We start from the raw sequence: 115,343 nt of genomic DNA on the forward strand, positions 1-115,343 counted from the left end.
TTAATCGCCATTAATAAGCGGCCCGGTGATATTGTTCAAGGCGATAAGACTGGTGATATGCCCTTAAGCGAGGTCGTTAAGCTTTACATTAAAGAGAAATTCAATAAGCCCGGCAATGTCTACTTAGGTGTTGCCCACAGGCTAGACCGCCCTACTTCCGGTATTGTTGTATTTACAAAAACCTCTAAAGCCTTGCCTCGTCTAAATAAGCTGTTCGCAGAAAAAGAGGCGAAAAAGACCTATTGGGCCATTGTCAAGAACCTACCAAAAAAGAACGAGGATACACTTACCCACTGGTTAAAGCGAAACAATAAACAGAATAAGTCGTACGCTCATATTAAAGAAATTCCGGAAAGTAAGAAAGCCATTCTAGATTATAAGGTGATTAAAAAACTGGACCGGTACTATCTTCTTGAAATTAACTTGCATACCGGGCGCCATCATCAAATTAGAGCACAATTAGCTGCTATTGGTTGCCCCATAAAAGGCGACCTTAAATATGGTTTTGACCGTAGCAATCCTAATGCAAGTATACACTTACATGCACGCAGACTTTCCTTTATTCACCCTGTTCGAAAAGAACCTATAGAAATCGTGGCCAAACCACCGGAAGACCCAGTTTGGAACGCTTGTTGTTAAAAACAGTATATTTAACTGTATAAACACTAGACCATGATTAAGAGAACACTATTCATTTGCAGTCTTGTGCTGCTAGCATCTTGTAGCACCTATAATTCAATTGACACCTTTTACAACGCCCACAAAGAAGACAATCATGTAACAGCGGTACGCGTACCCCGTTTTATGCTTTCCCTAATTGGCAATATTTCTCCGGAGATGAAATCATTGGTAGGCAACACTAGAGATTTACGTTATATGTCCTTCCCTAGCACTACAGCAGAAAAATCTGAATTTTTAAACAAGCAAATGAACGGTATTACCGGCAACTCTTTTATTGAAGTGTACCGTAAGAATGACGAGCTAAAAAGGAATGTTGTGAGTATCCGAGAAAAGCGTGATGCCGTAAAAGAAATATTGATTTACAATAACAATAACCAGAACGGTTCTTTCCTTTATTTTAATGGTGATTTTGACCCTGTAAAAGTCCGCCAAATGGCACAAAATGAAGAATTTCAGAAATTAGGTGATGGTCTTATTAACCAATATCAAGGAGGAAGTTTTACTCCTGGGATTAATGAAGGGAATGAGAATGAAGAGAAATAATTAACCCTTATTTATCTTCCAATAGCTAATTGAAGCATGTCAACACTCAATAATCCAGCTGGGAATTATACATCTAAAATGTATTAGTATTACTTTTGAAATTCGCAACTAAAACTATTAATGACGAATCTTGAAATAGTATATGAGAACAACGATTATATAGTCGTTAATAAAAAGTCTGGTCTTATAAGTGAAAAAAGTCCTTACGAAGATTGTACTGTAGAAAGTCAAGTTCTCAATCACCTCTTAAAAAGCAAACGGAAGCCTTACATAGGAGTGATACACAGGTTAGATCGTGTAACAAGTGGCGTATTGGTCTTTGCAAAGAAGAAAAGCATTCTTGTAGAATTCAATGACCTATTTGCCAAACGTAAGGTTCAAAAAACGTATTTAGCAATTGTCAAAAATAAACCCAAAAAGAGCAAAGGGAATTTGGTGAATTTTCTTGTCAAAAACAATCAAGAAAAAAGAGCGGACATAGTCCAAACTAAATCAAAAGAATCGCTACAATGTATTCTTTCCTATAAACTTATAGACCATAACGATTTTGGTTATTTACTAGAGCTAAAGCCAAAAACCGGTAGATTCCATCAAATAAGAGCACAATTAGCCCATTTAGGCCTTCCTATTATTGGGGATGAAAAATATGGTTCCGATCAGTCTTACCTTCCCCTTTCCGTTTGCCTTCACGCGTGGAAACTTACCTACCAATTACCAGGTTCTGAAGAATTAAAAACTTTTGAGGCTCCTTTGCCTAAGAATAAATTTTGGGAATTCAAATCAATTTAGATTGGCCTCCTAAATTTCTGCATGCTAATTTATTCATAAGGTTTGTGTAAATTTATGATATAATTAAACTTTTCTTTAGAGCTAAGTTGATGCTTGAATTCATCTCCTACTTCAACATTATTCATAACATCTGAGTTATTTTAATTCCCGTAAAAAATGAAAAAAATTTTCTTTTCTCTTTTAATCACTATATCCTTAATCTCTTGTAAAACGAATAATCTAGAAGCAGACCTTCTGGTTACCAATGCTACAATATGGACAGGGAATCCAGAGTCACCAAAAGCAGAGGCAATGGCCATTAAAGGAGATTCCATTTTAGCTATTGGCTCATTCAAAGATTTAGAAAAATTTAAAGGAGAATCTACCGAAATACTAGATGTTAACGGAAACTTTATTACACCAGGGTTTATAGATGCCCATGTTCATTTATTAATGGGCGGAAATAGTCTTTTAAGTGTTCAGCTAAGAGATACTAAAACTCAACAAGAATTCATTGATAGAATAGCTTCATTTGCTAAAAAAATTAAACCTAACCAATGGATAGTAGAAGGGAATTGGGACCACACACTTTGGGGAGGCGAACTACCTAGTAAGGAATGGATTGACGAGTTTACCACAGACAACCCTGTAGCCATTTACAGAATGGACGGTCATATGATTTTAGCCAATTCAGCAGCTCTAAAAATAGCAGGAATAGACAGAAATACTCCCGATGTTGAAAACGGAGAAATCGTAAAAGACTCAGAAGGAAACCCAACAGGCATTCTAAAAAGCAAAGCCATGTATTTAGTGTTGAATAAAATTCCTGTTCTTTCCATTTCGGAGAAAGAGGATGCAATTAATACTGCCCAAAATTATTTGCTTTCTCAAGGCGTTACTACTATTCATGATGTGGATAGTTTAGGCGGCTTTGAAGTAGCCCAGAAAATGTACACCAATAACAAGTTAAAAGTAAGGATGTATACCGCAGAACCACTCTATAAATGGGAATCAGTATCCAAAACGGACAAAAGCGAAAAATGGCTGAAAAACGGGTTACTCAAAAGTTTTGTTGATGGCTCTTTAGGTTCTCATACCGCTGCCTTTAACGAACCCTATTCTGATAAATTAGATGACAACGGTCTGTTCATTGTAAATGAGGATAGTTTGTTTAGTCAAATTATAAATGCAGATAACAAAGACTTACAAGTTACCGTCCACGCTATTGGTGACAGAGCAAATAACAAATTGTTAAATATCTATGAGCGTGTTATTAAAAAGAACGGCAATAAGGATAGAAGATTAAGAATAGAGCACGCCCAGCATTTAACAACAGAAGACATCAAACGCTTTTCAAAACTGAATGTTATTGCCAGTGTACAACCATATCACGCTATTGATGATGGTAGATGGGCAGAGGAACTTATTGGTCCGGAACGTATAAAAACCACCTATGCTTTTAAGTCGTTATTAGATGCAAATACAACCTTAGTTTTTGGCAGTGATTGGCCTGTTGCACCTGCCTCTCCTCTTTATGGCATGTATGCGGCCGTTACCCGTCAAACCCTAGATAATAAAAACCTTGGAGGCTGGGTTCCAGAACAAAAAATTAATATTGAGCAAGCTTTAACTGCGTATACCCAAAATGGCGCTTACAGCTCATTTGATGAAAATATAAAGGGGACTTTGGAACCAGGAAAACTAGCGGATTTTGTCATTCTAAATGAGAATTTGTTAACCATAAAACCTGAAAAACTAAAGGATGTAAAAGTTTTACAAACCTACGTTGGAGGTAAACAAGCTTTTAATAAAAATATAGATTGAACAGAGGAATTGTAAATGAACTTTTTCTAAAACATTGCTCTTTTAAGGTTATGACTAAAGTCTAGACCACATATTTTATTGTGCTCTCAACGATATGACCGAACACTCTCTACTATCACAGAAATTAATATTAAACATCCACCAACTACTGTAGACCACGCAGGAATCTCAGAAAGTAACAAAGCACCAATCAGAATACCATAAACAGGTTGAATACTACTTAAAATACTAATGGTTGTAATAGAGAAGTATTTAAAACAGTTTACAAACATGGTATGTCCAAAAACGGTGGTAACAACTGCCAATCCTAATATTCCTTGCCATTGACTTGGAACCGTTTCTAAGTCATAATAAAAGAAAGCAGGTATAAGCATACAACATATTACCGCCATTTGGTATGCCATTAGAACAGACCCCTCATACCTACTCACCTGCTTTTTCAACATAAGATTACGCACGGCATAACAGAGCGCCGAGAATACTCCAAAGCCAATAGCAACGGTTGAGCTATTTTCAAAACTAAAATCTGGAACCAGAAAATATATACCGCAGAGAACCAAAAAACCCAGAAGCAAGTGCATTTTTTGAAATCTAGTTTTCAAAAATAATGGTTCTAGAAAAGCCGTAATTACAGGATATGTAAATAACGAAAGCATACCTATAGCCACATTAGATTTTTGTAACGCTACAAAATAGGCCAACCAATGCAATCCCATAAGAACACCACTTATGAGTATTGGTCCCCTATCCTTACTACTCAAACCAAAGGAGATACCTTTAAAACGACAGTAGAGAAATAATAAAACCAGCGCAATAAAAGAACGGATACCTATGGTAACGGCCACTGGTAGCTCTATGAATCTACCCAAAGGGCCAGAAGTACTCAAGAGTACCATTGCCAAATTGATTTCCAGAAAATTCTTTAGATTAAACGAAGTACCTGAATCCAAATGCTATCTCTTTACGGCCATAGCCTTTTCACGAATAATATCTGCCACAGGCCTGTTTTCTAGGTGACTCTCCAACCATGAAATAATATCCAAGTATAAGAAAGCCCTCTTTTCATACGGGTGATTTTCGTATTTCTTCAGTTCCGTGTGTAGTTTTTGAAATTCGTTTTTTAGCTCGCTAGGGAAAATGTTACCCAAGTTTCTAAGAAACTTAATCATCTCTTTCTGAACGGCATGAAGGTCGTTCATCTTCAACAAGAACTTATAAGTACTCTTAAGCTGAATTTCCAAGTGATAATCCATACCCGCTTCATAATGTGCAACCAAGCTTAAAACTCTGGCAAAACACATCAAATCCTCGCGCATTTTGAGGTTTTTGTTATTTATAATTTTTTTAAGGTACTGAATGCAGGTTTTATTATCACCTATACCAAAATACAAACAAGCAATTTTATAGTACAACACCATAATATGGTGCGCATCTATTCTATCCTTATGTTTATTAATTCCGTACTCTATAATTTTTACGAGATATACCCCTTTATTAAACGTACCCTCTAAAAAATGAAGGTTCAGTTTATTGGCATTTATGTATAAAAAAGCCAAAGAAGAAATATTATCATTTTTAGGAAAATCGGTACTACCTACCACCGTTTCAAGGCGATCTAATACTTCTCTAAAATGCGAACTGTATTTTACATAGAATATAGATTCTAGCAAGTAATGGTTTCCTTTTAAGAAGAAAACCGGATTCAGGTTTATCTGCTCTTCATGCTCGTAAAAAAGGTCTACCCATTTACTGGCATACTTATAAGAAGAAAGAAAATCTTGGGTCAAAAAACTATACCAAAGGTGCGCCTTGTATAACCATAATTTTTCTCTAAAGCCTAAATCCTTTAATTGGTATTTTGGTAAATGTTTCTCAAAATAATTTTTAACACGCGTATAATCCTCATCACTTCTAACATAACCAACTTTAAGCATAATGCCATACAGTTGCAACGATAGGTTAGACAGTTTACTAGTCATAACATTCTGAGCAGAAAGTTCTTTAGCCTGTATAGCTAGCTCATCTGCCCTATCCGGAATACTACGTGTAATGTATTGAGTTTCAATAATTTTTTCCAACTCCACTATTTCGTAGGCAATATTCTTCTCCTCATTCTCTATGGCAGTAGATTTTGCCTTATCAAGAATTTTTAAGCTTTGTTTATAAAGTCCCTTTTGATAAAGAATTGTCGCAAAATCTAGCTGCTCACGAATCTGCACCCGAAAATTCTGATTCACGGGATTTAGTCTTAAACTGACTAAAATTTGCTTATAAAGATGTGCTTTAAGATTAGATAATTGCGCTTTTTTGACAATACCGGTCTCTAAAATCACCTTCTCATCATACTTTCTAATTTTATCCATTAGGTTGAATAATGCTAGAAATTTAGCATCAGTATTCACCCCTAAACGCCCTACATATAATTTGAATTGGCGCTTTTCCGATTTTGAAAGGGATTTTACCAGCACGAACAAAGCATCTCTATGCGCATTTGTCATCGTAAAAAATATTATTTAATTTACTTAATATCAGTGTTTTATATACCCTGAAAACCAGCTTAACATTGTACTATTTTATGCATGTACTAGGTGGTTCGTTCTATTGGTTATATATTCGTATTGAACTTTATTGCTATTTTTTGTTTAAAACATAACATATAGGCCATTGTACGGTAATCAAATCCCTTTTTTAGTAAAAGACAGGGCTAAGGTTATTAAAAATGTTGATATAACAGTACAAAATATGATATTTGTAGACAAGATAAAAGTTGCAAGCAGTTCCTAAGTTAGCTAAACTACAAGATATAATGAGTAAAGATAAGGTACAAATTTTTGATACAACGCTTCGTGATGGTGAACAGGTACCCGGTTGTAAATTAGATGCAGAACAAAAATTGGTCATTGCCGAAAGGTTAGACTTTTTAGGTGTAGATATTATTGAGGCTGGTTTTCCCGTATCAAGTCCTGGTGATTTTAAATCTGTTACCGAAATATCAAAACTCGTTAAGAATGCAACAGTTTGTGGACTTACACGTGCGGTACGTAAAGATATTGAAGTAGCTGCCGAGGCTCTTAAATATGCTAAGAGAGCGCGTATCCATACAGGAATAGGTACCTCTGATTCTCATATAAAATATAAGTTCAACTCCAACAAAGATGCCATAATAGAGCGTGCTATTGATGCCGTTAGTTATGCTAAAACCTTTGTTGAAGATGTAGAATTTTATGCTGAAGATGCTGGCCGTACAGATAACGAATTCTTGGCACGAGTCTGCGAAGCTGTCGTAAAAGCTGGCGCCACTGTGTTGAACATTCCTGATACAACAGGCTATTGTTTGCCAGATGAGTACGGAGCAAAAATAAAATACCTTAAAGAAAACGTAACCGGAATTCATAAAGCTATACTTTCTTGCCACTGCCATAATGATTTAGGTTTGGCAACAGCAAACTCAATTGCCGGTGTAATTAATGGTGCCCGTCAAATAGAATGTACTATTAACGGTATTGGTGAAAGAGCAGGAAATACTTCTTTGGAAGAAGTGGTAATGATTTTAAGACAACATCCTAGCTTAAACTTAGATACGAACATCAACAGTAAATTACTTTTTGATACGAGCCAGATGGTTTCTCAAAAAATGGGAATGATGGTACAGCCTAACAAAGCTATTGTTGGTGCTAACGCTTTTGCCCATAGTTCTGGAATTCACCAAGACGGTGTCATTAAGAATAGGGAAACCTATGAAATTATTGATCCTGCAGATGTTGGTGTAAACGAATCTTCTATTGTACTTACCGCTAGAAGTGGTAGAGCAGCTTTGGCTTATAGAGCTAAATTAGTAGGATTTGAATTAACGAAACTTCAGCTTGATGAGGTGTATCAAGAGTTCTTGAAGTTTGCTGATGAAAACAAGGAAATTACAGACCAAGACATTCCAAAAATCATAGAAGCTAGCAATATTACTATCGAAAGTATTTAATAGCGAATACTCTAGAGAATTCATCATTTATATTTTAATGTTTTTTTGGCGATTATGTCATTAAAATTTTTAATCTTAGCCCCCTATGATTTAAACTCCTTTTTTGTAGTTTTTTAAATCTGGCACACTAAAAATTCTCTAGATGCAACTAAAAATTGCCCTCCTTGGCGGTGACGGTATTGGTCCCGAAGTATTGGCCCAATCTGTAAAATGCCTAAAAGCGATCGAAGAAACGTTCAACCACAGGTTTGAACTTGTTGAAGCTCCTTTTGGAGCTATTGCTATATCCGGTTCCGGAAAACCTTTGCCAAATAAAACTTTGGAATTATGTAAAGCATCTGATGCTATTCTTTTGGGTGCTATTGGTTCTTTAGAGTACGACAACAATCCTGAAGCTAAAGTAAGACCGGAACAAGGTCTATTGAGAATACGTAAAGAGCTAGGTCTTTTTGCCAGCATCAGACCCATAAAAATGTTTCCTGCCTTTTTGGGGAATTCACCATTAAAAAGAAACATTGTTGAAAATACCGATATGGTTATTTTCAGAGAACTTACAGGTGGAATATATTTTGGACAAAAAACTTTAAGCGAAGATGGCACCACTGCCTCTGACCTTTGTACCTACTCTGAAGGTGAAATCAGTCGCATCACACACCTTGCTTTTAAGTCAGCCAAAAAAAGAAGAAAAAAACTAACCTTAGTAGATAAGGCAAATGTGCTGGAAACTTCTAGACTTTGGCGTAAGACGGTAACAGAAATTTCTAAAAGTTACCCAGATGTAGAATTTGAATGTCTTTTTATAGATAATGCAGCCGTACAAATGATGTTGAACCCGCGCCAGTTTGATGTGGTTTTAACAGACAATATGTTCGGTGATATTCTATCTGACCAAGGCAGTGTTATTCTTGGCTCTGTTGGCTTGTTACCTTCTGCTTCGGCAGGAATTGATAATGCCATGTTTGAACCTTTTCACGGTTCATACCCACAAGCAAAAGGAAAAAATATAGCTAACCCTGTCGCTTCTATTTTAAGCACAGCTATGTTATTACAACATTTCAACCTTAATGAAGAAGCCAACGCTATCGTAGCCGCTGTTCACAAATCTTTCGTGAAAAAAGTAGTTACCGCAGATGTTCTAGGAAGCAGTAAATACGGAACCGATTATGTGGGTGATTTCATTTCCGAAAACATTGTTGAATCAGATGAAAATCAGAGTATAAATGACGAGAATATTGGCCTAGGAAAATCTACAATTATATAACCATTATTCGTTCAATAGCATTTTAACATAGGTGTCAAATTCCTTTTTAAAACGCGTATACTTTTCACCAGTAGCCGGACCATTAAATCCTGTATGAATCTTTCTTACATTCCCTTTTTTATCAATAAAAACGGTAGTTGGGTAAGAAAGAACCTTATTTAACATCGGTAATTTTTGTTGAGCCTTTTCTTTATCAGATGCTCCATACTGCGCTAATAAGATAGGATAATCCACACCTATCTGTTCTTTAAGTCGCTCAATGCTCTTATTCGCAAGTTCTGCAGTTTTAGCATACTCAAAAGCAAGGGCTACCATCTCCATACCCTCTACCCTATTATCTTTCATATAATTGACGTAGAATTTAGTCTCATCCAAGCAATTTGGACACCAAGACCCCATAATCTGTACGAGCACAACTTTATTTTGAAACTTTGTATCCGTCAATGACACAATGTTTCCTTCCGTATCTGGAAATGAGAAAGCTAGTTTATCATAGCCTTCTTTTAAAAAAGTGAGCGAGTCTGCCTCTGGCAATTCAAAACTGTCGTTTCGCTTGGCTACAAATGGTTCTTGAAAATGCTTATCAGAATAAAAAATACCATTAAGGGTGCTATCTGTAACTTTAGCTAAGAACAAAAATGCATGTGCCCCATCAAAAGCAGACAGTTTTAACGAATCTCCAGTAACCACACCTTCCAGATATCTATAATCTCCGGTAGTGGTTCTAAACGTTCCCGTTACCTTATCTCCATTCTCTGCAAAAATTCCTTTTGCCATATAACTGTCAGGAGTACCTTGGCTAAATTCGGTTTCCCAAATACCGGATACATTTATAGCAGGTGGTTGATCAACAGTAAAACGCTCTTTCTCTCCATAGAAAGCTTCAAAAGGAACTACCCTATCCAAGCTCTCCTTAATAAAATCACCTTTTATACGCTTCTGACTAAACTTCCCAACAATATATCCTTCAAAAACAGGTGTTTGAATGCGTATGGAATCTCCGTTAATCGTAATCTCATCCACCTTTATCACTTCGCTGGCATTATAAATTTCCATCACATATGAACCGCTCGCATCTTTTAAAAGATTAAAATTAAAAGGAAGTTTCTCACCATCCATCACTTCTAATTGCCCCAGCCAATCACCTTGAGCAAGCTCACTAGTTTTTTCTTCGTTACAGGAAACCAATACTACTCCAATTACCAATAAAAAAATCAATTTCTTCATTATCACCTCTTTTCTTTAACAATCGTAATAAAACCCGAAAACTTACAACAAAAAAATGAGTAATTCAGTAGCGCTGTATATTGAATGTCTTAATGCATTGTTTTATCTTTACCGCCACTAAAACTTACCGATGCAGATTTCATACAACTGGTTAAAAGATTACCTTAAACTTGATTGGGATTCCAAAAAAACAGGAGAACTTTTAACCGATTTAGGTCTTGAAGTAGAGGGAATCATCCCTTTTGAGTCTATAAAAGGCGGATTAAAGGGTATTGTAGTAGGACATGTTCTTACTTGCGAAAAGCACCCTAATGCCGATAAACTAAAAATTACTACCGTAGATGTAGGAACTGGTACACCCGTAAAAATAGTTTGTGGCGCCCCTAATGTTGCCAAGGATCAAAAAGTTCCTGTGGCTACTGTTGGCACCGTACTATATACTCCAGAAGGAAAAGCTTGGAAAATAGGAAAAGGAAAAATTAGAGGAGAAGAAAGCCACGGTATGATATGTGCCGAAGATGAACTAGGGCTAGGCTCTAGCCATGATGGTATACTTGTTCTAGATTCCAAATTGAAACCAGGTACACCTTGTTCCGAGGTTTTTGACGTAGAAATAGATGAGGTCTTTGAAATTGGCCTAACCCCTAACCGCGCAGATGCTATGAGCCATTTTGGTGTAGCAAGAGATTTAAAGGCCGGTTTAAAGCAAAAAGAAATTACCAAAGAACTGATTACACCTTCTATCAGTCATTTTAATATAGATAACCGTTCACTTAAACTTCAGGTTCAAGTAGATGACAGTAAGCTTGTGCCACGTTATGCAGGTATTACGCTAAGTAATTTAGTGGTTAAACCTTCACCTGATTGGTTACAGAACAGATTGCGCGCAATAGGCATCAATCCTATGAATAACCTTGTAGACGCAACTAACTACGTTCTACATGATTTAGGGCAACCTTTGCATGCTTTTGATGCAGATCGCATTCACGGTAAAAAGATAGTTGTAAAAACACTGCCTGCCGGAACTAAGTTCATGACATTAGATGGTGAAGAACGAGAGCTACATGAAGATGATTTAATGATTTGTGATTCTGAAAAACCAATGTGTATTGCCGGAGTTTTTGGTGGTATAAATACTGGTGTTACAGAAAAAACGACTTCTATCTTTCTTGAAAGTGCTTATTTTAATCCTGTAGCGATTAGAAAAACTGCCAAAAGACACGGATTGAATACTGATGCTTCTTTTAGGTTTGAAAGAGGTATTGATATTGAAAATGTAGAATACGCACTTAAACGTGCCGCTTTATTGATAAAAGAAATTGCCGGAGGTGATATTACTTCTGATATTGTTGATTTTTATCCTAAAAGGTTTGATGAGCACCAAGTTTTTCTAACCTTCAAGAAAACGCATTCCCTTGTTGGAGAAGAAATTCCGCAAGACACTATTAAATCAATTTTGGCATCGCTAGACATTAAAGTGAAAAGCGTTACCGAAGCTGGTCTTGGCCTATCAATACCTAGTTACAGGGTTGATGTACAGCGTGAAGTAGATGTTATTGAAGAGATTTTACGTGTTTACGGGTATAACAATATCAATTTTGGAACAAAATTAAACGCTTCTACAGCACCTGTTTCTAAGTTTGATGACTATAAGCTTCAAAGCATAATTGGAGACTTTTTGGCTTCCCAAGGTTTTTATGAAATCATGACCAACAGTTTAACGGCTCCGGGGAATGCTGAATTATTAGACGATAATTCAACTGAGGAGAGCGTAAAAATGTTGAATCCGTTGAGTAACGACCTTTCTGTTTTACGACGTTCTATGTTGTTCACAGGCCTTGAAACTATCTTATACAATAATAACCGAAAGAAACTTAATCTGAAGTTATTTGAATTTGGTAAAACATACGAGAAGAAAAAATCAAAATATATTGAAGACAAACACCTTTGCCTCTATTTGACAGGAAACCGTCATGAAGGTGGTTGGGCCGGTACCGAGAAGACAAACGACTTCTTTTACTCAAAATCTATAGTGACCAATATTTTAAATCGCTTAGGTATATCTGATGTTACTCCCGCGCCAACTTCTAACACTTTATTCTCAGAAGGCTTGAGCTTAAATGTAGGTTCTAAAGAATTGGTCTCTTTTGGAATAGTTAAAAAGTCCATCCTTAAACATATGAGCATAAAACAAGAGGTTCTTTATGCTGATTTTAATTGGAGTAACGTAATAGCTCTTGCTGAGAAAAATAGCATTACTTATCGCGAAATACCTAAATATCCTGAGGTAAAAAGAGATTTCGCTCTTTTACTAGATGAATCCGTTAGTTTCCAAAAGGTTTATGAACTAGGAAGAAAGACAGAAAAGAAACTATTAAAGAACATCAACCTATTTGATGTTTATACAGGAGATAAACTTCCTAAAGGAAAAAAATCTTACGCGGTTAGTTTCACTTTACAGGATAGCCAACGCACATTAACGGACAAACAAATAGACCGTATAATGGGTAAACTAGAGAAAACCTACCAAAACGAGTTAGGAGCGGAATTAAGATAATTAAGAAAAAGGGGAGAATTAAGAAAGCTCTTAAATTTTCCCTGGAAGAATAACACTATCAATTTCGTGAATAACGCCATTACGCTGCTTGGAATCTGCAACTACAATAGTTGCGGTATTCCCAAAGGCATCGTTTAGAATTATATCTATTCCTTCCATAGTGGCCGTAATAATGCCACCTTGAATTGTAGTAAAGGTTGCCTTACCTTCTCCTCTACACATGGCCTTTAATATTTTTGAAGCAGTAATTTGTCCCGCTACAATATGGTAAGTCAACAAATCCCTTAATTCTTTTCTATTTTTTGGATCCAATAACTCCTCTACCGATCTTCCTGCTAGATTAGCAAATGCAAGGTCTGAAGGAGCAAATACAGTAAATGGACCAGCATGGTCTAATAAATCTTCTAAATCTGCAGCCTTCATTACCGCCAAAAGAGTTTGGTGATTTTTAGAAGTCGCGGTAGAATTAACTATGGATTTATTACTATGAGCCTTATTGTAACTTGAAGTTGATGTGCTTACCGTTTCTTGAGCATTAGTTGATAAAAAAACAAAGAATAGAGCGCAAGAGAAGACTTTAGTAAGATTTTTCATATAAATTAAGCAGGGAGTTGTTAAAACGGTCGATTAACGGTTCAAATACCCCGACAAGTTACGATATATCCTATCTATACTGACATATAGTCGCATTCAAATGTTAATTATTAACAAATTATTAACAAATGCTTATGAATTCTATTCTCCTTCTAGTTATAAAATTCTCTAAATTTGAGATATACCCCGTATTTTATGCTCCTAAACAAAGTAAATCTAGAAGAGAAACTTAGCGAAATGGTACGTGAGAAAGACCAAACAATGTTCTTGAACGAATTATACCAAATCTTAGAGCAAGACGCTAAAAGTCGAGAAGAAATTGCTGATAATCTTAAAGAGAAAGACACTTCTCTAACCAATTCTTTTAACCTTGACCTCTTACAAACAAATCGGATTTATCACGTTGACCAAATAAAGAAAATTTGCGTTGATTATAGACTCCGTTTTCTTCCTTCAAATTACTTTAAAGGGGAAATACCTGCAGAAGCTATAGCAGAAATAAAAAGAATTGAAACAACACATGATACAGAGCTAAAAGGTTTTAGAATTCTTGCTCCTTCCAAACTTTTTAAATTAGAAGATAAGGATGACCCCATTATGTTTGCTCCTATTGGCAACAATTATTTCTATCTTATTCACAAATGGGGAAACGACCTTCACCCACTAAGAAAATGGCTAATGTGGCCTTTTAAAAATATTATAAACTTAACTTGCCTTGTAGTTGCGCTAAGTTATTTAATAGCCTTATCTATTCCCGATGGTTTATTCTCCAAGAATAGCACCAGCGCTCAGTTTTTTATAATTTTCTTTTTTATGTTCAAATGTTCAGCTGCGGTTGTTATCTTTTATGGCTTTGCCTTAGGCAAAAATTTTAGCAATGCTATTTGGAACAGCAAATACTTTAATTCTTGACCTTAGACTATATTTCAAGCAAAAAAAGGCATTCTACTGAAGTGTAGAATGCCTTTTTATATTTTATAATGTGGGCTAAATTAATTTATAAAAATAGCTGTCGGTATACCCGTAACATCCATACTGTTTAACAGTTCTGGTTCAGGAGCCGGCTTAATTAGCAATATGCCACCTTTGTTAGCTCCACTTGTCTTTTTATATCCAATTAACATTAAGTTGTTTTCTTCGTCATAACTTACCATTGTTGTTTTTTCAACATTGAATTCAAAATTAAGCTGAGTTTCTGTCATGAAATTTTCGTAAGCATATAGAACGGTTAAATTCTTGCTGAAATCATAGATAGCCGGTATAACAGGAAAAGTACTATATGCTGTTGGTGTCATTTGATAGTACATCTTACCTTCACTATCAAAATGTAATGAGGATGACGTTGTAAAATTTGGCTCCTTGCCTTCTCCATAGCTAGTATAAGAAATAGACATAGTTCCACTGTTCAACGTGCTATGCAAATTATCATAACTAATAATAATATTGTCTTCTGGATTTGTAAAAATACGTCTTACATCAAACCCAACTAATTGGCTATGTATAATACTATTTACATTAGCATCAATTACCGTAATGGAATTTTCTCCTGTAACTTCTTCATCAACCCCTAGCACAAACAATCTCTTATTTGCATAAGCCAACTCAATAGGTCTTTGATCTAGTTCTACATCAACAAAAATAGGTTCGGAAGTTGATACATCCAAAACACGGACATAAAACTCATCTACCGTAGAACTTACCTGAAGTTCATATGCTATATAAAGCTTATCTTCTTCACGCGCTATAGATTTTGCCGTTAGATTACAAGCTCCTAAATCAGAAAAGACATCATAGCTCTTATTACTATCATCATTAAAATCATGAATAGTTAGCATACCACTACAATTGGTCTTTTTACTATAGGTAGTTAATACACTATTCTCTTCAAAAGATAGCTCAGGAAGTGCCATTGCGGCAAATTTGCTTTCCTCTGGTTTTATAGTGAATGCTTCGTCTTCTACATTAAACAGCGTGCCACTAAGGCTACCTTGATTATTGACGATTAAAGTGTAGTTGGCCTGAAGATTATTTTTTTCTTCGCTCTCGCCAAGATCGTCACTATCATTTTTACTGCAGCCCATAAGGACTAATAATGCCATACAGGCGTAGAATAGATTGTAGGTTTTCATCTGTTGCAATTTAATGTTCCTTAAATGGCCCAAGTTGGCAAGATGCCAATTGAACAGAATGGACCTTTTTTAAATTGAAGGTTTGGGTCCTTCAATTTAAAAAACGCCCACTACATCATTTAAGAATACAGGTTTAACAAAAGTTATACCGTTGCAACGTACATTTTATTACGTTGCTCCCGTAATGTCTTGTCAGACATATATTCATCAAACGCCAGATATCTATCTATGTTGCCTTTAGGGGTCAACTCAATGATTCTATCGGCAACCGTCTGTGCAAAGTGGTGGTCATGAGTAGTAAACATAACCGTTCCCTTAAAATTATTAAGGCTATTATTAAATGCGGTAATACTCTCTAAATCTAAGTGATTCGTTGGCTCATCTAACATTACTACGTTAGCTCTGAGCATCATCATTCTACTCAACATACAACGCACCTTCTCACCTCCGGAAAGTACGGTACAAGTTTTTAGGGCCTCTTCACCACTAAAAAGCATTTTACCTAAAAAACCACGGATATAAACTTCTTCTCTTTCTTCTTCTGTCTTAGCCCATTGTCTAAGCCAGTCTACCAAACTTATGTCTTCCTTAAAGAAGTCTGAATTATCTGCAGGCAAATAGGATTGGGTAGTAGTAATACCCCACTGGAATTCACCCTTCTCAGCTTTCTTATGACCATTAATTATTTCATAGAAAGCAGTTGTTGCTCTTGAATCACGAGAAATAATAGCAACTTTATCTCCTTTTGCTAAGTTTAGATTTACATTTTCAAAAAGTAAATCGCCATCTTCTGACTTAGCAGAAAGCCCTTCTACGTTCAATATCTGATCTCCTGCTTCACGTTCTCTTTCAAAGATAATGGCAGGATACCTTCTACTAGAAGGCTTAATATCTTCTATCTTTAGCTTAGATAACATTTTTTTTCTTGATGTAGCTTGCTTACTTTTTGCTACGTTGGCACTAAAACGAGCAATGAATTCCTGTAATTCTTTCGCTTTCTCCTCTGCCTTTTTATTTTGTTGTGCTCTCTGGCGTGAGGCCAACTGGCTACTTTCGTACCAGAATGTATAGTTACCTGAATACACATTCATCTTACCATAATCAATATCTGCAATGCTAGTACAAATGGAATCTAAAAAGTGTCTATCGTGAGAAACAACAATTACTGTATTTTCATAATCGGCAAGGAAATTCTCTAACCAAGTAATAGTTTCATAATCCAAGTCGTTGGTAGGTTCATCCATGATCAACACATCTGGATTACCAAAAAGAGCTTGTGCCAATAACACACGAACTTTAAGTTTTGAATCTATATCTGCCATTAAGGTGTAATGAAACTCTTCGGTTATACCCAAATTTGATAATAACGCCGCGGCATTACTATCTGCGTTCCAACCGTTCATTTCTTCAAACTGAACTTGAAGCTCACCAATCTTATCTGCGTTTTCATCTGTATAATCAGCATAAAGGGCGTCAATTTGCTGCTTTATTGAAAAAAGCGGCTTATTCCCCATTACAACAGTCTCTAGAACTGTAGACTCGTCATATGCGTTGTGGTTCTGCTCCAAGATAGACATACGCTTACCTGGCTCAAGATGTACATGACCTGAAGTAGGGTCTACCTGTCCAGATAGAATTTTTAAAAACGTAGATTTTCCGGCTCCATTTGCTCCAATTACCCCATAACAGTTACCCTGAGTAAAGGTTACGTTCACTTCATCGAAAAGGATCCTTTTTCCGAATTGTACGGATAGATTTGATACCGACAGCATAGATTTCTTTTTAAAATTCGTGCAAAAATACTGAATTTTAATGGCCTAAACCAATAAACTTAAAAAGCATTCACTTCATCTTAAACCTTAACGCAACCCTCTTATTTTTAACTCGCTATTAACAGCAAACCGCCAAAGCGTTGTTTAATTTTGAGCAATACATAGTAAGCTATTACTTATATGAATAGAAAACTACTCTATCTATTTTTTGCTTTTCTTGGAAGTTGTGCTGCAGAAAAAAGTTCACCCAGTGTGTTTTTTTCGGGGGAAATTGTTAATCCTACCAGTGACTACATCGTACTACTTAAAGGAGATGTGGTTATAGATTCTGCGGAATTAGATGATGACAACCGTTTTTCCTTCTCTCTTGATTCTATTACAGAAGGCCTATATCATTTTAACCACGACCCGGAATTACAGTATGTTTATCTAGAAAAAGGAGATAGTCTTGTAGTTCGTCTAAATACTTCGGATTTTGATGAATCCCTAGTTTTTTCTGGAGACGGAGAAGAACTCAATAATTTTCTTTTAGAAGTTTTTTTGGCGCATGAAGATGAAGCCAGTTCTGTCCGATCTATGTACAGGTTGAACCCTGTTGATTTTGAAAGAAATATCGATTCTTTAAAACAACTAAAATTAGAGATACTAAACGATATAGTTACCGAAGGTAAACTCTCCAAAAAAGAGCTGAAGATTGCTAGTGCCAGTGTTGATTATAATTACAACACCTATAAAGAGGAATATCCTTTTAAGCACAAAAGACTTACTGGAGAAAAAATATTAGATGATTTACCTGCTAATTTTTACGATTACAGAAAAGATCTGATTTTTGATGATAAGGATTTAACGTATTTAAGACCTTATTACAATTTCATGATCAATCACATTGGCAACATGTCTTATATGACCTGTTCTCACGCCTGTGCCATCAAAAATAACGTGGTTCGTAATCAGCTTCATTTTAATAAGCACAAACTGCATATTATAGATAGTCTGGTACAGGAAAAAGAGTTGAAAGACAACCTTTTTAGATATGTAGCTTTTGATTATCTATTGAAGGTTCATGATTCCGAAAAAAACAACGAAGAGTTTATTGCTGGTTTTAGAGAACTTAGTAACAATAACAAACACATGGGCGAGATTGATGCTTTGTACGAAGGCATTAAAAACATTCAGCCTAAAAAAGAAATACCTAATGTTGCCGTAACCAGTATAACTGGTGACACAATGACATTAAAGCAAATAGCAGCTAAAAATAATAAAACAGTATTCTATTTTTGGTCTGCCACAGATAGAATGCATTTTGAAAATATTAAAAGAAGGATTGAACAGCTTTCCTCAAAGAAACCGGAGTATTCTTATGTAGGTATCAACATAAAAACTTCAGAAACTAACTGGAAAGCCATGTTAGAGATTTCAGGGTTGGATCAAACAAACCAATACCGTTCTTCTGACTTTGAAGAGCTTACGAAATCACTAGTTATCTACCCTCTTAACAAATGTATTATTACAGATGATAAAGTAATTGTAGATGCATTTGCGAATGTTTACACCTCCTTCTAAGAAAATTAAATAATATAGAATAAAAAAAGGGATGCCATATGGCATCCCTTTTTTTATTTCCCTATTGCAATTAAATTACATTAGGTAAGTACAATGTACTAGTTTCCTTTATTGTAATCTGCTAAGAACTTAGCTAAACCACTATCAGTTAACGGGTGGTTAAGTAGACCTGTAATAGAAGATAATCCACTAGTCATAACATCCGCACCAAGTTTCGCACAATCAATAACGTGCATGGTGTGACGGATAGAGGCAGCCAAAATCTGAGTTTCGAATCCGTAGTTGTCATAAATAAGTCTTATTTCAGAAATTAGGTTAAGACCATCTGTAGAAATATCATCTAATCTTCCAATAAACGGAGAAACGTAGGTAGCTCCTGCTTTAGCAGCCAATAATGCTTGTCCTGCAGAAAAAACTAAAGTACAGTTTGTCTTGATTCCTTTGTCAGAAAAATATTTTAATGCCTTAACACCATCTTTTATCATTGGTATTTTCACAACGATTTGGTCATGTAGCTCAGCCAACTCATCACCTTCCTTAATCATCTCCTTGTAAGTAGTGGAAATAACTTCAGCAGATACATCTCCATCAACAATGTTGCAAATGTCTACATAGTGCTTTAATATATTGTTTCTTCCTGTAATACCTTCTTTAGCCATTAAAGACGGGTTGGTAGTTACGCCATCAAGAACACCAAGTTCTTGTGCTTCCCGTATCTGATCTAAATTAGCTGTGTCTATAAAAAATTTCATTTTTTAGAGTTTATTAGGTTTAAAATTAGATAATTGCTACGCTTTCGAAATCATTTATTTCGAAAAACGAAATTACAACTTATAATGGTTTAGTAATAGTTTCTCGTATACTTTATCTGGCAAAATACTCTTAAGGACTACAGAAAATTTCTGTAAGGGCGAACCTACCTTATAATGCACCTTTGGGTTGGAACTTTCAATAATACCAAGAACTTGCTTCGCTACTGAAATTGGATCATCGCCATTGGACACATCTTCGTTCATCATTTTTAATGTATTGCCATAAGGCTCTTTATATGGCGAGCTCTCCAAAACAGGTGAATGATAACGTCCTGCAGCAATATTTGTAGCAAAATCTCCTGGAGCCAAAGTGGCAATTTTAATCCCAAAAGTTTTGGTTTCCATTCGTAGCGCCTCCGTAAGAATTGATAAAGCGCTTTTTGTTGCTGAATATATTCCCCGGTAGGGTAAACCCATATAGCCTGCTATTGAAGTAATATTGATTATCACTCCCCCATTTTGTTTACGCATTTGGGGCAATACAGCCTGCGCTACTCTAAGTGGTCCATACACATTAGTATCAAAAGCTTTATGAACTTCCTCGGGAGGTGTTTCTTCTATAGGACCGGTAATACCAACTCCTGCATTATTTACTAATACATCTAGCCTTCCTTCCTTTGCTATAATTTTATTTACGGCAGAAACTATACTCTCCTTATCAGAAACATTTAGCTGAAGCAAATCAAAAATTTCAAAATGTTCGTGTTTTGCTAAATTTCTAGTGGTTCCATACACTTTAAACCCTTTGGATTTCAGGTACAAACCTATAGACTTTCCTATACCAGAAGAACCTCCCGTGATCAATACTACTTTTTGCTCCATAAGGTTGCAAAATAACAATAATATAGTGTAGTAGAAAAGAAATTAAACGCTGAAGAGCTATTGAAAGAGAATAGTAAGAAAGATGCCTATTTTTTTGAAGAATTTAAGGCTAAAAAAAATCGGCAAGCTACCTACATCGCACCGCTACGACCGTATACCCTTGCTGCGTTCCCACCCTGGGGGATTCTACAGGAGCTGGTCGTGTAGGACTTGCCGACTGCAAATATACAATCTTTTGTTTCTTTCGCAATCGTTTTACATTCTATTTTTTATATCAACAATTTGTTTTGAGTTCGTTATTTTTGTGCAACTAAAAACACCTGTAAATCAGGCATAACCAAATTTAATTCTGTGATGACAACTCTAAAGTTTTTTCCGCTCTGTCTTTTTTTAATGCTTTTTATGGCTTGTGGAGGCGATAATTCCCCTTCAGCCCTATTCGAAATTCAATTAGAAGGAAACAGTAAAAGCTTTCAGCAAAACCAAAACGTAGCAGTTTCCCTTAAAAATAAGAAAGACAAAACCATAGAAAGCGTAACCTATACTGTAGACGGAAAAGAATTACCGGTCAGTGATGGTAAAATTACATTGAACATGCCTCACTTGGGGGACAAAATACTTAAGGCCAACGTTTCCTATGACGATACGTCTGTAGAGGTTACCAAGCACCTTAAGTTATTGGCGCCAAATGCTCCTGAGATTTATACCTACGAGATAATTGCAGAATACCCTCATGATAATAAGGCATATACTCAAGGTCTTGAATTTCATAACGACACCCTCTACGAAAGTACTGGTAAGAAGGGAAGGTCTTCACTACGGAAAGTAGATTTTAAATCAGGTGAGGTTTTACAACAAGTAGATTTAGATCAAACCTATTTTGGAGAAGGCATTACCATTCTTAACAATAAGATATATATGCTTACTTGGCGTAGTGGTGTTGGCTTTATTTACGATTTAAAGACATTGGATAAAATTGATAATTTTCAATTCGGGGAAAGCAAAGAAGGTTGGGGATTAACGAACGACGGAAAAAAATTATATAAAAGTGATGGAACTGAAAAAATATGGTTTCTAAACCCAGAAACCTTAGTTGAAGAAGGTCATATAGAAACCGTCACCAACAAGTCTATTAATGATAGTGCAAACGAACTGGAATATGTAGATGGAAAAATCTATGCCAATGTATATCAAAAACCTAGCGTAATGATTATTGATGCCAATAGCGGCGCTATTGAAGGTGTTATTAATTTTGGAGGCCTAAGTAGCAAAGTTACCCATCACACCACTTGGAGTGATACAGATAATGTTCTTAATGGAATAGCATACCACCCTGAAAGACAAACGTTTTTTGTTACCGGAAAGGAATGGGACAAAATGTTTGAGGTGAAAATCCAAAAGAAATAAATGCAGAGCTATAAAAAAACAATTACCGTAATAAAAGATGATCTAGATGATCTAGATCACGTAAACAACGTGCGGTATGTACAGTGGATGCAAGACATTTCTAAAGAACACTGGATGAACGCCGCATCTGAGGAAATGCGTAGTGGAATTATTTGGGTGGTTATGACCCATCATATTACCTATAAAAGTGCAGCGGTATTAAATGACGTTATTGAAATGCGCACCTATATTGAAAAAAGTAAAGGCGCAGTTTGTACACGTATTGTAGAGATGCACAATAAGAAGACCAACGAGCTGTTATTAAAGTCTAGCACGGAATGGTGTCTTTTAAATGCTGAGACCTATAGACCCACCCGCATATCAGATGAAATTAAAGAATTTTTCACTACTGCATAACAGTTAAGACTATACTTTTAGACATCAACACTAAATTTAAATGGTTTTTACACCATTAAGAGCTAGATATTTGGAGCATATAAATGAGGTACTACTTAAAAGTCATAACACTTCTTGCCATAATCATCTCTCTGGGTTCATGCCGCAAGGATTTTGAATATACCCCTAGCACCGGAGGTCTTGAATTTTCAAGAGATACCGTTTTCCTAGACACTGTATTTGCAAATATTGGTAGTAGTACGTATAGTTTAAAAGTATACAACCGCAGCAAAGAAGATATTTCAATTCCTTTTATAGGACTGGAACAAGGCGAAACAAGTTCTTACAGGCTTAACGTAGATGGCGTTGCAGGCAAGACATTTGCAGATATCCCACTAATGGCCAAAGACAGTCTTTATATCTTTATAGAGACCACTGTAGATATTCAAGATGAAACTGTAAATCAACTTTTATATACAGATGTACTACAATTTGGTCAGGGTAATAATAGCCAACAAATACCATTGGTAACGCTTGTTCAAGATGCCATTTTTCTTTTCCCTAAAAATAACTCGAATGGACAAAAGCAATCGGTCGCGATTGGTTTTGACAGCAATGGTAATGAGATTCTATCTCCAGGTTTTGAACTTAAAACAGACCAATTACAGTTTACAAATGAGAAACCTTATATAATTTATGGATTTGCCGTAATTCCCAAAGAACAGAAGTTGGTTATAGATGCCGGAGCAAGAATATATTTTCATGAAAATTCTGGCATAGCTGTGCAATCCGAAAGTTCTATAGCTATTAACGGAACATTAAGCACAGACGAACAACTTCTTGAAAATGAAGTGATATTTGAAGGAGATCGCTTAGAACCAGAATATGGAGATGTATCTGGCCAATGGGAGGGCATTCGCATAGCTACCGGTAGTATTGATAATACCATTAACTATCTTACTTTAAAAAATGCTACCATAGGTATTTTCGCCCAAGGAGAATCTTCCTTCTCCTCTCCTACTTTGAACATTAAAAACTCTCAAATTTACAATAGCTCTAAAATTAATTTATGGGGAAAAACTGTTGTCTTAACTGCCCAGAATTTAGTTTTAGGTAGTGCAGGAAATAGCTCTCTCTACTGTAATTTAGGAGGAAGTTATTCTTTTACGCATACTACAATTGCCAATTATTGGACAGAAAGTTACCGACCAAGCGCAGCACTTACCATAAATAATTTTGAACCAAACGGACAAAACGGTTCTACAGGAATCGATTTAGTTAAAGCCGATTTCAAAAATTGTATTATAGATGGAAATGGCAATTTTGAGTTATCTCACAGTTCTAATGGTTCAAATGCCTATAATTTTTTTTTTAGCTCTTGTTTAATCACAGCCAATACCGCTAATATCCCATCAGGCTTTGAAGACTTGTATAATTTTGAAAACAATGAGAATTACGTAAATAGCTTTCTAAACGAACCTTTAGAATTTGTAAACGCCACGCAGAATAATTTTAGATTATTACCCACCTCCTCGGCACTGGATAAAGGAGATAAATTATTTGCTCTTGATGTCCCTTTAGATATTTTAGGTGTAAATCGTAAAGAGCTACCAGATGTTGGAGCATATGAGTTTACTCCCTCGGAATAGCAAGTAATCCAAGTCTTCTTAAACCCTCCAGTTATTAAGTATGTTTTAAGGGTTACCCAGCTCAGTTTTATCTTACAGAAAAAACCAAAATATTTGGGTTTCACATTTCAAGAGAGAGATTTTTAGCTTAAAACGTTAAGGATATCTTAAAAATGTAATCTTTTTCTTTCTAAATCGCTAAAAACCTAGATTTGACGGATAAAAACCCCAGTTATTGTGGGGAATATCTTTATACCTATGTAACTTACTGTCACTAATTTGCATCAAAACAATGTCTCGTGGAATATACTTACACCATAATAGATTCAGATGCGACTTCAAATTTGCAATTACAGCACTATTTGGAGGAATATGGTGATTTTACCTGCGCTGGTCTAGCTCAAAATAGCGCGGAAGGAACTAACATAATCTTAAAATATTTTCCAGACGTAGTTTTCGTTAACCTTAATGAGAATGCTTATGAGTATTTTCATATGGTTATGGAACTTCATCAATATATAAATGATCTTCCTATCATCATTGGCATATCTAAAAATAAAAAATATGCCTACGAAGCTATTAAAAATGGTTTTTTTGATTATTGGTTAAAGCCTTATAATGAATTTGAGATAAGGAAATCCATACTACGCCTTAAAAAAGAAATACCTGCAAAAACAGAGCCTCAAACCATTTGTTTAAAGTCGTATCGGGATTTTCAATATATCAATACAGACGATATTCTTTACCTACAAGCAGACAACAATTCTACTGAATTTGTCATGAAAGACGGAACAATAAACAATGCTTATAAAACGTTAAAGACTTTCGAAAATCAATTACCTAAAAACTTCGTTAGAATTCACCAAAGCTATATTGTCAACACAAATTTTATTTCTCGCATTAGCTACGGAAAATCACATTGCACGTTAAAGCAAAATAAAATGCAATTACCCTTCTCTAAATCTTACAGAGGAAATATTGATGGTTTGAAGACTTTATTGTCGAAAAATACAATTTCCGCGCTTAATTAGATGAATACTCTTAGAATTACATCAAATACTCACAAATTACGTACGTTTACTACTACAAATTTGTAATTAGTCAATCTACTTTCAGTTGGTCCTAGTTTAGCAGTGTAATAAATAACCCCTAAACTAGACTTAGCATGAAAAAAGTAGCAAGCATTTTCGCAGTAATGGCAATGAGCCTTGGATTAATGACTTCTTGTGAGTCGGAAAATAAGGAAGATGCATTATATGAATTAAATAGTGATGCCTCAACAGACGGCGATGATGTTCAAATAGATAGACGTGGTTCTTCTACAGACGGTGATGACGTTCAAATAGATAGACGTGGTTCTTCTACAGATGGTGACGACGTTCAAATTGACAGACGTGGTTCTTCTACAGATGGTGACGATGTTCAAATAGATAGACGTGGTTCTTCTACAGACGGTGATGACGTTCAAATAGACAGACGTGGTTCTTCTACAGACGGTGACGACGTTCAAATAGATAGACGTGGTTCTTCTACAGACGGTGACGACGTTCAAATTGATAGACGTGGTTCTTCTACAGACGGTGACGACGTTCAAATTGATAGACGTGGTTCTTCTACAGACGGTGACGACGTTCAAATAGATAGACGTGGTTCTTCTACCGATGGTGACGATGTCCAAATTGACAGACGTGACTCTTAGTATAAAATCAGAATAGATTATATTAGCCTTAAATTAAGTTTTAAGGCTTTTTTTATAACCTGAATTTTCATCTCATGCTTCCTGTCACTTGCAGACCTTTACGAAGTATTAAATATCTGGGCTTTTCCTTCATTGCTCTTTTACTGGCATTTTCATGTACACAAAAAAATGACCAGTTAAACAATGCTCAGGTTTCTATCCAAGCAGACTCTGCATTCTCCTTAATAGATAGCGCCTCCAACACAGAACTTTCTGTTCCGGAACGTATAGCATTTTTAAACACAGCTCAAAAAAGAGCATCTGTAATAGAAAATGACTCCCTAAAAATTAAGTTGTTTTCAAAAATATCCTTTAAATATCTCATTCTTAAAGATTCCAGCAACTTTAGAAAAACAAACCAACAAACTCTTGAACTTGCCCAAGTGTTAAATGATAGTATAACTATTGCTGAAGCCAACTGGGATTTAGCTGATTTTTACAGATCAAAATCCAATTCAGATAATGCTTACTTTCATTTTTCCGAAGCTCAAAAAGTATATGAGAAATTAAACAAAGATTATGAATCTGCCAGAATGCTTTACAACATGGCAGTTACACAAGCAGATATTAAAGATTATACCGGTAGCGAAATCAATACTATTAAAGCTATTGAAATTCTTAAACCCTTAGAGGAATATAAAAGACTTTATAATTGTTACAATAACCTTGGTTCAATCACCAAAGAATTGAAGGACTTTGATCGAGCCTTAGATTATTATAATACCGCTAGAGAGTATCAAGAAAAAATAAGCGAGGATAACACCTTAGACTTAAGTATTGTAAATAATATTGGTGTTGTATATCTAGAACAAGGCAATTACAAAAAGGCAATTCCATACTTTCAAGAAGTATTGGATAATAAATCTCTTATTACAAAACGCCCAGACCTTTACGCAATGGCTTTGAATAATTTAGCCTACGGTAAATCTAAAATTGACCAAAAATCTGATTTATCATCTTATTTTGAGGAGGTCATAAAAATTCAAGATAGCCTTGGGGAAATCCAAGATATTTCTAGAAGCCATTATTGTTTTGCCGATTATTATTTAAGCAGAAAAGATACTACGCAGGCTATCTCACAAGCAAAAAAAGCCCTTGGCTATTCTAAAATTGCAACTAATAATGACCGGATTTTAAAAAGTCTGCAGCTATTGGTAAAAATAGAACCATCAAAATCAAGTTACTATAATCAGAAGTACATTGCTTTAAATGATAGTTTACAACAGGTAGAGCGCCAAGCGAGAAATAAATTTGCACGTATACGTTTTGAGACCGACGAATTTATTGCTGAAAACCAGTTATTAGAACGTGAGAAACAACTATGGACAGGTGTTGCTATATCTATCCTACTATTAGGTTTAATGTCCTATATAATTTTAGACCAGAGATCTAAAAATCAAAAACTTCGTTTTCAACAGCAACAACAAGCAGCAAACCAAGAGATTTTCAACTTAATGCTTTCTCAAAAAGAAAAATTAGAAGAAGGTAAAAAAATAGAACAAAAAAGAATATCAGAAGAACTTCATGATGGTGTGTTAGGCAAAATGTTAGGCGCTCGTATGGTCCTAACAGGTCTTAATAAGAGAACAGGTGATGAAATAATCATAGAAAGAAAAAAAGCCATAGATGTTCTGCAAGATGTTGAAAAAGAGGTACGCTCCATTTCTCATGAACTTAGCCATGCGGCCTACCAAAATATCCCTAATTTTATTCACTCTATTAGAGACTTGTTAGATACCGTAAAGGCTACCGGTCATTTTGAATATGAGTTTGTTTACAATGAAACCTTTGATTGGGATTCGCTTGATGCGAATGTCAAAATTAACGTGTACCGTATGATTCAAGAAAGTTTACAAAATTGTGTTAAACATGCCGCATGTAAAAACGTAATTGTAGAACTTAGTAAAACCAACATTGGTTTTATGGCCAAAATAACGGATGACGGAAAAGGTTTTAAAACCAATTCTAGAAAAAAAGGCATTGGGTTGCGTAATATTTCATCTAGAATTAAAAAAATAAAAGGAACATATACAATTAACAGTGCTCCTGGTAAAGGCACAACCGTTGAACTAGAAGTTCCATTAGAAGCTGAAACGGAACACTCAACTAGTTAAAAAACTGCTGCTGAAACAAAAATCAAAACTGAGCAAATAAACTATGGATAACTTAATTAGAATATTAGCTGTTGATGATCATGAAATGATTGTTTTGGGCTATAAATATACTATAGAAGGATGCGATTTTGATAATTACAATGTAACCGTCAATATAGCTCCCAGTTATCATGAAGGTAAGGCAGAAATAGAAAGCTCAGCAACTCGTATGCCCTATGATATTATATTATTGGACATTCAGATGTTTCCAGATAATTCTAAAGAAGAAAGAGGTGGCGTTGACTTAGGTGTTTTGGTGAAAAAAATATCTCCATCCTCTAAAGTTGTTTTTCTTTCATCATTTAGTGATAGTTACCACATAAATAATGTTTTAAAAACCGTGAACCCAGATGGGTATATGGTAAAGTCTGAAGTTGATGAAAAAACACTTCAGGATATGGTAAAAACGGTAATAGAAAATCCTCCGTATTATACCGCAGCTGCTTTACAAGCTATTCGTAGAAAAATGGCAAATGAAGATCAAATAGACGAGCGCGATAAAAAAATATTATATCAATTATCTATTGGAACCAAGACTAAGGATATCTCTTCTTTAGTTGCCGCATCTAGCACAACCGTTGAAAACCGAAAAAGACAGTTGAAAGTAATTTTCAATGTTGAAAGCGGTAACGATTTCGCACTCATAGATGAGGCAAGAAAACGTGGTTTTATTTGATAAATACTACATAATAAACTGATAATCAGTAATTTAATTTTAAACTCTTTTTATACCCCAGAAAACCCCCAGTTTTTATGGGGTTTTTCTTTGTAGCCCTGACAAAACTGAAAACTATCTTTGGATCTAAGTGTATAACCACAGACGCATGCCTCTATATTCAGATAGTTTTAGTAACAACGAGTCAAATGGCTATACTCCCAATTCACAAATTGAGGGAATGGATTCTTTTACCAATAGTTTAGAAAAACTATTCTTTGCAGAAGCTACTATTCTTGACTGTACAAATAAAGAAGCGAATACAAGTTTAGCCATTGAATTAAATTGCAATATTACCCTTGTAGAAATGTTATTTCACTTTAACAAAGGAACCTGGGGGAACTTCAAACCAGGCAGGACGTCATTTGTAAGACTACTAAAGGAACTTGTGCAAAGAAGTGGATGTAAAGTAGATATTGAAGAGTTTACCTTCTTCCTGAAGGATACAGCTATAGTAATAAATAAAATTTACGATTACAGTATTGTAGATCAGCTAGATAATATTATAGCTGAAATCTGCAAACATTATGTTCATTTCAGCAAAGGCTTAACAGAAATTCCTTATGAAATCTATGTTCCTGTTTTTGAAGAAAAAGGTAATGATGAAGACGAAATTCTTATAAGAAATATTGAAGCGGACAACAATACAAAGAAAGATTACTTTAAGTATTGGGGTCTTTATTTTGAATCTGAAGATGACGCCGTTATCTATGATTTAAAGAGCTCTACTATAGAACACGGTGACCTATTTATGCTTAACCATTAAATCAGAGCAACTTTTTGAGGTTTTGACAGTATTCTAACTGCCCATTACCAAAAACAATCAATCCCCCATATTCTCAATAGTTGAGTATATGGGGGATTGGATTATATAAATTATTTACTATGCTTTTCCTAGTTTGAACTAAGCGTTAAAAAGTTCTCTACCACTCATTAAAGCATTTACCTTTTTCTTTACTTCGGCTATTTTAGCTTCGTCTTCAGCATTTGTTAATACTTCATCCACCAAGTCTACAATAACACTCATATCAGCTTCTTTCAAACCTCTAGTTGTAATAGCGGCCGTACCAAATCTAATACCAGAGGTAACGAATGGCGACTTGTCATCAAACGGAACCATATTTTTGTTTGCAGTAATATCTGCATCCACCAACACTTTTTCAGCATCTTTACCGGTAATATCTTTATTTCTAAGATCAATAAGCATCATGTGGTTATCCGTACCTCCTGAAATAATATTGTATCCTTTGGCAACAAAAGCTGCAGCCATTGCAGCAGCATTTTTCTTTACCTGAATCATATAATTCAAAAATTCATCTGTAAGCGCCTCACCAAAAGCTATAGCTTTACCAGCTATAATATGCTCTAAAGGACCACCTTGGTTTCCTGGGAATACAGCTAAATCCAACAAAGCAGACATCTTACGAAGCTTACCGTTCTTTAATTTAATTCCGAAAGGATTGTCAAAATCTTCACCCATTAATATAAGTCCACCACGTGGGCCTCTTAATGTTTTATGTGTTGTAGTAGTTACAACATGACAGTGAGGAATTGGATCATTCAAAATACCTTTTGCAATAAGACCAGCAGGATGAGAAATATCCGCCAATAATAGTGCGCCAACACTATCGGCAATTGCTCTAAATCTTTTAAAATCTATATCACGAGAATAAGCAGATGCACCTGCAATAATCATCTTTGGTTTTTCCTTTGTTGCTATTTCCTGAATAACATCATAGTCAAGTACACCAGTTTCTTTATTAACACCGTAGAAAACCGGGTTATATAATCTACCAGAAAAATTTACAGGAGAACCATGAGTTAAATGCCCACCGTGAGAAAGATCAAATCCTAAAATAGTATCTCCAGGTTTTAAACATGCATGATAAACTGAAGCATTTGCTTGAGAACCTGAGTGAGGTTGTACGTTTGCATATGCAGCACCAAACAATTCTTTAGCTCTATCTATAGCAAGTTGTTCTATTTTATCAACTACCTCGCAGCCACCATAATAACGTTTGCCAGGATATCCCTCGGCATATTTATTGGTTAGTACTGATCCTGAAGCCTCCATAACTTGGGGGCTTGTAAAATTCTCAGAGGCAATAAGCTCTATTCCGCTTAATTGGCGTTCTCTTTCCTCTGCTATTAGTTCAAAAATCCGATTGTCTCGTTGCATAAGCAAATATTCTGTTAAATTGAGCTGCAAAAATACGAATTGCTCATTGTTAAAACTCATAAAACGATATATTTGATCAAGAATTTATCAAATACAAATTAACAATCTTACTATGCCTATATACGCTAATGACCCATCAAGAAGAACATGGCTTTCTGTTTCCGAAGAATCGGATTTTCCTATCCAAAATATTCCTTTTGGTGTCTTCCTTACTCGTGATGATATTATAACCATAGGAACCCGTATAGGAGACTATGCTATTGACCTTGGTGCTTTACACCAACTTGGTTATTTTAAGGATATACCTTTAACAGATGATATTTTTCTTCAGGATACTTTAAACGATTTCATTTCTGACGGACAAAAGACATGGCGATTAGTCCGTAATCGTATCAGTGAAATATTTGAAAAATCTAACGAAACCCTTAAAAATAACGAAGATCATAAGACTGTGGTCTTATTTTCTATGGATGAAATAGAAATGCAATTGCCGGTTCTAATAGGTGATTACACAGATTTCTATTCTAGCAAGGAGCACGCTACAAACGTAGGTACCATGTTCCGTGACCCGGACAATGCCCTATTACCAAACTGGCTTCACATTCCTGTTGGGTATCACGGTAGAAGTTCTACAATTATTCCAAGTGGCACTCCTATTCACAGACCAATGGGGCAAACATTACCAAAAGGAGCAGACACTCCGGTATTTGGACCATCACGTCTTGTTGATTTTGAACTTGAGATGGCTTTTATTACAACAGACACCAATGTTTTAGGCGAGCCTATTTCTGTAGACGAGGCCGAAGAATATATTTTTGGAATGGTGCTTTTTAATGACTGGAGCGCACGCGATATTCAAAAATGGGAATATGTTCCTCTTGGACCATTTTTGGCCAAGAATTTTGCTTCATCTGTCTCTCCATGGATAGTAACGCTAGATGCACTTCAGCCTTTTCAAGTAAAAAGTACTGAACAAGAACCTAAGCCGTTACCTTACTTACAACAAAAAGAAAGACATAGCTATGATATTAACTTGCAAGTAGCTATTGGAACTGAAAATGGTAATGAAACTACTATTTCCAAATCTAACTTTAAGTATATGTACTGGACAATGGCTCAGCAATTAGCTCACCATACAGTAAATGGCTGTAAAGTAAACAGCGGTGATATGATGGGCAGCGGAACCATATCCGGACCTACACCAGATTCTTATGGCTCTATGTTAGAACTATCTTGGCAAGGTACCAAGCCTGTAAAACTGAACGACGGAACAGAGCGTAAATTTATTCAAGATAACGACACCGTTATTATGAAAGGCTATTGCGCAAACAACGATGTACGTATTGGTTTTGGTGAAGTTAGAACTACCCTTCTACCTCCTTTTGAAGCAAAGAAAAAAGGTTAAGAACCTAATAAGTTGAATTCTAAAATACCTTTAAACTATTTCATTGTTCGAAATAGTTTAAAGGTATTTTTCTAGGTTAACATCTGTAATAGCTCCATGCGAGTCATGAGCTACCACTCCCCCATTTTTTACCACCAATAACTGTGGTGATTGATGCATCACCTGAAATTTATAGCCAGTTTCATCAGAAACCTGACGATAACTGTGTAAATCTAAAAAGTAGAAATCCATCTGACCATCTTCAAAAGCATAGTTCTTAGTAAACATATTTAAGACCATCCGGCTAATGCCGCAGGTAGTAGAATGCTTAAATATTACCTGTGGTTTTGTCAAAGATTTTTTTTCAATTTCACTCAATTGTTCCACAGAAGTAAGTGCAACCCAAGGAATTTTAACTTCCTTCTCGTTTTCACCTTCATTTTTACTTCCAAATATATTATTAAAGAGACCCATTTCGTATTTTTATAGTATCAGTCTGATGTTCTTAAAAAACTTACACCTGACTTAATGTCTTGCGTTTTGCGATATTAAGCGCCATTTTGTCTTGCAATGTATCTTGGTAAGATTATTGACTTATTTAAATCAAAAATAAACAATAACACTAGAAAACTATATACATATGAACTTTAATAATTACACCACAAAATCTCAGGAGGCTATTCAACAAGCCCAGCAGGTTGCACAAGGTTTGGGCCACCAGCAGATAGAGAACGAACATTTGTTCAAAGCAATTTGGGAAGTAGATGAAAACGTTCTTCCATTCATTCTCAAGAAATTGAACATCAATGTTCCTTTAATAGCGCAAATTTTAGACAAAGAATTAGAAAGCTTTCCAAAAGTTTCCGGAGGAGATATAATCTTATCTAGAGAAGCTGGGAAGACATTAAACGAAGCCAGCATCATTGCTAAAAAGATGGATGACGAATTTGTTTCCATAGAACATCTTTTATTAGCTATTTTAAAATCTAAAAGTAAGATTGCCCAAATATTAAAAGATCAAGGCGCCACTGAAAAAGATTTAAAAGCAGCTATTGATGAGTTACGTAAAGGAGGAAAAGTAACTTCACAAAGTGCTGAGGATACGTATAACTCACTGGAAAAATATGCCAAAAACCTTAATCAGTTAGCGGATAGCGGAAAGTTGGACCCAGTTATTGGTCGTGATGAGGAGATACGCCGTATTCTTCAGATTTTATCGCGTAGAACCAAGAACAATCCCATATTGGTAGGTGAACCAGGTACAGGTAAAACGGCAATAGCCGAAGGTCTTGCCCATAGAATTGTACAAGGTGATGTTCCCGAAAATTTAAAAGATAAAATTATTTATTCTTTAGATATGGGTGCTCTTATTGCAGGAGCTAAATACAAAGGTGAGTTCGAGGAGCGATTGAAATCGGTTATCAAAGAAGTTACTTCCTCAGATGGCGATATTGTATTGTTCATTGATGAAATCCACACCCTTGTTGGTGCAGGTGGAGGCCAAGGCGCCATGGATGCCGCAAACATCTTAAAACCAGCATTAGCGCGTGGAGAGCTTAGAGCAATAGGCGCCACAACTTTAGATGAATACCAAAAGTATTTTGAAAAAGACAAAGCCTTAGAAAGACGTTTTCAAAAAGTAATTGTAAACGAACCTGACACGGAGAGCGCAATTTCAATTCTACGTGGTATTAAGGAAAAATATGAAGCGCACCATAAAGTCCGTATTAAAGATGAGGCAGTAATTGCAGCGGTAGAATTATCTCAACGTTACATTACCAATCGTTTTTTACCGGATAAGGCCATTGATTTAATGGATGAGGCCGCAGCGAAATTACGAATGGAAATTAATTCTAAACCTGAAGAATTAGATGTTCTTGACCGTAAGATTATGCAGCTGGAGATTGAAATAGAAGCTATTAAGCGTGAAGACGACAAGGCTAAGCTAAAAGTATTGAATGTTGATTTAGCGAATTTCAAAGAAGATCGAAATGAACTCTTTGCCAAGTGGGAGAGCGAAAAATCGGTTGTAGATGAGATTCAAAAAACTAAACAGGATATAGAAGGTTTTAAAGTTGAAGCAGAACGCGCTGAGCGTAATGGAGATTACGGTAAAGTAGCTGAGCTCAGATACGGTAAGATAAAAGAGTCTCAAGAAAAATTAGCAGACCTCCAAGTTGTATTAGATGAACAGCAATTGGGAGATACGCTAATAAAAGAAGAAGTTACCAATGAAGACATTGCCGAAGTTGTAGCAAAATGGACCGGAATACCGGTGAAAAAAATGCTGCAAAGTGAGCGCGAAAAACTTTTACAATTAGAAACTGTATTACATAAAAGAGTCGTTGGTCAAAACGAGGCTATTGAAGCGGTATCGGATGCTATTAGAAGAAGTCGCGCCGGATTACAAGATTCCAACAGGCCTATTGGTTCATTCCTGTTCCTAGGTACAACTGGGGTTGGTAAGACCGAGTTAGCAAAAACTTTGGCATCCTATCTTTTTGACGATGAAAGTGCAATGACCCGTATTGACATGAGCGAATATCAAGAACGCCACTCAGTAAGTAGATTGGTAGGAGCGCCTCCAGGATACGTAGGTTATGATGAAGGTGGTCAATTAACAGAGGCTGTCCGTAGAAGGCCATACTCCGTAATACTGCTTGATGAAATTGAAAAAGCACACCCTGATACTTTCAATGTTTTATTGCAAGTATTAGATGAAGGAAGGTTAACGGATAATAAAGGACGGGTTGCAGATTTCAAGAATAGCATTATAATTATGACCAGTAATATGGGTAGTAATATTATTCAAGAAAAATTCGAAAACAGTAAAGACCCTTACAGCGCAACTGAAGCTGCACGAGTAGAAGTTCTTGGATTGTTACGTAAAACAATACGACCGGAATTTCTTAACAGGATTGACGATATCATCATGTTTACACCACTTAGTCGCGAGGATATTACCAAAATTGTTAGACTACAGTTAGATGGCTTAAAGAAAAACATTGCTAAGCAACATATAACTATTGATGCTACAGAAGAAGCAATTAATTACTTGGCCAATAAGGGTTATGATCCACAATACGGAGCTCGCCCCATAAAAAGGGTAATACAGAAAGACGTTTTAAACAGTCTTTCTAAAGAACTCTTAAGCGGAAATATAAAAGCTGAAAGTATTGTTCTGATTGATTCCTTTAATGATGAACTGGTATTTAGAAATCAAGATGAATTGGTAGAATAAATTCATTAACTTTAAATAACAATAGAATTTTAAAAGCACCCTAAAAAAGGGTGCTTTTTTTTGCTTAGTATATACCATACAGTATATAAATTATTTATCTTCGTATAAAACTGCACCCTATGTCTACAAAAGCCGAAAGAACTACAGCCTTTATTATCGAAACTGTTGCCTCCGTTTTTAACAAACACGGTTACATAGGCACCAGTATGAGCGACCTTACTGAAGCCACTGGGCTTACAAAAGGAGCTATCTACGGTAATTTTGAAAATAAAGAAGCCTTAGCACTATCTGCTTATCAATATAACAGCAACTTACTTTTATCCAAAATAGACGAGGTCCTTTCAGAAAAGAGCAATGCTCTTGACAAACTTGGCAACCTAACTGATTTCTACAGAAATTACGACACATTCACGCTAAGCATGGGTGGGTGCCCTATTTTAAATACGGGCGTAGATGCGCAACATAACAACAGATTACTAGTTGCAGCAAATAAAGAGGTAATAAAGGAAATGGAAGGCAAAATTGCCTTAGTGCTGGAAGACGGCGTTAAGAAGAACGAATTACACCTCCCAGTTACCCCTACGCAATTTGCAAAGCAACTTTTTACAATGATTCAAGGTGCTATTGCCATGGCTACAATGACCAGCGACAAAAAATACCTTACCAACACCATCGCTTATTTAGAAGTTCTAATCAAAAAGGAGCTTAAAAAGTAATTAGGCTGATTTTTTATTTCCGTATTTGACAGAGCACTGATTTTAATGTTCAACAATTCACCAAGTTAACGTATCAGTTATGCTGAGCGAAAAACTGATGCAATTTGTCACAAATTCACCTTATTTTCCTACCACTCTAAAAATCCAAGTTTTTCCGCTGAACTTACCGTCAAAATTACTATCTCTAGCATTTCTGGCTTGCCCCATTGTATCAAAACGGTTTAAATACACATAATGGAATTTGTTCTTGCTACGTATAAATGAATCTGGCTGAAGTCCTTTTCTCTCTAAATCGGCTACAAAAGCATCAAAGTACTTTTTGGTACCAAACACATTGGCTATTAAGTAATAGCCGGGCTCTAATCCTGCCTCTGCTTGTACTTCTTCATACTTCTCGCCTTTAAGAGGTGTAATCACTTCTTCTTGTTGTACCAATTTAGTTTCTTGAGCCACTTTCTCTTGAGCTGATTTTACTGCTGCAGCAGCTGCGGCGGCTTCAGCTTTCTCTTTTGCTTCCTTAATTTTTTGTGCAGCAGCCAAAGCTTCTTCTTGTTTGGCTTTATTGATTACGTCTAATTTTGTTGCTTGTTCTGCCTCTTCAATTTTAGCGAGTTCAGCCGCTTTAGCTTTTTGAGCCATTTCATCCTTCTGCTGCATAGCTTCTTTTTCAGTAGCTTTCGCAAGCGCTTCTTCTACTTTCATTTGCTCTTCAAGTTCTTTCTGAAGACGTTTCTCTTCTTTATTTAAAGCTAGCGCGGTTTCTTTTTCTGCTTTTGCTATAGAATCTTGAGCAGCTTTCTCCAGCTTACGGCGTTCCTTTTCTTGTTTTTTGGCTAGTTTCTCTTCTGATTTAGATTCTTCCGCTAGTTCTTCTGTTTTTTCAAGTTCCTCCGTAAGTGCTTCTTTATTCTTTTCCTCTTCTGCTTCGGCTTTAGCCACTGCGGCAGATTCTATTTGCTCTAACTCATTTTCTTCTGACACCACAGAACCTACCATTTTATGTCGCTCTTCGGGTTTACCAAAGAAATAGGCAGCCATCAGCTCAAAAGAAGATTCTGTACTTACTGATGAATCTGCTCCAAACTCTACTAACGCACCTAAAGACACATGATTAAAAAATGTGCCACCTACCCCAACACCGTATCCGTAGAAATTATTAAAACCTAGCTGACCCCAATATTTATTGGTATTTAAAAGGGCATTAAAACCAATTTGATTGGCCTGTCCCGGAATTGTTCGCAAGTACATAGAAGGACGCACAAAGGCATTCATGGCCGCCCCGAGCGATACTGGAAAATCATACGAAACAGCACCCATATAAACCTTGTCCTCTTTTTCCGTATTGACCTCTTTTTCGGTAAAATTATAATCGAATAAATTTTCTGAAGCAAAACCCAACGTAAGTCTTTCTACACTAAGATTCACACCTGGCGCCATTTGCAAAATAAAATCATCAACAGATGATGACTGAGGCAATGGAAAATCTGGGTCAACAATAAAACGGTCATCCGCCAAAGATTGCTTGAATCCAAAAACATTAGCTCCTACTGATAGTTTTACAGTTTCATTAAGGTCAAAGCTATATGCGTAATTGATAACACCGCCCGTATCAAAATAGATACCTGTATTTTGCTGAAAAAATGCAGCACCAACGGCAGAGTTAGTATTTAATTTTCTCGTGTAATTTATAAACTGGGTCGTAGGGTTACCATCTATAGTTTGCCATTGCCAGCGCACCCAATAGGCCAAAGAGTTGGCATTGTTCCTGTCTACTGAATAAGCCGGATTAAACAAACTAGAATTATAAGTTGTTAGGTTATGCTGCCTTAAATCTGCTGGTAAACGCGACTCTTGACTTTGAAGAACCAAAACAAACATTAAAAAAAGAAAAGAGATTATAGTTTTGCCCATGATTAGAAAAACAAAAACAAGTATTCTTACATACTTTTTTTGTATAAATTTAGTTAACATTTATGCAAGAGTTTTCAACCAAAAACTATTACTTATTATGCAACGGATCAAATCCCTTTATATTATCCTTTTTGTCACGTTAATTTTAGCAAGTTGCAAAGACGGTCAAAAAGCAGACCAAGATACAAACGCCAAAGGTGTTGTTTCTACCTTCTATTTTATACGCCATGCTGAGAAGGATCGATCAGATGCAGAAAATACAGATCCAGAATTAAATCAACGTGGTTTAGGAAGAGCTATGCATTGGGCCGAAATTCTAAAAGATGTTGAGCTAGACGTTATTTACACCACAGACTACGAAAGAACTTCTATGACTGCAGCGCCAACCGCTGTTAAAAAGGAGCTTGATGTAAAATACTACGAACCTCAGAATGTAAATATAGAACAGTTCAAAACTGATAATCTAGGTAAAAAAGTCCTTGTTGTTGGCCATAGCAACACCACGCCTGAATTTGTAAATAAGATGATTGGCGAAGATTTGTATTACGAAATGGACGATAGCGACAATGGCAGTCTTTTTATTGTTCAACTCGCTAACGGCCAAGCCACTTCTCAAAGAATCCACATTAATTGCAACTGTCCAAAAGAACGGTAACTGAATTTCTGAACGAATAAAGTAAAGTGGTATCAATTTATAATATACCCTTATCAGTTTTCTATGCCCATGATTTAGCCTATAATTTAGGGAACTTCACTATTTTTGTGCTATGGTTCAAAAGAACGTCAACATAAAGAATAAAAAAGCCAAGTTTGAATATGAGTTCATAGACACCTATGTAGCTGGTATTGTTTTGGCTGGAACTGAAATAAAATCTATCCGAGAAGGCAAAGCCTCAATAACTCAGAGTTTTTGCGAGTTTAACGACCGTGGAGAGCTTTTTGTCATCAACATGCAAATTGATGAGTATTCTCACGCTTCCCACTTTAATCACAAGCCAAAGGCTGAACGTAAGTTACTCATGAACAAGCGCGAGCTTACTAAATTGCGTAAAGAAGTCACAACCTCTGGTTTTACCATTGTGCCCATAAACCTATTCACAAACGATAGAGGTCTAGCCAAGTTAAAAATTGCGCTAGGTAAGGGTAAAAAACTATATGACAAACGAGAAACCCTCAAAGACCGTGATAACCAACGCGATCTTTCAAGAATAAAGAAAAGTTTCAATAATTAAGTTTATTGCCTAATTCTTATTTTCAAGAAGCGGTACAAAACGGAAAGAACCGAATTCTTTCTTTTCGAACTCTTTTTCAGATTTTCGAATAAACAATGTCATGATTTGGTCATCTGTTCCCACGGGTATTACCAATCTTCCGCCAATTTTTAATTGACTCATAAGTGCCTTTGGCACTTCAGGTGCTCCTGCAGTAACAATAATTCCGTCATAAGGAGCTTCCCCTGGTAAGCCTTTATAACCATCGCCAAAAATGAGTTTCTTTGGGCGATATCCCATTTTTCTAAAGAAAATTTTAGTTTTCTTAAAAAGTTCGGATTGGCGTTCAATTGTATAAACCTTTGACCTTAAAAGTAATAGTACCGCAGTCTGGTAACCACTACCCGTTCCTATTTCTAGAATTTTATGATCAGGTTTTACTTCCAACAATTCTGATTGGAAAGCAACGGTGTATGGTTGTGAGATAGTCTGGTCCGCCCCTATCGGAAAAGCTTTGTCTTGATAGGCATGGCCTTCAAAACTGCTATCCATAAACAAATGCCTCGGTATGGTACGTATGGCTTCCAGTACATTTTTATCGGTAATGCCTTTAGCTACCAATATTTCGGCCAGCTTATTACGCATTCCCCTATGTTTTAAAGTATCTCTCAACGGTTTGGTTTTGGAACGTAAAGTTAACTTGTAAATCTTCAATTCACAAGTATACCGCCTAAATGTCAGCCTTCATTTTTTAAAAGATTTTCAAACCTGAATCTTATCCAATCAAACCCGAAAACTCCTAAAGTATCCTTATTTTTGATATAAATTGAAATTATGCTTAGAGTTGGCGTATTAGGCGCAGGTCATTTAGGAAAAATACATTTACGTCTGCTTAACGAATCGGACAAATATGAATTGGTTGGTTTCTATGATGCAGATGCTATAAACGGAAAAAAAGTAGCGGACGAATTTGGATACCAATACTATGACAACATTAATAAACTTATAGAGGCGGTAGATGTGGTTGATATTGTAACCCCTACCCTTTCTCATTTTGATTGTGCCAAAAAGGCCATAGAAAAGGGAAAACATATCTTCATAGAAAAGCCCATAACTAATACCTACGAAGAAGCAACAGCGCTTTTAGAACTAGAAAAAAAGTATAACGTAAAAGGGCAAGTAGGACATGTGGAGCGTTTTAATCCGGCTTTTTCTGCCGTAAAACATCAGATTAACACGCCTATGTTTATTGAAAGCCATCGTTTGGCAGAATTTAACCCTCGGGGAACGGATGTGCCAGTGGTTCTTGACCTAATGATTCATGACATAGATGCTATTCTTAGCGTAGTAAACTCTGAGGTGAAACAAATTAATGCCAGTGGCGTTTCTGTCATTAGTAAATCTCCGGATATTGCCAATGCGCGAATAGAGTTTGAAAATGGCTGTGTAGCAAATTTAACGGCCAGTAGAATTTCCTTGAAGAATATGCGTAAATCACGGTTCTTTCAAAAGGATGCCTACATATCCGTAGATTTCTTAGAGAAGAAAGTTGAAGTAGTAAAAATGAAAGACGCTCCGGAAAAAGTGGGCGATTTTGATATGGTACTTCAAAATGCAGAAGGCGAAAAAAAACAAATCTATTTTGAAAACCCAGAAGTGGGCACAAACAATGCAATTCTAGACGAACTAGAAAGTTTTGCCGATGCCATTGCAAACGATACTACACCAATCGTAAGCTTAAAGCAAGGTACACAGGCACTAAAAGTAGCCTTGCAGATTATTGCTTCATTTTAGAATTATAAAACACCACATATGCAACATATAGCGGTTATAGGCGCGGGTACTATGGGAAATGGAATTGCCCATGTTTTTGCTCAAAATGGCCATAAAGTAAACTTAATTGATCTTTCTGAAGATTCGTTGACCAAAGGGTTGACGACCATCACGAAAAATCTTGACAGAATGTTGGCCAAAGAAAAGATTACGGAAAGTGATAAAACCACTACTTTAAACAACATTTCAACTTTTACTATTTTAAGAGAAGGTGTTGCAAACGTAGACTTGGTAGTTGAAGCGGCTTCTGAAAACCTGACCGTAAAACTGAGTATTTTCAAAGAATTAGATGCTATTTGCGATGAGAATACAATTCTTGCAACCAATACATCCTCTATATCCATCACCCAGATTGCGGCGGCTACAAACCGACCACAAAAAATTATTGGAATGCATTTTATGAATCCTGTGCCTATTATGCAATTGGTAGAGATTATACGCGGGTATAGTACTTCTGACGAAACTACACAGCAAATAATGAAGTTATCTACAGAACTAGGAAAAACGCCTACTGAAGTAAATGATTACCCTGGTTTTGTTGCCAATAGAATTTTAATGCCCATGATTAACGAGGCTATTGAAACTCTTTATAATGGCGTTGCTGGTGTGTCAGAGATAGACACCGTAATGAAATTAGGTATGGCGCACCCAATGGGTCCTCTACAATTAGCAGATTTTATTGGTCTTGATGTATGCCTATCAATTCTTAACGTCATGCACGATGGCTTTAAGAGTTCTAAGTATGCACCTTGCCCACTATTAGTCAATATGGTTATGGCTAAAAAATTAGGGGTGAAATCTGGAGAAGGCTTCTATGATTATAGCGAGTCTAGAAAAGCCAAAAAGGTTTCCAGTCAATTTTTATAGTAATCAAAAATAAGTCCCTTAAAATTTTCAATACACAAACGTAACGATGATAAAAGACAACCTTTTAGAAATCAAAAATACACTTCCTCATCATGTAACGTTGGTTGCTGTTTCTAAAACAAAACCAGACGAAGATTTAATGGAAGCCTATGCCGCCGGCCAACGCATCTTTGGTGAAAACAAAGTACAAGAAATGGTGGGAAAATGGGAAAGACTTCCTAAAGACATTAAATGGCATATGATTGGACACTTACAGCGTAATAAGGTCAAATATATGGCTGAGTTTGTTGATTTGATTCATGGCGTGGATAGTTTTAGGTTGCTCTCGGAAATCAATAAAAAAGCGGAACAGAACAACCGTACTATTGATTGTCTTCTTCAGATTCATATTGCAGAAGAAGACACCAAATTTGGACTTGACAAGGAAGAGCTTAATGCCATTCTGATATCAGAAGAGTACCATCAGCTCAAAAATATAAATGTTGTGGGGTTAATGGGCATGGCCACTTTCACTGATGACGAAACACAAGTTAGAAGAGAATTCCAACAATTGAAATCAATTTTTGACACTATTAAAACCGAAAACCCGCAGGTAACAATTTTATCCATGGGAATGAGTGGCGATTACCAAATGGCTATTGAGGAAGGAAGTACCATGGTACGCATTGGAAGTAGTATCTTTGGTAAACGAAACTAACAATATCTTCCTTTCAACCACAAAAGACCTTCACCACAGAACAAAAACGCATACATGTATTCCATTTTAGATATAGAGACCACAGGAGGGAAATTTAATGAGGAGGGCATTACCGAAATTGCCATTCATAAATTTGATGGACATAAAGTGGTAGACCAGTTTATTAGCTTGGTAAATCCTGAAAAGGACATTCAACCTTTTGTTGTGAAACTTACGGGTATCAACAACAAAATGTTACAGACCGCTCCCAAGTTCCACGAGATTGCCAAACGGATTGTTGAAATTACCGAAGATACCGTTCTAATTGCTCACAATGCTCAGTTCGATTACAGGATCTTACGTACCGAGTTTAGAAGATTAGGGTACAATTTTGAACGAAAGACTTTATGTACCGTAGAGCTTTCCAAAAAACTAATTCCTGAAGCAGAATCGCACAGCCTTGGTAAACTGGTTAGATCTTTAGGTATTGCGGTAAGTGACCGCCACAGAGCAAATGGTGATGCTCTTGCTACCTTGCAACTCTTTAAAATTTTGCTTTCCAAAGACCTTGATAAAACCATTATAAAAAGTGTCATTCGTAAAGAAACCGAAGGCGAACTTTCTGACCGTCAATTAGACATTGTAGATTCTTTACCTTCTGAAACCGGTGTTTATTACATGCATGATAAAGACGGTGAAATATTATATTTAGGAAAAAGCACCAACATTAAGAAAAGGGTGAATCAGCATTTTACTAAAGGTGGTGGACGTGCTAGACAATTACAAAAAGCTACTAAGAAAGTTACTTTTGAAAGAACTGGAAACGAATTAGTAGCCCTCTTAAAAGAGAACGAAGAAATTAAAAGAATCCGCACAAAATACAATCATAGACCTAAAGCCGTGAGCTTTAGCCATGGCGTATATGTTGAAAAAAATAAAAACGGGTACGATACTTTAACGGTTAAAAAGATTACTGGAAGAAATGGTGCGTTCGCGACATTCAATAGCGAAGCCGGTGCTGCTAATTTCATTTTTAAAATAACCAGAGAATTTAATCTCTGCGATAAGCTAAACGGAATATCAGAAGCAAAAAAGAATTGTTCTAATTACGATGAAGGCGAATGTCTTGGTGCATGTATTACCAAAGAGCCTACCGAAGATTACAACCAAAGAGTTACTGAAGCCGTTCAGAAATACTCCTTGAACAATAAAAACGTTGTAATTGTAGATAAAGGACGAGAAATTGGCGAATACAGCGCTATATTGATTAAAAACGGTGATTTTAAAGGTATTGGCTATTACAACCTTAATCATCAAATCAATAATATTCATATCTTAGAATCTATAATTGCACCTATGCATGGTAATGATAATACAACCCATATTATTGAAACCTACATGCGTAAGAAACATGGTCTAAAAATTCTTGAAATAAGTAATCAGTAAAAATTGAGACAAAACAAACCCGATAAAGGCTGGAAATACAAGGTTCATGAAATAATTTATGAAGCAGACACACCTTTGGGCAAATGGTTTGATATTCTATTGTTTGTTCTGATTATTATTAGCGTGCTCTTGGTAATGCTAGAGAGCGTAAAATGGATAGATGCCGAGTACCATGAAATTCTTTTTATTCTAGAATGGATAGTCACTATCCTATTTACTATAGAATATATTGCACGAGTCATTAGTATAAAGCAACCCAAAAAGTATATTTTTAGTTTTTATGGTGTAATTGATTTACTATCAACCATACCATTATATTTATCTTATATTTTTGCTGGCTCCCAAGTACTTTTAGCCATCCGTTCTTTACGTCTTTTAAGAGTCTTTAGAATATTAAAGTTGGTACGCTTTCTAGGTGAAGCCTCACAATTAAGAAAGGCTTTAGAGGCAAGCAGAGCTAAAATAACTGTTTTCCTTTTTGCCGTACTCATACTCTCGGTCATCTTAGGTACACTTATGTATTTAATAGAAGGAGATGAAGCTGGTTTCACCAGTATCCCTACAAGTATCTATTGGACAATTGTAACCCTTACTACGGTAGGTTATGGAGATATTGCGCCAATTACTCCGCAAGGACAGTTTATAGCTACCCTTATTATGCTTGTTGGTTATGGCGTAATTGCTGTTCCGACAGGAATTGTTACTGTAGAATTTGGAAAAAAGAGCCAAGAAGAGAAAAAGATAGGCGACAAGCATTTTGTACATGTCAACACACAAGCGTGTAGAACTTGTTCAAAAGAAGGTCATAGAGATGATGCCACTCATTGCTATAATTGTGGAAGCGAGCTATAATGGAGAAAATACTTTTATCTGTTGTAGGACCTACTGCTATTGGCAAAACCAAACTTGCCATTGCTCTCGCGAAACATTTTAAGACCGAGATTATCTCGGCAGATTCTAGGCAGTTTTTTAAAGAAATGAGAATTGGCACGGCTGTACCCACACCAGAAGAATTAGAGCAAGCAAAACATCATTTTATACAACACATCAGTATTTTTGATTCCTATTCCGTGGGCGATTTTGAACGCGATGCACTTCATTTACTTGATGAACTTTTTAAAAATCATAATATCGTAGTAATGGTAGGTGGTAGTGGGCTCTACACCAAAGCCGTTGCCGAAGGTTTAGATGATTTCCCAAAGGTCGACCCAAAAATACGGGAGCAACTCAATAATGAATTTGCTGAAAACGGAATTGAAAGCCTGCAAAATGATTTGAAGAACAGAGACCCAGACTACTACAAATCGGTAGATCTAAATAACCCACATAGACTCATTAGAGCTTTAGAAATATGTATTGGAACTAATTCACCTTATTCCTCTTTTCTCTCTCAAAACAAAAAGAATCGCCCGTTCAAAACGGTTACTGTAGGTATTGAAGCTGATCGTGCGCTCATTTACGACCGCATTAACCAACGCGTAGACATTATGGTCCAAGAAGGACTTATTGACGAAGTGAGGCAATTGGAGAAGCACAAAGAGCTAAATGCTTTACAAACCGTTGGCTACCGAGAACTATTTACCTATTTTGAAAAGAAAGAAAAGTCAGGAGATAGCACCGTAGAAAGCGACCTTACTTTCGCTTTAGAAGAAATAAAGAAAAATACCCGCAGATTTGCTAAAAGACAATTAACCTGGTTTAAAAAAAATGAAGAAACCATATGGGTTTCTTATAACGCAAATCCTCAGGAATTGATAGCGACTTTAAATAACATGATACCAAATGAAAAGTAAAAACCCCATAATATTCGTCATGGGCGTATCTGGCTCTGGCAAAAGCACTATTGGTAAGCTTTTGGCCGAAGAGCTGAATTTAAGTTTCTATGATGGTGATGATTACCACCCAGAAGCAAACGTAAAAAAAATGGCCGATGGTCATCCTTTAGATGACGATGATCGCCAAGGCTGGTTAGAAAGACTAAATCTCTTAGCTATTGAAAAAAGTGAAGATGGGGCCATCATAGCATGTTCCGCACTTAAAAATAAGTATCGTACCATTCTACAAAACGGAATTGAGGAAAAGCTAAATTTCGTTTATCTACAAGGCACTTTTGAAGAAATTATGGGCCGTCTTGCGCTTCGCAAGAATCATTTTATGCCGCCAGAATTACTTCATTCACAATTTAACACCCTAGAAGTACCGGAAGATGCCATTACCGTTTCCATAATGCACACGCCTGAAAAAATCGTTTCAAAAATAATAAAGGCTTTATAAGAAAATAAAAAGCCCTGCTATAAAATTATAACAGGGCTTTTTCAATTTCAAAATTATAGTTTTAGACGTCTTCTTTAACAACTAAACGGAAACCTTCTCCGTGAATGTTTAAGATTTCTACGGCATCATCTACCTTAAGATACTTTCTTAGTTTAGCAATATAAACATCCATACTACGAGATGTGAAATAGTTATCATCTCTCCATATCTTTGTCAAAGCCAACTCTCTAGGCATCAAATCATTTTCATGAAGTGCCAAAAGACGTAGAAGCTCATTCTCTTTTGGAGAAAGTTTAATAGCCTCTTCTTCTTTGTATTTTAAAAATCTAAGCTTAGAATTTAGCTGGAAATTACCGATTTTAAATTCGAATTTCTTACTGTCCGCCAAGGTGTTAGATGCTTTTCTCTGAAGAATAGCTCTTAGTTTCATTAAAAGAACTTCGGAGTCAAATGGTTTGTTGAGGTAATCATCAGCTCCAGCTTTATAGCCTTTTAAAACATCTTCTTTCATAGTTTTAGCGGTAAGAAAAACGATAGGAACATGCTCGTTCTTTTCTCGAATTTCCTTTGCCAAGGTAAAACCATCCTTATAAGGCATCATCACATCTAAAATACAGATGTCATAATTATCCTTTTTGAACTTTTCAAATCCCTCCATACCATTCTTGGCTAAAGTGACATCAAAATCGTTCATCGATAAATAATCTTTCAGCACAATTCCAAAATTGGGATCATCCTCTACTAAGAGTATTTTTTTATTTACTGTTTCCATAACTTGTTGAGTTAGATTAAAGGCAATTTTATATAGAAAGTACTTCCCTTTCCTTTTTCACTTTCTGCGTAGACCTCACCTTGGTGGTCATCGACTATTTTTTTAACATATGCCAATCCGAGACCATGCCCCTTAACATTATGTAAATCTCCCGTGTGTTCACGGTAGAATTTTTCAAATACTTTTTTGACCACCGCCTTACTCATTCCAGCGCCTTGATCTTTTATTTCTATTACAATATAATTTTTAGCAACCTCTGTATATATATCTATCCTAGGCGCGTCTGTTGAATATTTAATGGCGTTATCAAGAATATTTACGATTACATTCGTAAAATGCATTTCACTAGCTAAAACTTCCGTTCTCGCAGCATTTAAATGCGTTTCTATATATCCACCTCTATCAGCAACAATAAGTTCTACATGCGCTATTGCATCCTCTATTATGTCGTGAACATCTACCCTATCCTTACTAATATCTAACTGATTCTTTTCTAGCTTAGATATACGCAATACATTTTCTACCTGAGCATGCATTCGTTTATTCTCCTCGCGAATCATTGTTAGATACCGATCCACCTTTTCAGGGTCCCCAATTATTTTGGGATTCCTAATAGCTTCCACCGCAAGGTTTATAGTAGCAATTGGCGTTTTAAACTCGTGCGTCATATTATTAATAAAGTCAGACTTTATCTCGGCAATCTGCTTTTGACGTATCAATTGATAAATTGCCCCAGAATATGCTATTACGATAACCAATGTAAAAAGCAATGACAAAAGCGCCATTTTTATTATAGACTGAATTAAAAACTTCTTTTTCTTTGGAAAAGCGATTAACAAAGAGAAATTACTTGCTCCTTCGCTATCCTTAAAAATAGGCGTTTCATAAAGCATATCTTTAGCAAACTTGAACTTCCTGGACTTTACCTTGGTTGGCAACCCCCTGCTGTACACCCCATATTCATATTCAATATTGAGGTTTCTATTCTTTAATTCGCGATTAAGAAGTAACTTTATTTCTTGATTAGAAACTCTTTTATGAATAGGCACTTTTTTGGCATACTCACTAAAAACATCTTCAAACTGGGCTTTTTCAATAGCCGATAGTCCTCCAATTTTTTCAAGTTTCTGTACTGCATTCAGCTTATACTCTTTACCGTCCAAACCGTAATCTTCTTTAAAGATTGTTTTGGTGCGCTTGCTAGTATAATTTTTAATTGTGGTAATCGTATCAGTACCATTACCGTTATCAAAGAACGTAGATGCTATATTATAATCTTCTTCTAAAATACCATGGGAATAAAACCGAATCTCATTGGAGTTTATATCACGGTCTATAAAAAAGATATTTCTTAAATGAGAGCTTTTAGGCTCACCTACACTATCTTTTATGTTGATGTAACGTTCAAAATAATCTTTTGTCTCTCTCTCCTCAATTTTAGAAGAGACTTCGTTCAAAACCTCAGACACCGTATTAGAAAACTGTTCTTCCTTGTCCTCCACAGATTGCTTAATCCACAAGAACTGAACAGATATTATTCCTATCAGGGAGAGACTCATTAACGCCACCAAAAGGACAAATAACCTCTTATTCATTAGAAAACAAAATTAAAGATTTAACATATAGCAGATCATACGTTTAACCAAACCTTAACAAAAATGTTAAAACTGCGTGAGGCCTATATTTTATTAAGTAAATCGCGATGAACATCTAAGACTTGAACCTTTGTTTGTTCTATATTCTCATTTTGGATGATATAGTGCGAAGATTCTATTTTTTTATTATCACTTAACTGGTTTTTCATTCGGGCTTCTATACCCTCAACTGTATTAGATGCATCGCGTTGCATAATACGGTCAATTCTAGTCTCTTTAGGAGCTGTTACCAAAATAATACAGTCATAAAAATCCTGAGAGCCAATTTCAAATATGATGGCCGCTTCTTGAATTACATAATCTGAACTTTGACCTTCTGCCCAGCTGATAAAATCTTTTCGAACTGCAGGATGCACTATTGCGTTTAAAGCGTTCAACAATTCTTTATTATTGAATACTTGTTTTGACACATAACCCCTATCTAGCTTTCCTTCCTTGTAGGCTGCATCCCCAAGAAGTTCTTTTATAGCAGCAATTAGCCCTGGTGATTTTTGCATCAAATCTTTTGCCCGTTCATCAGAATTATAAACGGGAACACCCAACTCCTCAAACATTTTAGCAACAGTGGTCTTACCACTACCTATGCCACCTGTTAAGCCTACAGTTATCATTTCTTGTTCAATATGTATTCTACGCTGTTCTGTTCCAGTTTTACGCTGTGAAGACCACTTGGCTTTTTCCTTAATTCTAATTGCAATTCATCTGTATTGCCGTCTTTCAATTGACCATAGTCTGCAATGACTTCAAAATCTGATGCCTCTAACTTTTTAAGCCGTTTTAACTTGGCCTTACATAATACATTAACTTTATCGGGAAATGTTTTTACATCAATATTACTAGGAAAATGTACAGTCTTTATAGTCACTTCAAATACCTTTTCAGAAAAGCGAGCAATCTTTGCAGTAAGCTCTACTTTATTATCTGAGTACTTAGTATTCTTAAGGTCTTTAGATTTATAGATATCCACGGTTTCCGAAAAGTCAGCATCTAAATCAGGGAGGGTTAATTTATTGGTACGTACAACCTTTATAGTATCAATTTCCTTAGAAGGCCCCGTAATAGTGATGGAATCTGGCTGAATTTCCATCTTACCATCTAATAGGTAATTGGTTGCCATATTTACTTCTACATTAGGCTTTACTGGTACTTTTTTAGAAATCACGGCCAACATACCCACAAAAAGAGTATCTGTCTCTATATCCATTAAAGACATTGATGTGCTTAATTGCCTTTCTACCTGCTTACGATATACTTTTTGAGGTATATAAAACATGGAGTCTTTTTGTAAAGCATCGGCAAGATCTATAGATACCTTGGCATGTTTAAAATTAAAACCTAAAAGCTGAAAGCCACCTGCCTTAAGTTTCACCTTTAATTCATTATCTGTGGCGCCTTTAAACAAATAACCTTCTGGAACGTTCACGTATTCCAAATCAAAACTAGTTGTACTCACATAACTCTCCGAGAGGTTATTAATAAGCCATATTAAGGTTGAAAAAAATAAAAACACCAAAAATATTTTTACTTTTCTCTTCTTAAGGGCCTTCTTGACTTTATCTATTATCTTGTTTACCAATTATTTGAAAAATAAATGAGGAAACAATGTTTCCGGTTCCTTTTTGCTAAAGTTAAGAAAGATGGTCGATTTTAAAAAACCATATCCATATCCCATAAATTGAATGCTTACAGCCACTAGAGAAAGTAAAGCCACGGCTAAATTTCTATTTTTTAAAAGCGAATCTATAAATATGAGTGAAAAATAGATAATATATAAATATATAGGCAAACTAATCCCTATTGCTAGAAATAAAAGCGACGCCAAAAATCCTAAACAAAATAATGTGGGGAACCAATAGGTCATTTTTGATGTCTTAGGGTGCCATTTATTTAAAATTGGACGAACACTACCAAATTTCTTTACTTGAATAAAAAACTTATTCCAGTCTATGCGACGCTTATGATATACAAAAGCTTCTGGTATAAGCTTCGTATCAAAACCATTGTTCCAAATACGAAACGTAAAGTCCGGGTCTTCACCTGGATGAATTTTTCCGAATCCACCAACGGTTTCAAATGCCGTTTTGGAGATACCCATATTAAAACTACGCGGTTGAAACTTATCTAGTGCCTTTTTATTCCCACGAATTCCTCCTGTGGTTAACACAGACGTCATAGCATAGTTAATAGCTTTTTGCAAAAGCCCAAAAGACTCATGAGCAGCATCTGGTCCACCAAAGCAGTGAACAAAGCTCTTTCTTAAAGCACTATCTACCGCATCTAAATACTGCGGCGGAATCATGCAATCTGAATCTACAATAAGAAAATAATTACCCTTGGCACGGGTCATTCCGTAGTTTCTTGAATCTCCAGGTCCTGAATTAGATTTTTTGTAATATGAAATGGTGAGTTTATCCTTATATCTCTCAACCACTTCTTCTGAAGAAAGTGTTGAGCCGTCCTCCACAATCAATACTTCAAAATCCGCTGAATAGGTTTGGCTCACTAGACTTTCTAGCAGCTCCGCTATTTCATCGGGTCTATTGTAAACAGGAACTATAAACGAAAAAGATAAATCCATAAGCTTTTATACGGAAATTCTAAGGGCATTTTTCATTACTTAAATCGGTAATGTAAAATGCCCATAATATATGCCGAAAACAAATATTCTTCGCCAGAATTTAATCTATTGAAAGCTATTTTATTTCTACTCGGTAAAACGTTCTATAATCTCTTGGCTAACACCAGTATTAGAGAAACCACCATCATGAAACAAGTTTTGCATTGTAACTTTTCTGGTAAGGTCAGAGAAAAGAGTTACCGTATAATCTGCACACTCTAATGCCGTTGCATTCCCTAAAGGCGACATTTTTTCAGCATAGCTAATAAAACCGCCAAAACCTTTCACACCTTGACCAGCAGTAGTTGGTGTAGGTGATTGTGAAATTGTATTTACACGAACGTTTTTCTCTTTTCCGAAGAAATAACCAAAACTACGTGCTACAGACTCTAAATAAGCCTTATTATCTGCCATATCATTATAATCAGGAAAAACACGTTGTGCTGCCATATAGGTCAAAGCAACTATGCTTCCCCACTCTTCCATAGCATCAGCTTTATACAAGCTTTGCATTACTTTGTGGAAAGATAATGCAGAAACATCCCATCCTTTAGAAGTAAAGTCATATTTCTCATCAGTATAAGAACGCCCTTTTCTAACGTTTACAGACATACCGATTGCGTGTAATACAAAATCGATTTTTCCACCAAGAATCTCAACAGATTGGGCTACCAAGTTAGCTAGATCTTCTTCGCTAGTTGCATCGGCAGGAATAACCTGAGAACCAGTTTTTTCGGCCAAATCTTTAATTTGCCCTAAACGCATGGCTACGGGTGCATTGGTCAAAACAAAAGTACCGCCTTCTTCATGAATACGCTCTGCTGTTTTCCACGCTATTGAATTTTCATCCAAAGCTCCAAAAATAATTCCTCTCTTACCTTTTAATAAATTATACGACATTGTGTTAGATTCTGTTGGTTGTTCTTAAAGCTTCAAAGATATTTAAAAAGTTGGCAACTAATAGTTGCCACATGAAGAAAAACGTATTTATAAGTATAAAATCTACCCTAAAAACCAAATACGACCTCTAGTAACCTGTACAAGGTCTATTATTCTAGTTCAAAAGTTGCCTTGCGTGAGCCATAGCTGAATCAGATAGCTCTTTACCGCCCAACATTTCAGCCAACTCCACTACCCTTTCCTCATTGCTCAGTTGCTTCATGTTCGTTTTAGTAACCGCTCCTTCCTCTAACTTATATACTTTAAAATGATGGTCACCTTTTGAAGCTACCTGAGGTAAATGTGTAATAGAGAATACTTGCATGCTTTTACTCATTGCCTGCATGATATCACCCATTTTTCCTGAGATTTCACCAGAAACCCCAGTATCAATCTCATCGAACATTATAGTAGGTAGGTTTTCGTATTTCGCTAATATCGATTTTATAGTAAGCATAATCCTAGAAAGCTCACCTCCCGAGGCTACTTTCTTCAGCTCACCATAATCGCCTCCTTTATTAGCGGAGAACAAAAAGGTAAGTCCGTCTGCTCCGTTAGCCTTAAAGTCGTTCGCCTTAAAAAGCTCTATCTTAAAAGTTGCACTAGGCATACCCAATGCTTTCAAAGAATCTTCTAATTGTTTTTTAAGTTGCGGGACAACCTTTTTTCGTTTGGCCGTTAGGGCATCGGCTGCTTTCTGCAATGCAACTTTTTGACCTGCAAGCTCTTTTTCTTTCTTTTCTATATCAGCTTCAAGATTTTCTGTGACACTAACTTTTTCAGATAGGTCTTCTCTAATTTGTAGTAATTCAGCAACTTCTTGAACCCCGTGCTTTTTCTGTAAATCATAAAGTTGTTGCAACTTGGTATTGATTTCTTCCAGCACTTGTGGATTGGCTTCTGTTCCTTCCTGAAAATTCTGAAGTTCAGAAGCTATATCATCTACTTCAATAAAAACAGATTGCACACGCTGGTTCAAGTCCGCATACTGAGTCCCATAACCAGATAATCTACTAGCAATTTGTTTAAGCTCAGTAAGTAAACTTACAATACCCACCTGCTCATCACTAAGTAGTTGATGACCTGAAGAAATCAGTTCTAAAATATTCTCTACGTTGTTCAGTTGCTCATACTGCTCTTCCAAATCTTCTTGCACACCCAATTTTAAAGGTGCTGCCTGAAGCTCTTCTAATAGAAAACTATTGTAATCGTGTTCTTTATTTGCTTCTTTTTGAAAATCAACAAGTTCAGACAACTCTTTTGAAGTTTTTTTATACAAGCGAAGTTTTCCCGCATAATCCGCTAGCAGGCTTTTATTATCTGCAAGGGCATCTATTACCTTTAACTGAAAGTCGTTATCCGTTAACTGTAGTGTTTGGTGTTGAGAATGCACATCTATTAAACTGCTTCCTAATCTGGTAAGAATATCTAATGTTACTGGAGAATCATTAATAAAGGCTCTCGATTTCCCGCTAGGCTGAATCTCTCTTCTTATGATGGTTCTTTCCTCGTAATCTAAATCGTTATCTTTAAAAAAAGACTCCAAATTATATTTGTCAATTTGAAATTCCGCTTCTATGACGCATTTTTTATCCTTGTCTCTTAAAGAGGATAAATCGGCACGTTTTCCCAAAACAAGGGACAAGCCGCCTAATAAAATAGACTTTCCCGCACCGGTTTCACCTGTAATACAGGTAAACCCATTAGTAAAGTCTACATTGAGATTATCTATTAATGCGTAATTTTTTATGGAAAGGTGTACTAGCACAGTTTTCTATTCGATTTGTGCTGTAAAGATAATTGATAATTTCGTACCGAAAGAACTAGTACTTAATATCGTTCCAAGTACTGGAATATAAGGGAGCAATATTGTTTAAAGTCTCTTTTAATTGAACAATATCTACTTTTGGACCGTCTGAAAAGATGTTTTGAATCTCATCTGACTTGGCATCAAAGAAAGTCTGAATCAAAAATGCATTAGGCCTACGTTTGATCATCGTCTCAAAAAGCTTCATTGTACCGGCAATAACTTGTTTGCCCGTGCTATTATTATCTCCAAGAATATCAAGACCCTTGCGATGATAATTATACATAGCTATACGATACTCACGATAGGTATTGGATAAAAGGTTATCTACCAACTCAAACCTACTACGATCACTATTCTGATCCCAACCCGTATAATTGCTACCTTGAGCTTGAGTGGTAATTTGCTGCGCTTTTCTAAAATACTCAGTACCGCCTTCTAAAGAGAAAGTGTCTGCATCAAGCCCGAGCATGGTGTAAACATAGAAAGAAACAACACTTACAAGATTGGATTCAAAAACATTTTCATTGAATACCAAAGGTTGAAATTCTATATATTCAAAATTGAGCTGATTGTCTTTATAATTGAAAATAGGCGTTTCGTACGATGTATTAAAAACAGGACGCGAAGACTGAATCTGGATATTACCCTCAAAACGATTAGACTCGTAATTGGTAATCGTAATAAACATTTGACTGCTTATACGTTCATTTTCCTTGTAGGTGCGGTTGGTCCACTTGTTCTTGTTAATGAAATCATTTAAAGAACGTTCTAAGGTTTTAAAAATCTGTTGATTAGTTTGTGAGACCTGATCCGCATTTATAGTAACAACACAATTCATTTCCTGTGCCGAAACGGACACCACAAAAAATGAACAAATAAATATAAGTATGAAATTACGCATGGTATCTTTTCAAGATTTCATCAAAAATGTCTTTGGCCACCTCTGCCTTTGTCTTTAGTTCAAACGGCTTAATTGAGGAATTCTTATCTATGAAAGTGATTTTGTTCGTAGGTTTTCCAAAACCAGCTCCTTTATCGTTCAGAGAGTTAAGAACAATGGCATCTAAATTTTTCTTTTTAAGCTTGCCTATAGCATTTTCAAGTTCATTTTCTGTCTCTAAAGCAAAACCAACTAAAAACTGCTTTTTCTTCTGGTTACCCAGTGACTGCAAGATATCTTTGGTCTTCACCAAATCAATCGAAAATTCGGTTTCTTTTTTCTTTATTTTTTGATTAGCCACCGTTTTAGGCCTGTAGTCAGCAACTGCCGCTGCACAGATAGCCATATCTATATTTTTATAGTGCAGATGAACCTCATTGTACATTTCTTCCGCAGAGGTTACTTTTTTTAAATCGATAAGATCATGAGAAACAGAAAAACGGGATGGCCCAGAAACCAAAATAACATGAGCTCCTAAATTTGCTGCCACATTAGCCAGTTCGTACCCCATTTGACCAGAAGCATGATTTCCAATAAACCGCACAGGGTCTATGGCTTCATAGGTAGGGCCGGCGGTAATCAGAACTTTTTTTCCACTAAGCGGAAGTCCTTTTTGCAGATATGCCTTAATGAACTCAACCATATCTTCAGGTTCCGCCATACGCCCTTCTCCATGAAGGCCACTTGCCAATTCACCAGAAGTAGCAGGAATCATAACATTTCCAAAAGACTGTAATTTTTCAAAGGAATCTTTAGAAGTCGGATGCTTATACATATCCAAATCCATTGCAGGAGCAAAGAAAACAGGACATTTTGCAGAAAGGTAAGTAGCAAGCAATAAATTATCGCATGTACCCGTAGCCATTTTAGCTAATGTATTAGCTGTAGCTGGCGCAACTACCATTAAGTCTGCCCATAGCCCTAATTCTACATGATTATTCCATTCCGTTGCCCCATCATCCTCATTAACCAAGGAAGTTAGCACCGGGTTTTTGGAAAGCGTAGCTAGCGTAAGTGGGGAAACAAAAGAGCTGGCGCTATCTGTCAAAATAATTTTGACATTAGCGCCAGCTTTAATCAGTAAACGTACAAGAAAGGTAGTTTTGTAAGCGGCAATTCCTCCGGTAATGCCTAAAAGAATGTTCTTTCCGCCTAACATATACTACTGGTCTTTCTCCGTATTTCTGTGATATATTTTGTCATTCAACCACTCTTCAACCGCTAAAGCATGTGGCTTAGGTAATTTTTCGTAAAACTTAGATACTTCTATCTGTTCTTTGTTTTCAAAAACTTCTTCAAGGCTATCGCTATAAGTAGCAAACTCCTCTAATTTTTCTAGAAGTTCTTTCTTAATTTCAGAATTGATCTGTACAGCTCTTTTAGCAGTAATTGAAATTGCCTCATAAATGTTATCCGTAGGACGGTCAAACTCATTTTTGTTGATCGTTACTGTGGAAACTGGAGCACTTGAATTCTTAAGATCGTTCATATTCATAGTCAAACTATTTTATTTTGCTTCTTTCGCTTGGGTAAAACCCTGTAATTCTAATTTTACTTTTTCAAGTATCTTCTCTGCCTCACCGGCATGTTCTGATTCTGGAAACTGCTTTTTAAATGCGTTATAATCGGCTATAGCCTCTTTTAAACGCTCTTCTTGTAACCTTTCAAAACTATTCAATGCAAATCGGGAAGCCGATTCGAATCTATAAAACATTGCATCTTCACGGTAAATAGATCCAGGAAAATCTGATATAAAGTTATCAAACGCTGCTACAGCGGGTGTTAAAAACGTAAAATCAAACTGACCTAATTTATTGAACTGCTTAGCTATTTCGTATGCTTTATGCTCTTTTTTAGTCGTTAGCTCTTTTGCCATGGTGTTGGCTTCAGAAAAATATTCTGAATCAGGATATGAGTTGATAAACAACTGCAATTTTCCCAATGCCTTATCCGTATCCGTTTGATCCAAAGAATACACTGGTGAAAGCTTAAAATAACTCTTTGCCCCTAAAAAGGAAGCTTCTGCCACTTTATCACTCTTAGAATAAGATTTAACAAAACGCTCGAACTGATATCCCGCCATATTGTAATCTTTTCTTTGAAAATAAGTATCTGCTAAGAAAAACATTACACGTTCGCCCTGAGGTTTACCCACATATTTAGGTGCAATTTGTTCAAAAAGACGATTGGCCCTTTTCATATCACCTTCCTCATAGAATTTCTGAGCTAGGTCGTATTTAGGCTTAACATCTTCATTTTTAAGCACCTTTTGATATTCGCTACATGATTGTGAAATCATAGCGAGTAGTAAGATAGGGACAATTAACCTCATTTTAAAAAGCATTTTGCAAAATTACGGATTCCGAATGGATATAAAAAACAAAAAATAAAGTAGCTAAAATAGCATTCTAGAACCCTTATACCAATGCTTTTGGGGAAGATTTAACACCGCTAAGCAAAAACCTTAAAAGGTTTTACAAAGTCGGCGATGTTCTTTTTGAGACTATCGGAAGCTTCTATGAGCGGAAGTCTAACAGTAGCACCTGACAAACCTAAGATTTCAAAAATAGATTTTATCCCTGCAGGGTTACCTTCTTGGAAGATTAATCCCATACCTTCTTGAAGTTCGTAATGTTGCCTGTAAGCCTCATCTACATTTCGGTCTAATCCAGAACGAATCATTCTAGAGAATTCTGAAGGAAGTCCTTGACCTAAAACTGAAATAACACCAGAACCTCCTGCTAAAACGGTAGCTAAAGCGGTAAAATCATCACCAGAAATCACATGAAAGTCTTTTGGACAATCTTTAATTAATTCCTGCAACTGAATCATATCACCAGATGCATCTTTTATTCCAACAATATTTTCAACCTCTGTAGCCAAACGCACAACAGTTTCCGGAAGCATGTTACTTCCTGTTCTTCCTGGTACGTTATAAAGGATTATAGGTTTTGCAGACACTTGGGCGATAGCCTTAAAATGTTGAAAAATCCCTTCTTGAGTAGGTCTATTATAATAAGGAGATACCGATAAAACGGCATCAAAATTAGTAAGGTCTAGTTTTTGTAATTCTTCAATTACAGCAACTGTATTATTACCGCCCACACCTACCACCAAAGGTAATCTACCTGCATTGGCAATGGTTACGGTATCTATAACCAATTGTTTTTCTTCTTTGGTAAGTGTTACGGATTCACCAGTAGTACCTAATACTACTAAATAGTCTACACCACCGTCCACACAGTAGTTCACGATACGATGTAACGCATCTATGTCTACCGAAAAATCTGTTTTGAACGGAGTGATTAAAGCCACACCTGTACCAATTAATTGCTTCATTATTCAATTTCGTTTAAAACGCCAAGATATTTTTTAAGCTCTGCTTTAAAGGTCTTAAATTCTTTCAATGGCGAATCCATTATCAAATCATTATATATGAGATCCACCTCTTTAAAACCCACACGAAATCGGGCTTTTGTTTTAACGCTCATCAACTGCAATAATAAATTATCGCTGGTATAATAGTTTACGAGTAAATCATACTCTCTACTTAAAAATTCTAGTGCATAGCTATTTTCTATTGCTCCGTTCCACCCAAGATCCTTATCGGAAAATACGGGGGTAGAATACGGCGAATTCTTGTCGTAATAACTTTTATAACCAATAATCTTTACTGCATTCGGCCGTAAATTATAATCTTCTACAAACCCATAAAATTGATTTGCATCATCAAAGTCGTCTAGATCTACAATGCAACCTATAGAAGTAATACCTTTACTTCTTTCAATTACCGGCGGATCTTTAGCCAACTCTTGTTTCAGAAATTTAACGCCCGATTTGTGCTTGAACTTATCTTTTATTCCCTTAAACATGTACTTTTACATTTTGAACCATTCTGGTCTGTAAAATTTGGAATGGGTTCTACAAATGTAAAGAATCTCCACGCATAATATGGCGCTAAGATAAAACGAAATATGGTTTTAAAAATAAAACACTTTGTTGTATTTGTAACATTTTCATTTTTGTATTCTTGTGGTGAGCAACAGCCCAACCTTCAAAATATAGATGCAAAGCAGATAATTATAGACAGTTCATTAGCAACTACAGAATCTATAGAAATACTGGTAAAGCCCTATCGCGAAAGGATAGACCAAGTTCTTGACAGCACACTGGCCTATGCTCCCTACCCTATTTCAAAAACGGACGGAGAACTAAATACCACAGCAGGAAACTTAATGGCGGATATTGTTTTGTCCGAAGCCAACCCTATATTTAAATCAAGAACGGGACACACAATTGACCTTGTTTTACTGAACCATGGTGGTATTCGCTCTTTAATTTCTAAAGGAAATGTTTCTTCACGCACCGCTTATGAAGTCATGCCCTTTGAAAATTCTATAGTGGTAGCCGAACTAAAAGGCAGTTCTATATTAAAATTGGCGTCTTATTTAAGGGATTCTGGTCGTCCTCATCCTATTGCTGGGTTACAACTAATATTAGATTCAGAAAATGAAATACAATCTATTTCCATTCAAGGCAAGCCTCTGCAAGAAGATAAAATCTACTATGTAGCAACATCAAACTATTTGGTAAACGGAGGTGATAGTATGGTCTTTTTTGAAGACGCTCTAAACACTACAAATACCGATTATCTCATTAGAAATGCTATGATTGATTATTTTAAGAAAACAGACACGCTCAAACCTGTTGTTGACAATAGATTTATTAAACTGGATTAGCACCGAAAAACAAAACGTCACGGATGCGATAATTTACCATCACATTCAACAAAATATATGGTTTTATGAACAGAAGAAAATTCATTAAAAACACGACAGCTTCAAGTGCGCTTGTTGGCTTAGGGGGACTTTCTTTAAGCTCTTGCTTTGGCGATGTAAAAAAACACATCACCATTTTACACACAAACGATGTACACAGCCACATAGACCCTTTTCCTACTGATCATTCCGAGTTTCCTAATCTTGGTGGACTAGCAAGGCGCGCCACTTTGGTAGAGAGCATTAGAAAAGAAAATCCGAATACATTACTTTTTGATGCAGGTGATATTTTTCAGGGAACACCTTATTTCAATTTTTATGGCGGTGAGTTGGAGTTTAAACTCATGAGCCTGCTAAAATATGATGCTGCCACTATAGGAAACCATGATTTTGACAACGGAATTGATGGTTTATTGGCCCAGATGCCAAATGCTGATTTTGAGATGATCAACGCCAATTACGATTTTAAAAATACGGTCATGGACGGCCAGGTCAAACCATACAAAACTTATACTCTTGACGGAATTAAAATAGGAGTTTACGGTCTAGGCATTGAATTAAATGGCCTAGTTACCAAAAAACTGTACAAAGAAACGGAATACAACAATCCTATTGAAATTGCACAGGACACCGAGCGCGCATTAAAAAACGAAGAAAATTGTGACCTTATCGTCTGCTTATCTCATTTAGGTTACGAATACAAAGACAAACAAAAACCACATGATCTTGCAATGGCTACCGCACTTGAATACACTGATTTAATTATTGGCGGCCATACCCATACTTTTCTTGACAAACCTACCATTGTAGAAAACAAATTAGGAAGAAATGTTTTGGTTAACCAAGTAGGTTGTTTTGGTATTAATTTAGGCCGAATTGATTTTTACTTTGACGGTTCAAAAAACAGTAACGCTTCTGGTGTAACTATAAATATTTAATTATGGTTAGAATTGAACGAACCACATTTAAAAACGAAAATTTTTCTGGTCTGGTTGCCAAACTAGATGCTTATTTAAGTCATACCGATGGTGATGAGCACGACTTTTATCATCAATACAACGGAATAGAAAGCCTAAACCAAGTAGTAATTGCTTATTTAAACGATGTAGCAGTAGGCTGTGGAGCCATAAAAAAAGTAGATTCTGATTCTGTGGAAGTAAAACGCATGTACGTTTCTCCCGAAACTCGAGGCCAAGGAATTGCCTCTTTACTTTTAAAAGAACTGGAAGAATGGGCCACTGAACTAGAATACAAGAATTGCATTCTAGAAACAGGCAAACGCCAACCAGAAGCTATAGCACTTTATACCAAAAATAAATATCAGGAAATACCTAATTATGGTCAGTATGAAGGTATGGAAAATAGTGTCTGCTTTAAGAAAACCCTTACCTAGTTAGTTTTTTAACAAATACTCTGTAATTTCTTTTTGTTCTTGCTTTAGTGAAATTTTCGGAAACGACCTTCCTGCCTTTCTATACCAATAGCCAGCATTAAATTCATCTCCTTCTACACGATGTAAATATGCATGGATCCAACTACCTATTTCGTTAAACATTTCTTGAGCAATATCATGTGAAGCTTCCCAATTGTCATTTGTTGCAAACCACATGGCTTTCAGTGCTTCGGACCAATCCATTGGAGGTGTTGAAGCAGTTAATGTTTGTTCAAAATCTTCGTAAGTCTTAGGTATAGCCATCAATTTATAGTATCATTTGTTCTTTCCTATGCAAAAATACCTAATTTCGATTGAAATTAACCGTATGCTTTAATGGTTCAACTATCACGAAGCTTACTCCTCTGGAGACCTTTTCCTTATGTGCTAGCACTAATTTGCACATTATTCATATTGGGCATTCATATGCTACCGAATATGGACAGCATGCTCAACGAAAATAATACAAGAATTTCGCATGTTTTTTTACAATCGCAGATTGATTACCACAAAGAAATAGCACCTTTTGCTAGAAGGCCTTTAACCACTTTACTAATTGAAACAACCCGAAGCATCCTTGAAGTAAAAGCAGGTTATGCATTTATTTTTATCAACTTCTTGCTATTAGGTCTTAGCGGTGTTTTAATCTATAGATTATCTCTTATTCTTAAGGCTACTAAAAAAGAGGGATTGATTAATATGATGGTATTTTTTACATCATTTTCAATCTTATTTGCTTTTTTTCCACCCGTATTCACCTATGACGAACCTTTGCAGTACTGCTTCTTGTTAACCGCTTTTATGGCTTTTGTTAGGCGCAAATGGTTTTGGTATGTAATCTTATTCTCTTTATCCCTTGTAGCTCGGGAAACCAGCATCTTACTACTTCCAGCTTTCATTCTACTATTACCAGGAACCCAAAATCATCCAAGGAAAAAACTGTGGCCTAACCTAAAAAAAAATAGCCTAATCATTCTATCTCCTATTTTTTTCTACGGATGTTATATTGTGTTCTTTATATATCATCAACGACTACTGCACGCTACCCATACTGAAATAGCCAGCAGATATTCTTGTTTTCTGGAGAATATTGAAAGTTTAAAAAATATAGTTGAGTCCGTGGTATCAATTTTCATTACTGTAGGGCCGTTTCTATATTTTACTTATTTCTATCTAAAAAGAAAAAATAATGATGCTTGGCAAAACAGCTTTGTTTACGCCTTTCTATTGACTTTAATAATAAATACACCTCTGGTTTTCATGACTGCCTTTGCAAGGGAATCGCGTTTATTTGCCTTACCCTTACTATTTATTTGGCCTATGTTCATGCAACTTTTTGGCAGTGACATGAAACCTCTATTTATCAAAAAGACATACCAAGACCTTGTAAGCAACTGGCGCATGCTATTATTGCTTACAACCCTTACTTTAATTAGCTTTATCTTTTGTTTCGTGTACTACCCTAGTCTTGGCTTAGGAGCCAATACGTATTTTTCGGAATATTTATTTGTGGTTATTTTCGTACTGTCGTTTCACTATTGCAAGTGCAAATTTTTAGGCCATAGAAAGTAGTTCTATGCCCTTTATAATAAATCCGATTAAGATTCGAACTAGATTATTCTACCATTTCCAGAAATTCACCTTCTGTAACGATGGGTACATTAAGTGATTCCGCTTTGGTACGTTTGCTCGGTCCCATTTTGTCACCAGCCACCAGATAAGCAGTTTTTGAAGATATGCTTGAACCTACCTTACCTCCATTACTTTCAATGATTTTTTTAAGCTCAGTACGGCTTACGGTCTCGAACACCCCAGAAACAACAATAGTGAGTCCCTTTAGCTTATCCGTTTGATTTTCCAATTGCTCTTCAGAAAGTGAAAATTGCAATCCATAAGACTTCAAACGGGCTATAATTGAACGGTTAGTTTCATTATTAAAAAACTCCACCACAGAACTGGCTATACGTTCTCCAATTTCATCAACAGCTACCAAACTCTCTTCGGATGCATCCATTAAAGCATCAATATTCTTATAAGCTCTAGCTAATTTTTTAGCCACGGTCTCACCAACAAAACGGATACCCAAGCCAAAAAGAACGCGTTCAAAAGGAATCTTTACAGACTCCGCTACACCTTTTACCAAATTCTCAGCAGACTTCTTAGCCATTCTTTCCAAAGGCAACACTTGTTCTTTGGTCAGCGTGTATAAATCTGCATAATTATCTATGAGTCCCTCTTTATAAAGAAGCTCTACGGTCTCACTTCCTAGACCCTCTATATCCATTGCTTTACGAGATATAAAATGTTGGATTCGCCCAGTAATCTGGGGAGGACAACCATAGTAATTTACGCAATAATGTTTTGCATCACCTTCTGTCCGGACCAAGGGCTCATGACATTCAGGACAATTTGTAATATATTCCGTTGGTTTTGAATCTTGAGATCGTTTTTCAAAATCAACACCAACTATTTTAGGTATAATTTCCCCTCCTTTTTCTACAAAAACCGTATCGCCTTCACGAATATCAAATTTTGCAATCTGATCGGCATTATGCAAAGAGGCTCTTTTTACAGTTGTTCCCGCTAAAAGTACCGGCACTAAATTGGCTACAGGAGTTATTGAACCTGTACGCCCCACTTGATACGTAATTTCATTCAACAACGTTGAAACCTGCTCCGCTTTAAATTTATAAGCCATGGCCCAACGAGGTGATTTTGAGGTAAAGCCCAGTTCATCTTGATGCTGGATACTGTTTATTTTTACTACTACCCCATCCGTTTCATAAGGCAAATTATGTCGTCCTGAATCCCATTGGTTTACAAATGCCATTACTTCATCTGTTGAGCGGCTCAATTTTGCAACTTCAGGAACTTTAAAACCCCATTCTCTTGCTTTTTCAAGCATCTGCCATTGTGAGGTTATTCCTGTATTCTGGCCTACAATACTATATAACAAGCAATCTAATGGTCTTTGAGCGACCGCTGCACTATCTTGTAATTTTAAACTACCTGAAGCCGTATTTCTAGGGTTCATATAAGGGTCCTCGCCATTTTCAATACGCTCGGCATTCATTTGTGCAAAACCTTCAAAAGGCAAAACAATTTCTCCTCTAATATCAAATTTCGGCGGATAATCACCTTTTAACTGTAATGGTACCGACTTAATAGTTTTCACGTTCGTGGTTACATCATCACCCTGAAAACCATCGCCACGCGTAACGGCACGTACCAATTTACCATCCTCATAGGTAATACTAATAGACGCACCATCATACTTCAATTCACAAACAAACTCCACTTCCGCATCTCCCAAAATGCGTTGCATACGTTTCTCCCAATCCTCAAGATCTTCTTTTGAGTAAGAATTATCTAACGAGTACATTCTTTCATTGTGCACTACGGTGTCAAAATTTTTGGTAACCGTACCACCTACACGTAAAGTAGGCGAACTTTCATCATAAAATTCAGGATGCTTTGCCTCAAGTGCCTGTAATTCTTTAAGCTTGGTATCAAACTCAAAATCTGATATAGTGGCGTTGTCAAGCACGTAGTAATTATGGTTATGCTCACGTAATTCTTGACGAAGGGACTCTATTTGTTCTTTTATCTGCATTTTCTAACTCAGTGTTTCTGTAATCTTACTATATGTTTTTAGGATATTTTGATTTTAAATCACCCTAAGATGCCCTTTGTCATTCGGTCGTTGCCAAATATATCTTTTCGGACTTCAATTTCTATAAAATTATGTTGATGTAAAAGTGCTTCCGTTTCTTTTGCTAAATATTGATTGATTTCAAAAAAGAGCATTCCTTCCTCAGAAAGAGTTTGTTTCGCCAATTGCGTTATGGCTTTATAAAATACTAATGGATTTTCATCTGAAACAAAAAGTGCTAAATCTGGCTCGTGCTCCAAAACGTTTTTGTGCATCTCTTTCTTTTCCAGCTCTCTAACATAAGGAGGATTAGAGACTATGACATCAAAATTAGAAGCAAATCCATCAAAATTTAAAATATCAGCATGAATAAACTCGACTTTTACTGCGTTTCGCTCTGCATTCCTTTTAGCTGTTTCCAGTGCTTTTTCAGAAACATCTAGAGCAAATACCTTGGCATCGGGTAAAAGTTTAGCCAATGAGATAGCAATACATCCACTCCCCGTTCCAATATCCAAAATTCGTAAGCCTGATTTTTTATCAGGACGACTAGTTTTAACTTCGTCTACTATCCAACGTATAAGATCTTCCGTTTCGGGTCTAGGAATAAGTACATTCTCGTTTACCTCAAAATCAAGGTCCATGAAACTTGTACTACCTATTATATATTGAACAGGCCGTTGCAACTTTAGTTCTGATAAGGCCTCAAACAGTGGCTGTTCCTCATCTTTTGTTAAAGTTAAATTAGGCTGCAAGGCCAAAACAAAACGCTGCAGATTAAGGTAGTGTTCTATTAGTAAGTAAAAGAAGTTATCTACCTCTTCCTTTGCATATAGCCCATCTAATTCTTTGTGATAAATATTCTTTATTTCTTTTAAGACCATTACGTATCGGAACTATACATTATAATTTAGCGAGCATATACACGGGACATGAATAGTGACCCGTATCTCCCAAAGGCTTATCTATATACTCAAATCCCATTCTTACATAAAGCTTTTGAGCAGCTTTCATATAAGGCATAGTTTCCAAATAGATTTCCTCAAAATTGAATTCCTTTGCCTTCTCAAGACATTTCTGCAACATTTCAGAACCAATTCCGCGTCCTCTTGCTTCCTCCAAAAAATACATTTTCTGCAACTCGCAAATATTATCCTCGCTGTTATCTAATTGAGCAATTCCGGCACAGCCCAAAATAGTTTCATTTTCTTCAACAACAAAATATGACGCACGCGGTTTATCATAATTTTCGAACATATGATCAAGCGTTACATCTGCATAAGCAGTGCCTACTTTGGGAGCGCCTAAATCCACTAATACCTTGCGAATCAACGCTGCTACTTGCTCGTTATCTTCTTTTCTTATGCTACGAATGTTTACTGCACCCATTTCCAATAAATAAAATTCTATTTTTACAGCGTGAAGATACGTAGAAATGTGCGTATGTTACCTTTCTAAAATACCACAAACCAAGCCTATGTTGCGCAACGAATCCCTACCTAAAAACAACTTTTCCAGAGATGAAGTCTATATGCTTCGTTGTTTGGAAATTGCCAATAACGGCTTGGGAACTACGGCACCCAACCCAATGGTAGGCGCTGTAATTGTTCATGAAGATAAGATTATAGGGGAAGGTTTTACGAGCCCCTACGGCGGGCCACATGCAGAAGTAAATGCTATAAATTCAGTAGTAAACAAAACACTTCTTAAACAGGCCACTATATTTGTTACCCTAGAACCCTGTTCTCATCATGGAAAAACACCACCCTGTGCAGATTTGATTGCCAAACATGGCATTCCTAGAGTTGTAATAGGTCTTGTAGATCCACATACAAAAGTAGCTGGCAAAGGAATAGAAAAACTTAAAACTGCAGGAAGTGACGTAATAACGGGTTGCTTAGAAAAAGAATGTAGAGTGCACCACCGTCGCTTTCTAACATTTCAAGAAAAGAAACGTCCTTATATCATTCTAAAATGGGCCCAAACCGCCGATGGTTTTATCGCGCCAAAAAAAGAAGAACGGACTACGAACCCAGAACCCTATTGGATTACTAATCCTTATTCGCGACAGCTCGTACATAAATGGCGTAGCGAGGAACAAAGTATTTTAGTTGGCACCAATACCGTGCTAGAAGACAATCCCAAATTAGATGTGCGCTTATACACCGGTAAAAATCCAACACGCATTGTATTGGATAGAAAACTCAAAATAAGTGCTGATCATCATGTATTGGACGAAAGCATACCTACTTTGATTTTAACCGATACAGAAGATACTCCTCTTCAAATTGAAAATATAGCCTATCATCAAATTGATTTTAATGGGGCTATAGCGCAGCAAATTTGCGAGGTACTTTATAAGGAGAATATTACTAGCGTCCTAATAGAAGGCGGAAGTCAAACTTTGCAAACTTTCATTGATTCCGGTTTGTGGGATGAGGCTAGAGTTTTTATAGGTGATAGTCAATTCAAGACAGGAATAGCAGCACCAGAACTCAAAGGAAAAATTATTAGCACGAAATCTATTGACAAGGACACCTTAAAAATATATAGTAATGATTAAGAATATTATTTTTGATTTTGGCGATGTATTCATCAATTTAGATAAAGGCATCATATTTCGTGAAATGGAAAAATTTGGTGGCTCTATAGACCTAACCCCAGAAATGATAGCGTTGAATGGTATTTATGAAGTGGGAGGAATCTCCTCAGAAGAGTTCATAGCACAACTTCAATCTCAGTATCCCAAAGCTAGTGCGATAGAAATTGAAAATATATGGAACTCTATGTTACTAGATTTTCCCGAAGAACGACTAGAGTTCATTGAAAACCTAGCCAAAGAAGGTGAGTATAGACTCTTTCTACTCAGCAACACCAACGATTTACATATTACCCATGTAGCGCAAAAAATGGGTTCTGATAGATACGAACGATTCCAAAAACCGTTTGAAAAATTTTATCTCTCTCACGAAATCAACCTTAGAAAACCCAATGCAGAAATTTATCAATTTGTTCTGGATGAAAATGGACTAAAGGCCGAAGAAACTTTTTTTATAGACGATACCAAAGAAAATACAGATGCTGCCGAAAAGCTAGGTATTACCTGCTGGAACATTCAGGTAGGTAAAGAAGATATCGTTCAATTAAAATCAAAACTATAAGATGGCATCACTTGCCTTGAGCATATTAGCTTCTAGCCTCATCTTTATTATTTTTAAACTATACACCCGGTTTAAGGTCAATACGCTTTTTGCCATTGTTACCAACTACTTTGTGGCTTCTAGTGTAGGCCTTATGCGATATAAAGGAGAAACCAGTTTTTTTGATGTACCAGAAAAACCTTGGTTCTTTGGTACATTTATTCTAGGCATACTTTTTATAGTTGTTTTTAATCTCATGGCCATGGCCTCCCAAAAAGTAGGCGTTGCAGTAACTTCAGTAGCAACAAAAATGTCTTTTGTGATTCCAGTTGTTTTTGGCATACTACTTTACAATGAAGAACTAAGCTCTATAAAAGTAATTGGCATTTTATTGGCCCTAGCTGCGGTCTACTTTGCGGCCTTAAAAGAATCTACGATAAAATTTAAAAAGTCAGCGCTTATTTTACCCGCATTAGTATTCTTAGGCTCTGGCATTATTGACGCCAGTTTAAAATACATACAAGAAATACATATTAAAGAAGAAGATTACCCATTATTTTCTGCCACAGTATTTGCCTCGGCTGCATTTATAGGACTTTTAATCACGGTTTTTAAAGCGGCTGAATTTAAAGCCAAATACAATATAAACACCTTAATAGGTGGTATTGCATTGGGCGTGGTAAATTATTTTTCCATTTACTTCCTTCTTAAAGCCTTACAAAATGAAACATTGAACAGTTCTTCTGTTTTTACAATAAATAATGTGGCTATAGTAATGTTCACTACGCTTTTAGGTATCATTTTGTTTGAAGAAAAAATTAGTCCCAAAAATTGGGGCGGCATTGCATTGGCCGTAACAAGTATAATTTTAGTTGCTTTTGGCTGATGGATAATAAAACCGACACATATAAAACGGTCGCCAAACCTTCTGAAGAAATACTTTTTAAAGAAAAGAAAAGTAAATTCTACGGATACGCATTCCCTGTTGATAATGAAGATGAGGTAAAAATCATCATTGAAGACCTTAAAAAGAAACACTCTAGCGCCAACCACGTATGTTATGCATGGCAAATGGGTATTGAACAGCTCAGTTATCGCGCAAACGATGACGGAGAACCCAATAATTCTGCCGGAATGCCCATTTATGGGCAAATACAATCTTTTGAAGTTACCAATACCCTTGTTGCCGTAGCCCGCATCTTTGGAGGAACAAAATTGGGAGTAGGCGGGCTTATTAGCGCCTATAAAATGGCCGCAAAACTTGCTCTAGAGAACTCAAATATCGTAGAAAAAATAGTCCAAAATCAGTATAAAATACGTTTTGAATACGCTCAGATGGACGTGGTAATGCGCGTCATAAAACAGAAAAATCTAGAAATTATTTCGCAAAAAATGGAGATGAATTGTGAGCTAATCATTGCCGTTAGAAAGAGGGATTCAGAGCAAATAAAGGACATTTTTGTAGGAATTTACGGAGTAGATATCACATAAGACCTTTTGCCTGTTGTTTAACAGGCATACCAAGAATAAACTTCTTTCAAACTCATCATTTTTTTCTCTCAAGCACCAAAATTAAACTTACTTTTTAGCCCTTTTTTCAATTAAATCCAACAGATATTTTGGACATCTAATTGGTCTTTTATTTTCCATTTTAATAAATGCTAAAACTGTATTTGCTTCAGCAATAATTTCTCGTTTTTCATTGTAGATTACAAAGTCAAATTCGATCTTAACAGAAGGCGTTTTTTTGAGCGTCGTTTCAACGGTAAGTAGGTCATCATAAAAGGCCGATTTCTTGTAGTTCAAAGACAAAGAAATAACTGGCAACATAATTCCGTTTTCTTCCAACTCTTTGTAAGAAATACCTGTGTCACGTAACCACTCTACCCTTCCCATCTCTAAGTATTGCGCATAGTTGCCATGATACACCACTCCCATCTGATCTGTTTCCGAATATCGTACTCTAAAAGAAATATTGTTAAAACTCATAAATTATCATGTAAAAATTATATCTTTAATAGATTTTGTTTATAGCTGGTCGAACATGCAAAAAAAAAAGGGTAAATTCAATAGAGTTTGATTTTTTTTTTAGTTTTTTTGTTCACATATTTGCCTCCCGAGAAAGTAACGATTATTCCGTTCACTTTCGACCGATTTACGAAATCACTAACCAACAAAAATAAGATCAACTTTCGCATGGGTGTTACTGCTATTTCCGTATGGAACAATTGTTTGACATTTATCAAAGATAACATTCAACCGCAGGCATTCAAAACTTGGTTCGAACCGATCAAGCCGGTAAAGTTATCTGACAATGCACTGAGTATTCAGGTGCCTAGTAAATTCTTTTACGAGTGGCTTGAAGAGCACTATGTGAAATTGTTAAAAGTTGCGCTTACCAAAGAATTGGGTGAGACTGCAAAATTGGTGTACATCATTAGAATGGAAAACACCTACGGCAACAAAGAACCATTTACAGAAAAGATTCCTAGTTCCAACAGAGCAACTATGAGTCCACAGGAAATGGATGTGCCGATCAAGTCAAAAAATCCTGAACTTAAAAATCCTTTCGTAATACCTGGTATTCGAAATATTAAAATTGAATCTCAACTTAATCCCAACTATAATTTCGATAATTTCTTAGAAGGGGACGCAAACCGTTTGGCTAGATCTGCCGGTATGGCCGTTGCTAACAAACCTGGTGGCACTTCTTTTAATCCATTATTAATTTTTGGCGGTGTTGGCTTAGGAAAGACTCACTTGGCCCATGCCATTGGAGTAGAGATAAAAGACAAATATCCAGAACGTACTGTTCTTTATATTTCAGCTGAAAAATTTACACAGCAATATATAGAGTCTGTTAAGAAAAACACCAGAAACGATTTTATTCACTTCTACCAATTGATAGATGTGCTTATAATTGATGATGTTCAGTTCTTAAGCGGAAAATCAGGAACACAAGATGTTTTCTTCCATATTTTCAACCATTTGCACCAAAACGGAAAGCAGGTTATATTAACCTCTGATAAAGCTCCGGTAGACATGCAAGATATTGAGCAACGATTGTTGTCTCGTTTCAAATGGGGGTTATCTGCAGAACTTCAAACGCCTGACTACGAAACACGAATTTCTATCCTTAAGAACAAATTGTATAGAGATGGTGTTGAAATGCCAGATGATATTATAGATTATGTTGCTAAGCATATTAAAAGTAACATACGTGAGTTAGAAGGCGCCATTATTTCTCTAATAGCACAATCTTCTTTCAATAAAAAGGAAGTTACTTTAGAACTGGCTCAGCAAGTAGTTGAGAAGTTCGTAAAAAATACCAAACGAGAAGTTTCTATAGACTACATTCAAAAAGTGGTTTCAGATTATTTCGAAATGGATGTTGCTACGCTTCAGTCTAAAACTAGAAAACGTCATATTGTACAAGCAAGGCAGTTAGCTATGTTCTTTGCGAAGAAATTCACCAAAGCATCATTAGCCAGTATTGGGTCTCAAATAGGAAAAAGAGATCACGCCACCGTATTACATGCGTGTAAGACTGTTGACAACTTAGCAGAAACTGACAAGCAGTTCAGAAAATACATAGAAGACCTTACTAAGAAATTCTCTTAAACCCTTATGAAAACCAAAGTCTTAATGGTCTGCCTAGGCAATATTTGCAGGTCTCCATTAGCGGAGGGTATTCTCCAAGACAAGGTTGACCCAGAAAAGGTTTTTGTAGATTCTGCAGGAACCGGAGGTTACCATATTGGGAAATCACCAGACCCGCGTTCTATCACTGTTGCACATAATCACGGTCTAAATATTGAAAAGCAGCGCTGTCGTCAATTTCAAAAATCAGATTTTGAAAAATTTGATGTAATTTATGCTATGGACCGCAGCAACCTTAATAACATTCTAAGTCTAGCTAATACACCAGAAGATGCTAAGAAGGTTAAATTATTGCTTGCAGAAGTAGAATTACCTGTTATTGAAGTGCCTGACCCGTATTGGGACGACAATGGCTTTGAAAAGGTATTTCAACTTATAGACACCGCTTGTACGTCTATTGCCAAAAAACTTTAATAGAACCAAACGTTATGGCCAACAGAATTGAAAACCAAGGAAAATTATATTTAATACCTACCACACTTGGCGAAAACGAGCCATTAGAAGTGTTACCTATTTCAATTAAACAAGCCATTGAACAAATTGACCACTACATTGTTGAAAACGAAAAAACGGCAAGACGGTTCATTAAAAAAATTAGCCCAAGAAAATCACAACCAAACCTACATTTATCTGTTCTGAACAAGTATACAGAAGCAGCAGAAATACCTACATTTCTACAATCGTGTCTTGATGGTTTCAATACCGGTATACTATCTGAAGCTGGTTGCCCTGGAATTGCCGACCCTGGTGCAGATGTCGTTAAAATTGCCCACGATAAAAATATTCAGGTTGTGCCTTTAGTAGGTCCATCCTCTATTGTTCTAGCCCTTATGGCTAGTGGTATGAACGGACAAAGCTTTGCTTTTAATGGATACTTACCCATAGACGGTCCTGAGCGTAAAGGTGCAATTAAAAGATTAGAAAAACTATCTAAAGACTACGGGCAGTCTCAGCTGTTCATTGAAACCCCCTATAGAAACGACAAGCTTTTTGCAGAGTTACTCAAAACACTAAATCCTGGTACAAGAGTCTGTATAGCCTGTGACGTAACACTTCCCACAGAATATATACTTACCAAAACTATTGCCGACTGGAAACGGACTAAATTAGAATCTCTTCATAAGCGACCTGCAATTTTTATTATTCAGGGGTAATTCTTGTTTTTTTTTGTCTTTTTCTTTGCCAAGTAATATTGCTTGGTGTACTTCTCTTTGTTTTTTCCCTTTACTTCCTTATTTTCAATAAAGGTTTAAGAAATCATATATTCAATTAAAATTCAATTTTATAAATGCATACTTTTTCATTCGACCATATTGCTCTTTCTGTAAAGGATATTAACGAATCTCTTGAATTCTATCAAAAAGTACTTCAACTTAAAGAAATCAAGAATACAGCTTCTAACTCCAAAACAAGATGGCTGTCTATTGCTGAAGGGAAACAACTTCATCTTATTCCACGTCCAGATTTTCAAATAAAAGTAAATAAAGCTGTTCATTTTGCTTTAACAACATCTGACTTACCCTCATTTGTAGCCTATCTAAAGAAAATTAATATTGCATACTCTGATTGGCTCGATAGTCCGAATAAAGATTATATTCGGCAAGACGGAATTAAACAGGTTTATTTTCAAGACCCAAATGGATATTGGATTGAAATAAATGATGATTGCCGATAAGGCTTACAGACTATAGAAAAATAAATACAAACAATGGTAACCATTGTGTAATGCATTAATTCCAGACTATACATGCTGATATAAGTCGAAGAAAAGAATTTTTAAATACATAATTCAATCCAACCTTGCAAAAATAATAAGCCAACATAGTGATTTCTACTAACTATAGAAACCCTTTTAAAAATCGCTAAGACCCATAAAAAACAAACCCCAATATTTCTATTAGGGCTTGTCCACTTTCATATGTAAATTAAATCTTTAACAGGAGATACTTATACTTTAGGGTTTCGTTTTGGCGAAACGTACGAGATATCATATCCTGAAAACTTCTTCATGTATTTTGCAATGTTGGTTCCGTAGCTGTCCGATACATCGAACGCACCCCATGAACGTAAGTACTTTTTAACATTTCCGGCACCGGCCAAGTGGGCTGCGGCCATCATTCCAGATTCTGTAATTTCGACTCCACCTATTCGTTTTCCAACGAAACGGGCAATATCTCTTCTCAGAATCCACTTGTTACGAGCTATATTAGTATTAAAAGCTCTTTCCTGTAAAACAGGGTCATTTAAAAAACGTGTTGCGTTATAAACACCCATTAGCTGTAAGGTACCGATACCAAATTGGTATTTTCCCAAATACCCAAGCGTATTTGTCGTAAAATAGTTACCCTGCGATTCTTTAAACGCTAGAGCTTCTTTAAAACCGATATACGAACTCCCTATAAAAGGAGGAGTCAATAACATCGTAGCATGTACAGTTTTGTTTTTGGGAAACAAAACCTCAGTAGGTTGTTTTACTTTAAGAGTTTCTGGTACTTTCACCTCTTTGGATTCAAAACCAAAACTCAATAAAATAAAGGTAATGATCAGGGGGCTTGATAAACTTAGCCACTTTCTCATATGTTATATTTACCTAAGACTTACGAAAATTTAGCCTGCTTAGATTACGAGGGGCAAAGATAAGCTCGTTTTCTTGTTGCAATTTACAAGGCTTTGTTAAAAATGCCCCATTTTAGTTAACAGGTAATAAACAGCGGACAAAATCCCTATCTATTGATTTTTTGGGCATTTATCCACCGGACATACTGCGCCTTATTGCGGTTATGCTGGGCCAAAGTCTTAGCGAACTTATGGTAACCGAAGTTCTCTACGTTAGCAACAAAAAAGATGTAATCATGCTTCTCTGGATTAAGAACTGCATCAATAGCAGTAATATCCGGCATAGCTATAGGACCAGGAGGAAGACCTGCATACTTATAGGTATTATAAGGAGAATCTAACTCCAAATCTTTATAAAGAACTCTCTTGATTATGATATTAAAATCACCTTTGTGTTTTTTTAAGGCATAAATAACCGTTGGATCCGCCTGTAGCAAGATGCCTTTTCTTAAGCGATTAAGATACACTCCTGCAACTCTTGGCCTTTCATCAACTTTTGCCGTTTCTTTATGTACAACGGAAGCCAAAGTGATTACTTCTGCAGGGGTAAGATTCAATGCTTTTGCTTTAGCCAAACGCGCATCGGTCCAAAAACGCTTGTATTCCTTTAACATACGCTCCCTAAACTCCTTTCCTGAAGTATTCCAGAAAAACTCATAGCTATTAGGTATATACATAGCCAATTCTGTATTCTCATTAAAGCCGTTCGCTTTTAAGAAATCATCATCAGTAAAAGCTTGTAGTAATGTTAAACTATCCGGTTCTATTTGCATAGCTATCCTTCCTGCAAGGTCTGCAATGGTCTCTTGATTATTAAAAGCAACCTTAACTGGTATGTTTTGACTACGCAGCGAATTTATAATGTCGTTATTATTGGCACCCTTTTTAATAACATACTTACCGCCTCTAACATTTGATGCATATCCTTTACGTTGTGCAACTTTCTCAAAAGAAGCCATATCTTTTATAAGAGGAGTTACCAATTCACGCACTTCATTAAAATCGGCATCAGAAGGTACATATATGTAAGCTTCTTTATTTTCGAAACTAGTGTTGGGCGAAAAAATGGCGTTATATACCGTGTAGGCAAAAATTCCACCACCAATAAGACCAGCAATTACTATAATTAGTAGAATACGTTTTATATACATTAGGCATTTATTTTTTGAAACAAAATCTCATTATTATATTTTCCATCGGAAAAAATCCAATCCTTTTTTAAACCTACTTCCTCAAAACCCATCTTTTTAAACAAATGTAAACTTGGGTTATTACTCTCCATGACATTGGCATAGAGCTGATGAAGATTTAAAACCTTAAAAGCATAATCAGTTACTAATTGTATAGCCTCCGCTCCTACTCCTTGGTTTCTATTCTCTTTATTAGATATAACTATCCCTATTCCCGCCCTAAAATTTTTAGGGTCAAAATCAAATAAATCTATAAGTCCTACTGGTGAATTTTCCTTATTACAAATGCAGAGACGCAATTGCTTAACATCATAAATATCGCGGTGGGCATTATCTAGGTATAACTCTAATACATGTTTTGAATACGGAGCAGTAGTTCCGCTAATTTCCCAAATCTCGGTATTGTTTTCTAACTCATAGAGAAAATCCAAATCACTTGGTTCCAATCCTCTTAGAGATATGTGTTCTCCTTTCAAACTTAGCATACTATCTCTCCTTTGAACACTTGTTTGGCAGGACCTATCAAATGAATTTGACTATAAACTCCGTCTTTTTCAGTCAACTCAACCTGTAACTCTCCGCCTTGCGTATGCACTTTAATTCTATTTGCTGAAGTTTTCCCAGCATTATGCATAGCAATTGCCACAGCGGTTACACCGGTACCACAGGATAAAGTTTCGTCCTCTACTCCACGTTCGTATGTTCGCACAGCAAAAGTGTCATCTTCTAAGACTTCTACAAAATTTATATTACTACCTGTTTGGCCATAAAGACCGTAACGTAACTTTTTACCTTCTTTAAACACCTCAAAGCCCTCAACAGTTTTCACCATTTGTACGTGGTGGGGAGAACCTGTATCCAAAAATACATATTCAGACTTTTCTTTAATTTCGGAAACGTCTTGCATTTGCAGACTAACAATTCCGTTTTCAATAGTTGCAGCATGTTTACCATCTGCAGCGTTAAAAACAGTATCATTATTTATAACTCCTAAAAAGTTAGCAAACGCCACGGTACAACGACCGCCATTACCACACATACTACCTTCACGACCGTCTGCGTTGTAATAAACCATTTTAAAATCTGACAATTCGTCATTTTCTAATAGAATCAAGCCATCACCGCCTATGCCAAACTTTCTGTCACATAGAAATGCAACTAGTTTGGTATCATTTTTGGGAAATTCTAATTGTCGGTTATCGATAAGAACAAAATCGTTTCCAGTGCCTTGATATTTGTAAAAACTGAGTGTCATAAGAATATTTAAAGACACAAATATAGGCTTTTATACTATCAGAAATAACCTCTTTGGTCTGCTACTTAGCGACCTGAAATAGTAGGGATTAAGATATATTTGGCAGTTAAAGAGTAGTTAAAGCAAATATAAACCACACAAAAAACGACTAATTTTAACATATCACAGAAATTTAAACAAAACAATAGCATGAAAAAAATTGCCAGTACCTTTTTTATCGCCCTCTTTGCTGGAGCAATCACATTGGGCAGCTACAAATTATTTTTTGAAAATAACAACTATGCGGTTATCACTCAAGATGAGGGACATTCCGTTTTTAATACTAGCCTCACCCCTACTTCCGCAAAGGGAGCAGGAATTAACGAAGTTGATTTTACTGTTGCAGCAGAGAACACAGTTAATGCAGTTGTACACGTTAAAAATGTAACCGTTGGCAGAACACCACATAATCTTATGGACTTCTTTTATGGAAGTGGTGGAAATGAAAGACCTCAAGTAGGAACAGGATCAGGTGTTATCATATCGCAAGATGGATACATCGTAACCAACAATCACGTAATTAGTAAGGCTAACCAGTTACAGGTAACCTTAAATAATAATAAAACTTATGATGCGGAACTTATAGGTACCGACCCTAACTCTGATATTGCACTTATCAAAATAGATGCAGAAGGCAATCTTCCGTATTTAGCTTTTGGTGATTCCGATGACATGAAAATAGGAGAATGGGTATTAGCAGTGGGTAACCCTTTCAACCTAACATCTACAGTAACAGCAGGAATTGTTAGTGCTAAAGCTCGTGATTTAGGCAAGAATCAATCATTTATACAGACTGATGCCGCAGTAAATCCTGGTAACAGTGGTGGAGCACTAGTAAATACCAACGGTGATCTTATTGGCATTAACACAGCTATAACCTCTCAAACAGGTAGCTACGTGGGGTACTCATTTGCCGTACCTAGTAACATTGCAAAAAAAGTTGTTGATGATATTCTTGAATATGGAAATGTTCAAAAAGGGATTTTAGGAATAAAAACCTTGAATATAAATACGCCGTACGCCATTGAAAAAGGACTTAATGAAATAGAAGGTGTTTATATTTCTGGTATTGAAGAAGGAACAGGCGCAGAAGACGCAGAATTACAAGAAGGAGATGTTATCAAAAAAGTAGATAATATTAAGGTTCGCAAATTTGCCGATCTTACCGGATATCTTTCTGCAAAAAGACCTGATGATTCCGTAGAGGTTACTATTGACAGAGACGGCGAAGAGTTTACCGTACCTGTTATGCTTAAGAAAAGACAAACTGTAATTATACCGGTAATGGGCCTTGAAGTAAAAAACTTAAGTAAGGATGACAATAAAAAGTTTAAGACCAAAACTGGAGTTAAAATAGTTGGAGTACCTGAAACGTATCGTGGGTATGGTCTTGAAGGAAAGGTTTTGCTGTCTGTAGACGATAAAGAAATAAATGATATTGAGGAAGCAAGAAGTCTTTTCGGAAATATTTCTAGATATGGAAAAACAAGTATCACTATGGTTAATGAAAAAGGCGAGAGAGAACGTCTTATTTTTCAATAAAAAGATGAAGCTTTAATATTACAAACACCCCAATTGGGGTGTTTTTTTGTTTTAAATAGTTCCAAATAACACTAAATAACTACTTTTATATCAAAATATAACTCAACTTAATAAATGACACCCAACGCTTCTTACGAAAAAGAATTGGCCTTCCAGGCCGACAGAAGAAAAGCTACCACCGAATTCATTAAGCTGGTAAGCGACCTTTGGTACGATAAGACTATTGAAATCGTACTTTTCAAAAATCAGGTTATAGACAAAAATGTAAGTGACATTATAAATCTGCACGAATATGCAGGTGAATTTGTTCAGAAACCAATTTCCATTTTTGACTCAACCGAAATTTTAAGAGCTATAAATGACATTCAACTTCCTCCCGCGAAATTGGATATTGGTAAAATAACCTATGAATACCACTCCGAAGACAATCATAACACAGATATAAAAGCCTTTGTTTTTGATAAGTTGAAGGATGCTGATGATTCAACCCCTTTAAAACCAAAAGATATTGTTCTTTACGGGTTTGGAAGAATAGGTAGGCTTTTGGCAAGAGAACTTATGGCCAAGACCGGTAAAGGCAACCAATTACGTCTAAGAGCAATTGTTACTAGGGACGCCCACGACATTGAAATTCTTGAAAAAAGAGCCAACCTTTTGCGAATAGATTCTGTTCATGGCAAGTTTTCCGGTACAGTAGAAACTGATTTTAAAAACAAAGCCCTAATCATTAATGGTACTACGGTACATATGATTAGCGCTGATCGCCCTGAAAAAATCGATTACACTCAATATGGTATAAGTAATGCCCTTATTATTGATAATACTGGTGCTTTCAGAACTAAAACGGAATTAGAAAGACATTTGGAAGCTGAAGGTGCATCTCATGTACTTCTAACGGCACCTGGTAAAGAAATTCCTAATATTGTTCATGGGGTTAACCACAAGATGTATGACCCAGATGCTATTAAAATATTCTCGGCCGCCTCTTGTACCACCAACGCCATAACACCAATCTTAAGTGTTGTTGAGGATTCTTTGGGTATTGTAAAAGGACACCTAGAAACCATTCACGCTTATACGAACGACCAAAATTTGGTAGACAATATGCATAGTAAGCATAGGCGCGGTAGAGCTGCTGCCTTAAATATGGTCATAACAGAAACTGGTGCAGGTGCTGCAGTTGCAAAAGCTTTACCAGAATTAAAGGACAAACTTACCTCTAATGCCATTAGAGTACCCGTACCTAATGGGTCTCTTGCTATTTTAAATCTTGAGATTAAAAACAAAACCTCCATAGACGGCATTAATACAATCATAAAAAAGTATGCCTTGGAAGGAGATTTAGTTGAGCAAATTAAGTACTCTTTAAGCAAAGAAATGGTGTCGTCGGATATTGTTGGGACAAATGCACCATCTATATATGATAGTAATGCAACTATTGTGAGCAATAAAGGCAAAAACATTATACTCTATATATGGTATGATAATGAGTATGGCTATTCTCATCAAGTAATTCGTTTGGCCAAATACATTGCAAAAGTTAGACGCTACACGTATTATTAATTTTAAAAGGGAAACAAGGGTAAGATATTGGTCGTTTTGAAGGTATTTCCAATCTAATCGCAACCTTATCCTTGATTTTTTTTATTAATTGATATTATTGAATTACTTTAGTCGGCTGATATACATTAATTCAAAGAATCACTCCAACATGAAAGGCTTAAGAATCCTGTTACTTATAACGGCTTTACTAGCATATAACCTACAATTCGCCCAAGAGGAAGAAGAAACTCAAGACGCATTGTCTTTAGACAGAGGGCCAATAGATAAACAATTTGAATTTGTTTTCGTTAAATCCGGTAACTACCGTGCAGATGGAAAGAAATATGAAGTTGTTCGTACTATTTCTTTAGAAAAACTTCGTCAGAACGTTCTTGACACCCTTAAAGGGTACAATAAAAGAGCTGGTGAATTAAAAGCTACTATAGGAGGTCACGAATCTACAATTGGTTCGCTAAACGAAAAATTAGAAGAGACCACCAATAACCTGGCTGCCGTAACCGAAGAAAAAGACAGTATGTCTTTCTTAGGTATTATGGTTTCAAAAAGCACATATAATGCTATCCTTTGGACGGTTATCGCTTCGCTTTTGGCATTGTTACTTTTCTTTATCTATAGATTTAGAAATAGTAATATTTTGACACAAGAAGCCAAGACCAATTTGTCTGAACTTGAAACCGAATATGAAGACCACAGAAGACGGGCTTTAGAAAGGGAGCAAAAAATTAGCAGGCAACTGCAAGACGAGATCAACAAGTACAAGAAACAGAAATAATTTAAAAAGCTCCTCTCGGAGCTTTTTTTAGTTTAGAGCACTATGAAAATTATACAAGCAAACCAATCTCACGTTCAATTATTGGCGCCCCTGTTTGATAATTACAGAGTATTCTACAAACAAATTTCTGACCTAAGTGCTGCCACTTCATTTCTCGAGGAACGCTTGTCCAAATCAGAATCTATCGTATTTATAGCTTTTATTGACGAGGAACCTGCAGGTTTTGTTCAATTGTATCCTACTTTCTCCTCAGTTTCCATGAAGGCTAGTTATATATTGAATGATCTCTATGTAGATGGGCAACACAGAAAAAAAGGAATTGGAGCTGCCTTATTAACTATCGCACAAGAATTCTGTGCCAAAAAAGGATACAAAGGTCTTGCTCTGGAAACCGCAATTGATAATCCTGCACAAAAGCTCTACGAAAAACTAGGTTGGGAAAAAGATTCTCACGCTTTTCACTACTTTTGGCCCACTAATTCTTAGTCCAAATTAAAATGCGCATTGACATTATTACCGTATTACCCGAACTGCTGGAAAGTCCGTTTGCTGCATCTATTTTAAAAAGAGCCATAGAAAAAGGCCTTGTTGAAGTGCACATGCATAACATAAGAGACTATACGGACATGAGCTATAATCGTGTTGATGACTACCAATTTGGTGGTGGAGCCGGTATGGTACTTATGATAGAACCTATAGATAAATGTATTGCGGCATTAAAAGCCGAAAGAGAGTACGATGAAATTATCTATATGACCCCAGATGGCGAGACTTTGAACCAAAGAATGGCCAACGGTATTTCATTACTTAACAACGTTATTATTCTCTGTGGTCACTACAAGGGCGTTGATCAAAGGATTAGGGATGCGTTTATTACCCGTGAAATTTCTGTAGGCGATTATGTGCTTTCTGGAGGAGAACTTGGTGCAGCTATCCTTTGCGATGCTGTTATTAGATTAATTCCTGGAGTTCTTAATAATGAAACTTCTGCATTAACAGATACTTTCCAAGATGACCTCCTTGCCCCTCCTGTCTACACAAGACCTTCAGAATATAAAGGAATGAAGGTTCCAGAGATACTTTTGAGTGGTAACTTCCCTAAAATAGAAGAATGGCGGGAAGATCAAGCCCTTAAAAGAACCCAAGAACGAAGGCCTGATTTACTGGAATAAGGAAGCAAATACCCTATGCTTCAAAAAATCAAGAAAATATATTGCCTATTCTAATTTATAGAGTATTTTTGCACCCTGTTAAATTAACCTCTGACGATAATCGTGAATGTTGACCATAACATAATCAATAAAAAAATATCATGGAAGAATTATTAAAATTCGTACAAGACGAGTTTGTTCCAAAAAAAGAATTTCCAAAATTTTCAGCTGGTGACACTATTACTGTGTTCTATGAAATTAAGGAAGGTGAAAAAACACGTACTCAGTTCTTTAGAGGTGTTGTTATTCAAAGAAGAGGTTCTGGTTCTACTGAGACTTTTACAATTCGTAAAATGTCAGGTACAGTAGGTGTAGAGCGTATTTTCCCAATTAACATGCCAGCCCTACAAAAGGTTGAAGTTAACAAAAGAGGTAAAGTACGTAGAGCTCGTATCTTCTACTTTAGAGGTCTTACTGGTAAGAAAGCGCGTATCAAAGAGGTTCGTTCTTAAACCAATAACATATAGTAGTAAAAAATCCCGCAATAGCGGGATTTTTGCGTTATGAACAATTGTTAATATCCATGGTTCATAACATGTTGATTATTAATATGTTAAAAATCTTGGTAGCTTTAACTATTTTTCCTACTTTTATTAAACAGAAGAAGAAAATCTCTGTCTAAAGAGAAATTCCAAAACTGTTATAGAGTTTGCGTTCTTTATATTATTGTTTAGGTTTTATAAATGTTTAAAGATGTATTTCAGAGTACGCCATTTAGCAAAACGAACGTATCAACAAAAGGCTGTCGCTTTTTGAGAAATGATTACGTGAACATATTTGTAAATATTCAACAGACGCAAGTCTAGGAAATATGCACAAAGATTGTGTAAACAATGAGAAGAGATATAAGTTGTAGCTTGATCCGATGATGAAGTACAGTTAATCTCAAACGTTGAAATTGTGATGCGAATGCAATCAAGGGTTGCCGATCTGTCAGAAGAACAGGGAAGAAAGTTTGCTATATCAATTTCTAAAAAGCCATATCAATGTACACGTACAATGATATGGCTTTTGTTTTGCCTTTTTTTTTCCTAATTCGCAAGGTTTTTGTTAAAATAGCTTCTAAAGCGAATCTGCTCGCAACTAGGGCTTATCTTTTGACTCGCAAGAATACTTAATGTCGTATATTTACTTCGCTTTAAATTAAACCTTTCTTTACATGTCTAAAATTTTTTACACAAAAACAGACGAAGCTCCGGCTTTAGCTACACAGTCATTTTTACCAATTGTAAAAGCGTTTACTAAAACTGCCAATATCGTAATTGAGACCAAAGACATTTCTTTGGCCGGAAGAATTATAGCGGTATTTCCTGATTTTCTTAAAGACGACCAAATAATAGCGAACGACTTGGAAGAGTTGGGAGCTTTGGCTAAAAAGCCTGAGGCTAACATTATCAAGCTTCCAAACATTAGTGCTTCTGTTCCTCAATTAAAAGAAGCTATTAAAGAACTTCAAGACAACGGGTACGCTTTACCTAGTTATCCAGATGAGCCTTCTAACGAAGCAGAGAAGGATATTCAGTCTAGATACGACAAAATTAAAGGTAGTGCAGTAAACCCAGTTCTTCGTGAAGGGAATTCTGACCGTAGAGCTCCAAGAGCCGTTAAGAATTACGCTAAGCAAAACCCACATAGTATGGGAGCGTGGAGCCCTGATTCAAAAACACAGGTGGCCACTATGGCTCATGGCGATTTTAAAGCCAATGAGAAATCATTGACATTACCCTCTGCTACAGCTATAAAAATAGAATTAGTTCAGAACGATGGAAAAACTCTTGTTCTTAAAGATAAATTAAGCCTTTTAGAAGGTGAGATTATTGATGCCACTGTAATGAGCAAAAAAGCTCTTGTAGCATTTTTGCAAGAGCAGATCAAAGAAGCCAAAAAACAAGGAGTCTTATTCTCGCTTCATATGAAGGCAACTATGATGAAAGTATCCGATCCGGTTATTTTTGGTTATGCTGTAGAGGTTTTCTTTGCTGATGTTTTCACAAAATATAAAGATACTTTTAAGGATTTAGGTATTAGCGCTAATGACGGATTAGAGAACTTGTTCGCTAAACTTCAAGAGCTACCTGCCGATAAAAGAGAGGCTATTGAAAATGATATTCAAAAAGCCATTAATGAAGGTCCTGCTTTGGCTATGGTAAATTCTGAAAAAGGTATTACCAATCTTCATGTTCCTAGTGATATTATTATTGATGCTTCAATGCCAGCAATGATACGTAGTTCAGGAAAAATGTGGAATGCCAAAGGTGAACAACAAGATACTTTAGCAGTTATCCCTGATAGCAGCTATGCCGATATATATTCTGCAACCATAGATTTCTGTAAAGAACATGGTGCTTTTGATCCTACTACAATGGGTACTGTACCAAACGTAGGCCTAATGGCTCAAAAAGCTGAAGAGTATGGTTCGCATGACAAAACCTTTGAAATTAAAAATCCAGGTACCGTAAAGGTTATTGATGTTAATTCTGGGAAAGTTCTTGACGAACATACGGTTGAAGAAGGTGATATCTGGCGTATGTGCCAAGTAAAAGATGCACCTATCCAAGATTGGATAAAATTAGCTGTTTCTAGGGCTAGAGCTACCAATGATCCTGCTGTTTTCTGGTTAGATGAAAATCGCGCACATGATGTTGAGCTTATTAAAAAAGTAAATGAATATTTGCCAAATTATGATACATCAGGATTAGACATCCGTATTCTTGCACCAAAGGAAGCTACAGAGTTTACACTTGCTAGACTTAAAGATGGTAAAGACACTATTTCCGTATCAGGAAACGTGCTTAGAGATTACCTTACTGACCTTTTCCCTATTCTTGAAGTAGGTACTAGTGCAAAAATGCTATCTATTGTACCGTTAATGAACGGTGGTGGTCTTTTTGAAACGGGCGCAGGTGGTTCTGCACCAAAGCACATGCAGCAATTTTTAGAGGAAGGCCACTTGCGATGGGATTCATTAGGTGAGTTTCTTGCTTTGGGTGTCTCTTTAGACTTTTATGGCGAAAAGAACAATAATGAAAAAGCAAGAATTTTAGGTGATGCTTTAGATAGCGCTACAGAAAAATTCTTGATCAACGATAAGTCGCCTTCAAGAAAGGTAAATGAAATAGATACAAGAGGAAGCCACTTTTACTTGGCAATGTACTGGGCAGAAGCCCTAGCAAATCAATCAAAAGATGCGGAGCTACAGGCTACTTTCAAAAAAGTTTTTGAAGTGATTTCAGCACAAGAATCTAAAATTGTTGATGAACTAATGAATGCTCAAGGCAAACCTCAAGATATTGGCGGGTATTACAAAGTAAACCAAGAGCTTGTTTCAAAGGCAATGAGACCTAGCCAAACTTTTAATTCTATTTTAGATACTATCTAATTTCTAGAATTCTTAGAATATTAAAGAGGCCTCTACTTTGGTAGAGGCCTCTTTCTTTTTAAAATACTGTTAACATTTTCCCAGTAGGTGTTTTTCTGGTTACTTTTATGAAAAATTGCTCCTTAAGATGAATCAACTCACCAAGATTGCTCTTGCGGTCTTTCTGCTCTTCTTCATTGATAGCTTCTCTCAAGAACGATACACCTTAAGCGGTACTATCTCAGAGGCCTCCAGTAATGAAACCCTTATTGGTGTAACTATTGCGTTTCCAGCAATACAAACCGGAGTCACTACCAACGAATATGGTTTTTACTCAATTACCCTGCCTGAAGGTGAATACCAACTGCAAGTAAGTTATTTAGGTTTTCAAGATATTATTGAAATCATAACACTTGATGCAGACCAAAAGATAAATTTTTCTTTGGAAGAATCTGCTGAACAATTGCAAGAAGTAGTGGTTACGGAAGATGTAGAGAAAATGGACGTTCGTGAGCCACAAATGAGCGTAAACTCCTTATCCGTTGGCACAATAAAAAAAATACCTGTTATTTTAGGCGAAGCCGATGTAATAAAATCCATCTTATTACTCCCTGGTGTAACCAATGCAGGAGAAGGCTCTTCTGGCTTTAATGTACGTGGTGGCTCGGTTGACCAAAATTTAATACTACTAGATGAAGCCACTATTTTTAATTCATCACACCTCTTTGGGTTCTTCTCCGTCTTTAATCCTGATGCCATAAAAGATATCAAACTTTACAAAGGGGGAATTCCTGCCCGTTATGGTGGAAGAGTATCTTCTGTTCTAGATATTTTTCAAAAGGAAGGTAATAGTAAAAAAATAAAAGTTAACGGAGGTATTGGTGCTGTGGCTAGTCGTTTACTGGTTGAAGGTCCTATTAAAAAAGATAAAGCCGCTTTCCTTATTGGAGGTCGTGCTTCATATGCTCATCTTTTTTTACCGCTTTTTGATGTAGACAACACCGCATATTTCTATGATTTGAACACCAAACTTAATTACAATATAAACGATAATAACAGTATTTTTCTATCGGGTTACTTTGGTCGTGATGTATTTAGTGTGAGTGATAGCTTTGTAAACACCTACGGGAATGCCGTTGGGAATTTTAGGTGGAACCACTTGTTTTCAGACAAACTGTTTTCTAACCTATCTTTAATTTATTCTAACTACTACTATGGTTTAAAATTAGACTTTGTAGGTTTTGATTGGAATTCGGGTATAGAAAACTTCAACATTAAATATGACCTGAAGCATTACGTAAATGACAAGTTTCAAATCAACTACGGTATTAATAACATCTATTATCGTTTTAATCCCGGTAAAATAGAGCCTAGCAATGCAGACTCGGGTATCATTGAAGAACAACTTACTCAAAAATACGCAAACGAATTTGCCGCTTATATTGATGTTGAGCATGACATTACAAAGAATTTAAGTCTTAACTACGGACTGCGATTCAGCAACTTTATTCGTCTGGGGCAGGATGAGATCAATGTGTATTTTAATGACAGTCCCGTTATCTTTGACCCCGTACTAAATGTATATCAAGAAGGTATCGCTATTGATACCTACAGTGTAGAAAAAAGCGGCAGTTTAGCTACTTTCAATAATTTTGAACCCCGTATTTCATTAGCATACACTTTAAATGATAATAGTTCTATAAAAGCTAGTTACACACGTCTTGCACAATACTTACACCTCATTTCAAACACCAGCTCCCCTACTCCTTTGGATGTATGGACGCCAAGTGGCCCTTTCGTAAAACCCCAACTTTTAGATCAGTACGCTGTTGGGTATTTTAAAAGGATTAGTGATGGTGAATATTCTGTGGAAACCGAAGTTTTTTATAAGGATATTCAAAACAGGATAGATTATATAGACGGTGCCAACTTAATAGCCAATGATGCTATTGAACAGGTTATTTTAAATGGAGAGGCAAGAGCCTACGGACTGGAGTTTTTACTACGTAAAAATGAAGGTAGATTTCAAGGTTGGCTTGCATATACCCTATCAAAATCCGAACAGAGAACTCCCGGTAGAACCGTAGATTTATCTGATGGTACATCTTTTACAGAAACGGGTATAAATTCAGGAGCTTGGTACAACACGCCATACGACAAAACTCATGATGTATCTGTTTATGCAAGTTACGACCTAAACGAGAAGTGGAATTTCAATACCAATTTTGTTTTTCAAACAGGCCAACCTACAAACTATCCTATTGGGCAATTCAGTTTTCAAGGACTTACTATCCCTTATTACGGCCTAAGGAATGAAGAACGCCTACCCTCTTATAATCGTATGGATGTTTCAGCCACACTTACTCCCAAAAAGAATAAGAACAGAAAATGGCAAACGGAATGGGTTTTCAGTATTTATAATGTTTACAACCGCAGAAATGCTGCATCTATAAGTTTTAGCCGTAACGAAGATACTGGTGCCAATGAAGCGGTTCGTACCTCTATTTTTGGTATTGTTCCCGCAGTAACTTATAACTTCAAATTCTAAGTCTATGAAAAAGTTAATATATATACTTTGTATGCTTCCAATTTTTACGGCTTGTGAAGATGTTATTGAAGTTGAAGTTCCAACGGACAAAGCTAGGTTAACCGTTGATGCTCTAATGCGCATTGACACCACACAGCCTTCCACAAATTATTATGCCGAAGTAAAAGTGAGTGTTTCAAGTAATTTTTTCGAAACTATAGAACCTGCCATACTGGAACAAATAAGTATCACCAACTTGGAGAGCCAAGAAAATATACCACTCTTTGAAACCTTTATTGGCAGCGGAGTATACCAAAGTGAAACCACAGTAGACTTTATGACCTCTGGTGAGTTGATTCTTTTCATACAGCACGAAGGCTCTAGATATGCTGCAAGAACAGCTTATGTACCTGCAGTTCCTATTAAGAAATTAGAACAAGGCGATGCCACTCTTTTCTCTGGAGAAGAAACCGAAATTATCGTAGCATTTGATGACCAGCCCAATCAAACCGACTTTTATCTATTCGATTTTGATTTTAATGAATATCTGGTCACGGAAGACACTTTTTACCCAGGACGCACTTTTGAATTTTCCTATTTTTATGATGATGACGTAAAAGAAGATATGACCATAGATATAAGTATTCTTGGTGTTGATAGGGCTTTCTATAATTATATGAACCAAATTATTGTTCAATCTGGAGGAGATCAAGGACCTTTTCAGACTCCTTCCGCAACGGTTAGAGGAAATATTCTAAACGTAACTAATATTGAAGATCTTTCAGATTTAGATAACTTAGCCTATTCAATAGATCAAGAAAATTTTGCATTAGGCTATTTTGCGGTATGCCAAACCTTTACCAAATCTATTACTATAGAATAATCTATTCAACTCACCCTATAAAAGTATACTATAATTATGTCTCAAAAGAGAACGGATAAAGACATGCTCGTAAAAGGCATTAAACATATTGGCTACACTATTGCTCTTATGTTTTTGGCGCCGGGCGTTATATATCAGGCATTCAAAAACCAGGGACATCCCTTATATTGGCCAGTTCTTATATTGGGCTTTATTATTGCCATTGGCGCTATAGCTATGGCTTTTTATAGCTTAAAAATAATAATGGATTCTCTATTTGGGAAGAAAAATAAAAATTAAATATCTAGTGCTTCTTACTTACGTCTCCCCATTTGTCGCTTAACTGAGCATAATCGTAATCTAAAACCGATTCTTGACGCTCCAACCTAAAATCTGTAAAAGCACGTTGTAAAATATCTTCTATAAGGTAATCCTCATGCACTGTCTCAGGCTGAAAAAGCTCTTTTAAGCTAATATTGAACATACTGGCCGTAGTATTGTACCAAAATGCACGCCAGCCACTACGAAGCTCCTTTACTAGCTCAAATGCAGTTTCACCGGTCTGTCTATATATTAGTTTTACCAAAATTTGACCTTCTGTACGGGTAAGTTTCTTAAGTTCCGCAGAAAATTCTTCTTCTATAAACTGCTGAATTTCTTTTGTATATTTTTTTTGATGTCTCTTTTTCTTAATTTTCGTAATACTGTCATTCAATTCTTCTAGACGTTCAGCTGCTAATTTGGCATACGGATAGACCTTCAACGTCTTTCTTCGAAGAATATAGTACCGTAATTTATCCTTGTATGAACTGAATTTTAATTTACCGAACAGATATACTTCATCTAAGTCAATAGAATTCCTAAAAATGGAGTCACCCTCTATTATAATCATCTTCTCCTTAATGGAATCCAATGGCTGTTCCTCTATTTGGGCATACCCTATAAACACGAGGTTTACTAAAAATAAAAACAAAATTGTTTTTTTCATAACCGACATTATACAAAAGCCTTGCCAAAATAACGATAAATAGGTCTGCTTATTATTAAATAAAAGTGAATATTAGTAAATTCGTATCTAAATATAAACTTAATGGCTACAAAGAAAATTCTTACCAAAAAATCACTTGATTTTTTTGAAAAATATTTGAACAATGCGGCGCCAACAGGCTACGAGTGGGAAGGTCAAAAAATATGGATGGAATACCTTAAACCATATGTAGATACTTTCATAACGGACACCTATGGTACGGCCGTTGGGGTAATTAATCCTGATGCTAAATTTAAAGTGGTTATCGAAGGGCATTCTGATGAAATTTCTTGGTACGTGAACTATGTTAGCGATAACGGATTGCTTTACGTAATTAGAAACGGCGGTAGCGATCATCAAATAGCTCCTTCTAAATGGGTGAACATTCATACCAAGAACGGAATCGTTAAAGGTGTGTTTGGCTGGCCAGCTATTCACACACGCGATAAAGGAAAAGAGACACCTCCTAAATTAGATAATATTTTTATTGATATAGGCGCCAAGGATAAAGAGGAAGTAGAAAAAATGGGCGTTCATGTAGGATGTGTCATTACCTACCCAGACGAGTTCCAAATATTGAATGGTGATAAATTTGTTTGTCGTGCAATTGATAACCGTGCCGGTGGTTTTATGATTGCTGAAGTTGCTCGTTTACTTCATGAGAACAAGAAAAAATTACCTTTTGGATTATATATCACCAACTCTGTTCAGGAAGAAATAGGTTTACGTGGTGCAGAAATGATTACACAAACTATTAAACCAAACGTAGCTATCATTACAGATGTGTGTCATGACACGACTACACCAATGATTGATAAAAAAACTCAAGGCCATACAGAAATAGGTGCTGGCCCTGTAATTTCTTATGCACCAGCTGTTCAGAATAAATTACGCGAACGCATACTTGAAACTGCCGAAGCTAATAAGATTCCTTTTCAGCGTATGGCTGCCTCTAGAGCAACCGGAACTGATACTGATGCTTTTGCGTACAGTAATGGTGGTGTTGCTTCCGCTCTAATTTCTTTACCGTTACGCTACATGCACACTACGGTAGAAACGGTCCATAGAGACGATGTTGAAAACGTAATCAGGTTGATTTACGAAACGATCCTGAATATAAAAGACGGAGAAACTTTTAGTTATTTCGATTAAAACAAATCACAACCCTCCCCAAAAAGGAGGGTTCTTTTTTTTAGTTATGGATGAGTTAATTGATATTCTTGATTCCGATGGAAACGCCACTGACAAAACGGCAATGAAATCCGAAGCACACCGCAAAGGGTTGTTCCATCCTACTGTGCATATATGGTTTTACACCTCCAACGGACAAATTCTGATTCAAAAACGGTCTAAAAGCAAAGCTATCTTCCCCCTACTTTGGGATGTTTCTGTAGCAGGACATATAGGCGCCGGCGAAAACACTGAAGTATCTGCAGTACGTGAAATTGAAGAAGAAATTGGTCTCACTATTCAAACGGAAGAACTAGAAAAAATAGGGATTTTTAAATCGGTCCACAGACATTCGGAGAATTTGATAGACTGTGAGTTTCACCATACTTTTCTATGTGAACTCAAAATACCATTGCACCAACTTAAAAAACAAGAAAGCGAAGTTGATGACCTTGCCTTGGTTTCATTAATCCAATTTTCACAAGAAACTTGGGGCTTGGCCAATATCCAAAAATATGTTCCCCATAGTACGGAATACTATAAGACCATTATAAAAGAGATTAAAAAGCGATTATAGTTTTGCTACAAAATCAAGTATAGCATCTAGAGCGTACGTTTGTTGTTCACCACTTTCCATATGTTTGACGACAAAAGCATTTTCTGCCAATTCATTTTCACCAATTGAAATTACATAAGGAACATTCCGGTTATTGGCATATTTAAACTGCTTATTAATTTTTGCGTTAGACGGGTACACATCTGATTTTATACCATTTTTTCGCAAAGCGGATACTAACCTCAAAGAAGCCAACGCCTCTTTATCCCCAAAGTTTAAACAAAGTATTTGTAATGACTGGTCAATGCTTTCCGGAAAAAGGCCCAATTCTTCCAATACCAAATAAATACGATCTAAACCAAAAGAGATTCCAACACCGCTAACATCTTTTAACCCAAAAATACCAGTAAGGTCATCATATCGACCGCCACCACCAATAGAGCCCATTTTAACTCCCTCTGGTGCACCTACTTCAAAAATAGCTCCAGTATAATAATTAAGGCCGCGGGCCAAAGTAACATCAATAGAAAGTTTAGCGGACTGTAAGCCCAGCTCTTCTACAGTACTTACTATATAAGTCAACTCCTCTACTCCTTTGCTTCCCGTTTCTGAGTCTTTTAATAAATCTCTCAAAGCCTCAAGTTGTTCTAGGTTACTTCCTGAAAGTGAAAAAAGTGGTTCTACTTTGGCTATAGCCTCAGGAGTAAGCCCTCTTTCTGCCATTTCTTTCTTTACACCTTCTTCACCAATTTTATCCAACTTATCTAAAGCCACGGTAAAATCTATCAAAAGGTCTTGTGCTCCAATTACTTCGGCTATACCTGAAAGAATTTTTCTGTTGTTCAATTTAATATTGACTCCAGTTAACTTTAAATCAGTAAAAACCGCATCATACAATTGTACCAATTCTATTTCTTGTAATAAAGAATCAGAACCAACCACATCAGCATCACACTGAAAAAACTCACGGAAGCGACCTTTTTGAGGTCTATCTGCACGCCAAACAGGCTGAATCTGATATCGCTTAAAAGGGAAATCAATCTCATTTTGGTGCATTACCACGTACCGCGCAAAGGGCACCGTCAAATCGTAACGGAGTGCTTTTTCTGAGATTTTAGAAGTCAACGCATTTGAATTCTTTGAACTATACGTAGCATCATCAACCTTATTAAGATAATCCCCTGAATTCAAAATCTTAAAAATCAAGCGATCACCTTCATCTCCATATTTGCCCATCAACGTATCTGAGTTCTCAAAAGAAGGAGTTTCAATAGGCTGAAAACCAAATGTCTGAAAATGTTTCTTTACAATATCAAAAATGTAATTTCTTTTAAAGACTTCGGAAGGAGTAAAATCTCTGGTTCCCTTTGGTATACTAGGTTTTTGTGCCATTAGATATAATTGTGATGCAAATATAAAATTTTAGGAAGAGGAGCATCGTTTTATATGGATAATCCTCCTTCTGCTCCGAAACGGAGTTTTCTTAAAAAATAAAGAGTTGATCTACTTAAGCGTCAATAACTTTTTCAAACCATTGGTAAAGGTCGCCTTTGGTTATAGCAGCCCCTTGCTCAATAAGTTGAAATTTATCCAAATTCTTATCTTCGGTATATGCTTTAGAAGCCGTTAGATACTCAACAAAATCTGATTGCCAATTCTTTTTGAACCAAGAAAACCCAATAGTAGTATTCAAGTCTATATCCGGGTTCATCACCTTAACAGAAATTAGTTTCATTTCCTTTTCCGCTAAATAAAAAAGATGCATCTGTTTTTCAGAAATATTCTCTAGATACTGAACTTTTGCAAGGACGCCTTCCCAGACCAAATCACTAAAAACGTCAATTTCGTCTTCGGCTACTTGTGGCTTATTCGCTTTTATTTCCTGCCACTCATCTCCAGTAATGGATTGTGTAGCCAGAAAGTTGATAAACTCTTGTTCTAGCTCTTCTAATTGCTGCTTGGTAAGCCTAGTGTATTTCATTCTGCAAAAATAAAAAGGTCGCACGAAACGTACGACCTAATTCTAATAAATATTAAGTTAATTTAGAAAATATAACGTAAACCGAATTGCATTTGCCATCTAGAGAACAAACTTGAGTCATAACCAAAAGTCTCGGTAATCTGTTCATTGAATGTATAGGTGGGAACATTGTTTGCATCAACCGATACAGATAACGGATTTAAGCTGTTTGGCTGTTGGATTACACCCCAGTCACTATTCAATAAATTACCAAAATTCAAAATGTCTATGCTAAATTGAATAGTGTGTTGCTTGTTTTCCGTTACATTGAAGCGGTAATCTTGTAAGAACTTTACATCCCACTTTCCTCTCCATGGCGAAAGAGCTCCGTAGCGATCAAAATACTGACCTCTATTATCACTCATGTATTCATCTTGCTGAATGAAACGCTCAAAAGCATCTGCTTGGCCAGCTCCAGAAAATTGCATTTGTTGCACTTGAGCTGCTGTTGGAATATAAAGCAAATCATTATTCTGAAATGAACTATCATTATTAATGTTACCAGCATAGGTATAATTAAACCTTCCGCCTTTAGCATATTCAAAGAAAGTAGAAATAGTAGTTGACCAATTCTTGTTAGCACCATAGTTAAACTGTTTTGCTCCAGCTCCAATAAATCTATGCGTATCTCCGTACTTTGAAAACGAAAGCACATCTTGGTTGGCATCCCCTAAATTTGGATTAAAATCAAAAGCATCACCTGTAATTTCCGCCTCAATAGAATTGACATCTTTAGCATTCAAATAGTTATAAGCAACACTTGCAAAAAGACCGTTATCCCAACTTTTTTGAGCTTTTAAAGATGCATTAAAGATTCTGCCTTTATCAGAGTTTGTAAACACATACCCATTATTTCCTTTATCTGCAGCAGTATAAACAGGTCTATTATCTCCGGGGGCATTTAAAGTCCCAGAAGGATTTCTCAATCCCCAGTTTTGAACATGTGCTCCGTTAAGGTCTTTGGTATACGAAAGATCGGCAGTTAAAATAACACCGTTATCAAATCTATGATCCGCACCAATGTTGGTACGCCATACTTGTGGCCATTTGAAATCTGGATCAACAATCTGATAAAAGAAAAAATCTAGACCCTGTACCTGGTTTCCTAACCAAACAAAAGGAAAACGACCTGTAAAAACACCACTACCACCACGTATTTGAGTAGTCTGATTTCCTTTAACATCCCAATTGAATCCTACCCTTGGCGAAATAAGAAATTTATTACTTGGTAACGTTTTAGAATCTAATGTAGTTTCTTGATCGGTCTGAGGATTAAAATAAGGAATTGCTGGATCGAAAGTAAATGGCTTCCGATTTATGTTCTCCTGAATTTTATCATCAGTATCAAAATATAAAGGCTTATCAAAACGAACACCATAAGTCAATTTGAAATCAGGAGTTACAGCCCAGTCATCTTGAACGTAAAAAGAAAACTGACCTACGTTGGTTTCCGCTAATGCCCAACCACCATCATTACCTACACCGGCAGCATTACTATTAGTAAAAATGTTTTGAGCATTGGCCAATGCAGCCGCTAAAGTACCATCAGCAACATCTGTTTGAAAATCTGCTAAAGAAGGATATGATGCGAAAGCACCCACCTCTTGATTAAAATCTCCATCCTCATCATAACCATAAGCCCCTAAATTAAAGGAGTTGTCAAATTGAAATTTTTCAAAAGAAGCACCCACTGTAAGGGTATGGTTACCCATAAAATAGTTAAAGTTGTTCGTAATCTGAAATACCTTCTGATCAAGTGTATTATTAATAGAGAAAGGCTCATGCCCCGCAATAATATAATTACTATTAGCTCCATCTTGAATAGTAATAGCAGGCATAGGTGAAGAAAGTGCATTTCTAAAATCATCAAAATGAGAATACCCAACTTGTAATTTATTTGTTGCGTTATCCCCAAAAGTAGAGTTCAGCTCCACCTGAAATGACTGAATATTGTTATTGATTTCATAACCCGAATTCTCAAACTGCAAAACTTGAAAGCTAGGTCCTCTTACACCTAGTGCTGTAGGGTGAGCTGGCTGTTCTCTTGATGACTTCAAGAAATTATATATTACTGCTAAACGATGGTTATCATTAACATTCCAGTCTAATTTAAAAATACCTTTTGTTGATTCAGCTCCATAAGTAAACCCGTCATATCTTCCCGTATCATACCCCAATCCGGATAGTGCAGACTGGACAGACATTAAATCACTTTCTAAAACTCTAGATTCGTTAATAGCTCCTGAGCCCGTATTTGGAACCCAACCGCTAGTACCTAAATCATCTCTTTGATCGCGTTCAAAATTGGCAAAGAAAAAGAGTTTGTTTTCTACTATTGGACCACCAATGCTAACACCATATTGATTTTGCTTCAAGTCAGGCTTTACTACATCTTCTCCCTTTATTTTACCACCGGTAAGGCTTTCATTTCTAAAGAAACCGTAAACACTACCATGAAACTCATTTGTACCACTCTTGGTTACCGCATTAACAGTAGCTCCGGTAAAACCTGATTGCGTAACATCATAAGGAGCCAAAGACACCTGAATTTGATCTATAGCATCTAAAGATATTGGCTGTGATCCCGTTTGACCACCAGGACTAGGTGCATCCAAACCAAAAGGATTTCCAAAGAAAGAACCATCCAAAGAAAAGTTATTGTATTGGTCATTACGACCACCAAATGAAAGACCACCTGTACCAGGAGTCCCTGAAGCACTAGGCTCTAATCTTGTAAAATCTTCCGCAGATCTAGAAATAGTAGGAAGCTTGGTCAATTCTCTTCTACCAACACTAGTTTCTGAACCAGTACGATCACTTCCAAATGTTCCTCCGCGATCTGAGATTACCACTACTTCATCCAAAGCTTGGCTCTCAGTTGCTAGAACAGCATCTAAAGTAAAAGTCTTTCCTAAAGACAAGTAGATGTCGTTTAAGGTCTGTTCCTTGAAACCTACATAAGAAATTGTTACAATGTACGGTCCACCAACCCTTAGGTTTAGGATTTTAAAAAGACCATCTTCATTGGTAATGGCACCTGACTTTGTGCCCGTTGGCGTGTGCACAACAACCACGTTGGCGCCTAATAAAGGTAAGTTTTGATCATCGACCACCGATCCACTCATATTTGAGGTGGTGACCTGTGCAATTGCACTAAAAAAAGTGAAGAATAGAACAACACTTAAAGGGACTTTGTAAGACATAATCATTTGTTTGAGTTAGTCTTACAAAAAAGAACAAAAAAAAAGAGCTATGCAAGCACAGCTCTTTTAAGTTATAAGTTGTTATTAACCATTATTTCTTGGCAGCAACAACTTCAAAAGGGAAATCTACTACAACTTCCCTGTGTAATCTTATCTGTGCATTGTAAGGACCAGTACGTTTAACGGCACCACCTTGAATGTTGATAAACTTTTTATCAATACTGTGACCTTCTTTTTCAAGAGCTGCAGCAAGATCAATTGTAGTAACCGATCCAAACAACTTATCAGCTGTACCTGTTTTAGCAGAAATTTTCATTTCCAAAGCTTTAAGAGCTTCAGCCGTTTTGCTAGCAGCATCAACAACTTTTTTCTCTTTGTGAGCTCTTTGTTTTAAGTTCTCAGCTAATACCTTTTTAGCAGAAACAGTAGCCATTGCAGCTAAGCTTCTTGGAATAAGGTAGTTTCTACCGTAACCATTTTTTACGTTTACGATATCGTCTTTAAAGCCTAAATGCTCTACGTCTTGTTTTAGTATAAGTTCCATTTTGCCTTAAAATTTATTTTAATAAATCGCCTACGTATGGCATGAAAGCCAAATGACGTGCTCTTTTGACCGCTTGAGCCACTTTGCGTTGGTATTTTAAAGAAGTTCCAGTAAGTCTTCTAGGTAACAATTTACCTTGTTCGTTTACCAACTTCATTAAAAAGTCCGCGTCTTTGTAATCGATATATTTAATACCTGATTTCTTGAAACGACAATACTTTTTCTTAGTATTAGTTTCAATGTTCAATGGAGTTAAATAACGGATTTCACCGTCTTTTTTTCCTTTTGCTTGTTGTTGTAATGTTGCCATAATTCCTTATGCTTTAGCTTTTAACCTTGTTCTTCTTTTCTCAGCCCACTCAATAGCGTGCTTGTCTAGTTTTACTGTCAAGAAACGCATGATACGCTCATCCCTTTTGAACTCTTGCTCATAAGGAGTAATAACTTCACCTGTACTGGTGAATTCGAACAAGTGGTAAAAACCACTTTTTTTGTGCTGGATAGCATAGGCCAATTTCTTAAGCCCCCAATTTTCTTTGGAGACCATTTTGGCGCCATTTTTAATTAAGAAATCTTCAAATTTCTTAACTGTTTCCGCTACCTGATCATCAGAAAGCACGGGATTCAAAATGAAAACAGTTTCGTAATGGTTCATAAATGTATATTTTTTAGGAGTGCAAAAGTAACAATTTTTATTAGACTTTACAAGAAAAGCGGAATTTCTTCGTTATACTTTGATAATCCTAAAATCTTACATAACCAAATCTTAACCTATGTCATTACAAATTACACCAAAAAGAAGCCCAAGTTTACAATATTATTGTATTTAGACAGGTTTTTTTAGTATTTTGTCGATGACTTAACCCCACAAATCGACCTATTTATGAAATTAAGAAGTATTATCGTAGACGATTCGTCCATGCAACGAATGGCAGTCGCGAAGCTTGTAAACAGTCATCCCAACCTTGCTATGGTGGCCGAGTACAGCAATGCGATCGAAGCTAAAAACGGCATCAAGAACAACGAGATCGATCTTATTTTTCTTGATGTTGAAATGCCTATCATTAGTGGATTTGACCTACTCGAATCCCTAGAAAACAGCCCTCAAGTAATTTTGATTACAGGTAAGCCAGATTATGCTCTAAAAGCATTTGATTACGATGTAACAGATTATTTGCACAAACCCATTACCCTAGCTAGATTTGATGCTTCGGTAAAAAGAGCGGTAGCTAAATATGAGCAGATAAATAAAGTTCAAGAAGACGAAGAACACATCTTCGTAAAAAGCAACCTTAAGAAACGTAAAGTAATCTTAAACGATATTAAATGGATTGAGGCTCTTGGTGATTATATTAAATTGGTAACGGACGAAGCTAACATTGTTATCTTATCTACCATGAAATCATTTGAGCAGCAATTACCAGAAGATAAATTCTTGCGAATTCACAAATCCTACATTGTGAATTTAGAGAAGATAGAAAAATTCAACAGTAAAAATGTTGAAGTTAGTGGCAGGTCCATTCCTCTTAGTAGGAATAAAAAGACCGAGTTAGCAGAAGCATTAGCCAATGTCTAGCACTTCTACTTTAAATATAAATCCCGAACATTAAATAATGTTCGGGATTTTTTTTGCCATTAATTTAAATATGGTCAACATTATATATAACCCGTACACTTCTAAATTGAGAAACAGAATTAAATGATTTTTCAATTTTCTTGATTGCAGCCTTTGTCTTTACAACAGATTGAGCATGCGGTATCTTAATCAAGATATTTTTCAAAAACTGATTCCGTACTCTAGCTACCGGTGGATATTCTGGTCCAAGCACATTCCCTCCTAGAGTAGTCCGCAACGCTTTAGCGAACCATTCCGTAGCTTCGTTCAGCTTATTATACTCTTTATGCTTAAAAGTAATTTTAATAATTCTATTGCTAGGCGGATACTTATACTGCTCTCGCTCGTATAATTGTTCTTTAAACATGGTGTCATAGTCATGTGTAGAAACCTGTTGCAATATCTGATGGTATGGATTATAGCTTTGTATCAAAACCTTACCCCTCTTTTTAGTACGACCTGCACGGCCTGCTACTTGCGTTAATAACTGAAAACAACGTTCATGCGCCCGATAATCCGGAAAATTCAAAAGAGAATCGGCATTCATAATACCCACCAAACTCACGTTTCGGAAATCCAGTCCTTTGGTTAGCATTTGGGTCCCCACAAGAATATCCATCTCCTGCTGTTCAAACGCTGTAATTATCTTTTCGTAGCCATGCTTGCCTCGAGTGGTGTCTAAATCCATACGCCAAGTCTTAGCGTCCGGAAACAAGGTCTCTAATTCCTTCTCTACTTGTTCAGTTCCAAAACCTTTAGTATCTAAGGTATGACTGCCGCAGGCCTGACAACTTTCTTGCAATGCCATGTGGTAACCACAATAGTGACATCGCAATTGTTTTTTATACTGATGATACGTTAAACTCACATCACAATTGGGACATTGAGGAGAATGTCCACAAGTACTACACTCCACTATTGGAGCGTACCCTCTTCTATTTTGAAATAAAATTACCTGCTCCCCTGCCTCTAAAGCTTCTTGAATGGCCAAAAACAAACGTTCGGAGAAATGTCCTTTCATACGTCGTTTTCGGCTTTGCTCTTTAATATCTACCAATTCAATATCTGGCATAAGTACATTCCCAAAACGTCTTGTTATTGAGGCATAACCGTATTTACCTATTTTGGCATTATAAAAAGTCTCTACGCTCGGAGTAGCAGACCCCAATAGAATATTGCTATCATGAAATTTAGCCAATACAATGGCCGCATCTCTTGCATGGTATCTTGGTGCCGGGTCAAACTGCTTAAAAGAACTCTCATGCTCTTCGTCAACCACAATAAGACCTAAATCCGAATACGGTAAAAACAAAGCAGAACGAGCTCCAATAACAATTTGAGCCTTGTCTTTTTTAGCCAAAACATTATTCCATACTTCTACCCTTTCCTGTACACTATATTTTGAATGATATACAGATACCTTTTCTCCAAAATACTCTTGCAAGCGAGAAATAAGTTGAGTGGTCAGTGCTATTTCAGGAAGCAGGTACAAAGCCTGCTTTCCTTTTTGAATACACTCCTCTATCAACTTTACATAAACTTCAGTTTTACCAGAAGAAGTTACTCCGTGCAACAAGGTTACTTTATCCTCAGCAAAGCTTTTAGATACATCTTCAAAAGCTTTTTCCTGATACTCGTTTAAATCTTTTAAATCATAATTCTCCTCTTCACCATCATAACTCACCCGATCGGTTCTGACAAAGTACTCCTCTAAAATCTCTTTTTTTACGAGTGATTTTATAACAGCCTTTGAGCCACCACTGGCTTGTTCCAGTTCTGTTACTTTAATCGGTTTTTTACTTGTGGCTTGTATTTGGAAAAGAGAAAGTACAACCTGACTCTGTTTTGGAGCTCTTGATAAATCATTCAAAAGGGCTTCCAGTTTTTCCTCCTCAAGATAATCCTTTCCCAATTTTACATAGCGCACTAATTTAGGCTTGTACTGTTCGTACATTTCTTCTTTAAGAAGAATAACATTCTTTTCTATAAGTCGATTTAAAACGGGAAGAATATTCTTTCGGTCTATAATAGCACTCACCTCTTGCACCTTTAACAATGCTTGATGCTGCAGTGCCTCATACACCAAAAACTCATCATCCTCTAACTTAGACTCATCAACATCTCCTTCATCATTTCTTAGAATAAGAGTTTCGCTTTCCAACAAGAATGCTCCAGGAACCGCACTTCTAAAAACCTCGCCAATGGTGCACATGTAGTAATCTGCAATCCACTGCCAGTGCTTTAACTGAATAGTATTTATAACAGGGTGTTCGTCAAGTATGCGGTCTATTTCCTTGGCTTCATAAATCTCAGGTTTGTTGGTATGCACATTATGCACCAAACCCGTATAAATTTTAGATTTACCAAAAGGAACACCCACACGCATACCCGGACGCAAAAACTCAGCTTCTGTCTCGGAAACAGAATAGGTGAAAAGTTTCTCTAAGGGAATCGGTAAAATTACATCGATAAAATACTGCATACTTCCGTTCGAATTCTATCCTTCTACACGTACCCAAGTCTGGGTACGATAAATAAAAGCTAAATAACCCCTTACCTTAAGTTCATTAGGGTTTTCTGGATTAAGCCAAATTTTACATCTAAAAGTCATTGCCTGCTGAGGGTCAAAAAGAGTCTCGCCTTTATAAACACCATTCCCATGATGTTCTGCATCTTCAATTATGGTCATGCCCAATACAGGTTTGTCTTTCCGGTCTCCTTCGCACTTGCCACAAATAAAATTTTCCTTTCCCTCTTCTACGATTTCAATAATTTTACCATGCATCATCCCATCCTCTTCATATATTTCAATGATAGCTTTTGGCTTACCTGTACGGTCGTCTATAGTTTTCCATTTTCCAAAAACTCCTTGGGAGTGACTTACTGGAGATAACATGAAGATAAAAACAAAAAAACTTAAAATTGCGCTTGTATTCATTTCTTAGTGTATGTTTTTCTTAAAGAGTTCAACGATGCATTAAGCTCGAACCCGAGCAACAATATATTAGAATTTAACCAGATATAGACCATAAGTATCAATAAACCTCCTAAAGCACCATACAATTCATTATATCTAGCAAACTTTTCTACATAAACACCAAAGAGGTATGAGGTTAACATGAACAGTAAAGTAGTCATAAATGCTCCTGCTGAAAAAAACCGAGCATGTTTGCCTTCTGTAGTTCCAAAATAATACAATATAGCGGTAGTGAAATAAGATAATATAATGAAAAACAACACCTTACCTATCTTAGCACCCACAATATCATTCTCAGTAAGGTCATATCCCCTGGTCTTAGCGGCCCAAACACTTAGGTAGTCTATTATATACAACTCAAAATAACCATAAGCTACAGCGCCTACAATTAACAAAATTGATAGAATTAAACCCACCATAAGCGCATATAAATACTGACGGAAGAAATGCCGAGTCAATTCTACATGATACGAGTTTTCAAACCCTCCAAAAATAGCATTAACCCCATTCGCCATTAAAAAAATAGAAAACAAAAAAGCGGAAGACAATAACCCTCCTTGTTTCTGATCTTTTATTTGTTGGTAAATCTCTCCAAAATAATCACTAGTTGCCGATGGCAAGAAAGATTCTAAAAACACTAGGAATTGAGAATCAAAATTATCGTTACCTACACTTACATATGGCAGTATGAAGGGAATTAACGTAATTAAAAATATAAGCAATGGAAATAACGCCAAAAACAAGCTAAAAGCAATTGCACTGGCACGCGTAGAAATGGCTCCTCGGAAAACACCAAGAATATACATTTCAATTAAGTCATAAAGAGATAGCCCTTCAAAAGCCGGTAGTTTTACTTGTTTCAGTAAACGAGCGACCCAATTGACAATAGGAATTTTTTCAATTCTCTTCTCTATATCTTGCGACATTTATACCGCTTTTAAGCTTAAATCCATATTATACACCGAATGGGTAAGCGCACCAGAAGAAATATAATCCACACCACACTCCGCATACTTGCGCAAAGTATCCTCATTAATTCCTCCCGAAGATTCCGTTAAGCATATATCACCAATTAACTTAACTGCTTTACGGGTATCTTCATAATTAAAATTATCTATAAGAATACGGTATACACCACCCGCCTTAAGAATTTGCTTTATCTCATCTAAATCTCTTGCTTCCACAATGATTTTTAGATCACGATTAGTTTCCTTTAAATAATCTTTAGTTTTCTGAATGGCTTTATCTATGCCTCCCGCAAAATCTATGTGATTATCTTTTAGCATAATCATATCGTATAGAGCGAATCTGTGATTTTCACCTCCACCAATCTTAACGGCCCACTTCTCCAAAGCACGAATACCAGGAGTAGTTTTTCTAGTATCCAGGATTTTAGTTCCTGTACCCTCCAATAACTTTACAAACGAATTTGTTTTTGTTGCAATAGCACTCATACGTTGCATAGCATTCAAAACCAAACGTTCTGCTTTTAAGATACTCTGTGAACTTCCTGAAACGTAAAAAACGATATCACCATGCTTTACCGGAGAGCCATCGTTAATTAGAGTTTCTATCTCCATGTTAGAATCCACATATTTGAAGACCTCTTTAGCAAATTCTACTCCAGCAATAATGCCTTCGTCCTTCACTAACAGCTTTGCTTTTCCTTTCGCAGTATCAGGAATACAGGCCAACGAACTGTGGTCTCCATCGCCAACATCTTCACGAATGGCATTTTTTATGATATAATCTATTTCTTCTTGGAATTGTTCTTTGGAAATCATGTACGGGATTTTACTTATAGCTAAATTAGTAAATAGTTGGGGGTTTATAGACCTTAGCCCAAGGCTTATTTATTAGAATAGGTGCATATCTCAATACATAAAACTTATTATTTCAAATTATATTTGCTGTATGACCGTAAAACTCATTGCAATAGGAAAAACAGATAGCAAGGCTTTATTGCAGCTTATTTCTGAATATGAGAACCGATTGAAACACTATATTAAGTTTGAATTGGAAATCATACCCGATATTAAAAACACCAAAAACCTCTCCGAAGCGCAACAAAAAGAAAAAGAAGGTGAGCTCATTTTAAAAAACCTGAGCAATACTGATGTTCTAGTACTCTTAGACGAAAACGGAAAACAGTTTTCTTCAGTAGATTTTTCTGGTTATTTGCAAAAAAAGATGAATGCAGGCCTTAAGCAGCTTGTTTTTGTAATTGGTGGCCCATACGGTTTCAGTACAGATGTTTACAATAAAGCTCAAGGCAAAATCAGTTTATCAAAAATGACCTTTTCTCACCAGATGGTTCGCCTTTTTGTTGTTGAGCAAGTCTATAGAGCTTTTACCATACTACGCAACGAACCTTATCACCATCAATAAAAATTGAGCAAAAAAAAAGCCTTCTTTTTAAAGAAGGCTTTTTTTTTGTGAAGATTATTTAAGACCTAGTACAACACTCTAAATTTAATAGTGTTCTCTACCTTTCTAAGGGCTTTTATAACATCTTTATTGTATTCTTTATCCAAATCTGTAATTACATACCCTACCTCACTATCGGTAGACAAAAATTGTCCAGAGATATTTAAGCCATATTTAGCGCATACCTCATTAATCTTAGCCATAATTCCAGGCACATTTTTATGTATATGCAAGAAACGGTGTGCATTCTGCTGTTTTGGTAAACGAATATTTGGGAAATTTACAGCATCTACAGTGTTACCTGAGTTGATGTAATCCATTATTTTGTTTGGAACAAAATCTGCTATATCACGTTGTGCTTCTTCTGTACTACCACCAACATGCGGTGTAAGAATAACATTGTTCAAACCTTGAAGTGGCGTATAAAATTCACCGTTACTACGTGGCTCCTCTGGATATACATCAATAGCTGCACCACCTATTTTACCAGATTTCAAACCTTTTGCCAAAGCTTCAATATCAACTACAAAACCTCTTGACAAGTTAATGAGCATGGCTCCGTTCCTCATCTGGCTAATTTCTCGCTCGCCTATGAAATCCTTATTCGCTTTATTATCATCTATATGTAGAGTAACTACATCTGAAACATTTAATAAATCTTCTAACGTATTGCATTTTTTAGCATTACCCATTGACAGTTTATCATCAACATCGTAATAATACACACGCATACCCAAGGCTTCTGCCAAGATAGAAAGTTGCTTCCCAATATTACCGTAACCAACAATACCAAGATTCTTACCACGAACCTCTCTTGAACCTTCGGCAGTCTTTTGCCATTGTCCGCTGTGAATTTCACTACTTCTAGAGAATACACTTCTCATTAACATAATAATCTGTCCAATAGCCAATTCAACTACTGAACGCGTATTACTGTAAGGTGCGTTAAAAACTACAACTCCATTTCTCTTTGCATGAAGCAAATCTATTTGCGTAGTACCAATACAGAAAGCACCAACTACCAAAAGCTTATCAGCAGCATCCAATACTTTTTGAGTCACTTGGGTTTTAGAACGTATACCCAATACGTGAACTCCTTTTATTTTTTCAATTAATTCGGCTTCATCAATACTATGTTTTACCAGTTCAACGGAAAAACCGTCATCTGATAAATTCTTGAAAGCATCCGGATGAACATTTTCTAGAAGTAATATTTTAATTCTATTCTTTGGATATGAAATATTACGAGGTAAATCGTTTACGAAAAGAAATTCATCCATATTTGGAGTTATATAATCTGCATTTTTAGCCGCTTTCTCACGGTGTACATTTTCAGTATAAGCAAAGAACTTATCTGCAATACCAGCTTCACGCATAACATAATCGCTATACCCATCACCAATAACCTGAACTTCACCTTCAAGATTCATGTCTTTAAGACATTGTATTTTACCATTATGTTGAGAAAGTACATTTTCAGAATCAAAACCTACAATGTTACCTTCTTTATCAAATTCAAAAGTATTGGCATACACCCTATCCGATGGAATGTTATACTCTTTTACGATAGGATCAATAAATTCTTTAAATCCACAAGAGATCACGTAGATATCATCTGAGAATTTTTCAAAGAATTCTTTATTGGAAGCAATAGACTTGGAAATTTTATGACGAAGCTCTTCTACCAACGGTCCTAAATCATCTTTATGAGCGTGTAATAATTTTATACGTCTTTCAAGAGATTCAGTAAAAGATATATCACCATCAATACCCAAATTGGTGATTTCTTGAATTTTCTTAATGATTTCGTCTTTATTAGAATTGCCTTCCAGGGTCCTTTCGGCTAGTACATCTAGGGCTTCAACTCTTGTTAAAGTACTATCAAAATCGAATACGTATTTCCTACCTGCTTCTACCATGTCCTTGCTAAAAAAATTAAGGGACAAAAATAAAGATTATTTCTGTCCAAATTAGACTAATGTTGCTAAAAGTTATCCTTATAACTAATCTACTTCTTTTTGATATGATTTGAATTTTTCACGGACGCTAGAAACATGAATATTTTAGTCTAAAAAGGAAACTACCGCTTCTGAAAATGCCTTAGTCTTATAGGTTCCGTTGTGGTCTCCTTCCACAATTACAAATTCACTTTTAGGAATAGCTTTATGTAATTTTTCTGGACTACCATTATCTAAATCTTCATTGCCCGCTATGACCAAAACTTTAGCTTGCACATAAGCTAAGTGGCTTTTTCTTGTATTGGGCTGAAAACGCTGCTGTAGATACAAGCTTCTAAAATCCGCATTAATAGATTTGGCATAATCTACCGCCTCCTTGGTCTCTTCAGTTGCTTTTCCATTAAAAGCATTCATAAATTTAATTTTTCGCGGCCACCGGTAATCTGTAAAATCGATTCCCATGCCACCCAAAACCGCTTTTTTAACACGCTTATCTTTGAGTAATAATTTAGCAAGAACAATACTACCCCTAGAGTAGCCTACCGCCATATATTTTTTTAACCGCAAATACTGCATAAGAAACATAATATCCATAACCTCTGCATCAAAACTATATGCTTCTTCCGTTTGTGGCTTCTCAGATTCGCCATTACCTCTCAAATCAAGAGCCACCACTCTAAAACCTTCTGCTAACAAATCTTCTTTTAGACTTGTATTTTTCCACGATTCCTTAGTGTTTATAAAACCATGAATCAATAAAACAGCATCTCCTTTGCCCTCATCAGTGTAGGCTATTTTAGTATCATCAAAAGAATTAAAAAATTCCGTTTGTCCCCATGAGGAGGTAATGAACATAAATAATACCGCCACAAAAAAGATATGCATTGCGCTTCTATATATTGACATAGATAATTCCTGTAATTACTGCAAGTCCAAAACTTAACAGCGTTCCTATTAAGATATATTCGGTAAGTTTCCTGTTATTGCTTTCCTTTAAATCATTAAATCGAAAAACAGATTTTGCTCCGATCAATAAACCGATAGCTTCCCACCTACCCATAATAATGAACATAAGAACAAACAACCGCTCTATAATTCCTATATATTTTCCGGCATTGGGCAGCGATTTATGGTCCAGTTCTATTTTGTCCGACATGGCTTCCAATAACTTCCCCATAATAATTGCGGCAGGAGAGCTCACAAATACAATTGCCGTTACCAGAGGCCAATCTAGGTTTTCAAAAAGAGCTACAGTATGCTCTATTAGATTGCCATAATACACACAAATATATAATACGAGAACATGAAGCACTTGGTCAATAAAAAAGGGAATACTTTTTAGCTTGAACAAAGGCGTAGCATATAATTTGGCTAGATCAATAAAATAGTGCGAAACCATAATAATCAATGCTATTTTCCAAAACTTCAAATCCCACACAAGTAGCATCGTCAGTGCAAAATGAAGCAAAACATGCGCGTAGAGGTATTTTGATTTTTCTTTATTAGCCTCCTTATGAATGACCCAGCGGTTGGGCTGCAATAAAAAATCACCTATTAAATGTGCCAGTAAAAGTTTTGTGAACAGAATCATCTAACTTAATTCTTTTAAAGTTTTTGAATAATACTCTAATAATTCTAGAACCAAATCTAGACGAGCCCTTTTTTGACGTTGACTAACCGCAGACTGTTGAATATTTAGCCTTTCGGCTATTTCACGTTGCGAAGCATTAGGATTATCTAAAGCCAATACAATTATCTCTGCCGATACCGTGCTCCAATCATCCATAAAATGAAGCGCCAACTTAAGCATAAGATTTAAAGTATCATCAAAAAAACCATTGCCCGTAGCAATCGTTAAATTGAGTTTGTCTTCTTTAAGGGATTCAAAAGTTCTTCCTGATCTATGATAAGCAGGACCGTTAGACTCACTAACACCAACACCCTTAAATGTCTCTCCGCCCAAGCCAATGCCCATACGAACATCTAAACCCTTTACCGTTTTTATTAACGCCTTAATATGTATAGCCGCCTGCAAAGCATCTTCCTTTGCTATTTTTAATTGAAACTCGTCTCCTCTATAAACTTCCCAATCTACGGGTGATTTACCCAGTTTGGATAAGTAATCCTTAAGAATACCTAGCCACTCTGATGAGTTGTGGTTCTCGGAGTTAATAATATCTCCAGTAATTATTGCTATCATAATTATATAAGCTAAAACGCTAATATATAAAAATATAAGCTAAAACGCTAATATATTACATTATAAGCTATATTGCTTATAATTCAAAACCACCTTCGGACATTTACACAATACTGTTTGTATCCTTTACCAAAAAGTTTCAAGAGTGCTATTTCTTCTGGAATGATTTGAAACCGATTCATATATCCAACAAAACCTGCTGCAAGCAAAGTATTGAATGCATTACCAAGCCATACGCCCAAAGCCAACAAAAGCACAAGCAAAGCCAGATACATGGGGTTTCTAGAATAGGCGAAAATTCCGTTTTCCACCAACTTACTCGCCTTAGCAGGGTTAGTTGGATCAATAGTAGTTCGCAAACGAAGAAATTGAAAAAGAGCAATTGCAGCCACAATACCAGCAAAAGCTAATAAAAAAATGATTAAATAATACCTGCCAAAAAAATCGAAATAACCAAAAGGCAAAAACGTAGCAAGCAGATACATCAAACCTGCAAAAATCAGAAAAACAACTGCGGGAGGTATCTTTAACTCCATATTGAAATATTTATAGCTTTTCAAAATTACTATTTTTGAGACCGCTAAAGGCATTCGTTTAAAAACAATCTTAAATCAATTTACATGAAACTTGTTTTCGCTACACATAACAAAAACAAATTAGACGAAGTTAAAAAACTCGTCCCTCCACATATAGAATTGGTCTCATTAACTGATATTGGCTGTTTTGACGAAATACCTGAAACCGGCACAACCTTAGAAGAGAATGCAAAAATAAAAGCCGACTATGTTACCAAAACCTATGGCCTAGCATGCTTTGCAGATGATACAGGTCTCATAGTAGACATTTTAAATGGTGAACCCGGCGTGTATTCTGCTAGATATGCAGGCGAAACTAAAAATGCTGACGACAATATGAATAAACTTTTGCAAAACCTAGAGGGCAAAAAAAGTCGTGAAGCTCACTTTAAAACAGTAATTGCCTTAAACATAAATAAAGAGCAGCACGTATTCAATGGTATTGTAGAAGGTATAATAATAAAAGAAAAGAAAGGTGTTAAAGGTTTTGGATATGACCCTATATTTCAACCAAACGGCTATAAACAAACTTTTGCCCAGCTTCCTCAAGAAACAAAAAATAGTATAAGCCACAGGGGCTTAGCCATGAAAAAGCTATTAGATTTTCTACAATAATAGGTATTTAAATAATAAAACGTACCTTTGCGCCTTAATTTTAACGCCGCCGGTATGGCAGGTGTTGTTCTGAGTACTAAGGTTATATACGATAATCGCTCTATGCAACACACCTATTAGCGATTTAAGTATACCTTTTTTATGACAAAATTTGAAGAATTAGGGCTAAGTCAGCCCCTATTAGATGCTGTAAAAGATATGGGTTTTGAAACCCCATCTGAAGTACAGGAAAAAGCAATCCCACTTTTATTGGAAAGCGAAATAGATCTTGTTGCGCTTGCGCAAACAGGAACTGGTAAAACGGCCGCCTTTGGTTTTCCGTTAATCCAGAAACTAGATAGCGCCAGTAGAACTACCCAAGGTTTAATACTCTCCCCTACTCGTGAACTATGTTTACAGATTACAAATGAGATACAAGCTTACTCTAAATATGTAAAAGGCCTAAACACCGTTGCTATTTATGGTGGAGCTAGCATAACAGACCAAGCAAGACAGATCAAACGTGGCGCACAGATAGTTGTTGCAACTCCTGGCCGAATGAAAGATATGATCAGCCGTGGTCTTGTTGATATTACAAAAATTGATTACTGTATTCTTGATGAAGCTGATGAAATGCTCAACATGGGCTTTTTTGAAGATATAAAGGATATTCTTTCGAATACTCCTAAAGATAAGTCTACTTGGTTGTTTTCAGCAACTATGCCAAGAGAAGTGGCAACCATCGCTAAAAAATTCATGAACAACCCTACGGAAATTACAGTAGGAGCTAAAAATGCAGGAACTTCAACTGTACAACACGAATATTACGTAGTTGGCGGAAGAGATAGATACCCTGCTCTTAAGAGACTTGCGGATGCTAACCCAGATATTTTCTCGGTAGTTTTCTGTAGAACTAAAAGAGATACGCAACGTGTAGCTGAAAAGCTTATCGAAGACGGGTACAGTGCAGGAGCATTACATGGCGATTTAAGTCAAAACCAACGAGATTTAGTAATGAACTCGTTTCGTAAGAAACAAATACAAATGTTGGTTGCAACAGATGTAGCTGCTCGTGGTATTGATGTTGATGATATTACACACGTTATCAACTACCAACTTCCCGATGAAATCGAAACTTATACGCACCGTAGTGGTCGTACAGGTAGAGCTGGTAAATCTGGTATTTCAATGGTAATTATCACCAGAAGTGAAATGCGTAAGATTAACGCCATGGAGAAAAAGATTCAACAAGCTTTTCTTTCTAAAAAGATTCCAACCGGAATTGAAATATGCGAAATACAACTGTATCACTTGGCTAACAAAATCAAGGATACTAAAATAAACAAAGATGTTGAAAATTACCTACCGGCAATTAACGACGTTCTTGAAGGTATAGATCGCGATGAACTTATCAAGAAAATAGTATCTGTTGAGTTTACACGTTTTTCAAACTACTACAACAAAACAAAAGATATAAGCAGCTCTGATGACCGTGGTCGCGATAGAGAAAGAGGAGATAGAGATAGAGGTGAAAATGCACCTTCTAACGGATCTGTTCGTTACTTTATTAATGTTGGAGAAAAAGATGGTTACGATTGGATGTCTTTAAAAGATTTCTTACGTGATACATTAAGCCTTGGAAAAGATGATGTTTATAAGGTTGATACAAAGGATTCATTCTCTTTCTTTAATACGGAAGCTGAACATACAGAACAAATTCTTTCATTTTTTACCGACTTTAAATTAGAAGGTAGATTCATTAACGTTGAAGTTTCTAAAAACCCTGGCGGAAGCGGCGGTGGTAATAGAGGTAGAAGCGGCGGTGGCAGAGGAAGAAGTGACCGTGATAGCAGTGACCGTGGCGGTAGATCTAGAAGCAGAGACAATAATAGAAGCTCTTCTAGAGGTAAATCTAGCCATTCAGGAAAGAGAAGAAGTGGTAGCAGCAGCAGCAAAAGCAGAAGCGACTTCTTTTAGGACTACAAAACAACTTACATTTTAAGTTAATTCTATATTAAAAAATACGCTTCGGCGTATTTTTTTGTTTTGTTTAGTATTTTTAACCCCGTATGCTAAAAGCAATGAAACCAATCTCAATTATAGTTCTGCTCTTTATATCAACTTTCTCGTTTGCTCAAGAAGAAGAAATTCTAGAAGAAAAAGAAATAAAGGCTCTAGTTGTCAACGCCCAGACAGATGCCCCTATGGGTAGTGTTCATATTATAAACTTGAACAAGGTTAAGGGAACTATCACAAAAGATGATGGAGAGTTTACAATTATTGCATCTGTAGATGACATCTTGTACTTTTCCTATTTAGGCTTCAAGTCTCAAAAAATTAGGGTTACGAATGACATGTTCAAATTTGAGAACACTAAAATTGCCCTAACAGAACTTGCCTATGCTTTAGAAGAGGTAATTGTTAGACCTTATCAACTTACAGGCTATCTTGAAATAGACGTTAAGAACGCTCCTATAAATAATGCATACCAGTATAGTATCTCCGGTCTTTCGGTAGGTTACGAAGGAGGTAACAAGAACCCTAGCGCCGTTACCAAGGTTTTAGGAGCCATCTTGAACCCTGCAGATTTGTTGCGTAATCTCTTTGGTAAGCAGCCAAACCAGATGAAAAAACTGCGTAAAATAAAAGAAGATGACCAAATACGTGATCTTTTGGCTTCTAAATTTGATCGTGAGGTTCTAATGGAACTGCTTCAGATAGAGAAGCTAGACATTCAAGATATTCTAAATAATTGCAATTACTCAAAATCGTTCATAAAAACTGCCAACGATTTGCAAATTTTAGATGCGATAAGTAGTTGCTACGAAGATTTCAAAGTATTGAATCGTAAAAAATAAATTTTCTATTTCCCATTGCATTTTATAGCTTTAGAGAAAATAGAACTCTTATGAAAAGACTGCTCTCTGCGGTTATTATACTTCTAATCCTTGCTTCCTGCAAAGAACAACGCAAGGATATTGTAGAAGAGGTAGCGGTAAAAATCGATACCATTTCCAAATCTATTGAACCCCAAAAGAATATTCCTTTTGCCTGGGAAGGAGCCAACATCTACTTTTTATTGACCGATAGGTTCAATAATGGCAATACCAAAAACGACGTAAATTTTGACCGAACCGAACCAACTGGGCCTTTAAGAGGTTTTATGGGCGGGGATATTCAAGGAATTACAAAAAAAATAGAAGAAGGTTATTTTTCAGACTTAGGTATTAACGCCATATGGTTCACCCCTGTTATAGAACAAATTCACGGCAGTACTGATGAAGGTACGGGAAATACCTACGGTTATCACGGGTATTGGGCCAAAGATTGGACAAATCTTGACCCTAATTTCGGGACTAGAAAGGATTTAGAAACCATGGTAAAGACCGCGCATAAAAACGGTATTCGCGTTTTGCTAGATGTTGTCCTCAACCACACTGGCCCCGTTACAGAAATTGATGGGACTTGGCCAGATGAATGGGTTAGAAAGGAACCTACATGTGATTTTACCACCTATGAAACTACGGTTGAATGTACTTTGGTAGAAAACCTACCGGACATCCGAACTGAATCCAACGAACCTGTTGAACTTCCTGACGCACTTTTGGCCAAATGGAAAGAAGAAGGCCGTTTAAGCCAAGAACTAGACGAATTACAGTTGTTCTTTGAACGAACCGGTTACCCGAGAGCTCCAAGATACTATGTTATAAAATGGCTTACTGATTATGTCAATAACCTAGGTGTAGATGGTTTTAGGGTAGATACCGTAAAACATGTAAACGAAGAGGCATGGTCAGAACTCTACAAAGAGGCTTCGTACGCTTTTCAAAACTGGAAAAAAATGCACCCTGACAAAGTGCTTGATGACAAACCTTTCTATATGGTTGGCGAAGTCTACAACTATGGCATCTCCAATGGAAGAGAATACGAATTTAATGACAAAAAAGTAGATTACTTTGCCCACGGGTTTAAAAGTCTTATCAATTTTGAGCTTAAGGAAGATGCTACAAAAGATTATGAATCTATCTTTCGTAAGTACAACAAAATGTTGAATACTGACCTTATCGGTAAAAGTGTAGTAAACTACCTCACTTCTCATGATGACGGGAGTCCTTTTGACCCTGAAAGAAAAGACCCTTTTAGAGCTGCAAACGTTCTACTTCTCACGCCAGGAGCTTCACAAATCTATTACGGAGATGAAACCGCTCGTGATTTAACCATAGAAGGCACTGCAGACAATCCAGTTGAAGGCGATGCTACACTACGCTCATTTATGAACTGGGATGAGCTAGATAGTCTTCCTAGAACTCAAGAGGTACTGCTGCACTGGAAAAAACTAGGAACGTTTAGAAGAAATCATTTAGCTGTAGGAGCTGGAAAACATAAAAGACTTGGCAAAAAACCTTACGTTTTTAGCAGAACTTTTATTGAAGGGAACTTTAAAGACAAGGTTGTCATAGGACTAGACTTACCTAAGGGTAAAAAATCTATTTGGGTAAAAGGTTTCTTTGGTGACGGAACAAAACTATACGATACCTATTCAGAAACAGAAGTTGTTGTTGCAAATGGTAAAATACTTCTGGAAAACGATTTTAATATCGCGCTTTTAGAGCTAAAAGAGTAGAATACAAAAAACTATGATTTTTGAAAACAAAATTTTCAAAAATCATAGTTTTTATTACACGTATCTTCATCTATTCTTAAAAAATTCAACTTGGTTCTAGTTTTGAAAAGATTTGTTCATTTTATGCATCACCATTTTTGATTTCCGTTTCATATCTTTTTAAGATATCCTCAATACTCCTAACCGATTTCTTGGTCCAATCCAATCGCTTTTCTAGTTTTTCATCATCAGTTAACTTCCATTCAATATTTGAATTTCGCATTTTAGTCACCAAATCTTGTATGATTATTGCCGCAGATACGGATATATTCAAACTTTCGGTAAAGCCCAACATGGGAATTTTCAGAAATCCGTCACTCATATCAATAGCCTCTTGACTAAGCCCATTTCGTTCAGTACCAAACAATAGAGCTGTTTTTCCTTCGATTTCAAAATCTACTAAAAAATTGGAGTCATTATGTGGGGTGGTAGCTATAATTTTATATCCATCTTCTCTAAGCGCTTCTATACAATTGCGAGTACTTTTATGACGATGCACGTCTACCCATTTTTGAGCACCCATAGCTATTTCATCATCTAACTTCTTACCAAACCGCGATTCTATAACGTGTGCCTCCTGAATCCCAAAGACCTCGCAACTACGGATTACTGCACTGGTATTATGCATTTGGTACAAGTCTTCAATTGCTACCGTCACCAATTTGGTACGGTCTTTAAGTATCTCCAGAAACCGTTGTTTCCTTTCTTCGCTTATAAAATTCTCTAAATATTCAAGAAGCTGTTCATCTGCCATGTACCGAATATAATAAAAACTCTATTTTTATAACGATGAAGAAAAGAATTACTGTTTTGACTGGTGCTGGTATTAGTGCCGAAAGTGGAATAAATACGTTTAGAGATGCAGGTGGGCTATGGGAAGGGCATGATGTAATGGATGTTGCCTCGCCCGAAGGGTTTGCTAGAAATCCAAAACTGGTTCTTGATTTTTATAATCAAAGACGAAGGCAGCTACCCGAAGTTTTACCAAACGAAGCTCATAAGGCACTTTTTAAGCTTGAAGAATTTTATGATGTTACCATCGTAACACAAAATGTAGATGACCTTCATGAAAGAGCGGGAAGCACTAACCTTATCCATATTCATGGTGAACTCCTAAAAGCCAGAAGCACCAAAAATGAAAATGTGATTATTACCTGGTCAAAAGATTTGAACTTAGGAGACTATTGTGAAAAAGGCCATC

General features: G+C 36.3%; 111 protein-coding genes and 1 other RNA gene (2 of these 112 running past the window's edge). 60 read left to right on the top strand and 52 right to left on the bottom strand.

Translation table 11 applies throughout. The annotated features are described in order from the left end of the window. The 4 genes from HW347_RS06655 to HW347_RS06670 form a co-directional block, all read left to right on the top strand. A protein-coding gene (locus HW347_RS06655) for an RluA family pseudouridine synthase (protein ID WP_214611129.1) crosses the window boundary here: on the top strand, positions 1–639 show its 3' portion. The gene continues 60 nt to the left of window position 1, outside the view; the window shows 639 of its 699 coding nt (coding positions 61–699); the start codon falls outside the window, past its left edge; the stop codon is at positions 637–639. 33 nt (positions 640–672) lie between these two features. After that, on the top strand, positions 673–1,224 hold the full coding sequence (locus HW347_RS06660; RefSeq protein WP_214611130.1) for a DUF4252 domain-containing protein: 552 nt from the start codon (positions 673–675) through the stop codon (positions 1,222–1,224). Between the two features lie 120 nt (positions 1,225–1,344). Beyond that, complete coding sequence (locus HW347_RS06665; RefSeq protein ID WP_214611131.1) at positions 1,345–2,013, top strand: RluA family pseudouridine synthase; 669 nt, start codon at positions 1,345–1,347, stop codon at positions 2,011–2,013. A 156-nt stretch (positions 2,014–2,169) separates the two neighbouring features. Beyond that, positions 2,170–3,816 carry an amidohydrolase gene (locus HW347_RS06670; protein ID WP_214611132.1) on the top strand — a complete coding sequence of 549 codons (1,647 nt, stop codon included), beginning with the start codon at positions 2,170–2,172 and terminating at the stop codon, positions 3,814–3,816. An 86-nt stretch (positions 3,817–3,902) separates the two neighbouring features. Here the strand turns inward: HW347_RS06670 and HW347_RS06675 are convergent, their stop codons facing one another. Next, positions 3,903–4,766 (bottom strand): DMT family transporter, encoded by an 864-nt coding sequence (locus HW347_RS06675; RefSeq protein WP_225901841.1) that lies wholly within the window; start codon positions 4,764–4,766, stop codon positions 3,903–3,905. Between the two features lie 3 nt (positions 4,767–4,769). Then, entirely contained in the window at positions 4,770–6,314 is a 1,545-nt protein-coding gene (locus tag HW347_RS06680; protein ID WP_155595934.1) for a hypothetical protein, read from the bottom strand. 308 nt (positions 6,315–6,622) lie between these two features. Here HW347_RS06680 and HW347_RS06685 point away from each other — a divergent pair, with 308 nt between their 5' ends. Both HW347_RS06685 and leuB read left to right on the top strand, forming a co-directional pair. Beyond that, on the top strand, positions 6,623–7,792 hold the full coding sequence (locus tag HW347_RS06685; RefSeq protein WP_214611133.1) for a 2-isopropylmalate synthase: 1,170 nt from the start codon (positions 6,623–6,625) through the stop codon (positions 7,790–7,792). Between the two features lie 142 nt (positions 7,793–7,934). After that, complete coding sequence (gene leuB, locus HW347_RS06690) at positions 7,935–9,053, top strand: 3-isopropylmalate dehydrogenase (RefSeq protein ID WP_214611134.1); 1,119 nt, start codon at positions 7,935–7,937, stop codon at positions 9,051–9,053. Positions 9,054–9,056: 3 nt separating this feature from the next. Here leuB and HW347_RS06695 read toward each other — a convergent pair whose 3' ends face one another. Continuing rightward, complete coding sequence (locus HW347_RS06695; protein WP_214611135.1) at positions 9,057–10,280, bottom strand: peroxiredoxin family protein; 1,224 nt, start codon at positions 10,278–10,280, stop codon at positions 9,057–9,059. A gap of 130 nt (positions 10,281–10,410) precedes the next feature. On the opposite strand from HW347_RS06695, the gene pheT reads away from it, so the two are divergent. Next, on the top strand, positions 10,411–12,837 hold the full coding sequence (pheT, locus tag HW347_RS06700; RefSeq protein WP_214611136.1) for a phenylalanine--tRNA ligase subunit beta: 2,427 nt from the start codon (positions 10,411–10,413) through the stop codon (positions 12,835–12,837). Positions 12,838–12,867: 30 nt separating this feature from the next. Here the strand turns inward: pheT and HW347_RS06705 are convergent, their stop codons facing one another. After that, positions 12,868–13,431, bottom strand: coding sequence for a fasciclin domain-containing protein (locus tag HW347_RS06705; RefSeq protein ID WP_214611137.1), 564 nt, complete (start codon positions 13,429–13,431; stop codon positions 12,868–12,870). Between the two features lie 195 nt (positions 13,432–13,626). On the opposite strand from HW347_RS06705, the gene HW347_RS06710 reads away from it, so the two are divergent. Then, entirely contained in the window at positions 13,627–14,343 is a 717-nt protein-coding gene (locus tag HW347_RS06710) for a hypothetical protein (protein ID WP_214611138.1), read from the top strand. An 80-nt stretch (positions 14,344–14,423) separates the two neighbouring features. Here HW347_RS06710 and HW347_RS06715 read toward each other — a convergent pair whose 3' ends face one another. Then, positions 14,424–15,560, bottom strand: coding sequence for a hypothetical protein (locus tag HW347_RS06715; protein ID WP_214611139.1), 1,137 nt, complete (start codon positions 15,558–15,560; stop codon positions 14,424–14,426). A 143-nt stretch (positions 15,561–15,703) separates the two neighbouring features. After that, the gene (locus tag HW347_RS06720) at positions 15,704–17,332 is read right to left on the bottom strand and encodes an ABC-F family ATP-binding cassette domain-containing protein (protein ID WP_214611140.1); all 1,629 of its coding nucleotides are present in this window, start codon (positions 17,330–17,332) and stop codon (positions 15,704–15,706) included. A gap of 180 nt (positions 17,333–17,512) precedes the next feature. Between HW347_RS06720 and HW347_RS06725 the strand changes: the two genes are divergently transcribed. Beyond that, positions 17,513–18,895, top strand: coding sequence for a transaldolase (locus tag HW347_RS06725; protein WP_214611141.1), 1,383 nt, complete (start codon positions 17,513–17,515; stop codon positions 18,893–18,895). A gap of 98 nt (positions 18,896–18,993) precedes the next feature. On the opposite strand, the gene fsa is transcribed toward HW347_RS06725, so the two are convergent. From fsa to ffs, 3 genes are all read right to left on the bottom strand, one after another. Continuing rightward, on the bottom strand, positions 18,994–19,647 hold the full coding sequence (fsa, locus tag HW347_RS06730) for a fructose-6-phosphate aldolase (protein WP_214611142.1): 654 nt from the start codon (positions 19,645–19,647) through the stop codon (positions 18,994–18,996). A gap of 72 nt (positions 19,648–19,719) precedes the next feature. Beyond that, positions 19,720–20,529, bottom strand: a complete 810-nt coding sequence (locus HW347_RS06735) for an SDR family oxidoreductase (protein ID WP_214611143.1) — start codon at positions 20,527–20,529, stop codon at positions 19,720–19,722. A gap of 117 nt (positions 20,530–20,646) precedes the next feature. Beyond that, positions 20,647–20,745, bottom strand: an RNA gene (gene ffs / locus HW347_RS06740) — signal recognition particle sRNA small type. Between the two features lie 138 nt (positions 20,746–20,883). On the opposite strand from ffs, the gene HW347_RS06745 reads away from it, so the two are divergent. From HW347_RS06745 to HW347_RS06780, 8 genes are all read left to right on the top strand, one after another. Next, positions 20,884–21,936, top strand: coding sequence for a glutaminyl-peptide cyclotransferase (locus tag HW347_RS06745; RefSeq protein ID WP_214611512.1), 1,053 nt, complete (start codon positions 20,884–20,886; stop codon positions 21,934–21,936). Then, positions 21,937–22,332: an acyl-CoA thioesterase gene (locus tag HW347_RS06750; RefSeq protein ID WP_214611144.1), complete on the top strand. Its 396-nt coding sequence runs from the start codon at positions 21,937–21,939 to the stop codon at positions 22,330–22,332. It abuts the gene before it with no gap. A gap of 83 nt (positions 22,333–22,415) precedes the next feature. After that, entirely contained in the window at positions 22,416–23,960 is a 1,545-nt protein-coding gene (locus HW347_RS06755) for a choice-of-anchor Q domain-containing protein (protein WP_214611145.1), read from the top strand. 278 nt (positions 23,961–24,238) lie between these two features. Continuing rightward, positions 24,239–24,970, top strand: coding sequence for a LytR/AlgR family response regulator transcription factor (locus HW347_RS06760; RefSeq protein WP_214611146.1), 732 nt, complete (start codon positions 24,239–24,241; stop codon positions 24,968–24,970). A gap of 134 nt (positions 24,971–25,104) precedes the next feature. After that, positions 25,105–25,638, top strand: a complete 534-nt coding sequence (locus HW347_RS06765) for a hypothetical protein (RefSeq protein ID WP_214611147.1) — start codon at positions 25,105–25,107, stop codon at positions 25,636–25,638. Positions 25,639–25,712: 74 nt separating this feature from the next. Then, positions 25,713–27,791 (top strand): tetratricopeptide repeat-containing sensor histidine kinase, encoded by a 2,079-nt coding sequence (locus tag HW347_RS06770; RefSeq protein ID WP_214611148.1) that lies wholly within the window; start codon positions 25,713–25,715, stop codon positions 27,789–27,791. A 43-nt stretch (positions 27,792–27,834) separates the two neighbouring features. Further along, complete coding sequence (locus HW347_RS06775) at positions 27,835–28,506, top strand: response regulator (protein ID WP_214611149.1); 672 nt, start codon at positions 27,835–27,837, stop codon at positions 28,504–28,506. A 148-nt stretch (positions 28,507–28,654) separates the two neighbouring features. Next, positions 28,655–29,311: a hypothetical protein gene (locus tag HW347_RS06780; protein WP_214611150.1), complete on the top strand. Its 657-nt coding sequence runs from the start codon at positions 28,655–28,657 to the stop codon at positions 29,309–29,311. A 138-nt stretch (positions 29,312–29,449) separates the two neighbouring features. Here the strand turns inward: HW347_RS06780 and glyA are convergent, their stop codons facing one another. Then, a complete protein-coding gene (gene glyA / locus HW347_RS06785) occupies positions 29,450–30,724 on the bottom strand; it encodes a serine hydroxymethyltransferase (RefSeq protein WP_214611151.1) in 1,275 nt (424 codons plus the stop codon). 112 nt (positions 30,725–30,836) lie between these two features. Here glyA and fahA point away from each other — a divergent pair, with 112 nt between their 5' ends. Then, the gene (gene fahA, locus HW347_RS06790; protein WP_214611152.1) at positions 30,837–32,129 is read left to right on the top strand and encodes a fumarylacetoacetase; all 1,293 of its coding nucleotides are present in this window, start codon (positions 30,837–30,839) and stop codon (positions 32,127–32,129) included. Between the two features lie 57 nt (positions 32,130–32,186). Here the strand turns inward: fahA and ytxJ are convergent, their stop codons facing one another. Then, positions 32,187–32,582: a bacillithiol system redox-active protein YtxJ gene (gene ytxJ / locus HW347_RS06795; RefSeq protein WP_214611153.1), complete on the bottom strand. Its 396-nt coding sequence runs from the start codon at positions 32,580–32,582 to the stop codon at positions 32,187–32,189. 166 nt (positions 32,583–32,748) lie between these two features. Between ytxJ and clpB the strand changes: the two genes are divergently transcribed. Both clpB and HW347_RS06805 read left to right on the top strand, forming a co-directional pair. Continuing rightward, entirely contained in the window at positions 32,749–35,349 is a 2,601-nt protein-coding gene (gene clpB, locus HW347_RS06800) for an ATP-dependent chaperone ClpB (RefSeq protein ID WP_214611154.1), read from the top strand. Positions 35,350–35,468: 119 nt separating this feature from the next. Beyond that, a complete protein-coding gene (locus HW347_RS06805; RefSeq protein WP_214611155.1) occupies positions 35,469–36,065 on the top strand; it encodes a TetR/AcrR family transcriptional regulator in 597 nt (198 codons plus the stop codon). A gap of 120 nt (positions 36,066–36,185) precedes the next feature. On the opposite strand, the gene HW347_RS06810 is transcribed toward HW347_RS06805, so the two are convergent. Beyond that, positions 36,186–37,976, bottom strand: a complete 1,791-nt coding sequence (locus HW347_RS06810; RefSeq protein ID WP_214611156.1) for a PorP/SprF family type IX secretion system membrane protein — start codon at positions 37,974–37,976, stop codon at positions 36,186–36,188. Positions 37,977–38,073: 97 nt separating this feature from the next. On the opposite strand from HW347_RS06810, the gene HW347_RS06815 reads away from it, so the two are divergent. Beyond that, positions 38,074–38,631 (top strand): SixA phosphatase family protein, encoded by a 558-nt coding sequence (locus HW347_RS06815; protein ID WP_214611157.1) that lies wholly within the window; start codon positions 38,074–38,076, stop codon positions 38,629–38,631. A 112-nt stretch (positions 38,632–38,743) separates the two neighbouring features. Then, positions 38,744–39,208 carry an SsrA-binding protein SmpB gene (gene smpB / locus HW347_RS06820; RefSeq protein WP_194549692.1) on the top strand — a complete coding sequence of 155 codons (465 nt, stop codon included), beginning with the start codon at positions 38,744–38,746 and terminating at the stop codon, positions 39,206–39,208. 9 nt (positions 39,209–39,217) lie between these two features. Here smpB and HW347_RS06825 read toward each other — a convergent pair whose 3' ends face one another. Further along, entirely contained in the window at positions 39,218–39,859 is a 642-nt protein-coding gene (locus HW347_RS06825; protein ID WP_155595908.1) for a protein-L-isoaspartate(D-aspartate) O-methyltransferase, read from the bottom strand. A 162-nt stretch (positions 39,860–40,021) separates the two neighbouring features. On the opposite strand from HW347_RS06825, the gene HW347_RS06830 reads away from it, so the two are divergent. From HW347_RS06830 to HW347_RS06860, 7 genes are read left to right on the top strand one after another with little or no spacing between them, the layout of a single operon-like run. After that, entirely contained in the window at positions 40,022–40,981 is a 960-nt protein-coding gene (locus HW347_RS06830; RefSeq protein WP_214611158.1) for a Gfo/Idh/MocA family protein, read from the top strand. An 18-nt stretch (positions 40,982–40,999) separates the two neighbouring features. Then, positions 41,000–41,887, top strand: coding sequence for a 3-hydroxyacyl-CoA dehydrogenase family protein (locus HW347_RS06835; RefSeq protein ID WP_214611159.1), 888 nt, complete (start codon positions 41,000–41,002; stop codon positions 41,885–41,887). 46 nt (positions 41,888–41,933) lie between these two features. Further along, positions 41,934–42,584, top strand: a complete 651-nt coding sequence (locus tag HW347_RS06840; RefSeq protein ID WP_214611160.1) for a YggS family pyridoxal phosphate-dependent enzyme — start codon at positions 41,934–41,936, stop codon at positions 42,582–42,584. Between the two features lie 54 nt (positions 42,585–42,638). Next, entirely contained in the window at positions 42,639–44,009 is a 1,371-nt protein-coding gene (locus HW347_RS06845) for an exonuclease domain-containing protein (RefSeq protein ID WP_214611161.1), read from the top strand. A gap of 3 nt (positions 44,010–44,012) precedes the next feature. Beyond that, on the top strand, positions 44,013–44,861 hold the full coding sequence (locus HW347_RS06850; RefSeq protein ID WP_214611162.1) for an ion transporter: 849 nt from the start codon (positions 44,013–44,015) through the stop codon (positions 44,859–44,861). Beyond that, positions 44,861–45,802 (top strand): tRNA (adenosine(37)-N6)-dimethylallyltransferase MiaA, encoded by a 942-nt coding sequence (gene miaA, locus HW347_RS06855; protein WP_214611163.1) that lies wholly within the window; start codon positions 44,861–44,863, stop codon positions 45,800–45,802. Before HW347_RS06850 ends, miaA begins: the two co-directional genes overlap by 1 nt. Next, positions 45,792–46,283 (top strand): gluconokinase, encoded by a 492-nt coding sequence (locus tag HW347_RS06860; RefSeq protein WP_225901842.1) that lies wholly within the window; start codon positions 45,792–45,794, stop codon positions 46,281–46,283. Before miaA ends, HW347_RS06860 begins: the two co-directional genes overlap by 11 nt. Before the next feature lie 61 nt (positions 46,284–46,344). Here HW347_RS06860 and HW347_RS06865 read toward each other — a convergent pair whose 3' ends face one another. From HW347_RS06865 to HW347_RS06925, 13 genes are all read right to left on the bottom strand, one after another. Beyond that, the gene (locus tag HW347_RS06865; RefSeq protein ID WP_155595900.1) at positions 46,345–47,055 is read right to left on the bottom strand and encodes a response regulator transcription factor; all 711 of its coding nucleotides are present in this window, start codon (positions 47,053–47,055) and stop codon (positions 46,345–46,347) included. Between the two features lie 11 nt (positions 47,056–47,066). Beyond that, on the bottom strand, positions 47,067–48,650 hold the full coding sequence (locus HW347_RS06870; protein WP_214611164.1) for a sensor histidine kinase: 1,584 nt from the start codon (positions 48,648–48,650) through the stop codon (positions 47,067–47,069). A gap of 83 nt (positions 48,651–48,733) precedes the next feature. Continuing rightward, the gene (gene coaE, locus HW347_RS06875; protein WP_214611165.1) at positions 48,734–49,321 is read right to left on the bottom strand and encodes a dephospho-CoA kinase; all 588 of its coding nucleotides are present in this window, start codon (positions 49,319–49,321) and stop codon (positions 48,734–48,736) included. After that, the gene (locus HW347_RS06880) at positions 49,318–50,163 is read right to left on the bottom strand and encodes a CdaR family protein (protein WP_214611166.1); all 846 of its coding nucleotides are present in this window, start codon (positions 50,161–50,163) and stop codon (positions 49,318–49,320) included. The genes coaE and HW347_RS06880 overlap by 4 nt, the downstream gene beginning before the upstream one ends. A gap of 123 nt (positions 50,164–50,286) precedes the next feature. After that, on the bottom strand, positions 50,287–51,288 hold the full coding sequence (locus tag HW347_RS06885) for a glycosyltransferase (RefSeq protein WP_214611167.1): 1,002 nt from the start codon (positions 51,286–51,288) through the stop codon (positions 50,287–50,289). Positions 51,289–51,414: 126 nt separating this feature from the next. Beyond that, positions 51,415–52,227 carry an enoyl-ACP reductase FabI gene (locus HW347_RS06890; RefSeq protein ID WP_155595895.1) on the bottom strand — a complete coding sequence of 271 codons (813 nt, stop codon included), beginning with the start codon at positions 52,225–52,227 and terminating at the stop codon, positions 51,415–51,417. A 154-nt stretch (positions 52,228–52,381) separates the two neighbouring features. Continuing rightward, positions 52,382–54,034, bottom strand: coding sequence for a DNA repair protein RecN (gene recN, locus HW347_RS06895; RefSeq protein WP_214611168.1), 1,653 nt, complete (start codon positions 54,032–54,034; stop codon positions 52,382–52,384). Positions 54,035–54,089: 55 nt separating this feature from the next. Then, positions 54,090–54,977, bottom strand: coding sequence for a type IX secretion system protein PorD (gene porD, locus HW347_RS06900; RefSeq protein WP_155595894.1), 888 nt, complete (start codon positions 54,975–54,977; stop codon positions 54,090–54,092). Next, positions 54,970–56,175 (bottom strand): bifunctional phosphopantothenoylcysteine decarboxylase/phosphopantothenate--cysteine ligase CoaBC, encoded by a 1,206-nt coding sequence (gene coaBC, locus HW347_RS06905; RefSeq protein ID WP_214611169.1) that lies wholly within the window; start codon positions 56,173–56,175, stop codon positions 54,970–54,972. The genes porD and coaBC overlap by 8 nt, the downstream gene beginning before the upstream one ends. A gap of 3 nt (positions 56,176–56,178) precedes the next feature. Further along, a complete protein-coding gene (locus HW347_RS06910) occupies positions 56,179–56,511 on the bottom strand; it encodes a DNA-directed RNA polymerase subunit omega (protein ID WP_214611170.1) in 333 nt (110 codons plus the stop codon). A 12-nt stretch (positions 56,512–56,523) separates the two neighbouring features. Continuing rightward, positions 56,524–57,348 (bottom strand): outer membrane protein assembly factor BamD, encoded by an 825-nt coding sequence (locus tag HW347_RS06915; RefSeq protein ID WP_225901843.1) that lies wholly within the window; start codon positions 57,346–57,348, stop codon positions 56,524–56,526. Between the two features lie 119 nt (positions 57,349–57,467). Then, the gene (gene dapA, locus HW347_RS06920; protein ID WP_155595891.1) at positions 57,468–58,355 is read right to left on the bottom strand and encodes a 4-hydroxy-tetrahydrodipicolinate synthase; all 888 of its coding nucleotides are present in this window, start codon (positions 58,353–58,355) and stop codon (positions 57,468–57,470) included. Continuing rightward, positions 58,355–58,888 carry a DUF6913 domain-containing protein gene (locus HW347_RS06925; protein ID WP_214611172.1) on the bottom strand — a complete coding sequence of 178 codons (534 nt, stop codon included), beginning with the start codon at positions 58,886–58,888 and terminating at the stop codon, positions 58,355–58,357. The genes dapA and HW347_RS06925 overlap by 1 nt, the downstream gene beginning before the upstream one ends. 102 nt (positions 58,889–58,990) lie before the next feature. Between HW347_RS06925 and HW347_RS06930 the strand changes: the two genes are divergently transcribed. From HW347_RS06930 to HW347_RS06940, 3 genes are all read left to right on the top strand, one after another. Beyond that, complete coding sequence (locus HW347_RS06930) at positions 58,991–59,755, top strand: 5'-nucleotidase C-terminal domain-containing protein (RefSeq protein ID WP_214611173.1); 765 nt, start codon at positions 58,991–58,993, stop codon at positions 59,753–59,755. A gap of 65 nt (positions 59,756–59,820) precedes the next feature. After that, complete coding sequence (locus HW347_RS06935) at positions 59,821–60,732, top strand: bifunctional metallophosphatase/5'-nucleotidase (RefSeq protein WP_214611174.1); 912 nt, start codon at positions 59,821–59,823, stop codon at positions 60,730–60,732. 2 nt (positions 60,733–60,734) lie between these two features. Beyond that, the gene (locus HW347_RS06940) at positions 60,735–61,187 is read left to right on the top strand and encodes a GNAT family N-acetyltransferase (protein WP_214611175.1); all 453 of its coding nucleotides are present in this window, start codon (positions 60,735–60,737) and stop codon (positions 61,185–61,187) included. On the opposite strand, the gene HW347_RS06945 is transcribed toward HW347_RS06940, so the two are convergent. After that, entirely contained in the window at positions 61,188–61,490 is a 303-nt protein-coding gene (locus HW347_RS06945; protein ID WP_214611176.1) for a hypothetical protein, read from the bottom strand. It abuts the gene before it with no gap. A gap of 72 nt (positions 61,491–61,562) precedes the next feature. Between HW347_RS06945 and HW347_RS06950 the strand changes: the two genes are divergently transcribed. After that, positions 61,563–62,798, top strand: coding sequence for a hypothetical protein (locus HW347_RS06950; RefSeq protein WP_214611177.1), 1,236 nt, complete (start codon positions 61,563–61,565; stop codon positions 62,796–62,798). Positions 62,799–62,841: 43 nt separating this feature from the next. Here the strand turns inward: HW347_RS06950 and ligA are convergent, their stop codons facing one another. Genes ligA through HW347_RS06965 form a run of 3 tightly spaced genes read right to left on the bottom strand, consistent with a single transcriptional unit; the run spans position 62,842 to position 66,267 of the window. Next, complete coding sequence (gene ligA, locus HW347_RS06955; protein WP_214611178.1) at positions 62,842–64,839, bottom strand: NAD-dependent DNA ligase LigA; 1,998 nt, start codon at positions 64,837–64,839, stop codon at positions 62,842–62,844. Positions 64,840–64,898: 59 nt separating this feature from the next. Continuing rightward, the gene (gene prmC, locus HW347_RS06960; RefSeq protein ID WP_214611179.1) at positions 64,899–65,762 is read right to left on the bottom strand and encodes a peptide chain release factor N(5)-glutamine methyltransferase; all 864 of its coding nucleotides are present in this window, start codon (positions 65,760–65,762) and stop codon (positions 64,899–64,901) included. A 19-nt stretch (positions 65,763–65,781) separates the two neighbouring features. Further along, complete coding sequence (locus tag HW347_RS06965; protein WP_214611180.1) at positions 65,782–66,267, bottom strand: GNAT family N-acetyltransferase; 486 nt, start codon at positions 66,265–66,267, stop codon at positions 65,782–65,784. 142 nt (positions 66,268–66,409) lie between these two features. On the opposite strand from HW347_RS06965, the gene ribD reads away from it, so the two are divergent. Genes ribD through HW347_RS06985 form a run of 4 tightly spaced genes read left to right on the top strand, consistent with a single transcriptional unit; the run spans position 66,410 to position 69,509 of the window. After that, positions 66,410–67,441 (top strand): bifunctional diaminohydroxyphosphoribosylaminopyrimidine deaminase/5-amino-6-(5-phosphoribosylamino)uracil reductase RibD, encoded by a 1,032-nt coding sequence (ribD, locus tag HW347_RS06970; protein WP_214611514.1) that lies wholly within the window; start codon positions 66,410–66,412, stop codon positions 67,439–67,441. Continuing rightward, positions 67,434–68,039 (top strand): HAD family hydrolase, encoded by a 606-nt coding sequence (locus tag HW347_RS06975; RefSeq protein ID WP_214611181.1) that lies wholly within the window; start codon positions 67,434–67,436, stop codon positions 68,037–68,039. Before ribD ends, HW347_RS06975 begins: the two co-directional genes overlap by 8 nt. A 1-nt stretch (position 68,040) precedes the next feature. Then, positions 68,041–68,904 (top strand): DMT family transporter, encoded by an 864-nt coding sequence (locus HW347_RS06980; RefSeq protein ID WP_214611182.1) that lies wholly within the window; start codon positions 68,041–68,043, stop codon positions 68,902–68,904. Further along, a complete protein-coding gene (locus tag HW347_RS06985) occupies positions 68,904–69,509 on the top strand; it encodes an IMPACT family protein (protein WP_214611183.1) in 606 nt (201 codons plus the stop codon). The genes HW347_RS06980 and HW347_RS06985 overlap by 1 nt, the downstream gene beginning before the upstream one ends. Positions 69,510–69,596: 87 nt before the next feature. On the opposite strand, the gene HW347_RS06990 is transcribed toward HW347_RS06985, so the two are convergent. Continuing rightward, on the bottom strand, positions 69,597–70,007 hold the full coding sequence (locus HW347_RS06990; protein ID WP_214611184.1) for an acyl-CoA thioesterase: 411 nt from the start codon (positions 70,005–70,007) through the stop codon (positions 69,597–69,599). 207 nt (positions 70,008–70,214) lie between these two features. Between HW347_RS06990 and dnaA the strand changes: the two genes are divergently transcribed. From dnaA to HW347_RS07010, 4 genes are all read left to right on the top strand, one after another. Then, the gene (gene dnaA / locus HW347_RS06995; RefSeq protein ID WP_155595877.1) at positions 70,215–71,639 is read left to right on the top strand and encodes a chromosomal replication initiator protein DnaA; all 1,425 of its coding nucleotides are present in this window, start codon (positions 70,215–70,217) and stop codon (positions 71,637–71,639) included. 6 nt (positions 71,640–71,645) lie between these two features. After that, entirely contained in the window at positions 71,646–72,092 is a 447-nt protein-coding gene (locus HW347_RS07000; protein WP_214611185.1) for a low molecular weight protein-tyrosine-phosphatase, read from the top strand. A 14-nt stretch (positions 72,093–72,106) separates the two neighbouring features. Continuing rightward, positions 72,107–72,832 carry an SAM-dependent methyltransferase gene (locus HW347_RS07005; protein WP_214611186.1) on the top strand — a complete coding sequence of 242 codons (726 nt, stop codon included), beginning with the start codon at positions 72,107–72,109 and terminating at the stop codon, positions 72,830–72,832. Between the two features lie 134 nt (positions 72,833–72,966). Beyond that, positions 72,967–73,353, top strand: a complete 387-nt coding sequence (locus HW347_RS07010; protein WP_214611187.1) for a VOC family protein — start codon at positions 72,967–72,969, stop codon at positions 73,351–73,353. A 272-nt stretch (positions 73,354–73,625) separates the two neighbouring features. Here the strand turns inward: HW347_RS07010 and HW347_RS07015 are convergent, their stop codons facing one another. From HW347_RS07015 to dapF, 4 genes are all read right to left on the bottom strand, one after another. Then, positions 73,626–74,255: a hypothetical protein gene (locus tag HW347_RS07015; RefSeq protein ID WP_214611188.1), complete on the bottom strand. Its 630-nt coding sequence runs from the start codon at positions 74,253–74,255 to the stop codon at positions 73,626–73,628. Between the two features lie 146 nt (positions 74,256–74,401). Further along, entirely contained in the window at positions 74,402–75,445 is a 1,044-nt protein-coding gene (gene mltG / locus HW347_RS07020; RefSeq protein WP_214611189.1) for an endolytic transglycosylase MltG, read from the bottom strand. After that, the gene (locus tag HW347_RS07025) at positions 75,445–75,969 is read right to left on the bottom strand and encodes a GNAT family N-acetyltransferase (protein WP_214611190.1); all 525 of its coding nucleotides are present in this window, start codon (positions 75,967–75,969) and stop codon (positions 75,445–75,447) included. Before HW347_RS07025 ends, mltG begins: the two co-directional genes overlap by 1 nt. Next, positions 75,963–76,739, bottom strand: coding sequence for a diaminopimelate epimerase (gene dapF, locus HW347_RS07030; protein ID WP_214611191.1), 777 nt, complete (start codon positions 76,737–76,739; stop codon positions 75,963–75,965). Before dapF ends, HW347_RS07025 begins: the two co-directional genes overlap by 7 nt. Positions 76,740–76,928: 189 nt before the next feature. On the opposite strand from dapF, the gene HW347_RS07035 reads away from it, so the two are divergent. From HW347_RS07035 to HW347_RS07080, 10 genes are all read left to right on the top strand, one after another. After that, positions 76,929–78,320: a trypsin-like peptidase domain-containing protein gene (locus tag HW347_RS07035; protein ID WP_214611192.1), complete on the top strand. Its 1,392-nt coding sequence runs from the start codon at positions 76,929–76,931 to the stop codon at positions 78,318–78,320. Positions 78,321–78,434: 114 nt separating this feature from the next. Next, complete coding sequence (locus HW347_RS07040) at positions 78,435–79,883, top strand: glyceraldehyde-3-phosphate dehydrogenase (RefSeq protein WP_214611193.1); 1,449 nt, start codon at positions 78,435–78,437, stop codon at positions 79,881–79,883. A 148-nt stretch (positions 79,884–80,031) separates the two neighbouring features. Then, positions 80,032–80,655 carry a tRNA (guanine-N1)-methyltransferase gene (locus HW347_RS07045; protein WP_155595867.1) on the top strand — a complete coding sequence of 208 codons (624 nt, stop codon included), beginning with the start codon at positions 80,032–80,034 and terminating at the stop codon, positions 80,653–80,655. 42 nt (positions 80,656–80,697) lie between these two features. After that, entirely contained in the window at positions 80,698–81,141 is a 444-nt protein-coding gene (locus HW347_RS07050) for a GNAT family N-acetyltransferase (protein WP_214611194.1), read from the top strand. Between the two features lie 11 nt (positions 81,142–81,152). After that, positions 81,153–81,827, top strand: coding sequence for a tRNA (guanosine(37)-N1)-methyltransferase TrmD (gene trmD, locus HW347_RS07055; RefSeq protein WP_214611195.1), 675 nt, complete (start codon positions 81,153–81,155; stop codon positions 81,825–81,827). A 140-nt stretch (positions 81,828–81,967) separates the two neighbouring features. Beyond that, positions 81,968–82,318, top strand: a complete 351-nt coding sequence (gene rplS, locus HW347_RS07060) for a 50S ribosomal protein L19 (protein ID WP_214611196.1) — start codon at positions 81,968–81,970, stop codon at positions 82,316–82,318. Positions 82,319–83,025: 707 nt separating this feature from the next. Then, a complete protein-coding gene (locus tag HW347_RS07065; protein ID WP_214611197.1) occupies positions 83,026–85,245 on the top strand; it encodes an NADP-dependent isocitrate dehydrogenase in 2,220 nt (739 codons plus the stop codon). Positions 85,246–85,372: 127 nt separating this feature from the next. Beyond that, positions 85,373–87,772 carry a TonB-dependent receptor gene (locus HW347_RS07070; RefSeq protein ID WP_214611198.1) on the top strand — a complete coding sequence of 800 codons (2,400 nt, stop codon included), beginning with the start codon at positions 85,373–85,375 and terminating at the stop codon, positions 87,770–87,772. 4 nt (positions 87,773–87,776) lie between these two features. Next, positions 87,777–88,634, top strand: coding sequence for a DUF4249 family protein (locus HW347_RS07075; protein WP_214611199.1), 858 nt, complete (start codon positions 87,777–87,779; stop codon positions 88,632–88,634). A gap of 36 nt (positions 88,635–88,670) precedes the next feature. Next, complete coding sequence (locus HW347_RS07080; protein ID WP_214611200.1) at positions 88,671–88,913, top strand: DUF6095 family protein; 243 nt, start codon at positions 88,671–88,673, stop codon at positions 88,911–88,913. Between the two features lie 4 nt (positions 88,914–88,917). Here the strand turns inward: HW347_RS07080 and HW347_RS07085 are convergent, their stop codons facing one another. Continuing rightward, entirely contained in the window at positions 88,918–89,601 is a 684-nt protein-coding gene (locus HW347_RS07085) for a DUF4294 domain-containing protein (RefSeq protein ID WP_194535490.1), read from the bottom strand. Between the two features lie 102 nt (positions 89,602–89,703). On the opposite strand from HW347_RS07085, the gene HW347_RS07090 reads away from it, so the two are divergent. After that, on the top strand, positions 89,704–90,792 hold the full coding sequence (locus HW347_RS07090; RefSeq protein ID WP_214611201.1) for a M42 family metallopeptidase: 1,089 nt from the start codon (positions 89,704–89,706) through the stop codon (positions 90,790–90,792). A 46-nt stretch (positions 90,793–90,838) separates the two neighbouring features. Then, positions 90,839–91,387 (top strand): NUDIX hydrolase, encoded by a 549-nt coding sequence (locus HW347_RS07095; RefSeq protein ID WP_214611202.1) that lies wholly within the window; start codon positions 90,839–90,841, stop codon positions 91,385–91,387. On the opposite strand, the gene hisS is transcribed toward HW347_RS07095, so the two are convergent. The 6 genes from hisS to rpsF form a co-directional block, all read right to left on the bottom strand. Continuing rightward, entirely contained in the window at positions 91,382–92,758 is a 1,377-nt protein-coding gene (gene hisS / locus HW347_RS07100) for a histidine--tRNA ligase (protein WP_214611203.1), read from the bottom strand. The two genes, HW347_RS07095 and hisS, sit on opposite strands and share 6 nt — an antisense overlap. A gap of 115 nt (positions 92,759–92,873) precedes the next feature. Further along, positions 92,874–93,347, bottom strand: a complete 474-nt coding sequence (locus HW347_RS07105) for a DUF6495 family protein (RefSeq protein ID WP_214611204.1) — start codon at positions 93,345–93,347, stop codon at positions 92,874–92,876. 62 nt (positions 93,348–93,409) lie between these two features. Then, on the bottom strand, positions 93,410–96,589 hold the full coding sequence (locus HW347_RS07110) for a TonB-dependent receptor (RefSeq protein WP_214611205.1): 3,180 nt from the start codon (positions 96,587–96,589) through the stop codon (positions 93,410–93,412). A gap of 91 nt (positions 96,590–96,680) precedes the next feature. Next, positions 96,681–97,133, bottom strand: coding sequence for a 50S ribosomal protein L9 (gene rplI / locus HW347_RS07115; protein ID WP_214611206.1), 453 nt, complete (start codon positions 97,131–97,133; stop codon positions 96,681–96,683). Positions 97,134–97,146: 13 nt separating this feature from the next. Beyond that, complete coding sequence (gene rpsR / locus HW347_RS07120; protein ID WP_155595852.1) at positions 97,147–97,443, bottom strand: 30S ribosomal protein S18; 297 nt, start codon at positions 97,441–97,443, stop codon at positions 97,147–97,149. Positions 97,444–97,449: 6 nt separating this feature from the next. Continuing rightward, positions 97,450–97,788 carry a 30S ribosomal protein S6 gene (gene rpsF / locus HW347_RS07125; RefSeq protein WP_155595851.1) on the bottom strand — a complete coding sequence of 113 codons (339 nt, stop codon included), beginning with the start codon at positions 97,786–97,788 and terminating at the stop codon, positions 97,450–97,452. Positions 97,789–98,016: 228 nt separating this feature from the next. Between rpsF and HW347_RS07130 the strand changes: the two genes are divergently transcribed. Continuing rightward, a complete protein-coding gene (locus tag HW347_RS07130; protein ID WP_038232372.1) occupies positions 98,017–98,709 on the top strand; it encodes a LytR/AlgR family response regulator transcription factor in 693 nt (230 codons plus the stop codon). Between the two features lie 64 nt (positions 98,710–98,773). On the opposite strand, the gene priA is transcribed toward HW347_RS07130, so the two are convergent. Genes priA through nadC form a run of 4 tightly spaced genes read right to left on the bottom strand, consistent with a single transcriptional unit; the run spans position 98,774 to position 103,509 of the window. Further along, positions 98,774–101,230, bottom strand: a complete 2,457-nt coding sequence (priA, locus tag HW347_RS07135) for a replication restart helicase PriA (protein ID WP_214611207.1) — start codon at positions 101,228–101,230, stop codon at positions 98,774–98,776. A gap of 15 nt (positions 101,231–101,245) precedes the next feature. Beyond that, the gene (locus HW347_RS07140) at positions 101,246–101,686 is read right to left on the bottom strand and encodes a DUF2147 domain-containing protein (protein ID WP_214611208.1); all 441 of its coding nucleotides are present in this window, start codon (positions 101,684–101,686) and stop codon (positions 101,246–101,248) included. Then, the gene (locus tag HW347_RS07145; protein ID WP_155595848.1) at positions 101,683–102,651 is read right to left on the bottom strand and encodes a YihY/virulence factor BrkB family protein; all 969 of its coding nucleotides are present in this window, start codon (positions 102,649–102,651) and stop codon (positions 101,683–101,685) included. The genes HW347_RS07140 and HW347_RS07145 overlap by 4 nt, the downstream gene beginning before the upstream one ends. Further along, on the bottom strand, positions 102,652–103,509 hold the full coding sequence (gene nadC, locus HW347_RS07150; protein WP_214611209.1) for a carboxylating nicotinate-nucleotide diphosphorylase: 858 nt from the start codon (positions 103,507–103,509) through the stop codon (positions 102,652–102,654). A gap of 130 nt (positions 103,510–103,639) precedes the next feature. Here nadC and rlmH point away from each other — a divergent pair, with 130 nt between their 5' ends. Beyond that, the gene (gene rlmH, locus HW347_RS07155) at positions 103,640–104,113 is read left to right on the top strand and encodes a 23S rRNA (pseudouridine(1915)-N(3))-methyltransferase RlmH (RefSeq protein ID WP_214611210.1); all 474 of its coding nucleotides are present in this window, start codon (positions 103,640–103,642) and stop codon (positions 104,111–104,113) included. Positions 104,114–104,178: 65 nt separating this feature from the next. Here the strand turns inward: rlmH and serA are convergent, their stop codons facing one another. From serA to HW347_RS07180, 5 genes are all read right to left on the bottom strand, one after another. Next, a complete protein-coding gene (gene serA, locus HW347_RS07160; RefSeq protein WP_214611211.1) occupies positions 104,179–106,071 on the bottom strand; it encodes a phosphoglycerate dehydrogenase in 1,893 nt (630 codons plus the stop codon). Positions 106,072–106,215: 144 nt separating this feature from the next. Continuing rightward, the gene (locus tag HW347_RS07165; RefSeq protein ID WP_214611212.1) at positions 106,216–107,016 is read right to left on the bottom strand and encodes an alpha/beta fold hydrolase; all 801 of its coding nucleotides are present in this window, start codon (positions 107,014–107,016) and stop codon (positions 106,216–106,218) included. After that, positions 107,003–107,701 (bottom strand): DUF3307 domain-containing protein, encoded by a 699-nt coding sequence (locus HW347_RS07170; RefSeq protein ID WP_214611213.1) that lies wholly within the window; start codon positions 107,699–107,701, stop codon positions 107,003–107,005. The genes HW347_RS07165 and HW347_RS07170 overlap by 14 nt, the downstream gene beginning before the upstream one ends. Next, positions 107,702–108,310, bottom strand: a complete 609-nt coding sequence (locus HW347_RS07175; RefSeq protein ID WP_214611214.1) for a SatD family protein — start codon at positions 108,308–108,310, stop codon at positions 107,702–107,704. It abuts the gene before it with no gap. A gap of 83 nt (positions 108,311–108,393) precedes the next feature. After that, positions 108,394–108,846, bottom strand: a complete 453-nt coding sequence (locus tag HW347_RS07180; protein ID WP_214611215.1) for a methyltransferase family protein — start codon at positions 108,844–108,846, stop codon at positions 108,394–108,396. Between the two features lie 84 nt (positions 108,847–108,930). Between HW347_RS07180 and HW347_RS07185 the strand changes: the two genes are divergently transcribed. From HW347_RS07185 to HW347_RS07200, 4 genes are all read left to right on the top strand, one after another. Further along, positions 108,931–109,500, top strand: coding sequence for a non-canonical purine NTP diphosphatase (locus HW347_RS07185; RefSeq protein ID WP_214611216.1), 570 nt, complete (start codon positions 108,931–108,933; stop codon positions 109,498–109,500). A 141-nt stretch (positions 109,501–109,641) separates the two neighbouring features. Further along, complete coding sequence (locus HW347_RS07190) at positions 109,642–111,456, top strand: DEAD/DEAH box helicase (RefSeq protein WP_214611217.1); 1,815 nt, start codon at positions 109,642–109,644, stop codon at positions 111,454–111,456. Positions 111,457–111,560: 104 nt separating this feature from the next. Then, a complete protein-coding gene (locus tag HW347_RS07195) occupies positions 111,561–112,337 on the top strand; it encodes a carboxypeptidase-like regulatory domain-containing protein (RefSeq protein WP_214611218.1) in 777 nt (258 codons plus the stop codon). A gap of 50 nt (positions 112,338–112,387) precedes the next feature. Next, positions 112,388–114,103: an alpha-amylase family glycosyl hydrolase gene (locus HW347_RS07200; protein ID WP_214611219.1), complete on the top strand. Its 1,716-nt coding sequence runs from the start codon at positions 112,388–112,390 to the stop codon at positions 114,101–114,103. Between the two features lie 121 nt (positions 114,104–114,224). Here HW347_RS07200 and HW347_RS07205 read toward each other — a convergent pair whose 3' ends face one another. Next, complete coding sequence (locus HW347_RS07205; RefSeq protein ID WP_214611220.1) at positions 114,225–114,896, bottom strand: TrmH family RNA methyltransferase; 672 nt, start codon at positions 114,894–114,896, stop codon at positions 114,225–114,227. A gap of 35 nt (positions 114,897–114,931) precedes the next feature. Between HW347_RS07205 and HW347_RS07210 the strand changes: the two genes are divergently transcribed. Then, a protein-coding gene (locus HW347_RS07210) for an SIR2 family NAD-dependent protein deacylase (protein ID WP_214611221.1) crosses the window boundary here: on the top strand, positions 114,932–115,343 show its 5' portion. Its footprint extends 290 nt past the window's final position; the window shows 412 of its 702 coding nt (coding positions 1–412); its start codon is at positions 114,932–114,934; the stop codon falls past the right edge of the window.

The organism is Zobellia barbeyronii (assembly GCF_018603515.1).
GTDB classification, from domain to species: Bacteria; Bacteroidota; Bacteroidia; order Flavobacteriales; family Flavobacteriaceae; genus Zobellia; species Zobellia barbeyronii.

Bases quoted from the DNA above. Each gene is read 5' to 3' on its own strand.
- HW347_RS06835 (WP_214611159.1), top strand. From the start codon at position 41,000: ATGCAACATATAGCGGTTATAGGCGCGGGTACTATGGGAAATGGAATT.
- HW347_RS06735 (WP_214611143.1), bottom strand. From the start codon at position 20,529: ATGGAGCAAAAAGTAGTATTGATCACGGGAGGTTCTTCTGGTATAGGA.
- HW347_RS06940 (WP_214611175.1), top strand. From the start codon at position 60,735: ATGGTTAGAATTGAACGAACCACATTTAAAAACGAAAATTTTTCTGGT.
- mltG (WP_214611189.1), bottom strand. From the start codon at position 75,445: ATGTATATAAAACGTATTCTACTAATTATAGTAATTGCTGGTCTTATT.
- HW347_RS07175 (WP_214611214.1), bottom strand. From the start codon at position 108,310: ATGATAGCAATAATTACTGGAGATATTATTAACTCCGAGAACCACAAC.
- fsa (WP_214611142.1), bottom strand. From the start codon at position 19,647: ATGAAATTTTTTATAGACACAGCTAATTTAGATCAGATACGGGAAGCA.
- hisS (WP_214611203.1), bottom strand. From the start codon at position 92,758: ATGGCACAAAAACCTAGTATACCAAAGGGAACCAGAGATTTTACTCCT.
- HW347_RS06985 (WP_214611183.1), top strand. From the start codon at position 68,904: ATGGATAATAAAACCGACACATATAAAACGGTCGCCAAACCTTCTGAA.
- HW347_RS06720 (WP_214611140.1), bottom strand. From the start codon at position 17,332: ATGCTGTCGGTATCAAATCTATCCGTACAATTCGGAAAAAGGATCCTT.
- HW347_RS06845 (WP_214611161.1), top strand. From the start codon at position 42,639: ATGTATTCCATTTTAGATATAGAGACCACAGGAGGGAAATTTAATGAG.
- HW347_RS06750 (WP_214611144.1), top strand. From the start codon at position 21,937: ATGCAGAGCTATAAAAAAACAATTACCGTAATAAAAGATGATCTAGAT.
- rplS (WP_214611196.1), top strand. From the start codon at position 81,968: ATGGAAGAATTATTAAAATTCGTACAAGACGAGTTTGTTCCAAAAAAA.
- HW347_RS06840 (WP_214611160.1), top strand. From the start codon at position 41,934: ATGATAAAAGACAACCTTTTAGAAATCAAAAATACACTTCCTCATCAT.
- HW347_RS07025 (WP_214611190.1), bottom strand. From the start codon at position 75,969: ATGCTAAGTTTGAAAGGAGAACACATATCTCTAAGAGGATTGGAACCA.
- fahA (WP_214611152.1), top strand. From the start codon at position 30,837: ATGCCTATATACGCTAATGACCCATCAAGAAGAACATGGCTTTCTGTT.
- HW347_RS07050 (WP_214611194.1), top strand. From the start codon at position 80,698: ATGAAAATTATACAAGCAAACCAATCTCACGTTCAATTATTGGCGCCC.
- porD (WP_155595894.1), bottom strand. From the start codon at position 54,977: ATGCGTAATTTCATACTTATATTTATTTGTTCATTTTTTGTGGTGTCC.
- HW347_RS06945 (WP_214611176.1), bottom strand. From the start codon at position 61,490: ATGGCTATACCTAAGACTTACGAAGATTTTGAACAAACATTAACTGCT.
- miaA (WP_214611163.1), top strand. From the start codon at position 44,861: ATGGAGAAAATACTTTTATCTGTTGTAGGACCTACTGCTATTGGCAAA.
- coaE (WP_214611165.1), bottom strand. From the start codon at position 49,321: ATGATAACTGTAGGCTTAACAGGTGGCATAGGTAGTGGTAAGACCACT.
- HW347_RS07080 (WP_214611200.1), top strand. From the start codon at position 88,671: ATGTCTCAAAAGAGAACGGATAAAGACATGCTCGTAAAAGGCATTAAA.
- HW347_RS06865 (WP_155595900.1), bottom strand. From the start codon at position 47,055: ATGGAAACAGTAAATAAAAAAATACTCTTAGTAGAGGATGATCCCAAT.
- HW347_RS07190 (WP_214611217.1), top strand. From the start codon at position 109,642: ATGACAAAATTTGAAGAATTAGGGCTAAGTCAGCCCCTATTAGATGCT.
- HW347_RS06890 (WP_155595895.1), bottom strand. From the start codon at position 52,227: ATGTCGTATAATTTATTAAAAGGTAAGAGAGGAATTATTTTTGGAGCT.
- leuB (WP_214611134.1), top strand. From the start codon at position 7,935: ATGCAACTAAAAATTGCCCTCCTTGGCGGTGACGGTATTGGTCCCGAA.
- HW347_RS07180 (WP_214611215.1), bottom strand. From the start codon at position 108,846: ATGGAGTTAAAGATACCTCCCGCAGTTGTTTTTCTGATTTTTGCAGGT.
- HW347_RS07090 (WP_214611201.1), top strand. From the start codon at position 89,704: ATGGCTACAAAGAAAATTCTTACCAAAAAATCACTTGATTTTTTTGAA.
- HW347_RS07000 (WP_214611185.1), top strand. From the start codon at position 71,646: ATGAAAACCAAAGTCTTAATGGTCTGCCTAGGCAATATTTGCAGGTCT.
- HW347_RS06975 (WP_214611181.1), top strand. From the start codon at position 67,434: ATGATTAAGAATATTATTTTTGATTTTGGCGATGTATTCATCAATTTA.
- HW347_RS06670 (WP_214611132.1), top strand. From the start codon at position 2,170: ATGAAAAAAATTTTCTTTTCTCTTTTAATCACTATATCCTTAATCTCT.
- nadC (WP_214611209.1), bottom strand. From the start codon at position 103,509: ATGATTTCCAAAGAACAATTCCAAGAAGAAATAGATTATATCATAAAA.
- HW347_RS06705 (WP_214611137.1), bottom strand. From the start codon at position 13,431: ATGAAAAATCTTACTAAAGTCTTCTCTTGCGCTCTATTCTTTGTTTTT.
- HW347_RS06680 (WP_155595934.1), bottom strand. From the start codon at position 6,314: ATGACAAATGCGCATAGAGATGCTTTGTTCGTGCTGGTAAAATCCCTT.
- HW347_RS06910 (WP_214611170.1), bottom strand. From the start codon at position 56,511: ATGAATATGAACGATCTTAAGAATTCAAGTGCTCCAGTTTCCACAGTA.
- HW347_RS06695 (WP_214611135.1), bottom strand. From the start codon at position 10,280: ATGAAGAAATTGATTTTTTTATTGGTAATTGGAGTAGTATTGGTTTCC.
- HW347_RS06660 (WP_214611130.1), top strand. From the start codon at position 673: ATGATTAAGAGAACACTATTCATTTGCAGTCTTGTGCTGCTAGCATCT.
- HW347_RS06870 (WP_214611164.1), bottom strand. From the start codon at position 48,650: ATGAATAAGAGGTTATTTGTCCTTTTGGTGGCGTTAATGAGTCTCTCC.
- HW347_RS07140 (WP_214611208.1), bottom strand. From the start codon at position 101,686: ATGAATACAAGCGCAATTTTAAGTTTTTTTGTTTTTATCTTCATGTTA.
- dapA (WP_155595891.1), bottom strand. From the start codon at position 58,355: ATGAAGCAATTAATTGGTACAGGTGTGGCTTTAATCACTCCGTTCAAA.
- rpsF (WP_155595851.1), bottom strand. From the start codon at position 97,788: ATGAACCATTACGAAACTGTTTTCATTTTGAATCCCGTGCTTTCTGAT.
- HW347_RS06725 (WP_214611141.1), top strand. From the start codon at position 17,513: ATGAATAGAAAACTACTCTATCTATTTTTTGCTTTTCTTGGAAGTTGT.
- HW347_RS06980 (WP_214611182.1), top strand. From the start codon at position 68,041: ATGGCATCACTTGCCTTGAGCATATTAGCTTCTAGCCTCATCTTTATT.
- HW347_RS07205 (WP_214611220.1), bottom strand. From the start codon at position 114,896: ATGGCAGATGAACAGCTTCTTGAATATTTAGAGAATTTTATAAGCGAA.
- HW347_RS07130 (WP_038232372.1), top strand. From the start codon at position 98,017: ATGAAATTAAGAAGTATTATCGTAGACGATTCGTCCATGCAACGAATG.
- HW347_RS07170 (WP_214611213.1), bottom strand. From the start codon at position 107,701: ATGATTCTGTTCACAAAACTTTTACTGGCACATTTAATAGGTGATTTT.
- trmD (WP_214611195.1), top strand. From the start codon at position 81,153: ATGCGCATTGACATTATTACCGTATTACCCGAACTGCTGGAAAGTCCG.
- HW347_RS07040 (WP_214611193.1), top strand. From the start codon at position 78,435: ATGACACCCAACGCTTCTTACGAAAAAGAATTGGCCTTCCAGGCCGAC.
- rplI (WP_214611206.1), bottom strand. From the start codon at position 97,133: ATGGAACTTATACTAAAACAAGACGTAGAGCATTTAGGCTTTAAAGAC.
- pheT (WP_214611136.1), top strand. From the start codon at position 10,411: ATGCAGATTTCATACAACTGGTTAAAAGATTACCTTAAACTTGATTGG.
- serA (WP_214611211.1), bottom strand. From the start codon at position 106,071: ATGGTAGAAGCAGGTAGGAAATACGTATTCGATTTTGATAGTACTTTA.
- HW347_RS07195 (WP_214611218.1), top strand. From the start codon at position 111,561: ATGAAACCAATCTCAATTATAGTTCTGCTCTTTATATCAACTTTCTCG.
- HW347_RS06685 (WP_214611133.1), top strand. From the start codon at position 6,623: ATGAGTAAAGATAAGGTACAAATTTTTGATACAACGCTTCGTGATGGT.
- HW347_RS06775 (WP_214611149.1), top strand. From the start codon at position 27,835: ATGGATAACTTAATTAGAATATTAGCTGTTGATGATCATGAAATGATT.
- dapF (WP_214611191.1), bottom strand. From the start codon at position 76,739: ATGACACTCAGTTTTTACAAATATCAAGGCACTGGAAACGATTTTGTT.
- HW347_RS06915 (WP_225901843.1), bottom strand. From the start codon at position 57,348: ATGAGGTTAATTGTCCCTATCTTACTACTCGCTATGATTTCACAATCA.
- HW347_RS06765 (WP_214611147.1), top strand. From the start codon at position 25,105: ATGAAAAAAGTAGCAAGCATTTTCGCAGTAATGGCAATGAGCCTTGGA.
- HW347_RS07105 (WP_214611204.1), bottom strand. From the start codon at position 93,347: ATGAAATACACTAGGCTTACCAAGCAGCAATTAGAAGAGCTAGAACAA.
- smpB (WP_194549692.1), top strand. From the start codon at position 38,744: ATGGTTCAAAAGAACGTCAACATAAAGAATAAAAAAGCCAAGTTTGAA.
- HW347_RS06715 (WP_214611139.1), bottom strand. From the start codon at position 15,560: ATGAAAACCTACAATCTATTCTACGCCTGTATGGCATTATTAGTCCTT.
- HW347_RS07200 (WP_214611219.1), top strand. From the start codon at position 112,388: ATGAAAAGACTGCTCTCTGCGGTTATTATACTTCTAATCCTTGCTTCC.
- HW347_RS06815 (WP_214611157.1), top strand. From the start codon at position 38,074: ATGCAACGGATCAAATCCCTTTATATTATCCTTTTTGTCACGTTAATT.
- HW347_RS07095 (WP_214611202.1), top strand. From the start codon at position 90,839: ATGGATGAGTTAATTGATATTCTTGATTCCGATGGAAACGCCACTGAC.
- rpsR (WP_155595852.1), bottom strand. From the start codon at position 97,443: ATGGCAACATTACAACAACAAGCAAAAGGAAAAAAAGACGGTGAAATC.
- HW347_RS06805 (WP_214611155.1), top strand. From the start codon at position 35,469: ATGTCTACAAAAGCCGAAAGAACTACAGCCTTTATTATCGAAACTGTT.
- prmC (WP_214611179.1), bottom strand. From the start codon at position 65,762: ATGGTCTTAAAAGAAATAAAGAATATTTATCACAAAGAATTAGATGGG.
- HW347_RS07075 (WP_214611199.1), top strand. From the start codon at position 87,777: ATGAAAAAGTTAATATATATACTTTGTATGCTTCCAATTTTTACGGCT.
- HW347_RS07085 (WP_194535490.1), bottom strand. From the start codon at position 89,601: ATGAAAAAAACAATTTTGTTTTTATTTTTAGTAAACCTCGTGTTTATA.
- HW347_RS06965 (WP_214611180.1), bottom strand. From the start codon at position 66,267: ATGGGTGCAGTAAACATTCGTAGCATAAGAAAAGAAGATAACGAGCAA.
- rlmH (WP_214611210.1), top strand. From the start codon at position 103,640: ATGACCGTAAAACTCATTGCAATAGGAAAAACAGATAGCAAGGCTTTA.
- HW347_RS07045 (WP_155595867.1), top strand. From the start codon at position 80,032: ATGAAAGGCTTAAGAATCCTGTTACTTATAACGGCTTTACTAGCATAT.
- ligA (WP_214611178.1), bottom strand. From the start codon at position 64,839: ATGCAGATAAAAGAACAAATAGAGTCCCTTCGTCAAGAATTACGTGAG.
- HW347_RS06935 (WP_214611174.1), top strand. From the start codon at position 59,821: ATGAACAGAAGAAAATTCATTAAAAACACGACAGCTTCAAGTGCGCTT.
- HW347_RS07070 (WP_214611198.1), top strand. From the start codon at position 85,373: ATGAATCAACTCACCAAGATTGCTCTTGCGGTCTTTCTGCTCTTCTTC.
- HW347_RS07165 (WP_214611212.1), bottom strand. From the start codon at position 107,016: ATGTCAATATATAGAAGCGCAATGCATATCTTTTTTGTGGCGGTATTA.
- HW347_RS07145 (WP_155595848.1), bottom strand. From the start codon at position 102,651: ATGTCGCAAGATATAGAGAAGAGAATTGAAAAAATTCCTATTGTCAAT.
- HW347_RS06665 (WP_214611131.1), top strand. From the start codon at position 1,345: ATGACGAATCTTGAAATAGTATATGAGAACAACGATTATATAGTCGTT.
- HW347_RS06990 (WP_214611184.1), bottom strand. From the start codon at position 70,007: ATGAGTTTTAACAATATTTCTTTTAGAGTACGATATTCGGAAACAGAT.
- clpB (WP_214611154.1), top strand. From the start codon at position 32,749: ATGAACTTTAATAATTACACCACAAAATCTCAGGAGGCTATTCAACAA.
- HW347_RS07110 (WP_214611205.1), bottom strand. From the start codon at position 96,589: ATGTCTTACAAAGTCCCTTTAAGTGTTGTTCTATTCTTCACTTTTTTT.
- HW347_RS06930 (WP_214611173.1), top strand. From the start codon at position 58,991: ATGGTTTTAAAAATAAAACACTTTGTTGTATTTGTAACATTTTCATTT.
- coaBC (WP_214611169.1), bottom strand. From the start codon at position 56,175: ATGTTAGGCGGAAAGAACATTCTTTTAGGCATTACCGGAGGAATTGCC.
- HW347_RS07065 (WP_214611197.1), top strand. From the start codon at position 83,026: ATGTCTAAAATTTTTTACACAAAAACAGACGAAGCTCCGGCTTTAGCT.
- HW347_RS06710 (WP_214611138.1), top strand. From the start codon at position 13,627: ATGCTCCTAAACAAAGTAAATCTAGAAGAGAAACTTAGCGAAATGGTA.
- glyA (WP_214611151.1), bottom strand. From the start codon at position 30,724: ATGCAACGAGACAATCGGATTTTTGAACTAATAGCAGAGGAAAGAGAA.
- HW347_RS07005 (WP_214611186.1), top strand. From the start codon at position 72,107: ATGGCCAACAGAATTGAAAACCAAGGAAAATTATATTTAATACCTACC.
- HW347_RS06810 (WP_214611156.1), bottom strand. From the start codon at position 37,976: ATGGGCAAAACTATAATCTCTTTTCTTTTTTTAATGTTTGTTTTGGTT.
- HW347_RS07010 (WP_214611187.1), top strand. From the start codon at position 72,967: ATGCATACTTTTTCATTCGACCATATTGCTCTTTCTGTAAAGGATATT.
- HW347_RS06830 (WP_214611158.1), top strand. From the start codon at position 40,022: ATGCTTAGAGTTGGCGTATTAGGCGCAGGTCATTTAGGAAAAATACAT.
- HW347_RS07185 (WP_214611216.1), top strand. From the start codon at position 108,931: ATGAAACTTGTTTTCGCTACACATAACAAAAACAAATTAGACGAAGTT.
- dnaA (WP_155595877.1), top strand. From the start codon at position 70,215: ATGGGTGTTACTGCTATTTCCGTATGGAACAATTGTTTGACATTTATC.
- HW347_RS06755 (WP_214611145.1), top strand. From the start codon at position 22,416: ATGAGGTACTACTTAAAAGTCATAACACTTCTTGCCATAATCATCTCT.
- HW347_RS07015 (WP_214611188.1), bottom strand. From the start codon at position 74,255: ATGAGAAAGTGGCTAAGTTTATCAAGCCCCCTGATCATTACCTTTATT.
- ytxJ (WP_214611153.1), bottom strand. From the start codon at position 32,582: ATGGGTCTCTTTAATAATATATTTGGAAGTAAAAATGAAGGTGAAAAC.
- priA (WP_214611207.1), bottom strand. From the start codon at position 101,230: ATGCAGTATTTTATCGATGTAATTTTACCGATTCCCTTAGAGAAACTT.
- HW347_RS06780 (WP_214611150.1), top strand. From the start codon at position 28,655: ATGCCTCTATATTCAGATAGTTTTAGTAACAACGAGTCAAATGGCTAT.
- HW347_RS06770 (WP_214611148.1), top strand. From the start codon at position 25,713: ATGCTTCCTGTCACTTGCAGACCTTTACGAAGTATTAAATATCTGGGC.
- HW347_RS06885 (WP_214611167.1), bottom strand. From the start codon at position 51,288: ATGGATTTATCTTTTTCGTTTATAGTTCCTGTTTACAATAGACCCGAT.
- HW347_RS06950 (WP_214611177.1), top strand. From the start codon at position 61,563: ATGGTTCAACTATCACGAAGCTTACTCCTCTGGAGACCTTTTCCTTAT.
- HW347_RS06925 (WP_214611172.1), bottom strand. From the start codon at position 58,888: ATGTTTAAGGGAATAAAAGATAAGTTCAAGCACAAATCGGGCGTTAAA.
- HW347_RS06860 (WP_225901842.1), top strand. From the start codon at position 45,792: ATGAAAAGTAAAAACCCCATAATATTCGTCATGGGCGTATCTGGCTCT.
- ribD (WP_214611514.1), top strand. From the start codon at position 66,410: ATGCTTCGTTGTTTGGAAATTGCCAATAACGGCTTGGGAACTACGGCA.
- HW347_RS06745 (WP_214611512.1), top strand. From the start codon at position 20,884: ATGACAACTCTAAAGTTTTTTCCGCTCTGTCTTTTTTTAATGCTTTTT.
- HW347_RS07035 (WP_214611192.1), top strand. From the start codon at position 76,929: ATGAAAAAAATTGCCAGTACCTTTTTTATCGCCCTCTTTGCTGGAGCA.